General features: G+C 71.4%; 96 protein-coding genes, 1 tRNA gene, 2 pseudogenes and 1 riboswitch (1 of these 100 only partly in view). Of the genes and pseudogenes, 63 read left to right on the top strand and 36 right to left on the bottom strand.

The genetic code is table 11. The features are described from left to right. The 4 genes and pseudogenes from ACGF8B_RS22515 to ACGF8B_RS22500 form a co-directional block, all read right to left on the bottom strand. Positions 1-1,911: pseudogene (locus ACGF8B_RS22515) on the bottom strand (Tn3 family transposase) (its annotated part extends 294 nt beyond the left edge of the window); the annotation flags it as partial. A 220-nt stretch (positions 1,912-2,131) separates the two neighbouring features. Continuing rightward, positions 2,132-2,251, bottom strand: a pseudogene (locus ACGF8B_RS22510) (TetR family transcriptional regulator); the annotation flags it as partial. 75 nt (positions 2,252-2,326) lie between these two features. Continuing rightward, positions 2,327-3,766: an ATP-binding protein gene (locus ACGF8B_RS22505; RefSeq protein WP_392741258.1), complete on the bottom strand. Its 1,440-nt coding sequence runs from the start codon at positions 3,764-3,766 to the stop codon at positions 2,327-2,329. Positions 3,767-3,839: 73 nt separating this feature from the next. After that, the gene (locus tag ACGF8B_RS22500; protein ID WP_392741256.1) at positions 3,840-4,442 is read right to left on the bottom strand and encodes a TetR/AcrR family transcriptional regulator; all 603 of its coding nucleotides are present in this window, start codon (positions 4,440-4,442) and stop codon (positions 3,840-3,842) included. A 106-nt stretch (positions 4,443-4,548) separates the two neighbouring features. On the opposite strand from ACGF8B_RS22500, the gene ACGF8B_RS22495 reads away from it, so the two are divergent. Continuing rightward, on the top strand, positions 4,549-5,415 hold the full coding sequence (locus tag ACGF8B_RS22495) for a hypothetical protein (protein ID WP_392741253.1): 867 nt from the start codon (positions 4,549-4,551) through the stop codon (positions 5,413-5,415). A gap of 76 nt (positions 5,416-5,491) precedes the next feature. Here the strand turns inward: ACGF8B_RS22495 and ACGF8B_RS22490 are convergent, their stop codons facing one another. After that, positions 5,492-6,331, bottom strand: coding sequence for a helix-turn-helix transcriptional regulator (locus tag ACGF8B_RS22490; protein WP_392741250.1), 840 nt, complete (start codon positions 6,329-6,331; stop codon positions 5,492-5,494). Between the two features lie 87 nt (positions 6,332-6,418). Here ACGF8B_RS22490 and ACGF8B_RS22485 point away from each other — a divergent pair, with 87 nt between their 5' ends. Together ACGF8B_RS22485 and ACGF8B_RS22480 are read left to right on the top strand one after the other, a co-directional pair. Continuing rightward, a complete protein-coding gene (locus ACGF8B_RS22485; RefSeq protein ID WP_392741248.1) occupies positions 6,419-7,291 on the top strand; it encodes an SDR family NAD(P)-dependent oxidoreductase in 873 nt (290 codons plus the stop codon). A gap of 163 nt (positions 7,292-7,454) precedes the next feature. After that, positions 7,455-8,189, top strand: a complete 735-nt coding sequence (locus ACGF8B_RS22480; RefSeq protein WP_392742011.1) for an HNH endonuclease family protein — start codon at positions 7,455-7,457, stop codon at positions 8,187-8,189. 199 nt (positions 8,190-8,388) lie between these two features. On the opposite strand, the gene ACGF8B_RS22475 is transcribed toward ACGF8B_RS22480, so the two are convergent. Together ACGF8B_RS22475 and ACGF8B_RS22470 are read right to left on the bottom strand one after the other, a co-directional pair. Next, positions 8,389-9,108 (bottom strand): hypothetical protein, encoded by a 720-nt coding sequence (locus ACGF8B_RS22475; protein ID WP_392741245.1) that lies wholly within the window; start codon positions 9,106-9,108, stop codon positions 8,389-8,391. 195 nt (positions 9,109-9,303) lie between these two features. Beyond that, the gene (locus ACGF8B_RS22470) at positions 9,304-10,155 is read right to left on the bottom strand and encodes a DUF4190 domain-containing protein (RefSeq protein ID WP_392741242.1); all 852 of its coding nucleotides are present in this window, start codon (positions 10,153-10,155) and stop codon (positions 9,304-9,306) included. A 242-nt stretch (positions 10,156-10,397) separates the two neighbouring features. On the opposite strand from ACGF8B_RS22470, the gene ACGF8B_RS22465 reads away from it, so the two are divergent. The 3 genes from ACGF8B_RS22465 (at position 10,398) to ACGF8B_RS22455 (ending at position 14,944) form a co-directional block, all read left to right on the top strand. Further along, entirely contained in the window at positions 10,398-12,590 is a 2,193-nt protein-coding gene (locus ACGF8B_RS22465) for an N-6 DNA methylase (RefSeq protein ID WP_392741239.1), read from the top strand. A gap of 120 nt (positions 12,591-12,710) precedes the next feature. Continuing rightward, positions 12,711-13,397 carry a hypothetical protein gene (locus ACGF8B_RS22460; protein WP_392741237.1) on the top strand — a complete coding sequence of 229 codons (687 nt, stop codon included), beginning with the start codon at positions 12,711-12,713 and terminating at the stop codon, positions 13,395-13,397. Then, the gene (locus ACGF8B_RS22455) at positions 13,394-14,944 is read left to right on the top strand and encodes a protein kinase (protein ID WP_392741234.1); all 1,551 of its coding nucleotides are present in this window, start codon (positions 13,394-13,396) and stop codon (positions 14,942-14,944) included. The genes ACGF8B_RS22460 and ACGF8B_RS22455 overlap by 4 nt, the downstream gene beginning before the upstream one ends. A gap of 17 nt (positions 14,945-14,961) precedes the next feature. On the opposite strand, the gene ACGF8B_RS22450 is transcribed toward ACGF8B_RS22455, so the two are convergent. Beyond that, positions 14,962-17,517 carry a YfhO family protein gene (locus tag ACGF8B_RS22450; RefSeq protein ID WP_392741231.1) on the bottom strand — a complete coding sequence of 852 codons (2,556 nt, stop codon included), beginning with the start codon at positions 17,515-17,517 and terminating at the stop codon, positions 14,962-14,964. Between the two features lie 123 nt (positions 17,518-17,640). Here ACGF8B_RS22450 and ACGF8B_RS22445 point away from each other — a divergent pair, with 123 nt between their 5' ends. The 13 genes from ACGF8B_RS22445 (at position 17,641) to ACGF8B_RS22385 (ending at position 31,760) form a co-directional block, all read left to right on the top strand. Continuing rightward, positions 17,641-18,603: a glycosyltransferase family 2 protein gene (locus ACGF8B_RS22445; RefSeq protein WP_392741228.1), complete on the top strand. Its 963-nt coding sequence runs from the start codon at positions 17,641-17,643 to the stop codon at positions 18,601-18,603. After that, positions 18,600-19,001, top strand: coding sequence for a GtrA family protein (locus ACGF8B_RS22440; protein ID WP_392741225.1), 402 nt, complete (start codon positions 18,600-18,602; stop codon positions 18,999-19,001). Before ACGF8B_RS22445 ends, ACGF8B_RS22440 begins: the two co-directional genes overlap by 4 nt. A 150-nt stretch (positions 19,002-19,151) precedes the next feature. Continuing rightward, on the top strand, positions 19,152-19,808 hold the full coding sequence (locus tag ACGF8B_RS22435) for a SurA N-terminal domain-containing protein (RefSeq protein WP_392741222.1): 657 nt from the start codon (positions 19,152-19,154) through the stop codon (positions 19,806-19,808). Positions 19,809-19,853: 45 nt separating this feature from the next. Continuing rightward, positions 19,854-20,816: a nucleoside triphosphate pyrophosphohydrolase gene (locus ACGF8B_RS22430; protein WP_392741219.1), complete on the top strand. Its 963-nt coding sequence runs from the start codon at positions 19,854-19,856 to the stop codon at positions 20,814-20,816. 49 nt (positions 20,817-20,865) lie between these two features. Next, positions 20,866-22,179 (top strand): cytochrome P450, encoded by a 1,314-nt coding sequence (locus ACGF8B_RS22425; RefSeq protein WP_392741216.1) that lies wholly within the window; start codon positions 20,866-20,868, stop codon positions 22,177-22,179. A 105-nt stretch (positions 22,180-22,284) separates the two neighbouring features. Beyond that, positions 22,285-23,262 (top strand): transglycosylase family protein, encoded by a 978-nt coding sequence (locus tag ACGF8B_RS22420; protein ID WP_392741214.1) that lies wholly within the window; start codon positions 22,285-22,287, stop codon positions 23,260-23,262. A gap of 300 nt (positions 23,263-23,562) precedes the next feature. Further along, a riboswitch (cyclic di-AMP (ydaO/yuaA leader) is annotated at positions 23,563-23,734 on the top strand. Positions 23,735-23,737: 3 nt separating this feature from the next. Beyond that, positions 23,738-24,502, top strand: a complete 765-nt coding sequence (locus tag ACGF8B_RS22415) for a transglycosylase family protein (protein ID WP_392741211.1) — start codon at positions 23,738-23,740, stop codon at positions 24,500-24,502. 288 nt (positions 24,503-24,790) lie between these two features. Then, positions 24,791-26,071 (top strand): phosphopyruvate hydratase, encoded by a 1,281-nt coding sequence (eno, locus tag ACGF8B_RS22410; protein ID WP_266418369.1) that lies wholly within the window; start codon positions 24,791-24,793, stop codon positions 26,069-26,071. Positions 26,072-26,169: 98 nt separating this feature from the next. Next, on the top strand, positions 26,170-26,640 hold the full coding sequence (locus ACGF8B_RS22405) for a septum formation initiator family protein (protein ID WP_259930753.1): 471 nt from the start codon (positions 26,170-26,172) through the stop codon (positions 26,638-26,640). 59 nt (positions 26,641-26,699) lie between these two features. Further along, positions 26,700-27,233, top strand: a complete 534-nt coding sequence (locus tag ACGF8B_RS22400) for a DUF501 domain-containing protein (protein ID WP_392741206.1) — start codon at positions 26,700-26,702, stop codon at positions 27,231-27,233. 178 nt (positions 27,234-27,411) lie between these two features. Then, a complete protein-coding gene (locus ACGF8B_RS22395) occupies positions 27,412-28,353 on the top strand; it encodes an exopolyphosphatase (protein WP_392741203.1) in 942 nt (313 codons plus the stop codon). Between the two features lie 436 nt (positions 28,354-28,789). Beyond that, the gene (locus ACGF8B_RS22390) at positions 28,790-30,175 is read left to right on the top strand and encodes an NAD(P)/FAD-dependent oxidoreductase (RefSeq protein WP_266915429.1); all 1,386 of its coding nucleotides are present in this window, start codon (positions 28,790-28,792) and stop codon (positions 30,173-30,175) included. A gap of 280 nt (positions 30,176-30,455) precedes the next feature. Next, positions 30,456-31,760: a class I SAM-dependent methyltransferase gene (locus ACGF8B_RS22385; protein ID WP_392741201.1), complete on the top strand. Its 1,305-nt coding sequence runs from the start codon at positions 30,456-30,458 to the stop codon at positions 31,758-31,760. 112 nt (positions 31,761-31,872) lie between these two features. On the opposite strand, the gene ACGF8B_RS22380 is transcribed toward ACGF8B_RS22385, so the two are convergent. Both ACGF8B_RS22380 and ACGF8B_RS22375 read right to left on the bottom strand, forming a co-directional pair. After that, on the bottom strand, positions 31,873-34,401 hold the full coding sequence (locus ACGF8B_RS22380) for an ABC transporter permease (RefSeq protein ID WP_392741198.1): 2,529 nt from the start codon (positions 34,399-34,401) through the stop codon (positions 31,873-31,875). A gap of 58 nt (positions 34,402-34,459) precedes the next feature. Beyond that, complete coding sequence (locus ACGF8B_RS22375) at positions 34,460-35,230, bottom strand: ABC transporter ATP-binding protein (RefSeq protein WP_392741196.1); 771 nt, start codon at positions 35,228-35,230, stop codon at positions 34,460-34,462. 491 nt (positions 35,231-35,721) lie between these two features. Here ACGF8B_RS22375 and ACGF8B_RS22370 point away from each other — a divergent pair. The 3 genes from ACGF8B_RS22370 to ACGF8B_RS22360 all read left to right on the top strand — a co-directional run bounded on the left by ACGF8B_RS22370 (position 35,722) and on the right by ACGF8B_RS22360 (position 37,416). Beyond that, positions 35,722-35,807 (top strand) — tRNA-Leu (locus tag ACGF8B_RS22370). Positions 35,808-35,993: 186 nt separating this feature from the next. Then, the gene (locus ACGF8B_RS22365) at positions 35,994-36,881 is read left to right on the top strand and encodes a Bax inhibitor-1/YccA family protein (protein WP_392741193.1); all 888 of its coding nucleotides are present in this window, start codon (positions 35,994-35,996) and stop codon (positions 36,879-36,881) included. A 217-nt stretch (positions 36,882-37,098) separates the two neighbouring features. Beyond that, positions 37,099-37,416 (top strand): hypothetical protein, encoded by a 318-nt coding sequence (locus ACGF8B_RS22360; protein ID WP_392741190.1) that lies wholly within the window; start codon positions 37,099-37,101, stop codon positions 37,414-37,416. Between the two features lie 81 nt (positions 37,417-37,497). Here ACGF8B_RS22360 and ACGF8B_RS22355 read toward each other — a convergent pair whose 3' ends face one another. The 3 genes from ACGF8B_RS22355 to ACGF8B_RS22345 form a co-directional block, all read right to left on the bottom strand. Then, positions 37,498-38,343: a hypothetical protein gene (locus ACGF8B_RS22355; RefSeq protein ID WP_392741188.1), complete on the bottom strand. Its 846-nt coding sequence runs from the start codon at positions 38,341-38,343 to the stop codon at positions 37,498-37,500. Between the two features lie 445 nt (positions 38,344-38,788). Further along, positions 38,789-40,009 (bottom strand): acetyl-CoA C-acetyltransferase, encoded by a 1,221-nt coding sequence (locus ACGF8B_RS22350; RefSeq protein ID WP_392741185.1) that lies wholly within the window; start codon positions 40,007-40,009, stop codon positions 38,789-38,791. A 177-nt stretch (positions 40,010-40,186) separates the two neighbouring features. After that, a complete protein-coding gene (locus ACGF8B_RS22345; protein WP_392742009.1) occupies positions 40,187-41,197 on the bottom strand; it encodes an SGNH/GDSL hydrolase family protein in 1,011 nt (336 codons plus the stop codon). Positions 41,198-41,352: 155 nt separating this feature from the next. Here ACGF8B_RS22345 and ACGF8B_RS22340 point away from each other — a divergent pair, with 155 nt between their 5' ends. Continuing rightward, a complete protein-coding gene (locus tag ACGF8B_RS22340; RefSeq protein ID WP_342282130.1) occupies positions 41,353-42,759 on the top strand; it encodes a cystathionine beta-synthase in 1,407 nt (468 codons plus the stop codon). 301 nt (positions 42,760-43,060) lie between these two features. Here the strand turns inward: ACGF8B_RS22340 and ACGF8B_RS22335 are convergent, their stop codons facing one another. After that, positions 43,061-43,900 (bottom strand): helix-turn-helix transcriptional regulator, encoded by an 840-nt coding sequence (locus ACGF8B_RS22335; protein WP_392741182.1) that lies wholly within the window; start codon positions 43,898-43,900, stop codon positions 43,061-43,063. A gap of 149 nt (positions 43,901-44,049) precedes the next feature. On the opposite strand from ACGF8B_RS22335, the gene ACGF8B_RS22330 reads away from it, so the two are divergent. Then, positions 44,050-44,811: an SDR family oxidoreductase gene (locus tag ACGF8B_RS22330; RefSeq protein ID WP_392741180.1), complete on the top strand. Its 762-nt coding sequence runs from the start codon at positions 44,050-44,052 to the stop codon at positions 44,809-44,811. Positions 44,812-44,974: 163 nt separating this feature from the next. Here ACGF8B_RS22330 and ACGF8B_RS22325 read toward each other — a convergent pair whose 3' ends face one another. After that, positions 44,975-45,394: a hypothetical protein gene (locus tag ACGF8B_RS22325; protein WP_392741177.1), complete on the bottom strand. Its 420-nt coding sequence runs from the start codon at positions 45,392-45,394 to the stop codon at positions 44,975-44,977. A gap of 219 nt (positions 45,395-45,613) precedes the next feature. Here ACGF8B_RS22325 and ACGF8B_RS22320 point away from each other — a divergent pair, with 219 nt between their 5' ends. The 3 genes from ACGF8B_RS22320 (at position 45,614) to ACGF8B_RS22310 (ending at position 47,918) form a co-directional block, all read left to right on the top strand. Next, positions 45,614-46,465 (top strand): MurR/RpiR family transcriptional regulator, encoded by an 852-nt coding sequence (locus tag ACGF8B_RS22320; protein WP_392741174.1) that lies wholly within the window; start codon positions 45,614-45,616, stop codon positions 46,463-46,465. A gap of 110 nt (positions 46,466-46,575) precedes the next feature. Beyond that, positions 46,576-47,184 carry a hypothetical protein gene (locus ACGF8B_RS22315; protein WP_392741172.1) on the top strand — a complete coding sequence of 203 codons (609 nt, stop codon included), beginning with the start codon at positions 46,576-46,578 and terminating at the stop codon, positions 47,182-47,184. A gap of 167 nt (positions 47,185-47,351) precedes the next feature. Continuing rightward, positions 47,352-47,918 (top strand): hypothetical protein, encoded by a 567-nt coding sequence (locus ACGF8B_RS22310; protein WP_392741169.1) that lies wholly within the window; start codon positions 47,352-47,354, stop codon positions 47,916-47,918. A gap of 23 nt (positions 47,919-47,941) precedes the next feature. Here the strand turns inward: ACGF8B_RS22310 and ACGF8B_RS22305 are convergent, their stop codons facing one another. Further along, entirely contained in the window at positions 47,942-48,469 is a 528-nt protein-coding gene (locus ACGF8B_RS22305) for a roadblock/LC7 domain-containing protein (protein WP_392741166.1), read from the bottom strand. Between the two features lie 363 nt (positions 48,470-48,832). Here ACGF8B_RS22305 and hutU point away from each other — a divergent pair, with 363 nt between their 5' ends. The 4 genes from hutU (at position 48,833) to hutI (ending at position 54,355) form a co-directional block, all read left to right on the top strand. Next, entirely contained in the window at positions 48,833-50,494 is a 1,662-nt protein-coding gene (gene hutU / locus ACGF8B_RS22300) for a urocanate hydratase (protein WP_392741163.1), read from the top strand. A gap of 71 nt (positions 50,495-50,565) precedes the next feature. After that, positions 50,566-51,774: an allantoate amidohydrolase gene (locus ACGF8B_RS22295; RefSeq protein ID WP_392742006.1), complete on the top strand. Its 1,209-nt coding sequence runs from the start codon at positions 50,566-50,568 to the stop codon at positions 51,772-51,774. Then, the gene (locus tag ACGF8B_RS22290; RefSeq protein ID WP_392741160.1) at positions 51,765-53,150 is read left to right on the top strand and encodes a formimidoylglutamate deiminase; all 1,386 of its coding nucleotides are present in this window, start codon (positions 51,765-51,767) and stop codon (positions 53,148-53,150) included. Before ACGF8B_RS22295 ends, ACGF8B_RS22290 begins: the two co-directional genes overlap by 10 nt. 32 nt (positions 53,151-53,182) lie before the next feature. Next, positions 53,183-54,355 carry an imidazolonepropionase gene (gene hutI / locus ACGF8B_RS22285; protein ID WP_392741157.1) on the top strand — a complete coding sequence of 391 codons (1,173 nt, stop codon included), beginning with the start codon at positions 53,183-53,185 and terminating at the stop codon, positions 54,353-54,355. Positions 54,356-54,486: 131 nt separating this feature from the next. Here hutI and ACGF8B_RS22280 read toward each other — a convergent pair whose 3' ends face one another. Next, a complete protein-coding gene (locus ACGF8B_RS22280; RefSeq protein ID WP_392742003.1) occupies positions 54,487-55,500 on the bottom strand; it encodes an RNA polymerase sigma factor SigF in 1,014 nt (337 codons plus the stop codon). Positions 55,501-55,783: 283 nt separating this feature from the next. On the opposite strand from ACGF8B_RS22280, the gene ACGF8B_RS22275 reads away from it, so the two are divergent. The 6 genes from ACGF8B_RS22275 (at position 55,784) to ACGF8B_RS22250 (ending at position 61,462) form a co-directional block, all read left to right on the top strand. Next, positions 55,784-56,152: an STAS domain-containing protein gene (locus ACGF8B_RS22275; RefSeq protein ID WP_384750492.1), complete on the top strand. Its 369-nt coding sequence runs from the start codon at positions 55,784-55,786 to the stop codon at positions 56,150-56,152. Positions 56,153-56,344: 192 nt separating this feature from the next. Continuing rightward, positions 56,345-56,866, top strand: coding sequence for an ATP-binding protein (locus ACGF8B_RS22270; protein ID WP_392741154.1), 522 nt, complete (start codon positions 56,345-56,347; stop codon positions 56,864-56,866). A 202-nt stretch (positions 56,867-57,068) separates the two neighbouring features. After that, positions 57,069-57,746, top strand: coding sequence for a peptidase (locus tag ACGF8B_RS22265; RefSeq protein ID WP_392742001.1), 678 nt, complete (start codon positions 57,069-57,071; stop codon positions 57,744-57,746). Positions 57,747-57,831: 85 nt separating this feature from the next. Then, positions 57,832-58,914: a hypothetical protein gene (locus tag ACGF8B_RS22260; protein ID WP_392741152.1), complete on the top strand. Its 1,083-nt coding sequence runs from the start codon at positions 57,832-57,834 to the stop codon at positions 58,912-58,914. Next, positions 58,911-60,065 carry a hypothetical protein gene (locus ACGF8B_RS22255; RefSeq protein WP_392741149.1) on the top strand — a complete coding sequence of 385 codons (1,155 nt, stop codon included), beginning with the start codon at positions 58,911-58,913 and terminating at the stop codon, positions 60,063-60,065. The genes ACGF8B_RS22260 and ACGF8B_RS22255 overlap by 4 nt, the downstream gene beginning before the upstream one ends. Positions 60,066-60,103: 38 nt before the next feature. After that, on the top strand, positions 60,104-61,462 hold the full coding sequence (locus ACGF8B_RS22250; protein ID WP_392741998.1) for a hypothetical protein: 1,359 nt from the start codon (positions 60,104-60,106) through the stop codon (positions 61,460-61,462). Between the two features lie 86 nt (positions 61,463-61,548). Here ACGF8B_RS22250 and ACGF8B_RS22245 read toward each other — a convergent pair whose 3' ends face one another. Then, entirely contained in the window at positions 61,549-63,039 is a 1,491-nt protein-coding gene (locus ACGF8B_RS22245; RefSeq protein ID WP_392741147.1) for a peptide MFS transporter, read from the bottom strand. A 490-nt stretch (positions 63,040-63,529) separates the two neighbouring features. On the opposite strand from ACGF8B_RS22245, the gene ACGF8B_RS22240 reads away from it, so the two are divergent. Both ACGF8B_RS22240 and ACGF8B_RS22235 read left to right on the top strand, forming a co-directional pair. Continuing rightward, positions 63,530-64,207, top strand: coding sequence for a response regulator transcription factor (locus tag ACGF8B_RS22240; RefSeq protein WP_072488330.1), 678 nt, complete (start codon positions 63,530-63,532; stop codon positions 64,205-64,207). A 51-nt stretch (positions 64,208-64,258) separates the two neighbouring features. Then, positions 64,259-65,524, top strand: a complete 1,266-nt coding sequence (locus tag ACGF8B_RS22235) for an ATP-binding protein (RefSeq protein WP_392741143.1) — start codon at positions 64,259-64,261, stop codon at positions 65,522-65,524. 40 nt (positions 65,525-65,564) lie between these two features. Here ACGF8B_RS22235 and ACGF8B_RS22230 read toward each other — a convergent pair whose 3' ends face one another. Then, complete coding sequence (locus tag ACGF8B_RS22230) at positions 65,565-66,098, bottom strand: GtrA family protein (protein ID WP_392741141.1); 534 nt, start codon at positions 66,096-66,098, stop codon at positions 65,565-65,567. A 243-nt stretch (positions 66,099-66,341) separates the two neighbouring features. Here ACGF8B_RS22230 and ACGF8B_RS22225 point away from each other — a divergent pair, with 243 nt between their 5' ends. The 3 genes from ACGF8B_RS22225 to ACGF8B_RS22215 are packed head-to-tail and all read left to right on the top strand — an operon-like array spanning position 66,342 to position 69,247. Continuing rightward, positions 66,342-67,493, top strand: coding sequence for a 5-(carboxyamino)imidazole ribonucleotide synthase (locus ACGF8B_RS22225; protein ID WP_392741138.1), 1,152 nt, complete (start codon positions 66,342-66,344; stop codon positions 67,491-67,493). After that, positions 67,490-68,029 (top strand): 5-(carboxyamino)imidazole ribonucleotide mutase, encoded by a 540-nt coding sequence (purE, locus tag ACGF8B_RS22220; protein WP_266915456.1) that lies wholly within the window; start codon positions 67,490-67,492, stop codon positions 68,027-68,029. Before ACGF8B_RS22225 ends, purE begins: the two co-directional genes overlap by 4 nt. 6 nt (positions 68,030-68,035) lie before the next feature. Beyond that, positions 68,036-69,247: a dipeptidase gene (locus tag ACGF8B_RS22215; RefSeq protein WP_392741134.1), complete on the top strand. Its 1,212-nt coding sequence runs from the start codon at positions 68,036-68,038 to the stop codon at positions 69,245-69,247. 53 nt (positions 69,248-69,300) lie between these two features. On the opposite strand, the gene ACGF8B_RS22210 is transcribed toward ACGF8B_RS22215, so the two are convergent. Beyond that, complete coding sequence (locus ACGF8B_RS22210) at positions 69,301-69,666, bottom strand: VOC family protein (RefSeq protein ID WP_392741131.1); 366 nt, start codon at positions 69,664-69,666, stop codon at positions 69,301-69,303. Positions 69,667-69,782: 116 nt separating this feature from the next. Between ACGF8B_RS22210 and ACGF8B_RS22205 the strand changes: the two genes are divergently transcribed. Next, entirely contained in the window at positions 69,783-70,292 is a 510-nt protein-coding gene (locus ACGF8B_RS22205) for a CGNR zinc finger domain-containing protein (protein ID WP_392741128.1), read from the top strand. Between the two features lie 9 nt (positions 70,293-70,301). Here the strand turns inward: ACGF8B_RS22205 and ACGF8B_RS22200 are convergent, their stop codons facing one another. Beyond that, entirely contained in the window at positions 70,302-71,645 is a 1,344-nt protein-coding gene (locus ACGF8B_RS22200; protein WP_392741125.1) for a UDP-glucose dehydrogenase family protein, read from the bottom strand. A gap of 208 nt (positions 71,646-71,853) precedes the next feature. Here ACGF8B_RS22200 and ACGF8B_RS22195 point away from each other — a divergent pair, with 208 nt between their 5' ends. After that, a complete protein-coding gene (locus ACGF8B_RS22195) occupies positions 71,854-73,011 on the top strand; it encodes an acyl-CoA dehydrogenase (protein WP_342282166.1) in 1,158 nt (385 codons plus the stop codon). A gap of 80 nt (positions 73,012-73,091) precedes the next feature. On the opposite strand, the gene ACGF8B_RS22190 is transcribed toward ACGF8B_RS22195, so the two are convergent. From ACGF8B_RS22190 to ACGF8B_RS22180, 3 genes are all read right to left on the bottom strand, one after another. Further along, entirely contained in the window at positions 73,092-73,964 is an 873-nt protein-coding gene (locus ACGF8B_RS22190) for a hypothetical protein (protein WP_392741122.1), read from the bottom strand. Positions 73,965-73,997: 33 nt separating this feature from the next. Next, on the bottom strand, positions 73,998-74,963 hold the full coding sequence (locus tag ACGF8B_RS22185) for a helix-turn-helix domain-containing protein (RefSeq protein WP_392741119.1): 966 nt from the start codon (positions 74,961-74,963) through the stop codon (positions 73,998-74,000). A gap of 215 nt (positions 74,964-75,178) precedes the next feature. Then, positions 75,179-75,670 carry an ATP-binding protein gene (locus ACGF8B_RS22180; RefSeq protein WP_392741116.1) on the bottom strand — a complete coding sequence of 164 codons (492 nt, stop codon included), beginning with the start codon at positions 75,668-75,670 and terminating at the stop codon, positions 75,179-75,181. 164 nt (positions 75,671-75,834) lie between these two features. Between ACGF8B_RS22180 and ACGF8B_RS22175 the strand changes: the two genes are divergently transcribed. After that, positions 75,835-76,713: a helix-turn-helix domain-containing protein gene (locus ACGF8B_RS22175; protein WP_392741114.1), complete on the top strand. Its 879-nt coding sequence runs from the start codon at positions 75,835-75,837 to the stop codon at positions 76,711-76,713. Beyond that, positions 76,710-76,925 (top strand): DUF397 domain-containing protein, encoded by a 216-nt coding sequence (locus ACGF8B_RS22170; RefSeq protein ID WP_392741111.1) that lies wholly within the window; start codon positions 76,710-76,712, stop codon positions 76,923-76,925. The genes ACGF8B_RS22175 and ACGF8B_RS22170 overlap by 4 nt, the downstream gene beginning before the upstream one ends. 37 nt (positions 76,926-76,962) lie before the next feature. On the opposite strand, the gene ACGF8B_RS22165 is transcribed toward ACGF8B_RS22170, so the two are convergent. Continuing rightward, positions 76,963-77,703: an SMI1/KNR4 family protein gene (locus ACGF8B_RS22165; RefSeq protein WP_392741109.1), complete on the bottom strand. Its 741-nt coding sequence runs from the start codon at positions 77,701-77,703 to the stop codon at positions 76,963-76,965. A 94-nt stretch (positions 77,704-77,797) separates the two neighbouring features. Between ACGF8B_RS22165 and ACGF8B_RS22160 the strand changes: the two genes are divergently transcribed. Continuing rightward, entirely contained in the window at positions 77,798-78,808 is a 1,011-nt protein-coding gene (locus tag ACGF8B_RS22160) for a DUF5954 family protein (RefSeq protein ID WP_392741106.1), read from the top strand. Positions 78,809-78,881: 73 nt separating this feature from the next. On the opposite strand, the gene ACGF8B_RS22155 is transcribed toward ACGF8B_RS22160, so the two are convergent. After that, positions 78,882-80,174, bottom strand: coding sequence for an LCP family protein (locus ACGF8B_RS22155; RefSeq protein WP_392741103.1), 1,293 nt, complete (start codon positions 80,172-80,174; stop codon positions 78,882-78,884). Positions 80,175-80,293: 119 nt separating this feature from the next. Here ACGF8B_RS22155 and ACGF8B_RS22150 point away from each other — a divergent pair, with 119 nt between their 5' ends. Then, complete coding sequence (locus ACGF8B_RS22150) at positions 80,294-80,842, top strand: acyl-CoA thioesterase (protein ID WP_266732430.1); 549 nt, start codon at positions 80,294-80,296, stop codon at positions 80,840-80,842. A 12-nt stretch (positions 80,843-80,854) separates the two neighbouring features. Here ACGF8B_RS22150 and ACGF8B_RS22145 read toward each other — a convergent pair whose 3' ends face one another. From ACGF8B_RS22145 to ACGF8B_RS22125, 5 genes are all read right to left on the bottom strand, one after another. Continuing rightward, on the bottom strand, positions 80,855-82,225 hold the full coding sequence (locus ACGF8B_RS22145) for an LCP family protein (protein WP_392741099.1): 1,371 nt from the start codon (positions 82,223-82,225) through the stop codon (positions 80,855-80,857). Positions 82,226-82,584: 359 nt separating this feature from the next. Next, positions 82,585-84,264, bottom strand: coding sequence for an LCP family protein (locus ACGF8B_RS22140; RefSeq protein ID WP_392741096.1), 1,680 nt, complete (start codon positions 84,262-84,264; stop codon positions 82,585-82,587). 49 nt (positions 84,265-84,313) lie between these two features. Then, positions 84,314-86,104, bottom strand: a complete 1,791-nt coding sequence (locus tag ACGF8B_RS22135) for an LCP family protein (protein WP_392741093.1) — start codon at positions 86,102-86,104, stop codon at positions 84,314-84,316. A gap of 223 nt (positions 86,105-86,327) precedes the next feature. Next, entirely contained in the window at positions 86,328-87,689 is a 1,362-nt protein-coding gene (locus ACGF8B_RS22130; protein ID WP_392741090.1) for an LCP family protein, read from the bottom strand. 169 nt (positions 87,690-87,858) lie between these two features. Beyond that, the gene (locus ACGF8B_RS22125; protein ID WP_392741087.1) at positions 87,859-88,611 is read right to left on the bottom strand and encodes a TIGR03089 family protein; all 753 of its coding nucleotides are present in this window, start codon (positions 88,609-88,611) and stop codon (positions 87,859-87,861) included. 138 nt (positions 88,612-88,749) lie between these two features. Here ACGF8B_RS22125 and ACGF8B_RS22120 point away from each other — a divergent pair, with 138 nt between their 5' ends. From ACGF8B_RS22120 to ACGF8B_RS22110, 3 genes are all read left to right on the top strand, one after another. Next, positions 88,750-90,135 (top strand): peptidoglycan recognition protein, encoded by a 1,386-nt coding sequence (locus ACGF8B_RS22120; RefSeq protein ID WP_392741084.1) that lies wholly within the window; start codon positions 88,750-88,752, stop codon positions 90,133-90,135. Positions 90,136-90,241: 106 nt separating this feature from the next. Then, entirely contained in the window at positions 90,242-91,333 is a 1,092-nt protein-coding gene (locus tag ACGF8B_RS22115) for an NDP-sugar synthase (protein WP_342284879.1), read from the top strand. Between the two features lie 176 nt (positions 91,334-91,509). After that, a complete protein-coding gene (locus ACGF8B_RS22110; protein WP_392741080.1) occupies positions 91,510-92,508 on the top strand; it encodes a DNA-3-methyladenine glycosylase family protein in 999 nt (332 codons plus the stop codon). Positions 92,509-92,684: 176 nt separating this feature from the next. Here the strand turns inward: ACGF8B_RS22110 and ACGF8B_RS22105 are convergent, their stop codons facing one another. Genes ACGF8B_RS22105 through ACGF8B_RS22095 form a run of 3 tightly spaced genes read right to left on the bottom strand, consistent with a single transcriptional unit; the run spans position 92,685 to position 95,462 of the window. Continuing rightward, positions 92,685-93,995, bottom strand: coding sequence for a coenzyme F420-0:L-glutamate ligase (locus tag ACGF8B_RS22105; protein WP_392741078.1), 1,311 nt, complete (start codon positions 93,993-93,995; stop codon positions 92,685-92,687). After that, on the bottom strand, positions 93,992-94,948 hold the full coding sequence (gene cofD, locus ACGF8B_RS22100) for a 2-phospho-L-lactate transferase (RefSeq protein WP_317867074.1): 957 nt from the start codon (positions 94,946-94,948) through the stop codon (positions 93,992-93,994). Before cofD ends, ACGF8B_RS22105 begins: the two co-directional genes overlap by 4 nt. A gap of 13 nt (positions 94,949-94,961) precedes the next feature. Further along, on the bottom strand, positions 94,962-95,462 hold the full coding sequence (locus ACGF8B_RS22095) for a cysteine dioxygenase (protein ID WP_392741075.1): 501 nt from the start codon (positions 95,460-95,462) through the stop codon (positions 94,962-94,964). A gap of 709 nt (positions 95,463-96,171) precedes the next feature. Between ACGF8B_RS22095 and ACGF8B_RS22090 the strand changes: the two genes are divergently transcribed. The 3 genes from ACGF8B_RS22090 (at position 96,172) to ACGF8B_RS22080 (ending at position 102,539) form a co-directional block, all read left to right on the top strand. Beyond that, positions 96,172-96,435 (top strand): WhiB family transcriptional regulator, encoded by a 264-nt coding sequence (locus tag ACGF8B_RS22090; RefSeq protein WP_003968728.1) that lies wholly within the window; start codon positions 96,172-96,174, stop codon positions 96,433-96,435. Positions 96,436-97,020: 585 nt separating this feature from the next. Further along, positions 97,021-100,998, top strand: coding sequence for a glycosyltransferase (locus tag ACGF8B_RS22085; RefSeq protein WP_392741072.1), 3,978 nt, complete (start codon positions 97,021-97,023; stop codon positions 100,996-100,998). After that, entirely contained in the window at positions 100,995-102,539 is a 1,545-nt protein-coding gene (locus ACGF8B_RS22080; protein WP_392741069.1) for a DUF5719 family protein, read from the top strand. Before ACGF8B_RS22085 ends, ACGF8B_RS22080 begins: the two co-directional genes overlap by 4 nt. Before the next feature lie 201 nt (positions 102,540-102,740). On the opposite strand, the gene ACGF8B_RS22075 is transcribed toward ACGF8B_RS22080, so the two are convergent. Continuing rightward, complete coding sequence (locus ACGF8B_RS22075; protein ID WP_392741066.1) at positions 102,741-103,169, bottom strand: metallopeptidase family protein; 429 nt, start codon at positions 103,167-103,169, stop codon at positions 102,741-102,743. Between the two features lie 322 nt (positions 103,170-103,491). Between ACGF8B_RS22075 and ACGF8B_RS22070 the strand changes: the two genes are divergently transcribed. The 8 genes from ACGF8B_RS22070 (at position 103,492) to ACGF8B_RS22035 (ending at position 112,562) form a co-directional block, all read left to right on the top strand. Beyond that, positions 103,492-103,869 carry a DUF3499 domain-containing protein gene (locus tag ACGF8B_RS22070; RefSeq protein WP_206433804.1) on the top strand — a complete coding sequence of 126 codons (378 nt, stop codon included), beginning with the start codon at positions 103,492-103,494 and terminating at the stop codon, positions 103,867-103,869. Between the two features lie 86 nt (positions 103,870-103,955). Continuing rightward, positions 103,956-105,335, top strand: a complete 1,380-nt coding sequence (locus ACGF8B_RS22065; protein ID WP_392741061.1) for a phosphomannomutase/phosphoglucomutase — start codon at positions 103,956-103,958, stop codon at positions 105,333-105,335. Positions 105,336-105,912: 577 nt separating this feature from the next. Beyond that, positions 105,913-106,095 (top strand): Trm112 family protein, encoded by a 183-nt coding sequence (locus tag ACGF8B_RS22060; protein ID WP_342284866.1) that lies wholly within the window; start codon positions 105,913-105,915, stop codon positions 106,093-106,095. A 160-nt stretch (positions 106,096-106,255) separates the two neighbouring features. Next, positions 106,256-107,392: an SIS domain-containing protein gene (locus ACGF8B_RS22055; protein ID WP_392741058.1), complete on the top strand. Its 1,137-nt coding sequence runs from the start codon at positions 106,256-106,258 to the stop codon at positions 107,390-107,392. Between the two features lie 121 nt (positions 107,393-107,513). Next, entirely contained in the window at positions 107,514-108,737 is a 1,224-nt protein-coding gene (gene manA / locus ACGF8B_RS22050) for a mannose-6-phosphate isomerase, class I (protein WP_392741056.1), read from the top strand. 87 nt (positions 108,738-108,824) lie between these two features. After that, positions 108,825-109,859, top strand: coding sequence for a cation diffusion facilitator family transporter (locus ACGF8B_RS22045; protein ID WP_392741053.1), 1,035 nt, complete (start codon positions 108,825-108,827; stop codon positions 109,857-109,859). Between the two features lie 430 nt (positions 109,860-110,289). Further along, on the top strand, positions 110,290-111,747 hold the full coding sequence (ahcY, locus tag ACGF8B_RS22040) for an adenosylhomocysteinase (RefSeq protein ID WP_392741050.1): 1,458 nt from the start codon (positions 110,290-110,292) through the stop codon (positions 111,745-111,747). A 203-nt stretch (positions 111,748-111,950) separates the two neighbouring features. Further along, the gene (locus ACGF8B_RS22035) at positions 111,951-112,562 is read left to right on the top strand and encodes a hypothetical protein (protein WP_124722994.1); all 612 of its coding nucleotides are present in this window, start codon (positions 111,951-111,953) and stop codon (positions 112,560-112,562) included. Here the strand turns inward: ACGF8B_RS22035 and ACGF8B_RS22030 are convergent. Then, positions 112,559-113,551: an RDD family protein gene (locus tag ACGF8B_RS22030; RefSeq protein WP_392741047.1), complete on the bottom strand. Its 993-nt coding sequence runs from the start codon at positions 113,549-113,551 to the stop codon at positions 112,559-112,561. The two genes, ACGF8B_RS22035 and ACGF8B_RS22030, sit on opposite strands and share 4 nt — an antisense overlap. Before the next feature lie 120 nt (positions 113,552-113,671). On the opposite strand from ACGF8B_RS22030, the gene ACGF8B_RS22025 reads away from it, so the two are divergent. Beyond that, positions 113,672-114,679 carry a stage II sporulation protein M gene (locus ACGF8B_RS22025; protein WP_392741045.1) on the top strand — a complete coding sequence of 336 codons (1,008 nt, stop codon included), beginning with the start codon at positions 113,672-113,674 and terminating at the stop codon, positions 114,677-114,679. Positions 114,680-115,008 lie beyond the last annotated feature (329 nt).

Below are 115,008 nucleotides of genomic sequence, written 5' to 3'. Positions count from 1 at the left end.
GTGGAAGGTCTTCTCGATCCGGCCGTACTCGGCGAACGCCTGCCCCAGCGGGGTGGGGTGGCCTTCGCGGCCGAACATCCGCAGCAGGTCGTAGGCGCGGACCTGGTTGGTGATCAGCGACCCGGCCACCCGCAGCATGTCGGGCCACTGCTCGCGGATCTTCTTGAGGTTCACCTTGTTGCGGGCGATGGCCTCCAGCGGCCCGTAGCCGCTGGCCGGTTGCTCGCCGGGGATGTCGGCGCGCCAGAACCGCTGGTCGGCCAGGTCGCGGAAGCGCGGCGCGAAGCGGAAGCCGAGCATCTTGAAGATCCCGAAGACCATGTCGGAGTACGAGGCGTTGTCGGTCGCCACCATCTCCGGGCGCACCCCGCTGTCCAGGTTCAGCAGGGTGTCCAGGATGAACAGGGAGTCGCGCGGGGGGCCGGGCACCAGCATCGCGCCGATCCCCGACACCTGGTCATTCAGTGCGTTGAGCCAGGTCAGACCCCTCTTCTGCCCGAAGTACTTGGGCGAGGGCGCCGAGTTGATGCTGCGCTTGGGCACGACGAACCGCAGGCCGTCCACCGAGGCGAGCATTCCGCCGCCCCAGCTCTGCGCGAGCGGCACCCGCGCCTGGGCCGAGATGAGCAGGGCGTTGCTGGCTGCGATCGTGTCGGCCCGCAGGTAGTTCTGGTCCACGTGGGAGAGCCGGCTGCGGGTCAGCTCCGGGTAGGCCGGGTTCGTCACCGGGGTCAGCCCGATGTTGCAGCTCTCGCTCACGAGCAGCGCCACCAGGCTGACCGGCAGGCCCTCCATCCGGGTCGCGCTGGTGGAGACGTGGGTGAAGGCGTCCAGGAACCCGGTCCAGGAGTGCACCTCGAACAGCAGGTCCGGCAGGTCGATGCGCGGCAGCATCGCCAGCGTGGTCTTGCGCAGCCAGTTCAGCGACCGGCTCTCGCCGAGCGCGCCGAGCTTGTCCACGCTCAGCCGGGCCCGCCCGCCCTCCGGCGGCACCACGATCTCCACCTTCGCCGCCGGGCCCGCCTCCTCCAGCCGGGCCGCCATCTGCCGCCACGCCGTGTCCAGCCCGCAGGTCAGCCCGTCCAGGTGCTCGTCCACCGGCTCGGTCAGGCTCAGGCCGGCCAGCACGTCCTCGCGCACCGCCTCCCACCGGGCGCCGTCCAGCAGCCGCGCCCGAGGGTCGGACCAGCGGTTCGACGGCGCGGCGAAGACGTCGCGCCGGGTCAGCGCGCGGTGCAGCTGCTCCAGCACGCACACCACGTAGGCGTCACGGTCGACCGCGCCCTCGGGCAGCGCGGTGTTGGAGTACACCGCCTTGCGCCAGGCCGGCGGCACCAGCTCGGCGTCGATCTCCTTGGGCAGCAGCGGGCGCTGGGCCACCTTGCGCCGGGCCAGCACCGGCAGCCGCCGCACCGCCTTCAGCACGCGGCGCCCGCCCTGCGCGGCCCCGAGCGCGTCGCTGTCGCCCAGCAGCGCGAGGAACGGGCGCACCGTGTTGTACCGGCCGGTCAGCTGCTGGCGCAGCGCGATCTCCGCCGAGCCGTCGTCCTCGGGCACCAGCTGCTCGACCACCCGCACCGCGCTGTTCACCGCGGCCCGCGAGACGACCTCCTCCAGTGCCCGCCACAGCGCCGCCACATCCAGATCCGCCTCGACCTCGTCGGTCAGCTCCAGCTCGCGGATCAGCACCCGGGCCGCCTTCGCCACCGTGCGCGACGCCTTCTCCAGGTGCGGCAACATCACCAGCCGCTCCCGGCCGGAGACCCGCCGGGCCGGGTTGATCAGCCAGGTGGCCATCAGCAGCGCGAACAGGTCCAGCGCGTCGTCGATCGCCGCCGCCTCCAGGCTGCGGACCACCGCGGTCAGCAGCGCGGTGCGCTTCGGCTCCGCCGACCGCTCCAGCCGTGGGGCAGCCCGCTGTGGCGGGTGGGGATGCGGCTGACATGGAACGGGAGCGGGCGCTGGGCGGTACGCGTCACCCCGCTCCGGCCCGTCCGGCGCCGACCGCTCATCCGACGACGCGAACACCGACTCCGTGAGCGACCGGAACACATCCTCCGGGTCTCGGCCGCCCACCACCCTCCAGCTTGCCGCTCAGCAGCAGCGTGGCGAATCCGTGGACCGGCGACCGGGCGGCGATGGCGGTGAGCAGGCCCGTGCGGTCCTTGAAGTGGTGTGCGGGTGCCGCGTGGGAGACGCCGACGGTGTGAGCAGTTGTGTCGCCATGCCGACGTAGCGCCAGAGACTCAGGCGGTACGGGATCCGGATCGGGTGACTGCGCCGGCCTGAAGCGGAGGGATCGGATCCTGGCTGCCGCCCGCATTCCTCAACCGCGCCAGGCGGCCAGCAGATCCGCAGGACTGAGCGTCAGATCCGGGCGTACGCCGTCCTCGACCCCCGCCGGGCACACCGCCAGCAGCGGGGCCGCCGACGCGCCCGGTACGACGGATCGTGCCTCGGCGAGGTGCGCGAGTTCGCGGGCGCTGAAGCGCTTGGCCTCACGCCACTTGACCGAGCCGAGGAGGAGCGTGCGCCTCCCCGAGGCGGCGGGGACGACGATGTCGTACTCCTGGCTGTTGTCACGGTTCCACCAACTCCCCACCTGTCCGGCGTCCTCCAGCCCCGGCAGCTCCGGGCTGAGCCGGTTCACCGCCTCCTGGACGAGTGGCTCGACGGCGCGGCCCCGCCAGCTCGGCCAGCCCCGGTCGAAGGCCGCGCGGGCGATGTCCGGTCGGCCACGGGCGATGTGGGCCTGCTGTTCGTCGACGAAACGGAACCAGAAGCGCAGGTACGGGTCGTCGATGCGGTAGCGCCGCAGCTTGCTGTTCGAGGGCGCGCCCACCGGTACGTCGACGCTGACCACCCCCTTGCCGGCGAGCACCTTTATGGCCCTGGTGACCGCTGTGTGCGCGGTGCTCCCTTCCTCGGGAAGCCTTCCGACGACTTGGGTGAAGGTACTGACTCCGATGTCGGCGCCCCCCATCGCGGACAGGACGCGCCGCGCCTGCTGCGCGTCGGGGAACTCGGCGTCGAGGGACCGCTGCCCCATCACGGCCAGGTCGCTGTTCTCGTCCCCGAGTTGCTCGTGCACGAAAGCCCGGGTGCTGCGCGCGCGAGCGCGGTCCAGCACGAGGCGCGGGTAACCCCCGGTGATGAGCGCGGTGTCGAAAGCGGCCGACGGGTCCCCTCCACTGCCCAGGGCCTCGGCGCATTCGGCGGGGTCGAAGGGGGCGACAGTGGTGCTCCTGGCCCGGCCGTAGAGCGGCCTGTCGTGCTCGGTCAGCCGTTCCATCATTCCGACGTCGGAACCGATCAGCACAAAGAGAACGGGGGTGCTCTCCAGCCGGCGGTCCCAGGCGTTCTGGAGCTGCCCCTCCAGGGTCGGGTCTGCCGCGACAGCCCATGGGAACTCGTCGATGACGACGACGGAGGGGGTGCTGCGGCACGCGACGGCGATTCTGCCCAGCGCGTCCCGCCAGTCGCTGGGGGGAGCGGAGAAGAGGGAATCGGCGTCGGTGAGCGGGGTCGTCGAGGTGTGCAACTCGGCGGTGAGGGTCTGAAGCTGGGTGGCGGGCGGCGCGTTCTTCACTGCGGAGAAGTAGAGGTAGGGCAGTCCCGACTGCTCGACGAAGCGTGTGAAGAGCCGGGATTTCCCCACCTGCCGACGGCCCCGCACAGCGAGCAGCTGTCCCGTTCCGGACTCCCGGATGCGCAGTGTGCGGCGTTCCAGATCGGCGAGCGTGCGTTGACGGCCGTAGAAGCCCATGCGTCTTGCCTTCCGGGCTGGAGGAAGCATGCGTGGGTAAATGGTACATCGATGTAACTTACGTAGATGAATGTTAAGCGCCGTGCCCTTGGTGCGGCCCGGGGTGGTCGCTCTCCGGCGCGAACAGCAACTCCGCGAGTGACCTGAACACCGCCTCCGGATCCCGCGTGCCCACCGCCCCCTCCAGGTTGCCGCTCAGCAACAGGGTGGCGAAGCCGTGGGCCAGGGACCAGGCGGCCACGCCCGCGAGCCGGGGATCGTCGCCCCGTCCGGTGGCGGGGAGGCCGGTGACGCCCGCGCGCAGCTCGGCGGTGGCCCGGTCCTTCGCGGCGAGCAGCCCGGGGTCGTCGGCGCGGTAGAGGTCCGGCTGGAACATCACCTGGAAGTGGGCGGGGTGGTCGGCGGCGAACCGTACGTATCGCACGCCCCGCTCCCGCAGGTCCGGGGCGTCGGCCAGGGCGTCGGCGAACCGCTCGTACCCCTCCGTCGTGATGGCGGTGAGCAGTCCCGTGCGGTCCTTGAAGTGGTGGGCGGGGGCCGCGTGGGAGACGCCGGCCCGGCGGGCCAGGTCGCGCAGGCTCAGCGCCCCCGGCCCCTCGGTGCGGATGACGTCGAGTGCGGCGGTGAGGACGGCGCGCCGCAGGTCGCCGTGGTGGTAGGTGCGCTCGCTGGTCATGGGCAGGAGATTACGCGGAATCTAGTCGTTGACAAGTTTGGTGAGTGAAGGGCACCCTGGGGAACTAGTCAGTGACAAGATAAGTGGTGCTACGGAGGGCGGAGACATGTCCGAGGAGCTGGGCCGGGTGCGTCGGATGTGGCATCTGCTGGAACCCCTGCACGCCGTTCTGTACTACGCGCCGGAGTCCTTCGAGGAGGCCGCCGCGCTCGGCCTGCGTACCGACGAGCGCTGGCCGAGCTACTTCGCCTGGCGTGCCGCGCCGCTCGGGGAGGCCGGGGCCGGCCGGGTCGTGGAGACCTTCCACAGCTTCAGTCCGGCGATGGTGGATGAGTACGTTCCCGCCGCCTGGTCCGTCGCCTCGCCCGATGCCGTACTCGCTGCCCGGCGCCGGGCCGTCGACCGCGCCTACCGGACGCTGCTGGGGGAGGCGGTCGCCGCTCCGGAGACGGCCGAGGCCGCCGCGCTCGTGCGACGCGTCGCGGTGGCCGCCGACACGGACGGCCGACCGCTCGCCGCCGCCAACGCCGCACTGCCCTGGCCGGACGAACCGCACCTCGTGCTCTGGCACGCGGCGACCGTCCTGCGCGAACACCGCGGCGACGGCCATCTCGCCGCGCTCGTCGGGGCCGGCCTCGACCCGGTCGAGTCCCTGGTCTCCTTCGCCGCCATCGGTGCGGCACGGCCGGAGGTGTTCGCGAGCCGGGGCTGGAGCGACGAGGAGTGGCGAGAGGCTCGTCAACGGCTCGTGAAGCGCGGACTGTTGACGGAAGACGGGGTGGCGACCGAGGCGGGGCGGGCGTTGCGTGCCGAGGTCGAGCGACGTACGGACGAGGCCGCCGCCGCGCCTTGGCGGGCGCTCGGCGAGGAGGAGCGGGAGCGGCTGGTAGAGCTGCTGGGGCCGTTGTGGGTGGCGGTGATCGGCTCCGGGCTGCTGCCGTCCGAAACGACGCTGGGCATCGGCAAGGTGTGAGGGGGCGGGCGCAATCCGGGCGAGGCACCTCGTGCGGGTGGGGTCCCTCGTGCGGGCGATGCGCGGGCGGGGCGCCTCAGCCGGGTACGTCCAGGCGCTGGGTGCCGACGACCGACAGGAGGCGCAGTGCCTGTTCGGACGGTGAGCCGGGGGTGGCGGTGTAGATGACGACCCGCTGGTCCCGGTCGGCGATGTCCAGGACGTCGCAGTTGACGGACACGGGGCCGACGAGGGGGTGGTGGAAGGTCTTGCAGAGGGTGGGGCGGGCGGCCACGTCGTGGGCGGCCCAGATGCGGGCGAACTCCTCGCTGCCGGCCAGGAGTTCGTCCACCAGGCCGGTCACCTCCGGGTCGCCGGGGTAGCGGGCCGCGGCGGCGCGCAGGTGCTGGGTCGAGGTCCGGATGAACTCGTCCGCGTCCGAGACGCCGTACAGCGGCCGGCCGTTGCGGTGCGGTCCCAGGAAGGCGCGCCGGATGAGGTTGCGGTCCCGGCGCGGCAGGGCGGAGAAGTCCTCCATCAGCGCGGCGGCCAGATCGTTCCAGGCGATCACCTCGTACGTCGCCGACAGCACCAGCGACGCGGCCTCCGGCAGCCGGTGCAGCAGGTCGACGATGCTCTGCCGCACCTCCCTCGACGGGCCGGGCGGGGTGCCGGCGAGGTGGTGGAGATGGTCGCGCTCGGCGTCCGACAGGCGCAGGGCGCGAGCGAGCTGGACCAGCACCTCGCGGGAGGGGTGCGGGCCGCGTGCCTGCTCCAGCCGGGTGTAGTACTCGGTCGAGATGAATGCCAGCTGCGCCACCTCCTCGCGCCGCAGCCCCGGGGTGCGGCGGCGCGGCCCGGCGCGCAGCCCCACGTCGGCGGGGGTGATCCGCTCGCGCCTGCTGCGCAGGAAACCTGCCAGTTCTCGTCGATCCACCCGTCCAGTGTGCGCGAGCTCCGGCCGGCCCAGCCAGGTACTGCCGGTGCCTGGATGAGGGGCGCGGCCCGGCGCAGGCTCGTCGGCATGAACGACACGACGCTCACGTCCACCGCAGCCGCCCCGTCCAGCCCGTCCGCCCATTCCAGCCCGTCCACCCCATCCGCCCCGTCCACCGCAGCCACCCCGTCCGCCGCGTCTTCGGGCCTGCTCGCCGGCAAGGTCGCCTTCGTCACCGGAGCCGGCCGGGGCATCGGCGCGGCCGCCGCGCGGCTCTTCGCCCGGGAGGGTGCCCGGGTGCTCCTCGCCGCCCGTACCGAGGCCCAGCTCAAGGCGGTGACCGAGGAGATCCGGGCGGCGGGCGGCACCGCGGAGTACGCGCTGTGCGACCTGGCCGACCCGGCGAGCATCCGGGCCGCCGTCGACCGGACCGTGGAGCTGTACGGCCGGCTCGACGCCGCCTTCAACAACGGCGCGACGGCTCAGCCGCCCGGCCCGATGGACCAGCTGGCGGAGGCCGACTTCGACCGTGTGTACGCGGTCGACCTCAAGGGGCCGTGGCTCGCCATGAACGCCGAGATCGCCGCGATCCGGGCCACCGCCGGGAGCGGGGCGATCGTCAACACCTCCAGCGTCGGCAGCCTGATGGGCAACCCCTGGCTGCCCGCCTACGGCGCCGCGAAGCGGGCGGTCAACAGCCTCACCGCGTCGGCCGCCGTCACCTACGGCCCGGAGAACATCCGGGTCAACGCCATCGCGCCCGGCACCACGCTCACCGAGATGGTCCACGAGTGGGAGGCGGACTCGCCCGGCATCATCGAGCAGCTCAACGGCCAGACCCCGCTGGGCCGCGCGGCCGACCCGGACGAGATCGCCCAGGCCGCCGCCTGGCTGCTCAGCGACCGCGCCTCCTACGTGACCGGCACCGTCCTGCGCGTGGACGGCGGCATGCGGTCCTGAGCCGGGCGCCGAACCACGGGCGGAGGGTGTGATTCCGGCCGCATCGGGGTGGCGGCGCGCCCATGAGCACCCGTCAGCGGGGAAGACCTCCGTAGGATTCCCGGGTTCGGCTTTCTCCCCGTCAGGACGGTTCCGAGTGATATCTCCCCGCGCATACCGAGTGATGCTGCCCGCCCTCAGCGTGGCGGCGGTGCTGACCCTGGCCGGCTGTGACCCGGAGCCCACGCCCTCCAAAGGAGGCGGTGGCGGGCAGGCCGTCACCGGATTCGGGGCCAGCCCGCTCGACAACGCCGACGGTACGAAGCCGGGCCTCGCGCCGCTCACCTCCGAGGCGGACCGGGCGGCCGGCCGGAAGGTCATCGAGAAGGTGGCGACGAAGGGGCGGGGGCCGAAGACCGGTTACGCGCGGGACAAGTTCGGCTACGCCTGGAAGGACTCGGTCGACGGGATACCGCTCGCGAGGAACGGCTGCGACACCCGTAACGACCTCCTCGCCAGGGACGGCAAGGACCTGAAGTACCGGTCCGGTTCGGACTGCGTGGTCGTGTCGATGACCCTCAAGGACCCGTACACCGGCTCCACCATCGACTGGCGCAAGCAGCAGGCCACCAAGGTCCAGATCGACCACGTCATGCCGCTCTCGTACGACTGGCAGATGGGCGCCGCGCGCTGGGACGGGGCCAAGCGGCAGCAGATCGCCAACGATCCGCTCAACCTCATCCCGGTGGACGGTCCGGCCAACAACGCCAAGCGCGACTCGGGACCGGCGTCCTGGCTGCCGCCGTACAAGCCGGTGCGCTGCTCGTACGCGGTGCGGTTCGCGCAGGTGTCGCTGAAGTACGGGCTTCCCGTCACCACCGCCGACAAGACGGCGATGCTGGAGCAGTGCGGCGGCTGAGCGCGGAGGCGGGGCGGTAGCACGCGGAACCCGCCCCGGGGCGGGGCGGGTTCTGTGACGGGAGCGCCCGGGGGCGGGGCTTCGGGTTCTGTGACGGGAGCGCCCAGGGACAGGGCCGGCGGGGCAGGGCTTCGGATTCTGCGGCGGGAGCGCCCGGCGGGTCAGGGCTTCGGGTTCTTCGGTGGGAGCGCCCGGCGGGTCAGGGCTTCGGGTTCTTCACCTTGAACGGCTGGTCGAACGCGGAGAATTCGACCGTCACGGGGGTGGCGGGGCCGGTGCCGTCTCCCATTCCGCCGCGCGGGAGGCGCAGCCTCAGCAGGAAGGGCCTTCCTTCGGTGGCGATGTCCGCCGTCCACTTCCCGTCGCGCGAACCGCCGGTGACGGTCAGGGCGGGGGTGCCGGAGCCGGGCGTCGGCGTCCGTTCCCTGCGGGCCGTTCCGGTCTTCGGCGCGAGGAGGCCGAGGAAGGTCTCCCGGTCGCAGTAGCGCTCGGCCAGTCTCGCGTGCCGGTCGGCGGCGGTGGGGCCGACCCAGCGTCCGGCGAGGTTCTCGGCCGGCGCGGTGGAAGCCGATCGCAGCATCGCGGCGTCGGAGCGGACCCGGACCGCGCCGCCCGTCCGCACCAGCTCCATGGTGCCCGCCGCGCCCATGGAGAGCGTGACCGTGCACTCGCCCCGGATGTCCGTGGCCACGAAAGCCTCGACCGGGCCCTCGGGGGAGGCCGCCTCCACCGTCATGCGTACGGACTTGGCGGCGCGGGTCGTCGCCAGGGCCTTGTCGGCGACCTCGGGGGCGGTCAGCCGGGCGTAGGGGGCGGTGGTGTCGGGTGCGTCGTCCGGAAGCAGGCCGCAGGCCGTCGCGAGGGCGAGGGCGGTCGCGGCGCTCAGGGTGGCTGCCGAGGCGCGGGCGGGAAGGCGCATGGTGGGCGGCTCCGGTCTCTCCGGTTCGTTCTCTCCGGTCGGTTCCGGCCGGTTGGTTCCGACCAGCCGGCTCCGGCCGGTTGCTTCTGGCTGGTCGGCCCTGGCCGGTCGGATCTCTCCGGCTCCGGTCTCTCCGGTCTCGTTCTCTCCGGTCTCGTTCTGGTCGGTTCGTTCTGTCCCGTTCCAGAAGGACGGTCAGAGCTTCAGGTCCCACTGCGTGGCGTCGTACGTGAAGCCGGGGTTGACCTCGACCGTCAGGTTCTTGGCGTCCGCCGGAGTGTCGAAGGCGAACTGGACGGTGACCTTCTTGCCCGGCAGGACCGTGCCGCTGAAGCCCGCGCCCACCTTGTTGTCGAAGATCTGCTCGGCGTCCACGCCGTCCTGGCCGGCCCGGGCCGAGACGCTGACGAGCGCGGAGTCGAACTTCTCCTTGCCCGCGTTCTCGATGACGACGGCGACCCGGTATGCCTTCTGGCCCTTGGTGTGCCCGGCGGCGTACGCGTCCGGGGTGTACGAGGTGGCGTCGCCGACCGTGACCGTCAGATCGTCGTCGTACACGGCCGAGTCGCCGGCCTCCAGCGCCTTTCCGGTGTCCTTCTTCTTGCCCGCGTCGCCCTTGTCCGCGCCCCCGCCCTTCGCGGAGTCCGCGCCGGGCTTCGGCTTCGCGGAGGCCGTGGTGTCGGACACCGCCTTGTTGAGGTCGTTCACGGCGTCGTCCACCGCCTTGAACGTGATCACCGCGCCCACCACCGCGAGGACCAGCGAGATCAGGCCGAGCACGGCGCCGAAGGTCGCCATCCCCTTGTTGGTGGCCTCTCCGCGCTTCGCCCGGCCCCGGCCGGACAGGCCGAGGATCAGGGCGATGAGGCCCAGGATGCCCGCCAGCCAGAACATGAACGGGATCAGCCCGGACACGGCGCCGATGACACCCAGGACGAGGGCCGCGATGCCCAGTCCGTTACGGGCCGGACGTGCGCCCGGCATCTGGGCGGGGGCGTACGGCTGCTGGGGCTGCGGGGACTGCGGCGGCTGCGTGAACTGGGACATGGCTGTGCCCTCCGGCGAAAGCAGAAATGGATGGTGAGCGGTTCCGTGCGTCGCTCGTGTGCATCGCCCTGCGCATCGGCTTGTGCGGCGATGGGTCAATAACAGCAGAGCTTGTGAACCGAGTCAACACGGTTCACGGAGAATGGATTGATGCACGCTGTGAATCGGTGTCGTGTGAACCTGGTCGGTATGCTCGCCGACAACCAGTACCGGGACGAGTGTCAGGACCAGGGAGACAGCCAGTGCCGGAGAACTCGACAGAGGTGACCGCGGCCGGGATCGCACGGCTGGCGGGGGTGGGACGTGCCGCGGTCAGCAACTGGCGCCGACGCCACGCCGACTTCCCCAAGCCCGTCGGCGGCACCGAGACGAGCCCGTCCTTCGCGCTCGCCGAGGTCGAGCAGTGGCTCCGCGACCAGGGGAAAATCGCCGAGGTCCCGCTGCGCGAGCGGGTCTGGCAGCAGGTCGCCGGGCACCCGGCCGGCGCGGTCCCCGCCCTGGTCCACACGGGCTGCGCGCTGCTGCTCCTGCGGACCAGCCCCAAGACCTGGCCGGAGATCGCCGCCGCACCCGACGAACGGGTGGCCGACGTGCTGTCCCTCGCCCTCGACAAGGCGCTCACCGCCCGCTTCGGACCGGCGACGCAGGACGACCGGGCCATTCACGCGGCGGAAGGCGGCCGGACCGTTCACGCGGCGGAAGGCGGCCGGACCGTTCACACGATGGAAGGCGGCCGGACCGTTCACGCGGCGGAAGGCGGCCGGGCCGTTCACACCCCGAGCGGCACCGAACTGCTCCCGTCCGTACCGCTGCTCCGCGCCGTCGCGGAACTCGCCGCCGGGACCGGGCCCGGGGAGACCTTCGAGTTCCTGCTCGGCCGTCAGCTGGACGCCAACCCGCGCCAGTACACACTCACCCCGCCCGGACTCGCCGAGCTGATGGCCGCCCTGGCGGAGGCGGGGGAGCGGCCCGCCCGCACGGTCCTCGACCCGGCCGCGGGCACCGGCGCCCTGCTGCGCGCCGTCGCCGCCCCCGCAGCCCTGTACGCCCAGGAGACCGACCCCGACCTCGCCGCGCTCACCGCGCTGAGGCTCGCCCTGCACACCGACACCGGCTGCGCCCTGGCGGCACGGACCGCCGACACCCTGCGCGCCGACGCCTTCCCGCAGCTCGCCGCCGACGCCGTGCTCTGCCACCCGCCGTTCAACGAACGCAACTGGGGCCACGACGAACTCGCCTACGACCCCCGCTGGGAATACGGCTTCCCGGCCCGTACCGAGTCCGAACTCGCCTGGGTCCAGCACGCCCTGGCCCATCTGCGCGAGGGCGGCACCGCCGTACTGCTGATGCCCCCGGCCGCCGCCTCGCGCCGCTCCGGCCGCCGGATCCGCGCCGACCTGCTGCGCCGCGGCGCCCTGCGCGCCGTCATCGCGCTCCCGGCCGGCGCCGCGCCCCCGTACGGCATCCCGCTGCACCTCTGGGTGCTCCGCAAGCCCGGCAGCGGGGCGCACCCCGCGCCCGAACTGCTGCTGGTCGACACCGCGGAACCCGCCGAACCGGCCTCGGGAGGGCAGCCTTCCGCGACCGGCGGGCGCGACCGGCTCGACTGGCAGGCGGTGCGCCGCACCGTGCTCGACGCCTGGCAGTCCTTCGAGGGCTCCGCCCCGGCCGCGGCCCGCACCGGCGCCGGCCGCGCCGTCCCCGTCATCGAACTCCTCGACGACGACGTGGATCTGGCCCCCGCCCGCCATCTGCCGCCCCCGGCCGCCGCGGGCGGCCCCGGCGAGCTGATCCGGGTACGGGAACGGCTGGCCGAGACGCTCGGCCGCACCGGCGCCCTCACCCCGCCCGCCGTGACCCTCTCCGACCCGGCCCACTGGCCCCTGACCACCGTCGGCGAACTCGCCCGCGCCGGCGCACTCCAGCTCCGCACCGGCGGCTCCGGCACCGGCCCGGGGCCCGTACTCACCGAACACGACGTCCTGGGCTCCACCGCCCCTTCGGGAAGCCTGCCCACCGACGGGCCCCCCGAGGAACCGGTCCTCGTCGAACCCGGCGATGTCGTCGTCCCCGTCCTCGGCGGCGGATCCGCCGCCCGCGTCATCGACGACGCCACGGCGGGCGCCGCGCTCGGCCGCAACCTCCAGCTGCTGCGCCCCGATCCGGCCGCCCTCGACCCCTGGTTCCTGGCCGGCTTCCTGCGCGGCACCGCCAACAACCGCCAGGCCAGCAGCTACGCCTCCACCGCCACCCGGCTGGACGCCCGCCGCCTCCAACTGCCCAGGCTGCCGCTCGCGGAGCAGCAGCGGTACGGGGAACGGTTCCGGGCCCTGGCCGAGTTCGAGGACGCCCTCAGGCTGGCTGGCCGGCTCGGCGGACAGCTCGTACAGGGGATGTACGACGGGCTGACGGACGGCACGGTCGCCCCGAAGTGAGGTGAACCACAACGGTTCCGTACAACCCGGGGCCGGTTGTCGGTGTCGCCCTTTACGCTCGGATCTGCGCACACGGAGCGTGTGCGCGGATGTTCAACGACCAGGTCTCCAGGAGCAGCCATGTACGCCCCGGGTCATCCGCCGACGCCGCCGCGCCGGGTTCCCAGCCGGGCCTGGATCGTCTCGATGCGCGTGCTGTTCGGCGTGCTCTCGGTGGGCTCGGTCGGGCTGCTGCTGTGGAGCCCGCTGCTCCGGCTCGCGATCGTGCGCCGCCGGGCGTCCGACTGGTGGCTGACCGGAGCCGGGTTCGTGTTCGTCTGCGTGCTCCTGCCGATCCTCGGCAGGGACGGCAACGACGAGCCGAGCGGCATCGACAACGTCCTGATCCCGCTGCTGCTGGTGGCGATGCTGGGCTCGTTCGCGTACTACCTGGTCGGGGACATCCGCCACTACGAACGGCTGACGAAGCCGCACCCGACGGGCGGCTACGCGACCGCCCCGCCGATGCCGGGATACGGATACGGGTACCAGTACGCGCCCACGGTGCCGACGCGAATGCCCGCACCCGCACCCGCATTCTCACCTGCACCCGTGCACATGCCCATGACCGCTCCCGCGCCGGCTCCCGCGCCCGCTCCCACGCCCGTCCCGTCACCTCCGTCCCTGCCCGCACAGCAGCCGCCCACCGCGCCGAAGCAGCAGCCCCAGCCGGCCTCCTCGCCCCAACCCCACCCCCAGCGCATCGACCAGGTCCGTGCCGAGCTGGACGAGCTGAGCGACTACCTCCGTAAGGAGGAGGGCCGGTGAACGGGCGTCTCATCGGCGGGCGCTACCAACTGGCGACCCTCCTCGGCCAGGGCGGCATGGGCCAGGTCTGGACCGCCTACGACCAGCGCCTGGACCGCCGCGTCGCGGTGAAGCTGCTCCGCCCCGACCGGGTCACCGGCCCCATCGACAGCGAGGCCGCGGACGAGCTGCGCCGCCGCTTCGTCCGCGAGTGCCGGGTCACCGCCCAGGTCGACCACCCGGGCCTGGTCACCGTCCACGACGCGGGCAGCGACGGCGACGACCTGTTCCTCGTCATGCAGTACGTCGAGGGCGCCGACCTCGCCGACCATCTCGCCGAACACGACCCGTACCCCTGGCAGTGGTCCGTCGCGGTCGCCGCCCAGCTCTGCGCCGTCCTGTGCGCCGTGCACGCGGTGCCGATCGTCCACCGCGACCTCAAGCCCCGCAACGTGATGGTGCGTCCGGACGGCACCGTCACCGTTCTCGACCTGGGCGTCGCCTCCGTCCTGGACACCGACACCACCCGGCTCACCCACACCGGTTCACCGATCGGCTCCCCGGCCTACATGGCCCCCGAGCAGGCGATGGGCGGCGCCGTCGGCCCGTACACCGATCTGTACGCCCTCGGTGTACTCCTGCACGAACTGCTCAGCGGCGAGGTGCCGTTCGCCGGGTCCACCGCCCTCGGCGTGCTCCACCGCCACCTCCACGAGCCGCCGGTCCCGGTCCGCCGGATCAGGCCCGACATCCCCGAGCCGCTCGAAGCACTGGTGCTGCGGCTGCTCGCCAAGGACCCGCAGCACCGCCCCTCCGGCGCTCAGGAGGTGTACGAACACCTCGCCCCGCTGCTTCCCGCGCCGGGCACCGGGCTCTCCGTCGGACCGCTCGACCCGACCCGCCCCTTCCTGCGCCCGCACGCCCCGTGGCCCGACCGCACCGCCGCCCGGCCGCAGCCCCCGTCCCCGCCGCCGGGCCGGCCCGCGCCCACGGCCGCCCGGCCCGATGTGGCCGCCGCCGTCGACGACGTCAAGAAGCTGCTCGGCGAGGGCCGGATCACCCAGGCCGTGGACATCCTCGGCTCGATCCTCCCGGTCGCCGCCGAACAGCACGGCGAGGACTCCGCCGTGGTCCGCATCCTGCGCAAGCAGTACGCGGCGACGCTGATGGACGACGGCCAGTACCGCCGCGCCCTGCCCGAGCTGCGACGGCTCGCCGACGACCGCGCGGCGGAGGCGGGCCCGGCCGACCCGCAGACCCTCCAGTTCCGCCACGACGCCGCCCAGTGCCTGGAACAGCTCGGCGAACCGGCCGCCGCGCTCGCCGGGTACCGCGAGGTCCTCCCGTACTTCGAGAACCACCGCGCCACGGGCGGCGATCCGGCCCGCGCCTTCGAGATCCGCAACCGCATCGCGCACCTGCTGCTCGCGCTCGGCGACCACGTGACCGCGCGGGTCCAGCTCCAGGCGCTGCTGTACGACGCCGAGCGGGCCTACGGGCCGCACCACCCGCTGCCGGTGGAGCTGCGCCGCAGGCTCGACCGCCAGGTGGAGGTGCGGGGCGGCTGACGGCCGGACCGCCCCGGTCAGACCTCCACGGTCTCCGGCGCCCCGGCGTGCTGCCGCTCCCGTTCGGGCCCGGGCCGCCCGGCCTCCGACCTCCGCCGCCGGTACCCGAGCAGCAGCCCGCCGAGTACGAGAACGGCCAGCGCGCCCGCCCCGGCCACCGCACCCGCCCGCAGCCCCGGGGGCCGGAACGTGCAGTCGACGGATCCGCCCCGGGCCGGTGCCGGAGTGGCGACCAGGCCCAGATAACTGTCGGCGGGACGGCCCTGGCAGCTCCAGCCCGCGATCCGGGGCGCCGCGAGCACGACCGTTCCGGTGGTGCCGGGCGGCAGCTCGGCCCGTACGCCGTGGTCGGTGACGTGCACGGCGCTCGCGCCGGTGCGCTTCAGCCCGGCGACCGCCGAGTCCAGCCGGGCCCGGTCCAGACAGCCGACCGCCCGATGCGGCACGGTCCCGGCGCGCACCGGGGTCAGCGTGACCCGCACGCTCCCGGTCCCGCCGACCTCGCCCAAGCGGTGCATCGCGGCCCGCCTGGCCGGCAGCTGTCCCTTGAACTCGACCTCAGGACCCTCACCCAGCCGTGCCCGGCCGAACATGTCGGGCGCGAACAGATACGCCTCGGTGCCCGCCGGACAGGTGGCGGTCAGCGTGTACGTGCCGCGCCCCACCCGGTAGTCGTACGCCCCCTTGTCGCCCACCGCGCCGCCGTCCGCCGCGCTCAGCGCCGTCGTCGGGACCGTGTAGACCCGCGAGCCGAGCAGCTGCTCCTGGTTCCGGAACGGCGAACGGCCGTACGCCACCGGCGCGCCCGGCCCGCGCACCGTCACCAGCGGCGGCGTCCCGGCCCGACTCACCGTCACCGGCCGGTCATCCGTACCGCCCATGCCCGTGCGCCCGGCCCCCTGGTGTGGATCGCGCGGCCCGCGCACCCGCGCGCCGACCGAGAAGACCGCGTCCGTGACCGGGTTGTCGAGGCTCTGCACGGCGCGGCCGTTGGACGTCCACCCGCCGCCGAGCGCACGCATCGTGCGGGTCAGCACGGCGGGCGTGTGGCTGCTGTAGTACTGGCCGCCCTGCCCGCCCACCAGCAGCGGATCGTTGGCGGTGGTCTGCTCCCGGCCGGGGTCCGTGCGATAGGCCGGCCAGCCGTCGGCGCCCGCCACCACGGCGGCCTGGGTCCGCTGCCGTTCGCCCCAGGGCGCGTAGTCGTCGAGCCGGTTCAGCCGCTCCCGGTCGAAGTACGCGGTGCTCGCGGCGGCCTGCCCGGCCTGTGCGCCGATCAGCAGCACGGCGGCCAGCGCCGCGAGCCTGCGGCCCCGCCCGACCAGCACCAGCGCGCAGGCAGAGGCCACCAGACCCAGCCCGAACAGCGGATACGTCCACCCGGTGACCAGGTCGCTGAAGCCCGCCCCGGCCGCCAGCAGCACCAGGACCGCGCCCCCGCCGATCAGCGCCCGCCGCTCCGGCCGGCCGTACGAGACCGAGACCCAGGCGGCGATCACCACCAGCCCGGACAGCACGAACGTCTGCCGGTACGGGCTGCCGTTGGGCGTGGTGAAGGCGTGCCACAGCAGATGCGTCGGCTGCCACTGCAACGACAGCGCGACGCCCGCGACCAGCCCCACCCACGTCCACCGCTCGCGCCCCGGCACGGCCCGCTGGAAGGCCAGCGCACAGAGCAGCAGCAGGGTGCCGGTGCCGAGGAAGAGGGCCGGGGTGAAGAAGCTGTACGTGGCGGGCAGCAGCCGGGCGAGCACATCGGACCAGGCGGCGGGCGCGAACGGGCGGTCCCAGCCCGGGTAGGCGTGCTTGGTCCCCAGGTAGACGGGGAGCAGCACGGGTGCCGAGAGCCCGATCCCCACCCCGACCGTGCAGACGGCCCGCACCAGCCCCCGGACCACCGCCCGCCGGTCGTCCCGCTCGGTGAAGAACCGGACGGCCAGCACCAGGGCGGCACCGAGCGTCGCCATGTACGCCGTGTAGAAGTTCGCCGCCCACACCACCGCGACGAGCAGCGGCCCGGCGATCCGGTGCCGTCCCGTACGCGCCCACTCCGCGACCAGGCAGAGCAGCGGCAGCGCGACCAGCCCGTCCAGCCACATCGGGTTGTACGAGGCCTCGGCGACCGACCAGCCGCACAGCGCGTACGAGGCACCGAGCGTCCCTGCCGCCCACCAGCGCCCGCCGCGGACCGTCAGCAGGAACAGCGTCATCAGCGCCGCGGCCGACGCCATCTTCAGGACCGTCACCACATAGACCGCGAGATCGATCCGGTCGCGCGGGAACACCCCGACGAGCAGCGCGAACGGGCTGGTCAGATAGGTGCCGAGATCCGGCAGGAAGCTCGTCCCGTACCCGGAGGACCAGTTGAGCAGCAGCCCGCCGTCCGCGTTGCCGTGCAGCAGGTCCCACAGCCGGGCGTGGAACGGCACGAACTGATTGCCCAGGTCGTTGACGCTGCGCGTGTGGGGCCCGAACGGGAAGACCCGCGCGACGGCGTCACCCGCGCAGACCGCTGCGACGGTGAGCAGCGCGGCGAGCGAGCCCGCGCACAGGCGGGGGCGGGAAGTCGGCATACGCAGGAATATGCCAGCCTCGAACGTGCAACCCCGTCCCGAATTGGGTCAGTTCACGCAATGGACGCCCACCGGTCATGTGCTGCATCGAGTTCCGACATCTGGCCGGGCTGATGTACTTCCGTGCTGATCTCGCTGGTGGTGCCTTGTTTCAACGAGGAAGAGATCCTCGAACGCTTCCATGAACGCGTCACGGACGAAATGGCCGGGCTGGGACATGAATTCCAGCTGGTCTTCGTCGACGACGGCAGTGCGGACCGGACCCTGGTGATCCTCCAGGAGCTGGCCGCGGCGGACCCGCGGGTCCGCTATGTCTCCTTCAGCCGCAACTTCGGCAAGGAGGCCGCCATGCTGGCCGGCCTCCAGCACGCCGAGGGCGACGCCGTCGTCATCATGGACGCCGACCTCCAGCACCCGCCCGAGCTCGTGGGCCGGATGCTGGAGGAACACGCGCGGGGCCACGACCAGGTGATCGCCCGCCGCACCCGCAAGGGCGACCGGGTCACCCGCACGCTCAGCGCCCGCGCCTACTACTGGCTGATCAACCGCCTGGTGGACGTGGAACTGGTCGACGGCGTCGGTGACTTCCGGCTGCTCTCCCGCCGCACCGTCGACGCGGTACTGGCACTCACCGAATACAACCGGTTCTCCAAGGGCCTTTTCGCCTGGGTGGGATTCCGCACCACGACCTTCTCCTACGAGAATGCCGTGCGTGAACAGGGAAGTTCCGCCTGGACCTTCGGAAAGCTGCTCAATTACGGTCTCGACGGGCTGCTGTCCTTCAACAACAAACCGCTGCGCGCCGCGCTCTACCTCGGCATGCTGCTGCTGTCGGTGGCCTTCGCCTATGCTGCGTGGATCGTCGGCGTCGCCCTGGTGCAGGGGGTGGACACCCCCGGCTACGTCACCCTCATCGTGGTGGTCACGGCACTCGCCGGGGTCCAGATGGTGATGGTCGCAGTGGTCGGCGAGTACGTCGGCCGCATCTACTACGAGGTGAAGCGGCGCCCGCACTTCCTGGTCAAGGCCACGAACACCGGGGCATCGCGACAGATACGGGAACCCCAGGAGTTCGTACGCCGATGACGGTCACCGCACAGATGGCCCGATTCGCCCTCGTGGGAGTGGTGAACACCGGCACGTACTACGGCTGCTATCTCGTCCTGCTGACGGTGCTGCCCTACATCGCCGCCCATGTGATCGCCTTCGTGCTGAGCATGATCGGGTCCTTCTTCCTGAACTCCTGGTTCACCTACCGGACCCGGCCCACCTGGCGGAAGTTCCTGCTCTTCCCGCTCACCAACGCCGCCAACTTCGTCATCACGACCGGCGGCGTCTATCTGCTGGTCGGCCTCGCCGGGTTCAGCAGCCGGTACGCGCCGCTGGTCGCGGCCGCGGCGGCGATCCCGATCACCTTCGTCGTCTCGCGCACGATCATGCTTCGGCCGGACACCCCGGCCGCGGCGGCCGAACGCGTGCCCTGAGCCCCGCCGGGACGGTGCCCGGCCGGGCCCACATCCCCAACTCCTCCCGAATCGTTGGTCGAATCGGTGGCCCCAGCCGTGTCCACTGCCTAACATCGATCACCGCAAGGTCTTGTGCACTGATGCACAAACTCTCCCCGGGAGGCTCCTTTGCACCGCCGCCGTCGCACCGCGCTCACCGTCTCCGCCGCCCTGCTCGCCGGCGCCCCACTCCTGACCGCCTGCGGCAGCGAGGCCCACCCGGGCGCCGCGGCCGTCGTCGGCGGGGACCGGATCGAGGTCTCCACGCTGCAGGGCCAGGTGGCCGCCGTACGCGAGGCGCAGCGCGATTCGAAGGACGCCGCCCAGCTCATCGACAAGTCCGGCCAGCTCAGCCGGGCCAAGCTGCACGGAATGATCTTCGACCGGGTCCTGGACCGGGCCGCCCAGGACGCGGGCGTGTCCGTCAGCCGCAACGAGATCCAGCAGATGCGCAGGGCGGCGACCGCCCAGTCCGGCGGCGAGGAGCGGCTGCGCACGGCGATGCTCCAGCAGAGCTGGGTGGCCCCCGACCAGATCGACGCCGTCCTGCGCGAGCAGGTCCAGCTGACCAAACTGGCCCAGGCGCTCGGCGCGGACCTCCAGCAGCCCGCCGGTCAGCAGGCCGTGGGCGAGGCGCTCGGCAAGGCGTCGAAGGCCCTGCGGGTCGACGTCAATCCGCGCTACGGCAGCTGGGACAACAAGCAGACCCAGCTCGCCGACTACAAGGCCCCCTGGATCAAGCGGGTCACCAGGCCGGCCGGCGCGGAAGCCGAGGCCGGGGCCTGACCGGCCGCGGCGGGGCGGCCGGTGCGACCGGGGTAGATTCGAACGGTGAACGCTGAAGACCCCGGCCGTATCGTTCTGCTCACCGCCAGCCACCGCGTCGCGCCCGGACTCCTGTCCTGGCCCGCCTGGCAGACGCTGCACGCCGCGGACCGGGTGCTCTGCGCCGAGCCGGACCACCCGCAGCTGCCGTACCTGCGCGAGGCGGGCGTCACCGTCGAGCACTCCGCGCCCACCGCGCAGGAGCTCGTCGATTCCTGCGCGGGCGGCCGGAGCGTCGTCGTGGTCACCGGCGGCGAGGGGGACCAGCCGCTGACCGACGGGCTCGCCCGGCTCGCCGGTTCGGGCCGGGTGCGGATGCCGGACCTGGAGCTGCTGCCCGGCTCGTACGACCTGCCGGGCGCCCGGCTCCTCGATCTGGTGCAGGTCATGGACCGGATCAGGCTCGAATGCCCGTGGACCTCGCAGAAGACCCACGAGGGCCTCGCCAAGTACGCCATCGAGGAGGCGTACGAACTCGTCGAGGCGATCGAGGACGGCGACCGCGACGAGCTGCGCGAGGAACTCGGCGACGTCCTCCTCCAGGTCGTCCTCCACGCCAGGATCGCCGAGGAGGACGAGCAGGAGCCGTTCTCCGTGGACGACGTGGCCGCGACCCTCGTCGAGAAGCTGATCCACCGCCACCCGCACGTCTTCGGCGACGAGAGCGCCGAGACCCCGGAGGACGTGCACGCGCACTGGCTGCGCACCAAGGCCATCGAGAAGCAGCGTGACTCGGTCACCGACGGGGTCCCGCTCGGCCAGCCCGGCCTGGCGCTGGCGGCGAAGCTGGCCGGCCGGGTCCGTACCGCGGACCTCGACGTGCCGCTCCCCACCGGCGACGGCATCGGTTACGAGCTGCTCGCCCTCGCCGTACGCGCCGAGCGGGACGGCATCGACCCCGAAGCCGCACTGCGGGCCGCGGCCCGCGCCTACCGGGACGCCATCAGGGCGGCGGAGGGCAACGAGTGACGCCGGAGGGCGATGCCCGGCGTCCGGGGGCGGCGGATAACGTCAAGGGGTGAACCACAGTCCCGCCGACCGCCCCGCCGATCCGCCCGCCGCCTGCCCCGCCGGCGCCCCCGAACTCTTCACCTGGGAGTTCGCCACCGACCCGTACCCGGCGTACGCCTGGCTGCGTGAGCACAGCCCCGTGCACCGGACCACGCTGCCCAGCGGCGTCGAGGCATGGCTGGTGACCCGGTACACGGACGCCCGGCAGGCACTCGCCGACACCCGGCTCTCCAAGAACCCGGCGCACCACGCCGGGCCCGCGCACGCCAAGGGGAAGACGGGCATCCCGGGCGAGCGCAAGGCGGAGCTGATGACGCATCTGCTGAACATCGACCCGCCGGACCACACCCGGCTGCGCCGCCTCGTCTCCAAGGCGTTCACCCCGCGCCGGGTCGCCGAGTTCGCCCCGCGCGTACAGGAACTGACGGACCGCCTCATCGACCGCTTCATCACGGAGGGGAAGGCGGACCTCATCCACGACTTCGCCTTCCCGCTCCCCATCTACGCGATCTGCGACCTGCTGGGCGTTCCGCGCGAGGACCAGGACGACTTCCGGGACTGGGCGGGCATGATGATCCGCCACGGCGGCGGCCCGCGCGGCGGGGTGGCCAGGTCGGTGAAGAAGATGCGCGGCTATCTGGCCGAACTGATCCACCGCAAGCGGGAGAACCCGGGCGACGACCTGATCTCCGGGCTGATCCGGGCCGGCGACCACGGCGAGCACCTCACCGAGAACGAGGCCGCCGCCATGGCCTTCATCCTGCTGTTCGCCGGATTCGAGACGACGGTCAACCTGATCGGGAACGGCGTCCACGCGCTGCTGCGCGAACCCGGTCAGCGCGAACGGCTCCAGCTCTCCCTGGACGCGGGGGAGAGCGGACTGCTGGAGACCGGCATCGAGGAACTGCTGCGCTACGACGGCCCGGTGGAGCTGGCCACCTGGCGGTTCGCCACCGAGCCGCTGACGCTCGGCGGACAGGACATCGCCGCCGGGGATCCCGTACTCGTGGTGCTCGCCGCGGCCGACCGCGACCCGGAGCGCTTCGAGGACCCCGACACGCTCGACCTCGCACGGCGTGACAATCAGCACCTCGGATACGGGCACGGCATCCACTACTGCCTGGGAGCGCCGCTCGCCCGGCTGGAGGGACAGACCGCGCTGGCCACGCTGCTGAACCGCCTTCCGGACCTGCGACTTGCGGTGGAACCTGCCGATTTGCGGTGGCGTGGCGGGCTCATCATGCGCGGACTCCGCACGCTTCCCGTGGAGTTCACCCCGGGGTCCGCCCACGTGAAAAGTGACACTCTGTCAACTCTGTGACTTTCACGTGATCTGCGCTGCATCGACTTGTGACTCCCGTTCGAACCCGGCTAGGTTCACCGTTCGACTCACCAGTCACCTGTCAGCTACCCGGAAGGCAACCCCATGGGCTCCGCGAACGGCAGACACCGTCGCCCCCGTCAGGCACCCGCCATCGTCGTCGCCGCGGGCGTGACCGGATCGGCCATCGCCATCCCGCTGCTCGGCGCGTCCGGCGCACACGCGGCCGACGCCCAGACCTGGGACCGGGTGGCCGAGTGCGAGAGCGGCGGCATGTGGAGCGCCGACCTCGGCAACGGCCTCTACGGCGGCCTCCAGTTCTCGCAGGAGACGTGGAAGGCGTACGGCGGTTCGGCGTACGCGGAGCGCGCCGACCTCGCCAGCCGGGCGCAGCAGATAGCGGTGGCCGAGAAGGTGCTGGACGACCGCGGCCCGAAGGCCTGGCCCAGCTGTGCGGTCATCTCCGGGCTCGCCGTGGACGGGACGCTGCCCGGAGTGGACCCGGGCTCCGTGCCCGCCGACGAACCGACCGGGAGCGCGAAGCCGTCCGGCGACGCGTCGGCGGACCCGTCCGGCGACGCCACACCGTCCGACAGCGCCTCCGGCAGCGCCTCCGACGGCACGGACGCCGTGGACGGCGCCGACGGCCCGGAGAAGGCCGATGGGCCGTCAGGGAAGACCTCGCCGTCCCCGAAGCCCTCGACCACCCCCTCCCCGGACGCGTCCACCGGCGCCCCCTCCGGAGCGCCCGACGCCTCCGGCTCGCCCGACGCGTCCGGCGGCACGGGCGGCAAGCACCGCGGCGCGCCGGCCGCGGAGAAGGGCGGCGGCACGGGCGGCGGCGGCCGCGAGGCGGGCCGTCATGCCTCGCGCGGCGGCGGCGACGCGCGCGACACGGCCGACACGCCCGCCGACGGCACGTACACCGTTCACGCCGGTGACAACCTCTGGTCGATTGCTGATGCACAGAACATCCCCGGTGGCTGGCCCGCGCTCTACGAGGCCAACAAGGCTGCTGTCGGCGCCGACCCGGACCTCATCCTCCCTGGCCAGAGCCTCGATCTCGACGTGAAAGCCAAGTGAGGACAGTCTGATAATCGACTAAAAGCACCCTCAAAATCGGGGCAGTTCAGGGACCTATGTCCGCTTATGCGTAAGTGAGACATGGGTCTCTTTGCGTCAACTGGCGTGTCGCGCCCGGGGAGCCCTTCCGCATCACGTCCGACCTGCGGAAACGATGGTTCTTCAGATGCAAGTACGGGCTGATTGTCCGATGTGTCCATCTTTGAATGTGAGGGTTGCGTATGTTTACGGTCGGAACCGCTCGCACCGCGGGCCCCGTCGACCGTCACGCCGAATCCTGCCGTCGGTCGAAGGGAACAGACGCGTAAAGCGCCGTAGGCAGGAGCGGGGGACCCAGGTAAGCGCCGGGCCCGATCGTCGAAAGACGCATCAGGACCGGCTTGGGGTGAAGTCGCGTGCTAGGACGTGCGACCGGGCAACTCACTTGGCCCGAACCCGACAGCTCACCTCGTAGGCGTCGGTGAGGAGAAGTTCCATGCTGCTTTCCAGCAAGGGCAAGCACCGCCGCCCGTCCAAGGCCGTCCGTATCGCCACGCTCGCCGGTGTCGCCGGTGCCGCAGTCGCCGTGCCCCTGATGGGCGCGACCGGCGCCTCCGCCGCCTCCGTCGCCACCTGGGACGCCGTCGCCCAGTGCGAGTCCGGTGGCAACTGGTCCATCAACACCGGCAACGGCTACTACGGCGGTCTGCAGTTCTCGCAGTCCAGCTGGGCCGCCGCCGGCGGTACGCAGTACGCCGCCCGTGCCGACCTGGCCACCAAGGCCCAGCAGATCGCCACCGCCGAGAAGCTCCTCGACATGCAGGGCCCGGGTGCCTGGGGCTGCGCCGGCGCCGGCAACCTGACCAACGACGGTGTCGACCCGGGTGTCAGCACCGGCTCCTCGAACTCCACCGCGAACTCCGGCGCCTCCGAGCAGCAGAGCGCCCCGAAGCAGCAGTCGCAGCCGGCCCAGCAGGCCCAGCCGAAGCCGGCCGAGCGCACCGAGGCCCCCGCCGCCTCCCGCTCGGACCGCTCCGCCGCCCCGCAGGCCGAGTCGAAGAAGACCGTCACCACCCCGACCGGCGAGAAGGTCAAGAAGGGCGACGGCGAGTACAAGGTCGTCTCCGGCGACTCGCTGAGCAAGATCGCCGCCGACAACAAGGTCGAGGGCGGCTGGAAGCACCTGTTCGAGCTGAACAAGGACATCGTCAAGGACGCCGACCTGATCTACCCGGGTCAGCAGCTGCACCTGACGAAGTAGTCGCGGCTCTCTCCTCCCGGGCACCGCCCCGGTCCGGCGCGCGTTTCCCCGTGTGCGCCGGACCGGGGCACTGCCGTTCGCGCTCGGGGGAGCGCCGGATCGTTCAAGTGTTGTAGTTACTGGTCAGTAAATTTTTGGCTGTTTGCCCGGCAATGTGTGCCCTCGGGCCCTTTTTCGTCCCAGGGGTCGGGCGGTCGGCCGACTGATCGGGCCGGGCCGGTTAGGCTCTTGTCGCAAGGCCAAAGCGACCCTGCACAACCAGCGTCATATCCCAGAAGGAGATGCCTCGTGCCGTCCATCGACGTCGTCGTAGCCCGGGAAATCCTCGACTCCCGCGGAAACCCCACGGTCGAGGTAGAGGTCGGCCTCGACGACGGCAGCACGGGCCGTGCTGCCGTTCCGTCCGGCGCCTCCACCGGTGCGTTCGAGGCCATTGAGCTTCGCGACGGTGACCCCAACCGCTACCAGGGCAAGGGCGTCGAGAAGGCCGTCCTCGCCGTGATCGAGCAGATCGGCCCGGAGCTCGTCGGCTACGACGCCACCGAGCAGCGGCTGATCGACCAGGCGATGTTCGACCTGGACGCCACCGAGAACAAGGGCTCGCTCGGCGCCAACGCCATCCTCGGCGTCTCGCTGGCCGTCGCCCACGCTGCCTCCGAGGCCTCGGACCTGCCGCTGTTCCGCTACCTCGGCGGCCCGAACGCGCACCTGCTGCCCGTTCCGATGATGAACATCCTCAACGGCGGCTCGCACGCCGACTCCAACGTGGACATCCAGGAGTTCATGATCGCGCCGATCGGCGCGGAGTCCTTCTCCGAGGCGCTGCGCTGGGGTGCCGAGGTCTACCACACGCTGAAGAAGGTCCTGAAGACCAAGGGCCTGTCGACCGGTCTCGGCGACGAGGGCGGTTTCGCGCCGAACCTGGAGTCGAACCGCGCCGCCCTGGACCTCATCGTCGAGGCCATCAAGGAAGCCGGCTACGCCCCGGGCAAGGACATCGCGCTCGCGCTCGACGTCGCCGCGTCCGAGTTCTACAAGGACGGCAAGTACGAGTTCGAGGGCAAGTCCCGCTCGGCCGCCGAGATGACCGAGTACTACGAGGAGCTCGTCTCCGCGTACCCGCTGGTCTCCATCGAGGACCCGCTGTACGAGGACGACTGGGCCGGCTGGAAGGTCATCACCGACAAGCTCGGCGCCAAGGTGCAGATCGTCGGCGACGACCTCTTCGTCACCAACCCGGAGCGCCTGGCCCGCGGCATCGAGGAGGGCTCCGCCAACGCCCTGCTCGTCAAGGTCAACCAGATCGGCTCGCTGACCGAGACCCTGGACGCCGTCGAGCTGGCCCAGCGCAACGGCTTCAAGTGCATGATGTCGCACCGCTCGGGCGAGACCGAGGACGTCACCATCGCCGACCTCGCCGTCGCGGTGAACTGCGGCCAGATCAAGACCGGCGCCCCGGCCCGCTCGGACCGCGTCGCCAAGTACAACCAGCTGCTGCGCATCGAGGAGATCCTCGACGACGCCGCGGTGTACGCGGGCCGCTCGGCGTTCCCGCGGTTCAAGGGCTGACAAGCCCGGCGGGGGCAAGTGCCCCGGCCTCCGTCCGTCCCCGCACTCGGTCCCGTACCGTGTGCGGGGACGGACGTGCGTAGTGGGGAGGCGGAGACATGGCCGCGAAGGACCGGGACCGGTTCTCCACCGCGACCCGGCTGCGACTGCTCGGCGAGCAGACCGCGGCCCGTGTCTACCGGTCCCAGAACCGCCGCCAGGCCCGCCGCTCACGGCTCACCGGCCGGGCGGCCTTCCTCGCGCTGGTCGTCTGCTCGCTGGTGGTCGCGCTCGCGTATCCGATGCGGCAGTACGTCTCGCAGCAGGACGAGATCGCGGACCAGGAGCGGCTGGCGCAGGACGCCAAGGCCCGTACCGAGGAGCTGCGCGACGAGAAGGCGCGCCTCCAGGACGATGCGTACATCCGGCAGCTGGCCCGTACGCACCTGCACTACCTTCTTCCCGGGGAGACCGGTTACACGGTGATCGACCCCGACGCGGTCAAGGAGCGCGAGGGCAGGACGGACGAGTCCGGCCGGCCGTGGCACTCCAACCTCTGGGACGGCGTGGACAGCGCCGACCGCGACTGAATCCCTTCATCCATCTGCAGAACCGCAGTTCGAGCAGCCCGATCAGAACCTAGGCAGGCATGGAAACGCCCCCTCCCCAGACCGAGTCCACCGCGCCCACCGAGGCGGACATCGCCGCGTTCCAGCAGCAGCTGGGGCGTCCGCCGCGCGGTCTGCGCGCGATCGCGCACCGCTGCCCGTGCGGCAACCCGGACGTGGTCGAGACGCAGCCCCGGCTGGAGGACGGTACGCCGTTCCCGACGACGTACTACCTGACCTGCCCGCGTGCCGCGTCCGCGATCGGCACGCTGGAGGCGAACGGGGTCATGAAGGAGATGACCGAGCGCCTCGGTACGGACCCCGAGCTGGCCGCCGCGTACCGGGCCGCGCACGAGGACTACATCGCCCGGCGCGACGCGATCGAGGTGCTGGAGGGCTTTCCGAGCGCGGGAGGCATGCCGGACCGGGTGAAGTGCCTGCACGTCCTGGTGGGGCACTCGCTGGCCGCGGGGCCGGGGGTGAACCCGCTGGGGGACGAGGCGATCGCGATGCTGCCGGAGTGGTGGCGCAAGGGGCCGTGCGTCTCGCCGTGCGGCGCGCCGGAGGAGGACTGACCGTTCGCACGGGGGCTCTGCCCCCGGACCCCCGCTCCTCGATCGCCGGAGGGGCCTGGTTCTGCTCCTTGTCCGTCGCAGGGGCTCGGTTTGCTCCTCGTCCGTCGCAGGGGTTTGATCTGCTCCTCGTCCGTCGGAGGGGCCTGATGTGGGCTCTGCCCATGATTCTGGAGCGTTCATGACCCGCGTGGCCGCCATCGACTGCGGTACCAACTCCATCCGTCTGCTCGTCGCCGACGCGGATCCGTCCACCGGTGAGTTCGTCGAGCTCGACCGGCGGATGGAGATCGTCCGGCTCGGGCAGGGCGTCGACCGTACCGGCCGGCTCGCCCCCGAGGCGCTGGAGCGGACGTTCGCGGCCTGTCGGCAGTACGCGGCGGTCATCAAGGAGCACGGGGCGCAGCGGATCCGATTCGTCGCCACCTCCGCCTCCCGCGACGCGGAGAACCGGGACGACTTCGTCCGCGGGGTGCTGGAGATCCTGGGCGTCGAGCCCGAGGTGATCAGCGGTGACCAGGAGGCCGAGTTCTCCTTCACCGGAGCCACCAAGGAGCTCGCGGGCCGCGATCACCTGGCGAAGCCGTATCTCGTCGTGGACATCGGCGGCGGCTCCACCGAGTTCGTCGTCGGCGACGACCACGTGCGGGCCGCGCGTTCCGTGGACATCGGCTGCGTACGGATGACCGAGCGGCACCTCGTGCGCGACGGCGTCGTGACCGACCCGCCGGACGACGGGCAGGTCGCCGCGATCCGGGCCGACATCGACGCCGCCCTCGACCTCGCCGAGGAGAGCGTTCCGCTCGCCGGGGCCGCCACCCTCGTCGGGCTGGCCGGGACGGTCACCACGATCGCCGCGATCGCCCTGGGGCTGGAGGCGTACGACTCCGAGGCGATCCACCACTCCCGGATCTCCGTCGAGCAGGTCCGGGAGATCACCGGACGGCTGCTCGGCTCCACCCACGCCGAACGGGCCGCGATCGGCGCGATGCACCCGGGACGGGTCGATGTGATCACGTCCGGGGCGCTGATCCTGCTCGCCGTGATGGAGCGGACCGGGGCCCGCGAGGTCGTCGTCAGCGAGCACGACATCCTCGACGGAATCGGCTGGTCGATCGCCTAGAGCGACCGCGTGCGGCCCCCCGGACGGGGCGCTCACGCGTACCTTGGCCTGCACCTTTGAGCCCTTCCCGACCCCTCGGACGGTGGTTCCCGGGGCGCGGCGCGACGAAGTTCGTGAACTTCTTCACAAGGAATTCGGCTCTGTGGAGGGAAGTTCTGCTCCGGATGGGCATCCGGGGCCGCTCGCAAGGTCGTTGAGAGGTCGCGCGGAAGTGTTCCGGACGCGTTGCCGGCAGATGTACCGGAGTGGTGGTTCACCCTGTCCGGAGGGCCAAGGGCCAGCTCACAAGCGGTGAACAACGTTCGCCGTCACGCCGTGGTTCCCCTGTGGCGTCATGACCTGGGTCACGTGGGCGGCGAAGTGTAGCAGAAGGGGGCCCCAACCTTGTGAAGGGGCTCACGAGCATGCCCTCGGAGGGGGGTGGATACTCGATGGCATGAGCACCACGGAGCGTCCCAGGATCCTCGTAGTAGGCGGTGGGTACGTAGGCCTGTACGCAGCTCGGCGCATCCTCAAGAAGATGCGCTACGGCGAGGCGACCGTCACGGTCGTCGACCCCCGGTCGTACATGACCTACCAGCCCTTCCTCCCCGAAGCTGCTGCCGGCAGCATCTCGCCTCGGCATGTCGTCGTCCCGCTGCGACGCGTCCTGCCCAAGGCCGAGGTCCTCACCGGCCGCGTCACCACCATCGACCAGGACCGCAAGGTCGCCACGGTCGCGCCGCTCGTCGGCGAGGCCTACGAGCTGCCCTTCGACTACCTGGTCATCGCGATGGGGGCGGTCTCCCGCACCTTCCCGATCCCCGGCCTCGCCGAGCAGGGCATCGGCATGAAGGGCATCGAGGAGGCCATCGGCCTGCGCAACCACGTCCTTGAGCAGCTGGACAAGGCCGACTCGACGACCGACGAGGACGTCCGCCGCCGGGCCCTCACCTTCGTCTTCGTGGGCGGCGGGTTCGCCGGTGCGGAGACCATCGGCGAGGTCGAGGACATGGCCCGCGACGCGGCGAAGTACTACACGAGCGTGAAGCGCGAGGACATGCGCTTCATCCTCGTCGACGCCGCCGACAAGATCCTTCCCGAGGTCGGCCCGAAGCTGGGCACCTGGGGCCGGGAGCACCTGGAGTCCCGTGGCGTCGAGGTCTTCCTCTCGACCTCCATGGACTCCTGCGTCGACGGTCACGTCGTGCTGAAGAACGGCCTTGAGGTCGACTCCAACACCATCGTGTGGACGGCCGGCGTGAAGCCGAACCCGGCGCTGGCCCGCTTCGGCCTGCCGCTCGGTCCGCGCGGTCACGTGGACACCTCCGAGAAGCTCCAGGTGCAGGGCACCGACTACATCTGGGCCGCGGGCGACAACGCCCAGGTCCCGGACATGGTCGGCCGCAAGGCAGGCAACCCGAACGCCTGGTGCCCGCCCAACGCCCAGCACGCGCTGCGGCAGGCCAAGGTCCTCGGCGACAACGTCATCTCCGGGATGCGCGGCTTCCCGCAGAAGGACTACAGCCACGCCAACAAGGGTGCCGTCGCCGGTCTGGGGCTGCACAAGGGCGTCGCGATGATCGTCATGGGCAAGATGAAGATCAAGCTCAAGGGACGCCTCGCCTGGTACATGCACCGTGGTTACCACGGCATGGCGATGCCGACCTGGAACCGCAAGATCCGGATCTTCGCCGACTGGACCCTTGCGATGTTCCTCAAGCGCGAGGTCGTCTCGCTCGGCGCCATGGAGACGCCGCGCGAGGAGTTCTACGAGGCCGCCAAGCCGGCCCCGGCGCCGGCCGCCGCCAAGGCCGAAGGCGAGAAGGCCAAGGCCTCCTAGTCCGCGCGCGGGCCCACTCGCCCGCGCGGCAGTACCTGTACGACGCCCGAAGGGGCCGTCCGCCATCCGTGGTGCGGGCGGCCCCTTCGGCGTATCCGCGACCAAGTGTGTGTGGCATACAGCTATTTTGCCGTTCCATTGCGCTGTAGCGGGATGGCGGGCGCTTCGCGGACTGTTGACCCGTACGTACCTCGTCGTGGCACACGAGTGCCCGGCGTGGTTGCAGGCATGTTCGACCATGTTTGGGCACATTGGGAACACCATCACGGAGGTGTGCGCCATGGCAGACGCCGCGCTGCGGCTGACCGCTCTCGCCGAGGAGTTGCTGGGAGAAAAGCTGCCGGTCCGTATCCGGGCCTGGGACGGCAGCGAATCCGGACCGCCCGGTGCCCCCGTACTTGTGATCCGGAGCCGTCGTGCACTGCGCCGGCTGTTCTGGAAGCCGGGCGAACTGGGCCTGGCCCGCGCCTGGGTGGCCGGCGAACTCGACATCGAAGGCGATCTCTACGAGGCCCTGGACCTGATGGCCTCGCTCATCTGGGACCGCGGTCCCGACACCGGGGACCGCGTGCACCCGGTCCGCGACCCCAAGGTACGGGCCTTCGCCAAGGGGCTGCTGCGACTGGCCGGCCCGCTGCCCCCGCCGCCCCCGCCGCCCGAGGAGGTCCGCCGCCGCGCCGGCACCCTCCACACCAAGCGCCGGGACAAGCAGGCCATCAGCCACCACTACGACGTGGGCAACGACTTCTACGAACTGGTCCTCGGCCCGTCCATGGTCTACTCCTGCGCCTACTGGGAGAACGGCGGGACGCTTGAGGACGCCCAGCGCGACAAGCTCGACCTGGTCTGCCGCAAGCTCGCGCTGAAGGAGGGCGACCGCCTCCTCGACGTCGGCTGCGGCTGGGGCTCCATGGCCATCCACGCCGCCCGGGAGTACGGCGCCCGGGTCACCGGAGTGACCCTCTCCGTCGAACAGGCCGCCTTCGCCCGGAAGCGCATCGCCGAGGAGGGCCTGACCGACCGGATCGAGATCCGGGTCCAGGACTACCGGGACGTCAGGGACGGCCCCTACGACGCCATCTCGTCCATCGGCATGGCGGAACACGTCGGCTCGGTCCGGTTCCGCGAGTACGCCGACGACCTCTACGCACTCCTCAGGCCCGGCGGCCGGCTGCTCAACCACCAGATCGCCCGCCGGCCCGAGAAGGACGAGTCCGCCTACCACGTGGACGAGTTCATCGACGCCTATGTCTTCCCCGACGGCGAACTGGCCCCGGTGGGCCGGACCGTGGCCACCCTCGAAGAGGCCGGGTTCGAGGCCCGCGACGTCGAGGCGCTGCGCGAGCACTACGCGCTGACCCTGCGCCGCTGGGTCGCCAACCTGGAGGAGCACTGGGACCGGGCGGTCCGGATGACCTCGCCCGGGCGGGCCAGGGTCTGGCGGCTCTACATGGCCGCCTCCGCCCTCTCCTTCGAACACAACAAGATCGGCGTCAACCAGATCCTCGCGGTTCGCCCGGCGGAGGGCGGGGCCGCCGGGCTGCCGCTGCGGGCCCGTGACTGGACGGCTTCCGCGACCGGCTGACACCGGTACCGGACGGCACGGGAACGGCCGAGGGCCGGTACCCGCAGCGAAGGTGCTGCGGGTACCGGCCCTCGGGTCCGTCCGGCGGGGCCCAGGGGCCCGCCGGGTGGTACTACTCGGTCTTGATCGCCGTCAGCATGTTCAGCTTCGCGGCGCTGCGGGCCGGCCAGAGCGAGGCCAGCACACCCACGATCGCCGCCAGCACCAGGAAGACCGCGATCCGGTCCCACGGGATGACCAGCGCGTACTCCGGGATCTCCGACGACAGGGTGTTCCCGATCGCCCAGCCGAGGAACATGCCGAGCACGACACCGACCACCGCGCCGAAGAGCGAGATGACCACGGCCTCCAGCCGGATCATGCGCTTCACCCGGCCCCGGTCCAGGCCGATCGCCCGCAGCATGCCGATCTCCTGCTGGCGCTCGAAGACCGACATCGCCAGGGTGTTGACGACCCCGAGCACCGCGATGATCAGGGCCATCGCCAGCAGCCCGTACATGATGTTCATCGCGAGGTTGACCGAGCCGCCGAACATGTCACGGATGTCCTGACGGTCCATGATGCTCATGCCCGGGTTGTCACCCAGGGCCTTCACCAGGGCCTGCTCGTTGGCCTCGGTCGCGCCGCCGTCCGTCTTCAGCCAGATCTCGCGGATGTCCGACATGCCGCCGTGTGCGTCGGCGACGTTCTTCGGGACCAGGACCGGGGAGAGCATCTCGTTGCCCTCGAAGACCGCCCCGACCTTCAGCTCGCCCTTCTTGTCGTCGTCGAACTTCACCCGGAGGGTGTCGCCGGTCTTCCAGCCGTTGGACTTCGCCGTCTTCTTGTCGACGGCGATCTCGCCCTTGGCCAGCGCGTCGAGCGAGCCGGAGACGGTCGGCAGCGTGAAGAGCTGCTGCACGTCGCCGGGGCTGACGGCGGACGCGGAGTGGTACTCGCCCTTGACCTCCAGCGAGGTGGCCTGCTGCGGCGAGATGGCCGAGACCCCGTCGGCCTTGCGCAGCGCGGCGAGCGCCGACTCGTCGAGCGGACCGCCGCTCGCCATCGACACCATGTAGTCGGCCTTGATGTTGTCCGTGGTCATCCGGTCGACCGCCTGGCCGAGGGTGACGCCGAGGACCGAGATACCGGTGACCAGGGTGAGGCCGATCGCCAGCGCGGAGGCGGTGGCGCCGGTACGGCGCGGGTTGCGGACCGCGTTCTGCGCGGCCAGCTTGCCGGAGACCCCGAACAGCCGCTTCAGCAGCGGGCGGACCAGCGCGATCACCGGCCGCGACAGCAGCGGGATCAGCACGATGACACCGATCAGGGTGAGGAAGGCACCCACGGCGATGATCGTCCGGCCGGACGATCCGCTCTTGGACGCGCCCGCCACGATCGCCGCGCCGCCCAGCAGGGTGAGCACCGCGCCGATCGAGTTGCGCACCACCAGGGACTTGACCGTGGCCGTCGCGTGCACGCTGCTCATCGCCGCGACCGGCGGGATCTTGGCGGCCCGGCGGGCGGGCAGCCAGGCGGCCAGCACGGTGATCAGGACACCGACGCCGAACGCGGCGAGGACCGCGGTGGGCGAGACGATCAGCGGTCCGGCCGGGATCTTCCCGCCGAACAGGCTCATCGCGGAGCGCAGCCCGATGGCGAGGGCCAGCCCGATGGCGAAGCCGATGACCGAGGCGATCAGGCCGACGACGGCCGCTTCGAGGAGCACCGAGCGCTTGACCTGGCGGCGCGAGGCGCCGACGGCGCGCATCAGCGCCAGTTCCTTGGTGCGCTGGGCGACCAGCATGGTGAAGGTGTTGGCGATCAGGAAGACACCGACGAACAGGGCGATGCCGGCGAAGGCGAGCAGCATCCCGTTGAGACCGCTCAGACCGCTCTCGATGTCCTTGGCCTGCTGGTCCGCGAGCGCCTGGCCGGTCTTGGCCTGGGCGTCCTTGGGCAGCAGCGGCTTCACCTCGGCCAGCAGCTTCTCGGCGGAGGCGCCGGGCGCGGCGGACACGTTGGCGTCCTGGAACACGCCGGGCTTGAGGTAGAGCTTCTGGGCGACCTCGGTGTCGAAGAGGACCAGGCTGCCGCCCGCGTTGACCGCGCCGTCCTCGGTGGTGAAGACGCCGGACAGGACGTACTCCTTCACCGGCCCGTTCGTGGCGACCCGGACCCGGTCACCGACGTGGTACTCGCCCTTCTTCGCGGTCTCCTTGTCGAGCGCGATCCGGTCGGCCGCGGCCGGGCCCGTACCGTCGACGAAGGTGTACGCGGAGTCCTTGCCGTTCTTGCCGGGGAAGTAGTTCCCGCCGGTGTTCGACCAGCCGTTGCCGATCAGCCGGCCGTCGGGGTCGGCGACGCCGGCGAAGCCGGAGACCCGGCCGGTGGCGGTGGAGACGCCGTCCAGGCCCTGGATCTTCTCCAGGGTGGCGGCGGTGATGCCGGAGGTCTTCTCGTCGCGCTGGTCGGCGTAGGTGGTGACGGCGACGGCCACGTCGTCGTAGCTCTTGGCCGACTGATTGCGGAGGGCGTTGCCGAGGGTGTCGGTGAAGACCAGCGTGCCGGAGACGAAGGCCACGCCGAGCATCACGGCGAGGACGGTCATCAGCAGCCTGGCCTTGTGCGCGAGCACATTGCGCAGGGCGGTACGGAACATGTCTGTCAGTCCTGGGATGGGGAGGGTGTCCGGGAGGGGGCGCGGGGCGGGACGGGGCTCAGCTGGTGCGGCCCTTGGCGTCGAACGCCTTCATCCGGTCCAGGACCCGGTCCGCGGTGGGGTTGATCATCTGGTCGACGATGCGGCCGTCCGCGAGGAAGATGACCCGGTCCGCGTAGGAGGCGGCCGCCGGGTCGTGGGTGACGATCACCACGGTCTGCCCCAGCTCGCGCACCGAGTTGCGCAGGAAGCCGAGGACCTCGGCGCCGGAGCGGGAGTCCAGGTTCCCGGTCGGCTCGTCACCGAAGATGATCTCCGGCCGGGAGGCCAGGGCGCGGGCCACCGCGACGCGCTGCTGCTGGCCGCCGGAGAGCTCGGTCGGCCGGTGGCTCAGCCGGTCGGAGAGGCCCACCATGTCGATGACCTTACGCACCCACTCGGCGTCGGGCTTGCGGCCCGCGATGTCCATGGGGAGCGTGATGTTCTCGTACGCCGTCAGCGTCGGCAGCAGGTTGAACGCCTGGAAGATGAAGCCGATCTTGTCCCGGCGGAGCTGGGTGAGCTGCTTGTCCTTGAGGGTGCCGAGCTCCGTGTCACCGATCCGCACCGAACCGCTGCTGAAGCTGTCGAGGCCGGCCACGCAGTGCATCAGCGTGGACTTGCCGGAGCCGGACGGGCCCATGATCGCGGTGAACTCGCCCTGCGGGAAGTCCACGCTGACCTGGTCCAGAGCGGTCACCCGGGTCTCGCCCTCCCCGTAGACCTTCGACAGATCCGTGGCGCGGGCGGCCACCGTGGCGACGCGGGGTGCGGTGGAAATGGTGGTCACGGGAATCTCCTGTTTCGGGGCTCCGGCCGAGGGCTCGTCCGGGGTTTGATCGGTACCCCTCAATCGTCACTGCTGTTCCGCCGCCGGTCGTCCGTCCGCATGCCCGTTCCGGGGGCAGCCTTGAGTCGCACCGGGAGAGCCCCGGGTCCTCCTGCGGTATGACACCGACCCTGAGTCGCCGGTCCGGGGACCACCCGCCCGGCGGGTGCGCCCGGCTCCGGTGTCCGGCCCCGCGCCCCGCCCGGTGACGCGCCCGGGGAGATCACCGGGCGCGCCCCGGTGAATGCGCCGTCCGAGTGCGGCGACTTTACGTCAATCCGGATTGCCGGCCGCCGTACCCGCTACCCCGCCCAGGCATGTGGCGATGCCCTTTCACGAGTGCTGACGACCCCTCAAGCGGTCAATAAAATAAGACAACATCGCGTCACTGATCCGCTGTTCGGGGGAAGTCCCCGGATAGGGTCATGTGCCAACGCGGAGCCGCGCGCCAGGCCTGGATGGTGGAATGCAGACACGGCGAGCTTAAACCTCGCTGCCCCTCGGGGGCGTACCGGTTCGAGTCCGGTTCCAGGCACCACTTCTCTCTTGGCGGCCGAGCCGGCGGCAGACCCGCCCACCGGTGATCCGGATCGGTTTTCCGACAGGTTTCCGGGCCGGCTCCGGACAGGTTCCCGCAAAGATCCTCCCCAAGCACTAGTCTGATTCTTTTGCCTAGCCATTACTCTTGTGGGAAGGCCACGCAGGGTGGCCATGGAGGAGTGAGATGAGGAGCAGCAACCCGGTCTTCTCGCGACGGGGCTTCAGCCGCGACAACGGATACGCGGGCTTCAACGCGGCGCCGCAGGCCGGGGCCCCCGCAGCGGGTGCCAACCCGTACGCGCAGGGCGCCGCCGCCAACCCGTACGCCACCAACCCCTACGCCCAGCCGGACGCCCAGCACGGCGCCCCGCAGGCACCGGTCCGTTCCGGTGCGATGACGATCGACGACGTCGTCACGCGCACGGCGATCACGCTGGGCACCGTGGTGCTCGGCGCCGCGCTCGCCTGGGCGCTGCTGCCGGTCGACGAGGCGAACATCGGCAAGTCGTACGGCATCGCGATCGGCGCCGCCCTGGTGGCGTTCGTCCTGTCGCTCGTCCAGTCCTTCAAGCGCAGGCCGGTCCCGGCGCTGATCGTGTCGTACGCGGCCTTCGAGGGTGTCTTCCTCGGAGTGATCTCCAGCGCGGTCAGCACGTACATCGGACCCGGCGTCGTGATGCAGGCGGTGATGGGCACCATGTGTGTCTTCGCCGGTGTGCTTCTCGCGTACAAGATGCGCTGGATCCGTGTCACCCGCCGCTTCTACGGCTTCGTGATGGCCGCCGCCGTGGGCTTCATGCTCCTGATGGTGGTCAACCTGCTGTTCGCCGTCTTCGGCGGCGGTGACGGCCTGGGCTTCCGCAGCGGTGGCCTCGGCATCCTCTTCGGTGTCATCGGGATCATCCTCGGCGCGTGCTTCCTGGCCCTGGACTTCAAGCAGGTCGAGGACGGCATCGCCTACGGCGCCCCCCGCGAGGAGTCCTGGCTGGCGGCCTTCGGCCTCACCATGACCCTGGTGTGGATCTACCTGGAGATGCTGCGTCTCTTCGCCATCCTCAGCGGCGACGACTGATCGCACGCACCCGCACGACGGGAACGGCCCGCAGGCACTGTGCCTGCGGGCCGTTCCCGTTTTCCGACGGGTCTCTCCGGCGAAGACCTGGGGCGTCGGCGCCCCCGACGCATCGCGTGTCGCCGAACCTTGCCCGGTACCGCGCCACCTTGCCCGGTACCGCGCCCGGGCAACGGCCCGTTGGCAACCGTCCTGCCCGGGCGCGTAGGGTCGCGGAGTGCTCGATACGACCCCGCTGATCACCGCCGTGGACCGATTCGCCGACCGGCTGCGCGCCGCCCCGCAGAGCCGTCTGCAGCGCGGAGCCGCTGCCGAGGGACTGGCCGCGGCCCGGGAACTGGCGCTGCGTGCCCAGCGGATCGAGGCGCCGGGCCGGGAGCCGCACCCCATGCCGGACGCCGGGATCTTCTCCATCGGCGACCAGCTCGCCGTGGCGGGGCGCGATCTGGCGGTGGCACTGGAAACGGCCCCGTCGACCGAGCTCGACGAGGCCGTGCAATTCGTGAACGAGGCCGCTGCGCGCGCGTTCGCGTAGCGGCGGTGGCGGTGGCGGGGTCGGGCGGACCGGCCCGGGGGCGGCGGCCGGCGAGAGCCGCTGTGCCCGGAAGGAGCGGTGTCAGAACGAGGCGATGACCCGGTCGGCGAGGATGTAGACGTTCTCCTTGCCGCAGGAGAAGGTCAGGGCGTACGCGCCGGAGACGCCGGAGCCGCCCAGCAGCACCGGGTGCTCGCCCGCGCGCAGCGAACCGGCCAGGCGCTCGGCCGTCTCGCGGTGCCCGGGGGTCATGCAGAGTGTGGTGCCGTCGGCGAAGACGTAGACGTCCAGGGTGCCGAGCGGGCCGGGGCGCACGTCGGCGAGCTCGGTGCGGCTGTCGGCCAGCTCTTCGAGACGGTTCACGGTGCGCTCGTGGTCGGTGACGACGGGGGTCTGCACCGGTACGAAGTCGGGGTGCGAGGGGTGCCGGCGGCGGGCGGCGGCCAGCTCGGGGGAGTCCTCGGCGAACTCCGCCGGTCCGGGCAGCTCGGTCATGTCCGCCAGCTCCGTCAGTTCCACGAGTTCGTCGAGGGCCTCGGTGGCGTCGAGGTCCATGGCTTCGAGGCCCGCGAAGTCGGACTGGCGGGGCATGAAGAAGGGGGCGTCGTCCCCCATCCCGTTCGCACCGCCGAGCAGGGACGGGGCGTCGGCGGCGTCGCGGGCCTCCTGGGTGGCCCAGAAGGCGCGGGCCTCGGCGAGCTCGCGCTCGCGTTCCTCGGCCAGCGCCTCGGCGACGGCCGCGCGTATCTCGGCGACGGGGGTGGCGGTGCTGCGGCTCTGCGCGGGCACGGTGATGCCCTGCGCACGGGCCTCGGACAGCTCGGCACGAAGGGCCGTGACCTGCTTGCGCAGCCCGTGAGCAGCGTGCAGAGCAGCGGCGCCCACGGCCGTGGCTGCGGCGGTGGTCAGCAACAGGGCAAGAGACATGGCGCTCACTGACATACTCCCGGTTTCAATCGATCCCCCGACTTCCTACATCAGCTTGTCCCCTACCTGCGCCTTGTGTCAGTGCATTACGTCACGAATTGGACAGGTCTTTGGGCCCAGGGTTTAGCCCTGATACGGGTGTGACCTGCGGGTATGACTCTCCCCCAGGAGATAGGTCACATCCTGGGGGAGATTCGGTCACGGTCGGGGCTCGGAACCGGCCACCGTACGGGGCGAGGACCCGCTGACGGCTATGTCAGATCCGGCCCGGCCTGTGCCCGGCCTGTGCCTGGCCTAACCTGTGCCCGGTCTGGCTCGGCCCGGTCTGGCTCGGCCAAGCCCGCCTCAGCTCAGCCGCTCGTGTTTGTCGGTCGCGTTCGCTTCGGCTCCGCTGCGGGCAGGTGCCGTCCTCGTGCCTCGGACGACCCCTACCCTCCGCTGCGCCTCAGCTCAGCCGCTCGATGACCATCGCCATGCCCTGGCCGCCGCCCACGCACATGGTCTCCAGGCCGAACTGCTTGTCGTGGAACTGCAGGCTGTTGATCAGCGTGCCGGTGATCCGGGCGCCGGTCATGCCGAAGGGGTGGCCGACGGCGATCGCGCCGCCGTTGACGTTGACCTTCTCCAGCGGCAGGCCCAGGTCGCGGTAGGAGGGGATCACCTGGGCCGCGAACGCCTCGTTGATCTCGGCCAGGTCGATGTCGCCGACGGTCAGCCCGGCCCGCTTCAGCGCCTGCTTGCTCGCCTCCACCGGCCCGTATCCCATGATCTCGGGGGAGAGGCCGGAGACCCCGGTCGACACGATCCGGGCCAGCGGGGTCAGGCCCAGCTCGCGGGCCTTGGTGTCGGACATGATCACGAGCGCGGCGGCACCGTCGTTGAGCGGGCAGCAGTTGCCCGCGGTGACCAGGCCGTCGGGGCGGAAGACCGGCTTCAGACCCTGCACGCCCTCCAGGGTGACGCCCGCGCGCGGGCCGTCGTCCTTCGAGACGACCGTGCCGTCAGGGGTGGTGACCGGGGTGATCTCCCGCTCCCAGAAGCCGTTCTTGATGGCTTCCTCGGCGAGGTTCTGCGAGCGGACGCCGAACTCGTCCATGTCCTGGCGGGTGACGCCCTTGAGCCGGGCCAGGTTCTCCGCGGTCTGCCCCATCGCGATGTACGCGTCCGGGACGACGCCGTCCTCGCGCGGGTCGTGCCAGTCGTCGCCGCCCCGCTCCGCGCGGGCCGCGGTGCGGGCCTCGGCGTCGGCGAACAGCGGGTTGTGGGTGTCCGGCCAGCTGTCGGAGTTGCCCTTCGAGAAGCGGGACACCATCTCGACACCGGCCGAGATGAAGACGTCGCCCTCACCGGCCTTGATGGCGTGCAGTGCCATCCGGCTGGTCTGGAGCGAGGAGGAGCAGTAGCGGGTGACCGTGCAGCCGGGAAGGTGGTCCATGCCCATCTGCACGGCGATGATGCGGCCCAGGTTGTTGCCCTGCTCGCCGCCCGGCAGACCGCAGCCGAGCATCAGGTCGTCGATGTCCTTCGGGTCCAGCTCGGGAACCCTGGCCAGCGCGGTCTGGATGATCGTGGCGGTCAGGTCGTCCGCGCGCAGGTCCTTCAGCGAACCCTTGAAGGCCCGGCCGATGGGCGAACGGGCTGCAGAGACGATCACGGCTTCGGGCATCACGCGGCTCCATGAGGGCTGGAAGGCGGGTTCGGGCACGTACTGACTTGGAAGTTACCTGTACGTAGACGCTGGGTCACCGGGCAGCGCATGTGACGCCGACCTCTTTTCTAAGCGACCGCTCAGTCGATGGGCGGGACCGTTCGCCGGCGGGGCGGCACGACCCCGGCGGGCCGGTCAGTTCGCCGGGAGGTCGCGTGGTTCCCCGTGCGGCTCCGGGTGCGGGTGGGGCTCCGTGGCCGCGGGCAGACGCCGCCGCCTGCGCTGCTTGAGGAGCGCCCACGGCGCCCGCGCCCCGGTGACCTCCGTACCGGCCTCCTTGGCCGCCTGGGAGGCCGCCTTGGCCACCGGCAGCATGTCCGCGCGCCGGGCCCCTTCCAGCCGCTCGGACTCCGGCCACAGGCCCAGCGCCGCGCAGAGCGTGGGCAGTACCGCCATCGCCGCCGTGGCGTACCCCTCGGCCGACGGATGGTAGTTGTCCGGGCCGAACAGCTCCCGCGGATTCGCCTCGAACTCCGGCCCGAGCAGATCGCCCAGCGACACCGTGCGCCCGCCCTGCTCCACCGAGCCGATCGTCTGGGCGGCGGCCAGCTGCCGGCTCACCCGCCGGGCCAGCCAGCGCAGCGGCTGGTAGACCGGCTCGATGGTGCCCAGATCCGGGCAGGTGCCGACCACGACCTCCGCGCCCGCCGTACGCAGCCTGCGCACGGCGGTGGTCAGACAGCGCACCGACTGGGTGGCGGGAATCCGGTGCGTCACATCGTTCGCACCGATCATGATCACGCAGACGTCGGGCGGCCGGGAGACGTCGGCCAGCAGCAGCGAGACCTGCCGCTCCAGATCGTCCGACCGGGCACCCGGCTGCGCCACATTGCGCAGATCCACCGGCCGTTCCGAAACCGCCGCCAGCCCCGAGGCGAGCAGCGCCCCCGGGGTCTGACCGGCCCGGCGCACCCCCTGCCCGGCCGCCGTCGAGTCACCCAGCAACCCCAGCCGCAACGGGTCCGCGGGACCGGCGAAGGCCACCCCGTACCGCCCGTCCGCGCTCGGCGGGACCGGTGCGATCCCGCCGCCCACCTGCCGTTTCGCCAGCTGGACCTCCGCCAGCAGGACGCCCACCGCCGCCGCACCGATCAATCCGATGCTGCCGCCGCCGTAGGCCGCGCCCGCCGCGATCCGCCGTGCCACCCTTGCCCTTGACACAGTCCGGTCCACCTCCTCGTCGCCGTACCGCCGTACATACAGCTAACTGCCCCGCAGCGACCGTCGCTCAATCGCATCGCCCAATCCCGTCCCCGTACGCATACCCTTGCCGCACCATCTCGGAGACCCCGGAGTACACGGTGCAATTCCACGATTCGATGATCAGTCTCGTAGGCAATACCCCGCTGGTGAGGCTGCGCAGTGTGACGGCCGGCATCCAGGCGACGGTCCTGGCCAAGGTCGAGTACTTCAACCCCGGCGGTTCGGTCAAGGACCGCATCGCCCTGCGGATGATCGAGGCCGCCGAGCAGAGCGGCGAGCTCCAGCCCGGCGGCACGATCGTCGAGCCGACCAGTGGCAACACCGGCGTCGGCCTGGCGATCGTCGCCCAGCAGAAGGGGTACAAGTGCATCTTCGTCTGCCCGGACAAGGTGTCCCTGGACAAGATCAATGTGCTGCGCGCCTACGGTGCCGAGGTCGTCGTCTGCCCGACGGCCGTCGACCCCGAGCACCCGGACTCGTACTACAACGTCTCGGACCGCCTGGTCCGTGAGACGCCGGGGGCCTGGAAGCCGGACCAGTACTCCAACCCCAACAATCCGCGTTCCCACTACGAGACCACCGGTCCCGAGCTGTGGGAGCAGACGGACGGGAGGATCACCCACTTCGTCGCGGGTGTCGGCACCGGTGGCACGATCAGCGGCACCGGCCGCTATCTGAAGGAGATCAGCGGCGGATCGGTGCAGGTGGTCGGCGCGGACCCGGAGGGCTCGGTCTACTCCGGCGGCTCCGGGCGCCCCTACCTCGTCGAGGGCGTCGGCGAGGACTTCTGGCCGAGCGCCTACGACCGCACGGTCACCGACGAGATCGTCGCCGTGTCCGACAAGGACTCCTTCCAGATGACCCGCCGCCTCGCCAAGGAGGAGGGCCTGCTGGTCGGCGGCTCCTGCGGCATGGCGGTGGTCGCCGCCCTGGAGGTCGCGGAGCGGCTGGGCCCGGACGACGTGGTGGTGGTCCTGCTGCCCGACAGCGGGCGCGGCTACCTGAGCAAGATCTTCAACGACGAGTGGATGGCCGACTACGGCTTCCTGGAGGACACCGGACCGTCCGCCCGCGTCGCCGATGTGCTCGACCACAAGGACGGCCCGATCCCGACCCTCGTGCACATGCACCCGGAGGAGACCGTCGGCGAGGCGATCGACGTGCTGCGCGAGTACGGCGTCTCGCAGATGCCGATCGTGAAGCCGGGCGCCGGCCACCCGGACGTGATGGCCGCCGAGGTCATCGGTTCGGTGGTGGAGCGGGAACTGCTGAACGCGCTGTTCGCCCAGCGCGCCTCGCTCTCCGACCCGCTGGAGAAGCACATGTCGCCGCCGCTGCCGCAGGTCGGCTCCGGCGAGCCGGTCGAGGACCTGATGGCCGTGCTCGGCGGCACGAACACCGCGGACGCGGCGATCGTGCTGGTGGAGGGCAAGCCGAAGGGCGTGGTCAGCCGCCAGGACCTGCTGGCGTTCCTCGCCAAGGACGCGACGGCCGGCAAGGCGTAGGAGCTCCGCACGGCTCCGCTTCGCGAAAACGGTACGAGCGCGACACGTTCACGCAGCACCGGCTTAACACGAGTCCGGCAGATTGACGGGTGTCGGCAGGGAGACCCGCCGGCACCCGATACGGCGACACGGACTACGGAGCGGCTCCCGGACCTCCACCGTCGCCAGGACGCGGTGACCGGAACTGACCCGGACCGTGTCCCTCGCGGGGACCGCCGTCGTCCCGCCCCCTGGGTGACCGGGGGTGCGGCGGTCCCCGCGACACATCCGCCCGTCCGTGCGCGCGGCCCGTGGACGTGCGTCAGCCGGCAGCCGGTTCCGGTGCGGCCGCCCAGCTCGCCAGCAGCGCGACGCGTTCGGCGGTCTCGCTGCCCGGCTCCGGGGTGTAGACCACCAGGGACTGACCGGGCTCGCCGGCCGCGCCGAGCGTCTCGTACGGGAGAACCAGCTCGCCCGCGACCGCGTGGTTGATGCGCTTGACGCCGCGGGTCTTCGACTTCACCCGATGGTCCGCCCACAGCCGGCGGAAGTCCTCGCTCTTCAGCGACAACTCACCCACCAGCGTCGCCAGTTGACGGTCGTCGGGGTGCAGTCCCGCGTCCAGCCGCAAGAACGCGACCGTCTCCGCAGCCACCGCCGCCCACTCCGGGTACAGCTCCCGCGCCGCCGGTTCCAGGAACACCTGGCGCGGCATGTTGCGCTCGGCTGCGGGCATCCGGGAGAAGCCGACGACGGCGTCCCCCAGCGCGTTCCAGGCCAGCACGTCCATCCGGCGCCCCAGGACGAACGCCGGGGCACCGGCCAGCGAGTCCAGCACCAGGCGCAGCCCCGGACGTACCCGCTGGGAGGCGGCCGGAACGGAGCCGCCCGCCCTGGGGCGCGCCACCGTACGCAGATACGCGTGCTCCGTCCCGTCCAGCCGCAGCACCCTGGCTATCGCGTCGAGCACCGCGTCCGAGACGCTCGGGCCGCGCCCCTGCTCCAGCCGGATGTAGTAGTCGACGCTCACCCCCGCGAGCTGCGCCACCTCCTCGCGCCGCAGTCCGGGCACGCGCCGCCTGCCGTACGCCTGGAGCCCCACGTCCTCGGGCTGGATACGGGCACGGCACGAGCGGAGGAAATCACCTATGTCGGCATCCATGGCGTCGATCGTAGAAGAAGCGCGGGCGCCCATCCTGGTACTGGCAGACCCAGGAACAGCGTCGCCCTGGGTAACCCGTCGGCCGCCCCGCAGAGTGGGACCGGGCCCGGGGAAACACTCCGGTCCCGGAGGCGAACAAGGAGCACGTCATGTCGTACCGGACTCTCGCAGGCCGCACCGCCGTCATCACCGGAGCCGCCAGCGGCATGGGCAGCGCCACCGCCCGGCTGCTCGCCGCCCAGGGCGTACGGGTCGCGCTGCTGGCCCGGCGGGCGGAGCGGCTGGAGGAACTGGCCGCCGCGATCAAGGAGGCGGGCGGCGAGGCGCTCGCCGTCGCCACCGACGTCACCGACCAGGCGTCCGTCGACGCGGCGGCCGAACTGGTGCACCAGACGTTCGGCCGGGTCGACCTGGTGGTGAACGCGGCCGGTGTGATGCTGCCGAACCCGGTCGACGAGGGCCGGACCGACGAGTGGCAGCGGATGATCGACACCAATGTGACGGGCGCCCTGCGGATCATCCGGGCCTTCACGGCCGACCTGGTGGCGGCGGCGGCCGAGGGCCGCACCGCGGACCTGGTCAACATCTCGTCCATCGGTGCGCACATCATGTTCCCCAACTACGCGGTGTACGGGGCGACGAAGGCCGCGCTGACGTACCTGTCCACGTCGCTGCGCACCGAGTTCGGACCGCGTGACGTCCGCGTCACGAACATCGAACCGGGCCTCACCGACACGGAGCTGGCCGGCCACGTGGACAACGCCGAGCTGAGCGGGCAGCTCGACGGCATGTTCGACGCGCTCGGCGGGCTCTCCAGCGACGAGATCGCCGACCTGATCGCCTACACCACCAGCCGGGCGCGCCACATCAACCTGCGCCAGCTGATCGTGCAGCCCACCCGCCAGGCATAGGGCCGGCCATGCGCTTCCGGGACGGCTGCGCTCCGGGACGGCTGCGACCGCGGCTGTGCTTCCGAAACGGCAACGGCTGTGCTTCCGAAACGGCTGCGACTGCGGCTGTGCTTCCGAAACGGCTGTGGCTGTCTTTCTGAAACGGCCGCGCGGCCCCCGGCCGTCAGTCCTCCCAGTCGGAGCCCGTACGTCCCGGACGGTGCGAGAACCACGGCCAGTTGCGGACGGCGTGCACGGCGTTGACCGCGACGATCCCGAGCCAGGCGACGATCAGGCCCCCGGTGCCGGCGGTCGAGGCGCCGATCGCGGAGAGCGGGACGGCCAGGATCAACGAGATGATCCCGAAGCCGTAGCGCTCGCCGAAATGCCCCAGCGGCTGCGGCGTGTGCTCGCCCCGGGCGGTGCTCACCCGCTGTTCGGCGAGATGGCGCCGGACCCGGCGGTCGACCGTGCTGTCGAGCCGCTGCTCGACCTTCTCCAGAAAAGACTCGACGAGCGCGGGCTCGTACTCCGAACCCAGCTCACTTCGGGCGTGCAGGGCGGCGTCGAGCTCGCTCTTGAGCTCCGGGTCTCCGGATTTCATGCCCTTCACCCTAGGAACCGGCGGCCTCGCGCGCAGTGGGGCTGTCCCCCCTCTTTCCCCGGGGGAGCGCCTCAAGTTCCCCGGGGGAGCGCCTCAAGGGTCGGCACCTCGTGGGGAAACCGGCGCCCCCGGCTGCATATGGACATGCAGACGCCTTGCTGGCTGAATGGATTTGTCGGCGCCGGATCGCGGTACGCCGGAATCTACCGAGGGGACAGCATGAGCGGGAGCAGCCCGGCCGCGCGGTTGCAGCAGCTCTTCGAGGGGCGCCGGCTCACACCCACCCAGCGCCGCATCGCGCACTCGATGGTGCGCAGGGCCGGGGACGTCCCGTTCCTGTCGAGCGTGGAGCTGGCCGAACTGGCCGGAGTCAGCCAGCCGTCCGTCACCCGCTTCGCCGTGGCGCTCGGCTTCGACGGCTACCCGGCGCTCCGCAAGCACCTGCGGGAGGTCGCGCCCACCGAGCCCGTGGCCGGGGACGGGGCCGGGGACGACACGTACAACGAGTACCAGCAGGCGGTGCTCGGCGAGATCGAGAACCTGCGGCACCTGGCCGAGCTGCTCGCCGACCCGGCGCCCGTGGAGCGGGCGGGCAGGCTGCTGGCGGCCTCGCGGCCGCTGCCGGTGCTCGGGCTGCGGGCCGCCTCCTCGCAGGCGCGCGGTTTCGGGTACTTCGCGGCCAAGGTCCACCCCGATGTCCGGGTGCTGGACGAGGGCGGCAGCATGCTGCGCGACCGGATCGACGCCGCGCGCCGGGCGGGCGCCTCCGCGCTGATCTGCTTCGCGCTGCCCCGGCACCCGCGGGAGGTCGTGGACGCGCTCGCGTACGCGCAGGAGCAGGGGATCACCGTCGTGTCGGTGGCGGACTCCGCGTTCGCGCCCGTCGCCAAGCACAGCGATCTGCTGATCCCGGCCGCCGTCGGCACCGGCCTCGCCTTCGACACGGCATGCGCGCCGATGCTGCTGGGCCGGGTGCTGCTGGAGGCGATGTGCGACGCCCTGCCCGACGCGCAGGCGCGGCTGGAGGAGTTCGACGCGCGGGCGGCGGTGCGGGGACTGTTCGTGGAGTGACCGCCCCCCCCCCCGGGGCCGCCGCCGCCCCCCCCGGGGCCGCCGCCGCCCCCCGGGGCCGCCGCCGCCCCCGGACCCGGCGCCCGGGCCCGGCCGGGGACAATGGCGCGATGTTGGAGCTGCTGCCGGGAACCGGTGTGGCGCTGCCGGGCGCAGCCGGGGTGCTGGGGTTCGGAACGAGTGCCGATGCCGCCCATGACCTGCTGACCGCGTCCGCGGGCCGGGTCCACCTGGGGATGCAGTGCGGGTCCCTGACCATCAAGGACTACTCCGAACTCCGCCATGCCCACGACGCATGGCTCGGCGGCTACCTCTTCCAGCCCGGCTGGAACACCGTCGCCGTCTTCGACGGGTTCCGGCTGACCCTGGCCGGTGGCGGTCCGGACGCGGCGGACGGGCTCGCACGCATCGAGGTGTGGCACGAGCCCGGTCCGGCGGGGACGGCCGGGGCCGCCGTGGTGTGGGACGGCGTCGATCCGTTCGGGCACCCGGCAAAGGAGGTGCTCCAGGTGCTCCCGGAGGCGGTGTGGCTGCCGGAGCCCGCCACCGATGTGGTCGTGCCCGCGCTCGGGCTGCGGCTGGAGGCGGGCGCGCCGACGGGCGACAGGTGGCGGCGACTGGCCCTGACCGACCCGGAGTCCGACGGTTGGGCGCGCTGCTGCGCCGGCCGCTTCCACTGTGCCGGGGGCGGCGACGGAATGGTGGGGATCACGCGCTGAGGAGCACGCGTCGGGGCGGCTGCCGCGAGCTCGCAGATTCTCGGACATCGCTTTCTCAGGCATCGCTCATCTACGGCCACTAATCTCCGGGCCGGAAGGCTCGCCGGGAGCTGACGGACTCATCAGGAGACGACGGCTCACCAGGAGCCGCGGAGAGGGGTACCGACGTGGGGCGCGGAGCGCAGTCGTTGGCGAGGGTGGCCGTGATCGTACGGGCCGGAGCCGCACCGCTGTGGTGGCCGGGGCTGCTGGCCGCGGCGATCGGCGCGCTGGTGCCGGGGCTCACCGGGCGCCGGATCGGCCTGCTGTCCGGGGCCGCGCTGTTCCTGATCACCGCGGCGGTGGTGGCGCTCGCGCGCGGGCGCCGGTACGCGGAGCTGGCCGGCGGCGCCACCCGGGCCGGGCGGTCCGACTTCCTCCAGGACCGGGCCGTGACCGTACGCGACTGGCGGCGCGGGCGCCGGTGGTGGCTGCTCGGGGCTTTCCCGGCCGCCGTGGCGAGCGCGTTCGTGCTGCCCGGGGCCGGCGGGATGGCGCTCGCCGGGGCGGGCGCCGGGCTCTGGCTCAAGGCCGCCCGGATCGGGCGGCGCGAACAGCGGGACGACGCCCTGTACTGGGTGCGGACCGACTGGGTGGAGCGCGGCCGGCCCGCGGGCAAGCGGGTCAAGGGGTACCGGACCACGGGGCCGATGGCGGGGGACGCCGCGCCCGGCGGGGCGCGGCGCCGGCGCTGAATCCGCCCGCCGGACCTCGGCCGTCAGGGGCGGGGCGGCAACGGGTCGGACTGCGGGGGCTGCTGGGCCTGTGGGGACGGCGAGAGCTGCTGCCGGGACGGCTGCGGAGGCTGTGACCGGGCTTGCTGCCCGGGAACGAGGGCCGGAGGCGCGGGCCGGGCGGCGCGACGCCGGGCGGCGTCGATCAGCTCGCCGATACGGTCGCCCGCACGGCGGCCTTCGAGGTGGAGGGCGGCGGCATCGACGCCGTTCTCGGCCAGCAGTGTGAGCACGGCCGAGGGCCCCGCGGCGTACGACGCGACGCAGCCGGACTCGCCCCGTACGAGAAGTTCGCCGAAGCCGCCCCGGCCGGTCGCCTCCGTCATCCGCGTCGCGACGCCGAGCGCGGCCGCGGTCAGCGCGGCGACGCGCTCCGGTGCCACGTCCGGGGTGTCGTGGGCCAGGACGAGCCCGTCGACGCCGGCGACCAGGGCGCCGGACAGCAGCGGGACCCCGGCCCGTAATCGCCGGAGTTCGGCCAGCACGTCCTCCGCTTCGACCTCGGGCGCCATCGGCCGCTTCGTACCTGCGCGCAGTCTGAGTGCTCGGATCACAGGGACCTCCCAGGTGTCTTTCGGGTGCGTCTTCGAGCCAGTGCGGCGGTGCGGCCGCGGGCATGCGGACACCCCGCCCGGCTCGGTGTGCGAATGTGACCACGAGGCTACGCAACGTGCTTTCGCCGGACAGGGGTTCGGGCATTTTCCACCGGCACATGCCCCGGGCGTACGGAGGCGCGGGGAGGGCGCGCACCGGGAGTACCGGGCGACCCGTGCGCGGGTCGTCCGTCCCCATGCGACGGTGCGGAACTGTTGACTACGAGTATTCAGGCATCCAGGATGTGAATAGAAGACTTACAGTCGCGAGGAGGCATTGCCATGTCAGGACCCCGCCCCGTACGGGCACCGCGAGGTACGGAACTGAGCGCCCTGGGATGGCAGCAGGAGGCCGCCCTGCGCATGCTCCAGAACAACCTCGACCCCGAGGTCGCCGAGCACCCCGACAAGCTCGTCGTCTACGGCGGCACCGGCAAGGCGGCCCGCGACTGGCGCTCCTTCGACGCGATGGTGCGCACCCTGCGGACGCTCAAGCAGGACGAGACGATGCTCGTCCAGTCCGGGCGCCCGGTCGGTGTCATGCAGACGCACGAATGGGCGCCGCGCGTCCTGATCGCCAACTCCAACCTGGTCGGCGACTGGGCGAACTGGGAGGAGTTCCGGCGCCTGGAGGCGCTCGGGCTCACCATGTACGGCCAGATGACCGCCGGATCGTGGATCTACATCGGCACCCAGGGCATCCTCCAGGGCACGTACGAGACCTTCGCGGCGGTGGCGGCGAAGAAGTTCGGCGGCACCCTCGCCGGGACGATCACCCTGACCGCCGGACTCGGCGGCATGGGCGGCGCCCAGCCGCTCGCCGTGACCATGAACGACGGCGTCGCGATCTGTATCGACTGCGACCCGCGCGCCATCGAGCGCCGGATCGAGCACCGCTACCTGGACGTGCGCGCCGACTCCCTGGAGCACGCGCTCCAGCTCGCCACCGAGGCGCGGGACGCCCGCCGCCCGCTCTCCATCGGTCTGCTCGGCAACGCGGCGGAGCTGCTGCCCCGGATGCTCGCCGAGGGCGCCCCGATCGACATCGTCACCGACCAGACCAGCGCGCACGACCCGCTGGCGTACCTGCCGCTCGGGGTCGACTTCGACGACATGGCCTCGTACGCCGCCGAGAAGCCCGCCGACTTCACACAGCGCGCCCGGGAGTCGATGGCCAGGCACGTCGAGGCGATGGTCGGCTTCATGGACGCCGGGGCCGAGGTCTTCGACTACGGCAACTCCATCCGCGGCGAGGCGCAACTCGCGGGCTACGAGCGGGCATTCGACTTCCCCGGCTTCGTCCCCGCGTACATCCGGCCACTGTTCTGCGAGGGCAGGGGGCCGTTCCGCTGGGCGGCCCTGTCGGGTGAGGCCGCCGACATCCACAAGACCGACAAGGCGATGCTGGAGCTCTTCCCGGAGAACGAGTCGCTGCACCGCTGGATCAAGATGGCCGGCGAGCGCGTCCACTTCCAGGGGCTGCCCGCCCGGATCTGCTGGCTCGGCTACGGCGAGCGCGACCGGGCCGGCGAACGGTTCAACGACATGGTGGCGAGCGGCGAGCTGGCCGCCCCGCTGGCCATCGGGCGCGACCACCTGGACTGCGGGTCCGTGGCCTCCCCGTACCGCGAGACCGAGGCCATGCTCGACGGGTCCGACGCGATCGCCGACTGGCCGCTGCTGAACGCCATGGTCAACGTGGCGTCCGGCGCCTCCTGGGTCTCCATCCACCACGGTGGCGGCGTGGGCATGGGCCGGTCCATCCACGCCGGACAGGTGACCGTCGCCGACGGTACGAAGCTGGCGGGCGAGAAGATCCGCCGGGTGCTCACCAACGACCCGGGCATGGGTGTCATCCGGCACGTCGACGCCGGGTACGACATCGCGGAGTCCGTCGCCGAGGACAAGGGCGTACGCGTGCCGATGACCGAGGACGCCCAGTGAGCCTTCCTGCCGGGGGCGTGACGAACCCCGGGGGCGGCGCCGCCCCCGGCGGCTCGTCCTCGTTCCTGTCCATGTGGCGCGAGCTCCTGCCCATCGGCCGGCACCGGGGCAGCGGGGGCTACCGGCGCTACGCCTGGACCGGCGCCGACGTCGACTGCCGCGCCTGGTTCCGGACGCAGGCCGAGGCGCGCGGGCTCGCCCACGAGGTCGACCGCAACGGCAACCAGTGGGCCTGGCTCGGCGATCCCCTGGCCGGGGACGCCGTCGTCACCGGATCCCATCTCGACTCCGTACCGGACGGCGGCGCCTTCGACGGGCCGCTCGGCGTGGTCTCCTCCTTCGCCGCGCTCGACGAACTCCGCCGCAGGGGAGTGGAGTTCACCCGACCGCTGGCCATCGGCAACTTCGGCGACGAGGAGGGGGCCCGCTTCGGGCTCGCCTGTGTCGGCTCCCGGCTCGCCGCCGGACAGCTGACCGTCGAAGCGGCGCACCGGCTCCGCGACGCCGACGGGATCACGCTGCCGCAGGCCATGGAGGCGGCCGGGTACGACCCCGACACCATCGGCCCGGATCCCGAACGGCTCGCCCGCATCGGCGCGTTCGTCGAGCTCCACGTCGAGCAGGGGCGCGCTCTCGACCTCAGCGGCGACCCGGTCGGCATCGCCTCGGCGATCTGGCCGCACGGCCGCTGGCGGTTCGACTTCCGGGGCGAGGCCAACCACGCGGGCACCACCCGGCTGGCCGACCGGCGCGACCCGATGCTCACCTACGCCGAGACCGTGCTCGCCGCCCGCCGCGAGGCGGAACTCGCCGGCGCCCTCGCCACCTTTGGCAAGATCGCCGTCGAGCCCAACGGGGTCAACGCCATCCCCTCCCTCGTACGGGGCTGGCTCGACTCCCGCGCCGCCGACCAGGACCGCCTGGACGCCGTGGTCACCGGCATCGAGCGGGCCGCCCGGGAACACGCCGAGCGGGCCGGGATCGACCTCGACGTCGTACGGGAGTCCTTCACCCCCGTCGTGGAGTTCGAGCACGCCCTGCGCGACGAGCTCGGCAAGATCCTCGCGGGCCGGGGCGACGCCGGCCGGACCGTGCCCGTCCTCGGGACCGGTGCCGGACACGACGCGGGTATTTTGTCCGCTTCGGTACCGACCGCCATGCTGTTCGTACGGAACCCCACCGGGGTCTCGCACTCGCCGGCCGAACACGCGGCCGAGGACGACTGCGTGGCCGGGGTGGTCGCACTCGCCGACGTACTGGAAGGTCTCGCGTGCAGCTGACAACGGAACCGGCGGGCAGGGCCGCCACCGTGACGTACTGGTTGTCCCACGCCTGGCTCGGCACCCATGTCGAGCCGGGCGTCGCCCTGGACGTCTCCGGCGGGCTGATCGCGGGCGTGCGCACCGGTGTCACCACCCCGCCGCCGGGCGCCACCGTACTGCGCGGGCTCACCGTCCCCGGGCTGGCCAACACCCACTCGCACGCCTTCCACCGCGCCCTGCGCTCCACCGTCCAGGTGGGCTCCGGCACCTTCTGGACCTGGCGCGAGACCATGTACCAGGTCGCCGCCCGGCTCACCCCCGACTCGTACTACGAACTCGCCCGCGCCGTGTATGCCGAAATGGCGCTGGCCGGCATCACCGCGGTCGGCGAATTCCACTATCTGCACCACGCGCCGGGCGGCACCCCGTACAGCAACCCGAACGCGATGGGCGAGGCCCTGATCGCGGCGGCGGGCGAGGCCGGGATCCGGATCACGCTGCTGGACACCGCCTACCTCTCCGCCGGATTCGGCAAGCGCCCCACCCAGTACCAGCAGCCCGACCGGCACCAGCTGCGCTTCTCCGACACCACCGCGGACGCCTGGGCCGAACGCGCCTCCCTCCTCAAGGACTCCGACCACGCCCTGATCGGCGCGGCCGTCCACTCCGTGCGCGCCGTACCCGCCGCGCAGCTCGCCACCGTGGCCGCCTGGGCCGAGGAGCGGCAGGCCCCGCTCCACGTCCACCTCTCCGAGCAGACCGCGGAGAACGACGCCTGCCTCGCCGCCCACGGCTGCACCCCCACCCGGCTCCTCGCCGACCACGGCGTCCTCGGCCCGCGCACCACTGGCATCCACAACACCCACCTCACCGCCGAGGACATCGCACTGCTCGGCTCCTCGGCGACCGGCACCTGCATGTGCCCCACCACCGAACGCGACCTGGCCGACGGGATCGGCCCCGCCGTCGCCCTCCAGCGGGCCGGCTCGCCGCTCTCCCTCGGCAGCGACAGCCACGCCGTGATCGACCTCTTCGAGGAGGCCCGCGCGATGGAGCTCGACGAGCGCCTGCGCACCCGGGCGCGCGGTCACTGGACGGCGGCCGCCCTGCTGCGGGCCGCCACCGTCGACGGACACGCGGCGCTCGGCCGGCCGGAGGCGGGCGTCATCGAACCAGGTGCCCCCGCGGACCTGGCGACCGTCGCCCTGGACTCCGTCAGGACAGCGGGGCCGGTGCCCCGGCTGGCTGCCGAAGCAGTCGTATTCGCCGCCTCCGCGGCCGATGTGCGGCACACGGTCGTGGCAGGCCGGCACATCGTGCGCGACGGACGGCACGCACTCGTCGAGGACGTACCCGCGGCACTCGCCTCGGCCATCGCCGCCCTGCACCGCTGACGCCGGACCCCCGCAAGGAGAGCAGCACCCCGATGACGACGACCGCCATCACCAACATCGCCAGTCTGGTCACCAACGACCCCTCCCCGCACGCGGATTCCCCCCTGGGCACGATCCGGGACGCGGCCGTCGTCATCGAGGGCGACCGGATCGTCTGGACCGGTGAATCCAGCAAAGCACCCGCCACTGACAACGCCGTCGACGCGGGCGGCCGGGCGATGATCCCCGGCTTCGTCGACTCCCACTCCCACCTGGTGTTCGCGGGCGACCGCACCGAGGAGTTCAACGCCCGGATGTCCGGCCGCGCCTACAGCGCGGGCGGCATCCGGACCACGGTCGCCGCCACCCGCGCCGCCACCGACGAACAGCTCGACGCCAACGTCGCCCGCTATCTCGCCGAGGCGCTGCGCCAGGGCACCACCACGTTCGAGACCAAGTCCGGCTACGGCCTCACCGTCGAGGACGAGGCCCGCGCCCTGCGCATCGCCGCCCGGCACACCGAGGAGGTCACCTACCTCGGCGCCCACATCGTCTCCCCGGACTACGCCGACGACCCGGCCGGCTACGTCGACCTGGTCACCGGCCCGATGCTCGACGCCTGTGCCCCGTACGCCCGTTGGATCGACGTCTTCTGCGAGAAGGGCGCCTTCGACGGCGACCAGGCCCGCGCGATCCTCACCGCGGGCACGGCGAAGGGCCTGCACCCCCGCGTCCACGCCAACCAGCTCGGCCACGGCCCCGGTGTCCAGCTGGCCGTCGAGCTCGACGCCGCCTCCGCCGACCACTGCACCCACCTCACCGACGCCGACGTCGACGCCCTGGCCCAGGGCGCCACCGTCGCCACGCTGCTCCCCGGCGCCGAGTTCTCCACCCGCGCCACCTGGCCGGACGCCCGCCGCCTCCTCGACGCGGGCGCCACCGTCGCCCTCTCCACGGACTGCAACCCGGGCTCGTCGTTCACGTCGTCCATGCCCTTCTGCATCGCCCTCGCCGTACGCGACATGGGCATGACGCCGGACGAGGCCCTCTGGTCCGCCACCGCGGGCGGCGCCGCGGCCCTGCGCCGTACGGACATCGGCCGCGTCACCCCCGGAGCCCGCGCCGACCTGACCCTCCTCGACGCCCCCAGCCACGTACACCTCGCCTACCGGCCGGGTGTCCCGCTGGTCCACGCGGTCTGGCAGCGGGGCGAACGCGTCGTCTGAGCCACCGGCCACCGGGTGGTGACGGGGCGTCGGACGCGCGGAAGGATCCCGCTCATGAGGAAGGACCCGCCTCGAACGTCGAGGCGGGTCCTTTCACGAGGTCCCGCGAGCGGGTCGTGCGGCGTGGCCGCTCACTCCTCCAGGGTCAGCCCCTTGCGCAGCTTGACCAGGGTGCGGGAGAGCAGCCTCGACACATGCATCTGCGAGATGCCCAGCTCCTCGCCGATCTCCGACTGCGTCATGTTGGCGACGAACCGGAGCGAGAGGATCGTGCGGTCACGACGTGGCAGCGAGGCGATCAGCGGCTTCAGGGACTCGACGTACTCGATGCCTTCGAGTCCGTGGTCCTCGTAGCCGATGCGGTCCGCCAGCGCGCCCTCGTGATCGTCCTCCTCGGGCTTGGCGTCCAGCGAGCTCGCGGTGTACGCGTTGCTCGCGGCCATGCCCTCGACGACCTCGTCGCGGGTGATGCCGAGGCGGTCGGCGAGCTCGCCCACGGTGGGCGATCGGTCCAGTCGCTGGGCGAGCTCGTCGCCCGCCTTGGCCAGGTCGAGCCGGAGTTCCTGGAGTCGGCGCGGGACGCGCACGGACCAGCTGGTGTCGCGGAAGAAACGCTTTATCTCGCCGACGATGGTCGGCATCGCGAACGTCGGGAACTCCACGCCGCGGCTGAGCTCGAAGCGGTCGATCGCCTTGATCAGGCCGATGGTGCCGACCTGGACGATGTCCTCCATCGGCTCGCTGCGGGAGCGGAACCGGGAAGCGGCGAACCTGACCAGGGCCAGGTTCAGTTCGACGAGCGTATTGCGGACGTACGAGTACTCGTGGGTGCCCTCTTCGAGGGATTCGAGCCGCTCGAAGAGCGTCTTCGACAGTGCCCTCGCGTCCAGCGGCCCCACTTCGTCATAGGGCGGGATCTCGGGAAGTCCTTCGAGACCGTCACTCACCCCGTGGTCGAAGCCGCCGGAGTGGTCGGTGCCACTGCTGGTGATGCTGATGGTGCTGCCGGCGGTACCTGTGCCGGTACCGGTGCTGCTGCGGGTGCCGTGCTCGGCGCTCGCGGCAGGGGAGTCTGAGTGGGTCAGTCCCTGAGGACATGCTGACGTCGCGTTGTGGGGACGCGGTCCGTCGAGCCGGGGTGACATGGTCTCCTCCATCGTTCTCGGCATATGGCTGCCGATGCCCATACGTGTTCCTGCGGTGAAGCGGCGCCTCCGAAGCCGGCCGTGTTTTGGGTGTCCTCCTACCCTTACCCGGTTCGGACGGACAGTTACAAGCGCCAATTGACGCTATATGTCCGGTTTGTTGAGGTCTTCGGGTATCGCGTGGCGCACAGACCGCGTACTGTTTCAAGAACGTCAGAGGCAGCACATACGAATCTGCGCACGCAGAGACGCAGGCAGTGACGAACGGCGAAGAGGGACGGGCATGGACCGCGGGACGGTCGGCAGTGCGAACCGGGGTCGACTTCAGGTCGAGGTCCGGACCGAAGGGCGCAGCGAGGTCGTGACGCCGGTGGGTGAGCTGGATCACCACACCGCGGATCTGTTGCGGGAGCCCCTGGAGCACGCGGTCGAGCAGGGGCGGGTACGCCTGGTGGTCGACTGCTCGGGACTCGAATTCTGTGATTCCACCGGGCTCAATGTGCTGCTCGGCGCCCGCCTGAAGGCGGAAGCGGTCGGGGGAGGGGTCCATTTGGCCGGGATGCTGCCGGTGGTGGCGAGGGTCTTCGAGATCACCGGGGCCGAGGCGGTCTTCACCGTCCACGACTCCCTCGAAGCGGCTCTGGACACGTGATCGCGGCGCGTTTCGCGGCCCCGAGCGCCCCTCGTGTTGCCCGTGTCACGCGATCCGCGTAGACGAAGTGGGTGTTGTCACGATTCGGCCGGGCAGAAGTCATCCGGCGGAGCCGTGGGAGACCACCACACTCTGTATGTGTACTTGTAATTGTTCGATGGCGACACGGTGAATCGGTGAGGTGAAGCGCTGATGAGCACCACCCGGCAGCATCCGCCGGGCGACCTCGGCCGCGAGCCGGAGGACGTCGGCGTTCAGGCGCACCCGGACGCGGGTGCCGGTGCGGCCTCCCCCGAGCCGGCCGAGCGGCAGTGGCTCACCCTGTCGCTGCGCGGGGTCAGCGGCATCGTGCCGACCGCCCGCGACTTCGCCCGCCAGGCACTGTACGAATGGGGCTGGCTCCCCGCTTCGAGCGCCGACGGCCGGGCCGCCGCCGAGGACGTCCTGCTGGTCGTCTCCGAGCTGGTCACCAACGCCTGCCTGCATGCCGACGGGCCCGAGGAGATGCGCATCGCCTGCTCGGCGAAGGTGCTGCGGGTGGAGGTCGCCGACTCGGGTGCGGGGCAGCCCGCGCCGCGCACCCCGCACCGGGCCGGGCGGCCCGGCGGGCACGGAATGTTCATCGTGCAGCGGCTCTGCCTGGACTGGGGCGTCCTCCGGGTGCCCGGCCGGTCCGGGAAAACCGTCTGGGCGGAGCTGGCCGCCCCCGCATAGGCGGGCAGGACCGCCGAGGGTACGCCCCGTGCGGGTGTCCCCCCGTTGTCGACAGCCCCCAAGAGCGCGCCGGATCGGCGCGCTCTTTGTCTTCCCTCCACAAGGCGCCGGGCGTACCTTGAGCGCCCGATCTGATGTGTCGTCAGGAAAATGCGTCGGTGTGAACCGGCGTGCGGCGACTTCCGGCATGAGGGGAACTCAGGTGTCCTACCAGAAGCGAACAGCTCTCGCGCTGGCGTCCGCGCTGGCGGGCACGGTGGTGCTGATGGCCGCGCCCGCCGCCCACGCCACGGTCGTGGACGTCGACTACAAGTGCAAGACCCCGATCGGCGACAAGAGCGCCGTGTCGCCCATCGACATCAAGAGCGTCAAGAGCGGTGGTGGCTACCGGCTCACCATGTCCTTCCAGAAGGGCGTCTCCTCCAGCCCCGTCGAACTGGGCAAGGGCGCCATGAGCCCCAGCGCGGTCATCGAGGTGGGCGGCGCCGACTCCGGCCAGGTCCAGGTCTCCGGCGCGCCGAACTCCGCCGCCATACCCGCCAACACCCCCATCAAGATCAGTGACCTGTCGGGTACGTACACCCCGAAGAAGAGCGGCAAGGTCGACTTCACCGCCGGAGTGCTCACCATCAAGGCGCTCGGTACGACCACGACCTGCACCCCCGCCAACAAGCCGGGACCGTCGCTCCAGCTCGATGTGACGGCCGCGGGTGGCGGGCAGAGCGCCCCGGACGACGGCGGCGGTGGCGGGCAGCTGCCGAAGACCGGTCCGCTCGACTCGGCCGTGGCGCTCGGCACGCTGGGCGGCACGGTGCTGCTGACCGGTGCGGCCGGGGTGCTCTGGCTGACCAGGCGCGGGCAGGGGGCCGTGGGCCGATAGGGGCCGTTCCTGCCGGACCGGGCCGGATCCGGAGCGACCCGGTCCCGCGATCCAGCCGCCGCCGTCACGCATCAGGGAGCCGCCCATGCCGTCGCCGACCGGTCACGCCGCCCGACTCGCCCTCGCCGTACTGCTGTGCGCCCTCGCCATGACACCGGCGGCCGCCGGTGCCGCGCCGCGGACGCCGTCGCACACCGGTGCCGCTTCGTGGACGGCGCGGCCCGCGGTGAGCGGTCCCGGTACGGGCGGCAGACCGTACATCTATCTGGAGGGCCCGCCCGGCACCGTTCTCCAGGACCGGATCTCCGTCACCAACCCCGGGCGGTCCCCGGTCACCGTGCGGTTGAGCGGCGCCGACGGGTACGACGCGAAGAGCGGCGGCCCCGGGGGCGGGGGCGCCACCGGGGCCGGGCGCTGGCTGCGGACCGTCGCCGCCGAGGTGACCGTCCCGGCCCGCACCCGGGCCGATGTGCCGTTCACTCTCACGGTGCCCGCGGGCGCGACGCCCGGTGACCGCCCCGCCGCGATCGTCGTGCGCGGCGGCGACCGCACGGTGGGCGTGCCGGTACGGCTGCGGGTCGGCGGGCCGACGCTGGCCGCACTCACCGTCGAGGACGTCACCGTGTCCGGGCGGGTCATCCACTACACGCTGGTCAACCGGGGCAACGCGGTCCTCGCCCCGCGGCTCGCGGTCCGGGCCGACGGGGTGTTCGGGACGCTGGTGCGGCGCGGGGCCCGCCCCCTGCCGGTGGAGCTGCGGCCCGGACAGCGCCTCCGGCTCACCGAGCCGTGGCGGGACGCCCCCGCGCTCGACTCGGCGACCGTGCGGCTGCGCGTCACGGCGGAGGGCGGCGCGCACGGTGAGGCGACGGCCCGCGCCGTCTTCGTCCCGTGGGCGCCGCTGACCGCCGGCGCACTGCTGGTCCTGGCCGGTGCGGGCGCGGGCGCGTACGCGTACCGGCGCAGGCGAGCACGCCGGCAGGAACAGGGCGGAACCGACGCCGGTCGCGGCAGTGACGGCGACGGCGGCGATGGCGAAGGCGGCGACGGCGATGGCGAAGGCGCCGGCGAAGACGACGCCGGTGACGGCGAGCGGTCCGTACGGCCGCCGGGCGGTCGGCAGCACTCAGGGAGCAGGCACTTGGCGAAGGCGGGAGCGGAATCGTGACTGGACAGGCCGGACCGGCAGCACTCCGCAGCGGCAGCCACCGGAGGGCCACGAGGCCATTCGCCGCGCCGTTCGCGGCGCTGCTCGTGGCCCTGCTGCCCGCCCTGCTGATGCTCTCCGCGCCCGGGGCCGGCGCGGCGGACACCAGGGCGGCGGCGAAGCCCGTCGTCACCCTCTCCAAGCAGCAGGCGGGCAAGGGCGGTGAGATCACCGTGAAGGGCGGCGGTTGGCGGCCGAACGCGCTGCTGATGATGCTGATCTGCGGCCGGTCCACGCCGGACCGGGGAGTGATCGGCGGCACCAACTCCTGCGCCAACGCCGAGGGCCGGGCCGTCACCACCGACGGCAAGGGCGCCTTCCGCAAGAAGATGCCGGTCGCCGAACCGCCCGTGCCGTGCCCCTGCGTGGTGCACGTCGCCACCGTCACCGGGGAACAGGCCGCGGCCGACGCGGTGTTCGTCGTCGCGGGCCACCCGCTCGCCGCGCTGCCGAAGGAGACCGGGGACGGCCGGCTCGCGGTGCTCGCCACCACCCGGCTGGAGGGCGAGAGCGGGATCCTCACCTGGTTCGGCGCCCCGCCCGCCCGGCAACTGGTCCTCACCGTGGGCAACCTCGGCTCCACCCCCGTCAAGGACCCGGTCTTCGAGGTCGGCACCGCGCACGGCGTCTTCGCCCCGCAGTGGGAGGAGCAGCAGTGGCGCGGCACCATCGCCTCCGGCCGCAAGGCGCAGATCAGACTCCCGGTCGAACTGACGGCGGGCGCCCACGGCGACTACCAGGTCTCGCTCAGGTACGGCGGCAAGGTGCTGGCCGAACAGCCCTGGGGGGTCGGCCGCCCCTGGGGGGTCACGCTCTTCTGGATCCTGCTGTGCCTCGTCGTGCCGGCCGCCGTGTTCCGGATCGGCATGGCGGTCGTCGACAAGGTGCGCCCCCGCTCCTCGCGCGCCCCGGGCCGCCCCCGGCGCCGCCGCCCGCTGCGACGGGCCGGTACGACCGTGAAGGCCCCGAAGCCGCGCCGCGCACCGGGCCCCGCCGAAGGTTCCGCGGCCGTTCCCACCGACGGCCCGGGCTCCACCACGGCCGCGCTGCCGTGGTTCACACCCGATTCCGCACCGTCAGAGAACAGACCGACGACGAAGGGACATTCGTGAGTACGCATCGCAGGACGGTCGCGGCGGGAGTCGCGATGATGCTCGGCGGCGCGGGCATGCTGCTGGCCGCGAGTCCGGCACAGGCCGCCGACGTCTCGTACGCGACGGAGTGCATTCCGCCGCCCATCTCGGGGCTGCCGGCCGTGCAGGGCACCACCAAGGTGCAGCTGACCGCGCCCGCCGAGGCCAAGGTCGGGGACACCGTCGAGGTGGTGTGGAAGACGGTCGAGGCCGCCTCCAAGAACCCCGACATCCTCGACCTGGACAAGGACACCGTCAAGCCGACCGGCACGCTCAAGCTGGGCGGCGCCGCCACCGGCACCGTGCAGATGGAAGGGCCGCGGCAGAACCCGCCGATCCCCAAGAACAGCGCCATGGTGCTGCCCGACATGAAGGGCACGCTGAAGCTGGAGAAGGCCGGTGAGATCACGCTGACGCCGGACGCATACAAGATCAACGTCTCCAAGCCGATCTCCACGGACACCAAGTGCACCCCGAAGGAGGCCGTGCAGCCGGGCGTGACCATCAAGGTCACCGACGGCGGCGGATCCACCACCGCGGGCGGTACGACGAGCGGTTCGACCACCGCGGGCGGTACCACTTCCGGCACCACCGCCGGCGGCACGACCTCCGGGACCACCGCGGGCGGCACGACCTCCGGCACGACGGCGGGTGGCACGACGTCCGGCGGCGGTGACTCCGGCGGTTCCACCTCGGGCTCCGGCGGTGGCAACGGACAGACCGACTTCCCCGGCAAGGAGGTCTCGGTCGACTTCACCTGTACGTCCCCGGGACCGCCCGCCATCGCCTCCAAGGTGACGATCAACGCCAGGAAGAGCGGCGGGAGCTACGCCCTCACGGTCAAGACGGCCAAGGGCGTGATGGACAGCCCGGCCGCGCTGCCGGCCGGTGCGCTCAAGCCGTCCATGGACGTCACCGTCGGCGGCGCGGACAAGGGCTCGGTGAAGGTCACCGGACCGGCCAACGCCGAACCGCTGGAGCAGGGCAAGCCGGTCGACCTGGCCGACATGACCGGCACGTACAAGCCCGGCGCGTCCGGCAAGTCCACGCTCAGCCCCGGCACCCTGACGATCGACGTCACGCTGGGCACCTCGAAGATCAACATCCCGTGCAAGGTCAAGGGCGCGGCGACCCCGTCGCTGGAGCTCGACACCACCGCCCAGGAGGGCGGCGCCTCCGGCTCCGCCGCCTCGGGCTCCACGGGCACCGGTGGCGCCGCGGCAGCCGGTGGCACCGCCTCGGGCGGACTGGCCGCCACCGGGGCCGAGGACAACGGCACCCTGCGTGCCCTCGGCCTGGTCGCGGGCACGGCGATCCTGCTGGGCGGCGCCGTGTTCACCTTCACCCCGTGGCGGAGGCTGCGCGGCACCAGGTGAGCCGGCTCCCGTGACAACGCGCAAGGGCCTCCGCACCGTCGACCGGTGCGGAGGCCCTTGCGTACGGGCAGGAAGCGATCAGCGCATCAGCGCACATCGCCCATGAGCCGGCTGACCTTCTTGCGGTACATCCAGATCGCGAACCCGGCGACGATCGCGAGCGCCGCCTCCAGGCCCACCATGCCGGTCTTGTTCAGGTCGACACCCGCCAGCGACAGCAGGCTGGTGGTGCAGTCGCCCGCGGTGACCGCGAGGAACCAGACCCCCATCATCTGGCTGCCGTACTTCGCGGGCGCCATCTTCGTGGTGACCGACAGGCCGACCGGGGAGAGGCACAGCTCACCGACGGTCTGCAGGAAGTAGATCGACACCAGCCACATCGGGCTGACCTTGTCGCCGTCCGTCGCCATGGTCAGCGGCAGCATGAAGACGAGGAAGGAGACACCGACCAGGAAGAGACCCGAGCCGAACTTGACGACCGTGCTCGGCTCCTTGCCGCGCCGGTTCAGCGCCAGCCATATCCAGGCGACGACCGGGGCCAGCGCCATGATGAAGACCGGGTTGACCGCCTGGTACCAGGAGGTCGGGAAGTTCACACCGAACACGCTGTTGGTGGTGGAGGACTCACCGAAGAGCGACAGCGTGGAGCCGCCCTGGTCGTAGATCATCCAGAACACGGCGGCCGCGACGAAGAACCAGATGTAGCCGGACATCTTCGACTGCTCGGTCTTCGACAGGTCCCGGTCCCGCTTGATCCGCACCAGCACCGCGATCGGAATGATCAGACCGGCGACGGTGATCGGGACGAGCGCCCAGTTCAGCGTGTAGACGTCGGTGGCGACGAGGACGCCGTAGAAGACGACGGCCGCCGCCAGCCACAGCAGACCCTTGCGCAGGGTCGTGCGGCGCTCCTCGGCCGACAGCGGCTTCGGGACGACGCTGCTGCGCGCGCTGAGGTGGCGCGTACCGATCAGGAACTGGGCCAGACCCAGCGCCATGCCGGCCGCGGCGATGGCGAAACCGAGGTGCCAGTTCACCTTCTCGCCGATGGTGCCGATGATCAGCGGCGCGGCGAAGGCACCGAGGTTGATGCCCATGTAGAAGACGGTGAAGCCACCGTCGCGGCGGGCGTCCTCCGGGCCGTTGTAGAGGTGGCCGACCATCGTCGAGATGTTGGCCTTCAGCAGCCCGGATCCGAGCGCGACCAGCGCCAGACCCGCGAAGAAGGTGCCCGAGCCCGGCAGCGCCAGCGTCAGATGGCCCAGCATGATGATCGCGGCCGAGATGGTGACCGTCTTGCGCGGCCCCCAGACCCGGTCGCCGAACCAGCCACCGGGCATGGCCAGCAGGTACACCATCGCCATGTAGATGGAGTAGATCGCGGTGGCCGTGGCCGCGTTCATGTGCAGGCCGGAACCGGAGACCAGGTAGAGCGGAAGCAGGGCCCGCATGCCGTAGAAGCTGAAACGCTCCCACATCTCCGTCATGAAGAGAGTGGCCAGGCCGCGGGGGTGGCCGAAGAAGGTCTTCGCGGATCCAGAAGTACTGGCCGGGTCCTTCGTCAGGCTGGACGCCATGGTCGATCCTTGTGTGCTCGGGACGCGACGCCTTGTGAGCGTGGTGCGCCCGGTGGGGGGAGGCCGGCACCGGCACGGGCACGTCCCACCCCTCACGCCCGAGAGGGATTCGCCCCGACCGCCCGGCTCGCGAAGGAGCCGGCTGGAGGAGACGGGGACCGACCGTGTCGGGATCCACGCCCGGTGCGCATCCTCGCGTTCCGGGCCCGGCCACAGGTCATTCACTGAATTCGCGACTGGCGGGTACCAGTCGGCCCACAAAAGAGACCCTCGGCGCTAAAAGCTGCCCAAGGGTCCTTGAGTAGTGCAACAGGCGTCGAGCAACCATACGCCACGACAGAGCCGGATATGAAAGGACTTGAGAGATGGATCACAGGTATCGATGGAACCATGTCCATGTATTCGAAGGTGAAGGTCCATTTATTTCGCAGACCCGCAGGGCTTGTGGATCACCTCACGGCAGCCGCCCCACGCGGACTACCATCACTCCATGACCCGTGTACTGCTCGCCGAGGACGATGCATCCATCTCGGAGCCGCTGGCCCGCGCCCTGCGTCGGGAGGGTTACGAGGTCGAGGTCCGCGAAGACGGTCCGACCGCACTCGACGCCGGCCTCCAGGGCGGAATCGACCTGGTCGTGCTCGACCTGGGGCTGCCCGGGATGGACGGCCTCGAAGTGGCCCGCAGGCTCCGTGCCGAGGGTCACACCGTGCCGATCCTGGTGCTGACCGCCCGTGCCGACGAGGTGGACACCGTCGTCGGCCTCGACGCCGGCGCCGACGACTACGTCACCAAGCCCTTCCGCCTCGCCGAACTCCTCGCCCGGGTGCGGGCCCTGCTGCGCCGCGGCGCCACGGAGCCCGCGCCGCAGCCCGCGACCCACGGCGTCCGGATCGACGTCGAGTCGCACCGCGCCTGGATGGGCGAGGAGGAACTCCAGCTCACCGCCAAGGAGTTCGACCTGCTGCGGGTCCTGGTCCGGGACGCCGGCCGGGTCGTCACGCGGGACCAGCTGATGCGCGAGGTCTGGGACACCACCTGGTGGTCGTCGACCAAGACCCTCGACATGCACATCTCCTGGCTCCGCAAGAAGCTCGGCGACGACGCCGCCAACCCCCGCTACATCGCGACCGTACGGGGCGTCGGCTTCCGCTTCGAGAAGAGCTGACGTTCCGAGGGGGGCCACCGTTCCGGGAAGAGCCGACGAGCAGAAGTATTCATGCGCCGCAGACTGATCAACTCCACGCTCGCCGTGGTGCTCGTGGTGATCGCCGTCTTCGGCGTCTCCCTCGTCATCGTCGAGACCCGCACCATCAGCAACAGCGCCCAGGAGAGCGTCGACTCCGATGCGCTGCGGCTGATCAGCGTCGTCGAGAGCCGACTGCTGGAGGACGAGCGGATCACTCCCGTACTGCTGTCCCAGCAGATCACCAGCAAGCGCTACGCGCTGGTGAGGATCCCCGGCAGGGCCCCGCTGGAAGTGGGCAAGCGCCCCACCGGCAGTGTGATCAGCAGCACGGCCGAGGGGGAGCGCGGCGAGAAGGTCACCGTCGAGGAGTCCAGCTCCGCGGTCACCCGCGAGGTCGGCCGCACCCTGATGATCATCGGCGCGGTGGCGCTGCTGGCCATCGTCTCCGCCGTGCTCCTGGCCGTACGCCAGGCCAACAAACTGACCTCACCGCTGACCGACCTGGCCGAGACCGCCGAACGCCTGGGCTCCGGCGACCCCCGGCCGCGCCACAAGCGGTACGGGGTGCCTGAGCTGGACCGGGTCGCCGATGTCCTGGACTCCTCCGCCGAACGGATCGCCCGGATGCTGACCGCGGAACGCCGGCTGGCCGCCGACGCCTCGCACCAGCTCCGTACGCCCCTCACCGCGCTCTCCATGCGGATCGAGGAGATCTCGGTCACCGACGACCCGGACACGGTGAAGGAGGAGGCGAACATCGCCCTCACCCAGGTCGAGCGGCTCACCGACGTGGTGGAGCGGCTGCTGACCAACGCCCGCGATCCGCGTACCGGCTCCGCCGTCGTCTTCGACCTCGACGAGGTCGTCAAGCAGCAGATCGAGGAGTGGCGTCCCGCCTACCGCAGCGCGGGCCGGGCCATCGTCCGCTCCGGCAAGCAGGGGCTGCGGGCCGTCGGCACGCCCGGCGCCGTGGCCCAGGTGCTGGCCGCGCTGATCGAGAACTCGCTGATGCACGGTGGCGGCACGGTCGCGCTGCGCACCCGGGTCACCGGCAACCAGGCGGTGATCGAGGTCACGGACGAGGGCCCGGGGGTTCGGCCCGACCTGGGCGCCCGGATCTTCGAGCGGACGATCAGCGGACGCAATTCCACGGGCATCGGCCTCGCGGTGGCCAGGGACCTCGCGGAGGCGGACGGCGGCCGCCTCGAACTGCTCCAGCAGCAGCCCGCGGTCTTCGCCCTGTTCCTCAGCCGGGTGGCCCTGAAGCGGCAGGAGCCGGAACGCCCGGTGCGGTGAGCGGCGGGCGGGCGGCCGCGGTTCGCCGTGGGGCCGCCCCTCAGCGGCGCGCCGCCGAATCCGCCTCGACCCGCGGTGTCCGCTCCGTCCGCCCCTGCTTCACGACCCCCTCGGCGCCCGGCGCGGCCTTCGCCGCCCCGACGGGCAGCGCCTTGAACACCCACGTCCGGTAGGACCAGAAGCGGAACAGCGTCGCGATGCCGATCCCGAGGATCTTGAAGACATTGCTCTGGAGCGGGGTGTCCCACCCGAAGCCGTACGTCGCGGTATAGAGCACACCGGTCTCGATCACCGCGCCCACCGCGCTGAACAGCAGGAACAGCGTCAGCTCGCGGGTCCGTCCACTCTTGTCGCGGTCCCGGTAGGTCCAGTACCGGAAGCCGATGTAGTTGCCCAGGACGGCGACGAAGGTGGCCAGCAGGCCGGCCCGTACCGTCGGGATGTCGGTGTAGCGCCAGAGCAGGTTCGACACCGCGATGTTGACCACCAGGCCGACCCCGCCGACCACGCCGAACTTGGCGACTTCCCGGGCCAGCAGCTCCAGCCGGGTCCGCAGGGAGCCCCGTTCGCTCATGGTGATCGCTCAGCCCGTCTGTCGCTCGCGTGGACGCCGGTCGTGTGGATGTCGCTCACGTGTACGCCGGTTGTATGGATCCAGTCATGCTAACCAGCCCGTCCGCGGGCCGCCCGTGGATGCCGTGAGTGGTGTGGCGATGCTGTGACACGACGGCCCGGCCCGGGGGACACGACGACCCGGCCCGGGGACGGCCGGAGGGCGTCGTCGGGAGCTTCCCGGGGCGGCGGATACCCTGGAGGAGTGACGTTCCCGGTAGTCGGCATGGTCGGTGGCGGTCAGCTCGCCCGTATGACCCACGAGGCGGGCATCCCCCTCGGCATCAAGTTCAAGCTCCTCAGTGACACCCCCCAGGACTCGGCGGCCCAGGTGGTGAGCGAAGTCGTCGTGGGCGACTATCGCGACCTGGACACGCTGCGCGCCTTCGCGCGCGGCTGTGACGTGATCACCTTCGATCACGAGCACGTGCCCACCGAGCACCTGCGGGCCCTGGAGGCGGACGGCATCCCCGTGCGCCCCGGTCCCGACGCGCTGGTGCACGCCCAGGACAAGGGGGTGATGCGCGCGAAGCTCACCGAGATCGGCGCGCCCTGCCCCCGGCACCGCATCGTGACGGACCCGGCCGACGCCGCGGCCTTCGCGGACGAGGTCGGGGGCTTCCCCGTGATCCTCAAGACGGTCCGCGGCGGCTACGACGGCAAGGGCGTCTGGGTGGTCCGCTCCGAGGCGGACGCGGCCGAGCCGTTCCGGGCCGGGGTGGCGGTCCTCGCCGAGGAGAAGGTCGACTTCGTACGGGAGCTGGCGGCCAACATCGTCCGCTCGCCGCACGGCCAGGCCGTCGCCTACCCGGTCGTCGAGTCGATCCAGGTCGACGGCGTTTGCGACACGGTGATCGCCCCGGCGCCGGAGCTGGACGAGCGCCTGGCCGGAGAGGCCCAGCAGCTCGCGCTGCGGATCGCCGCCGAGCTGGGCGTCGTGGGCCACCTCGCCGTCGAGCTCTTCGAGACGCGCGGACCCGACGGGAAGCCCGGCATCCTGGTCAACGAGCTGGCGATGCGCCCGCACAACTCCGGCCACTGGACCCAGGACGGCGCGATCACCTCCCAGTTCGCCAACCACGTCCGGGCCGTGCTCGACCTGCCGCTCGGCGACCCGCGCCCGCGCGCCACCTGGACGGTCATGTCCAACGTCCTCGGCGGCGACTTCCCGGACATGTACCAGGCGTACCTGCACTGCATGGCCCGCGACCCGCAGCTCAAGATCCACATGTACGGCAAGGACGTGAAGCCCGGCCGCAAGGTGGGACACGTCAACACCTACGGCGACGATCTGGCGGACGTGCGGGAGCGCGCCCGGCACGCGGCCGACTACCTGCGAGGAACGATCACCGAATGACCTCCCCCGCCACCGCCGCGCCCGTCGTCGGCATCGTCATGGGCTCGGACTCCGACTGGCCCGTCATGGAAGCAGCGGCCAAGGCCCTCGACGAGTTCGAGATCCGCTACGAGGTCGACGTCGTCTCCGCCCACCGCATGCCGCACGAGATGATCGCGTACGGCGAGCAGGCGGCGGGCCGCGGTCTGAAGGCGATCATCGCGGGCGCGGGCGGTGCCGCGCACCTCCCCGGCATGCTCGCCTCGGTGACCCCGCTGCCGGTCATCGGCGTACCGGTCCCGCTGAAGTACCTGGACGGCATGGACAGCCTGCTCTCCATCGTGCAGATGCCCGCCGGTGTGCCGGTCGCGACCGTGTCGGTCGGCGGCGCGCGCAACGCCGGTCTGCTCGCCGCCCGGATCCTCGCCGCCCACGACGGCGAGCTGCTGGCCCGGATGCGGGAGTTCCAGCAGGAGCTGAACGACCAGGCGACGGAGAAGGGCAAGCGGCTCCGGAGCAAGGTCCAGGGCGCCGACTCCTTCGGCTTCGGAAAGTAGGCCGCCGTGGAGCAGGCACAGCAGGCGGTCCGGCTGGAGCGGGCACGGCGGCTCCTCGCCGAGTACCCCGTCGTCGACGGCCACAACGATCTGCCGTGGGCGCTGCGTGAGCAGGTCGGCTACGACCTCGACGCCCGTGACATCGCCGGGGACCAGTCCGCCCATCTGCACACCGACATCCCGCGGCTGCGCGCGGGCGGCGTCGGCGCCCAGTTCTGGTCCGTCTACGTACGGACCGACATGGCGGGCGACGAGGCCGTCAGCGCCACGCTGGAACAGATCGACGTGGTCGACGAGCTGATCGTCCGGCACCCCGCCGACCTGCGGCGCGCGTTCACCGCCGACGACATGGAGGCGGCCCGCGCCGAGGGCCGGATCGCCTCCCTGATGGGTGCCGAGGGCGGCCACTCCATCAACAACTCGCTGGGCACCCTGCGCGCCCTGCACACCCTGGGCGTCCGCTACATGACGCTCACCCACAACGACAACATCGCCTGGGCGGACTCGGCGACCGACGCTCCCCGCATCGGCGGCCTCTCGCCGTTCGGCCACGAGGTCGTACGCGAGATGAACCGCACCGGCATGCTGGTCGACCTCTCCCACGTGGCGGCCGGCACGATGCGCGACGCGCTCGACACCTCCACGGCGCCGGTGATCTTCTCGCACTCCTCGGCGCGGGCGATCTGCGACCACCCGCGCAACGTCCCCGACGACGTCCTCGGCAGGCTCCGGGTCAACGGCGGCATCGCCATGGCCACCTTCGTGCCGAAGTTCGTCCTGCCGGCGGCCGTCGCCTGGACGCAGGCCGCGGACGAGAACATGCGCGCGCACGGCCTGCACCACCTCGACACCACCTCGCAGGCCATGCGGGTGCACGCCGACTTCGAGGCGGCCCACCCGCGCCCGATGGCCACCGTGGCGACCATCGCCGACCACCTCGACCACATGCGCGAGGTCGCCGGCATCGATCACATCGGCATCGGCGGCGACTACGACGGAACGGCCTTCCTGCCCGCCGGCCTCCAGGACGTCGCCGGCTACCCGAACCTGATCGCGGAGCTGCTCGGCCGCGGCTGGTCCGACGCCGACCTCGCCAAGCTCACCTGGCGCAACGCCGTACGGGTGCTGCGGGACGCCGAGGACGTGGCGCGCGAGTTGCGCAGCCGGCGCGCCCCGTCGCACGCCACGATCGAGCAGCTGGACGGCGCGGCCGTCTGAGCCGCCGAGCCGTACGTGTGGGGGCGCCCTCCGGGGCGCCCCCACACGTCGTTCTAGCCCTTGCAGAGACAGAACGGGTGCCCCGCGGGGTCCGCGTACACCCGGAAGCTCCGCTCCCGGTCCTCAGCCTCCAGCACCGTGGCACCCAGCGCGAGCACCTCCTTCTCCGCCGCGTCCAGGTCCGGCACGTCCAGATCCAGATGGATCTGCTGCGACGCGTCCGCGCTCGGCCACCGCGGCGGTACGAAACCGGGCGCGGCCTGGAACGCGAGCAGCGTGCCCCCGGGCACGGTCAGCTCCAGCCAGCCATCATCCTCACCGGGCGTGATCTCGCCGCCGAGCAGCCCGGCGTAGAAGCTCGCGAGCGCGGCGGTGTCTGGGCAGTCCAGGACGACGGCACCCAGGGTGGCGACAGCCATGACAATTCCTCCTCCGGACGAACGGCTACAGCCGGTTACCCGTAAAGGCCCTCAACGGGTAACCGTTACTGCATGCTCCCGCAAAGGAGGTAACGTCGCAACCATGAGGTCGCACCATGAGTGAGAAGGATTCCGCGCCCGGGGCACTCGCACTGGTCGAGGCCCTGGTCAACACCCTGGACATCGAGACGGGCGCGGACACTCTCGACACGGCGGACGGACGCGCCGCCTTCGGCCTCACCGAGCGGGACGTCCCCGAAGCCCGGGAGCTGCGCGAGGCGCTCCGTACCGCCTGCCTGGCCCACGCCGGCCACCGCCCGCCGGGCGACGCCGCGCCCCCGCTCGACCGGCTGCTCGCCGGGGCGCCGCTGCGCGTCACCGTGGACGCGGCGGGCGCCGCCGCACTGCGCCCCGCCACCGAACCGGCCGGGCTGACCGACCGCGTCGCCGCGGCCATCGCCGGCGCCGCGGCCGACGGCACCTGGGCCCGGCTCAAGGCGTGCGAGGCGGAGGACTGCCGCTGGGTGTACTACGACCGCAGCCCGGCGGGGCGCCGACGCTGGTGCTCCATGTCGGTGTGCGGCGCCCGCGCCAAGATGCGCACCTACCGCGCGAAGCGCGCGTGAGGCCCGGGATCAGGCCGTCGGGCGTCCCATCGCCCGGTACGTCCAGCCGGCCCCGCGCCACAGATCGCTCTCCAGCGCGTTGCGGCCGTCCAGGATGATCCGGCGGGACACGACCTCGCCGAGCGCCGCCGGGTCCAGCTCGCGGAACTCCCGCCACTCCGTCAGATGCAGCACCACATCCGCGCCGCGCACCGCGTCCAGCGCCGTGTCCGCGTAACCGAGGGTCGGGAAGAGCCGCCGGGCGTTGTCCATGCCCTTCGGGTCGAAGACCGTGACCTGGGCACCCTGGAGGTGGATCTGCCCGGCCACGTTCAGCGCCGGGGAGTCCCGTACGTCGTCCGAGTCCGGCTTGAACGCCGCACCCAGCACCGCCACCCGCTTGCCGAGGAAGGAATCGCCGCCCACGGCCTCCCGGGCCAGCTCCACCATGTGGCCGCGGCGCCGCATGTTGATCGAGTCGACCTCACGCAGGAAGGTCAGCGCCTGGTCCGCGCCCAGCTCGCCGGCGCGCGCCATGAAGGCCCGGATGTCCTTGGGCAGACAGCCGCCGCCGAAGCCGATCCCGGCCCGCAGGAACTTCGAGCCGATGCGCTCGTCGTGCCCGAGCGCCTCGGCCAGCTTCTTCACATCGCCGTCGGCGGCCTCGCAGACCTCCGCCATCGCGTTGATGAACGAGATCTTCGTGGCCAGGAACGAATTGGCCGCCGTCTTCACCAGCTCGGCGGTCGGGAAGTCCGTCACCACGAACGGCGACCCCTCGGCGACCGGCACCGCGTACACCTCGCGCAGCAGCTTCTCGGCCCGCTCGCTCGTCACGCCGACGACGATCCGGTCCGGATGCAGGGTGTCGTTCACGGCGAAGCCCTCGCGCAGGAACTCCGGGTTCCAGGCCAGCTCCGCCTCGGCGCCCACCGGCGCCAGCTCCGCCAGCCGCGCCGCGAGCCGGGCCGCCGAGCCCACCGGGACGGTCGACTTCCCGACGACGAGGGTGGGCCGGGTCAGATGCGGGGCCAGCGACTCGAACGCGGTGTCCACATAGCTCATGTCACAGGCGTACTCGCCGTGCTTCTGCGGAGTGTTCACACAGACGAAGTGCACATCGCCGAAGGCCGCCACCTCCTCGGGGGAAGTGGTGAACCGCAGCCGCCCGGTGGACCCCTCGATGCCCTCGACGTGCTTGCTCAGCAGCTCTTCCAGCCCAGGCTCGTACATCGGAACCCTGCCGGCGGCGAGCATCTCGATCTTCTCGGGCACGACATCGAGGCCGAGCACTTCGAATCCCAGTTCCGCCATGGCCGCGGCGTGGGTGGCGCCGAGGTAGCCGGTGCCGATCACAGTGATCCTGAGGGCCATGGAACGCTCCTGAGAGATGCGGGCAGACGTGCGGTGAACGAGCATAGTCGTGCTCCCGAAGGCCCGGATTCCGGCCGTCCGCCCAGCAACGCCCACCTTTTCCGACCCCTGTCGTGAAGCTCACGCGGGCTTTGCATAGGCCATCGCGGGCACAGCGCTCTAAAATTGGGTTACTTAACGGTAGTTAGCGTCTTGGGGAGTGAGCGTCTTGGCGGGTTCGACCGATTTCGACCTGTACCGTCCGGCCGAGGAGCACGAGATGCTCCGGGAGACGGTGCGTGCGCTCGCCGAGGCGAAGATCGCCCCGCACGCGGCGGCGGTCGACGAGGAGGCGCGCTTCCCTCAGGAGGCGCTGGACGCCCTGACCGCGGCGGACCTGCACGCGGTGCACGTGCCCGAGGCGTACGGCGGCGCGGGTGCCGACGCGCTGGCCACCGTCATCGTGATCGAGGAGGTGGCCCGCGTCTGCGCCTCGTCCTCCCTCATCCCGGCCGTGAACAAGCTGGGCTCCCTCCCGGTGATCCTCTCCGGCTCCGAGGACCTGAAGAAGAAGTACCTGGGCCCGCTGGCCAAGGGCGACGGCATGTTCTCGTACTGCCTCTCCGAGCCCGACGCGGGTTCCGACGCGGCCGGCATGAAGACCAAGGCCGTCCGCGACGGCGACTTCTGGGTGCTCAACGGCGTGAAGCGCTGGATCACCAACGCGGGCGTCTCCGAGTACTACACGGTCATGGCCGTCACCGACCCGACCAAGCGCTCCAAGGGCATCTCGGCCTTCGTCGTCGAGAAGTCGGACGAGGGCGTCTCCTTCGGCGCCCCGGAGAAGAAGCTCGGCATCAAGGGCTCGCCGACCCGCGAGGTCTACTTCGACAACGTCCGCATCCCCGCCGACCGCATGATCGGCGAGGAGGGCACCGGCTTCGCCACCGCGATGAAGACCCTGGACCACACCCGCATCACCATCGCGGCCCAGGCCCTCGGCATCGCGCAGGGCGCCCTCGACTACGCCAAGGGCTACGTCCAGGAGCGCAAGCAGTTCGGCAAGCCGATCGCCGACTTCCAGGGCATCCAGTTCATGCTCGCCGACATGGCCATGAAGCTGGAGGCGGCCCGCCAGCTCACCTACTCGGCCGCCGCCAAGTCCGAGCGCCTCGACGGCGACCTCACCTTCTTCGGTGCCGCGGCCAAGTGCTTCGCCTCCGACGTGGCGATGGAGATCACCACGGACGCGGTCCAGCTGCTCGGCGGCTACGGCTACACGCGGGACTACCCGGTGGAGCGGATGATGCGCGACGCGAAGATCACGCAGATCTACGAGGGCACGAACCAGGTCCAGCGCATCGTGATGGCGCGGAACCTGCCGTAGCGGTCATTGCTCCACACGTCCGGCCCCGATGCGCGCATCGGGGCCGGACGTGTGTATGTGGCGGGGAGACCGAGGTCGGCTCACTCCCCGGCGAAGACTTCGTCGATGGTGGCTGCGGTGGCGGCGCGGCTCAGCCACTGGCGCAGGAGCTGGGGGTCGTCGCAGCTGGTGATCTTCTCGCGGGTCTCGTCGGGAAGGTCGATGCCGCGTGCTTCGAGGACCAGCAGGATGCCTTCCGCCCGGCCTTCCGCCCGGCCTTCGTCCCGGATTTCCTCCGACATGAAGGACTTGTAGAAAGAGGTGTCCACGGCCACCAGGTTCCTCCACTGTTGTGCGGCCGGGCGGTTGCCCAGGCCCTGTGCGGTGAGTTCGACGATGGGGTCGGCGATTGCTTCCGGTGTGTCCCGCAGCGCGGCGGACAGGGTTTTCAGTATGGCACCGACGTCCGGATTGTCGGCGTGTGTGATGGCGGCCAGGGTGGCGAGCGCGAGGTCCTTGCGGGCCTCGGCCACGTCGGTGATGACCGGCATGTTGTGCGGCCCCGCGACGAGGGGGTTCAGGGTGAGTGTCTGCCATTGACGGACCCCGATGGAGATGGGCCGCGCGGCCCATTCAGCGGTGGCCTGATCCTGGCAGACGACCAGCAGCAGGATGGGTAACCCGTACCTGTTGTGGAGGTAGCTGACGTAATACGGCCAGCTGGCTGTCTTGCGCGGGTCCTTCTTGCCCTGGGCCTCAATGGCGAGAACGAAGGATCCGTCATGCTCTGTTTCGATGCGCAGGAGGGTGTCCACCCGGCGTTCGACAGGGCGGGCCTCGGTGAGGTCGGTGGGCAGGGCGGTGGCCGAGGTGGGTGGTGGGATGTCGACTCCGAGTACTTCGGAGACGCGGGAGAAGAGGCCGGGGTACTCCTGGAAGATGCGGTGCATTGCTTCGTGGGGCGAGCTGACCATGGAGGTCCGTTCGGGTTGTGGGTGACGTTCCGGTCAGGCGGCTGTGCCGAGGTCCGACCGGCAGTCGCGGCAGTGGCCGGGGTGGCGGGAGCGGTAGGCGCGGTCGCAGCCGTCGCAGTTCTGGAGCGGGATGACGATGACGCCGGGGCGTGCGAGTGCGGCGACATCCTGCGCTCCCGGGAGTGGTGGTGGCAGGAGCGTGGTGATGCGGTGGCGCAGGAGCTTGGCGGGGTGTTTCAGGGGGCTCGGGAGGTCGGTGGTGAGGGCGTGGCGGACGGTGTCGGGGTGTGCGTCGCGTTCGAGCCAGGTGGCGACGCCGGGAGCGAGGGCGTGGATGTCGTGCTCGGAGAGGACCAGTTGAGGTGCGTGGCGGCGCAGGTCGGCGAGGAGCGCGGCGGCCACGCGCTGGAGCTTCGGCGTGAGTTCCTGGGGCTGGGGGAGCGGTGGTGGCGGCGTTGTGCGTGCGGTGGGGGCCGGGACGAGGACGGGGGTGGGCTGCGGTGTGGGTGCCGGGGGTGGGGTCGGAGCCGGGTGCGGTTCGGGAGCGGTTGTGCGTGGTGGCGGTGGTGTGGGTTGTGGGGTCGGCTTGGGGGTCGTACGGGGGCGGGGAGCTGTTACGGGGCGGCCGGCCGCGCCCGGCTGGTTGTACGAGGCGGTGCGGGTGACGATGCGGCCGTCGGCGAGGCGTACGCGGCTGCGGTGGAGGTAGCCGTGGGCTTCCAGCTCGCGCAGGGCGGCGGCGATGCGGGTCTCGCTCTCGGGGAAGCGTTCGGCGAGGCGCTTGATGCCGATCCTGGCTCCGGCGGGGAGCGACTGGATGTGGGCGGCGAGCCCGATCGCGGCGAGGGAGAGGCCGCGGTGCTGGGCGAGGTGGTTGCCGATGACGGTGAAGCCCGCGGCGTGCCGGAAGTTGATGTGGATGACACCGGATGACGGCGTGGCGTCTCCGGGTACGGGGGACGGGCCGTGCGAGGGCACGGTAATCTGCGGGGTATCCATCGGGAAGCTCCTACTTCCTCGGTGGTCAGGCCCCCGGTTGAGACTGCGAATCTCGTCGGGGGCCGTCGCATGTCTGGAGTTGTCGCGGCGAGCATATGCCAGCCAACCCGTATGAAATCCAGCTCAGTTGCCCCATGTCACCCGCGTGAGTGACGGCGACGGGACCGGGGTCGGGTTTGGGTGGGGAGGGTCATTTCCCCGAGTTCTTTAAAGCCTTATGCGTCGTGGAACGCGGGGACGTGGCTCACCGGGTCGTGGGTTTCCGCGACCCGGTGAAGGGGGTGCGGTGCGAGGTCGATCTCGGCCCAGACGGTCTTGCGCGGGACAGGTCCGGAGTCGACGCCCCAGCGGTCGGCGAGCGCCTCGACGATGAGGAGTCCGCGTCCGTTCTCCGTGTGCTCGTCGGGGACGGACGCGACGGGCAGGCGCTCGGCCCGGGTGTCGGTCACCTCGATCCGCAAGAGCTCACCGTGGTGGACGGTGATGCCGAGCCGGAAGTCCCGGCCCGGCACGCGGCCGTGGAGGGCGGCGTTGGCCGCCAGCTCGGCGACGACCTGCGCGGCCCGGTCGCAGGCGATGCCCCAGTCGCTCAGATGCGCCGTGGTCAGGAGGCGGGCGAGCCTGGCGCCCCGGCGGGTGGGGGAGAGCAGCACCGTGAACTGCCGGGCAGGAGCGGAATGTTCGGTTCGGGTGATGTGTTGGTTCACGCCGCTCAGCGTGGCCGTGGCTGCGTACCGTGAACAGCGACGAGCCGCTTGCGTACGGCGATTGTCCAGGGCTTGTCCAGTGCTGTCCCGGCTGTCCGGAGTGACGTGCCGGGGACGTCAGGGGTTGGGCCGAGAACGGCAGACGCATCGGAAGTGGGGCACGGATGAGCGTGGATGAGACCGGTACGGAACACGGCGACGCCGGGGCGGACGAGCCGGGCTGGGACGTCGATCCCGATGACGAGTCGGGGGCGGCCGTGGTCGCGGCGGTGGGCCGCCAGCTCAAGGCGTGGCGGGAGGCGGCGGGGCTGCGGGCCGGCGAGTTCGGGATCGCGATCGGGTACGGGGAGGACCAGGTCTACAAGGTGGAGGGCGGCCGTCGCATCCCCCGGCCGGAGTTCCTGGACAGAGCGGACAGCGTGCTCGGGGCGGGTGGAAAGCTCGCGGCGATGAAGCAGGACGTGGCCGAGGTCCGCTACCCGAAGAAGGTGAGAGACCTGGCGAAGCTGGAGGGGAGGGCCGTCGAGCTGTTGGCGTACGGGGATCACAACCTGCACGGGCTGCTTCAGACGGCGGAGTACGCGCGGGCGTTGTTCGAGATGCGGCTGCCTCCGTACGAGCCGGATGAGATCGAGCGGGCCGTGGCAGGACGCATGGCGAGGCAGTCGATCTTCGAGCGAGCTCCCGCTCCCTCGCTCTGTTTTGTGCAGGAGGAGGCGACGCTGAGGCGTCCGCTCGGGGGCAGAATGGTCCTGCGCAGACAGCTCGAACACCTGCTGTTGATCGCCCAGTTGAGGAATGTCGCGATTCAGGTCATGCCGACTGCGCGAGAGGAGCACGCCGGAATGCACGGGGAGACGCAGGTACTGAAGTTCAAGGACGGGACGGCCATGGGGCGCTCGGAAGGGGCGTTCAGTGGTCGGGCGGTCTCCGACCCGAAGCAGCTCCGAATCCTTGAGCTGCGGTGTGGCATGATCCGGGCCCAGGCTCTCACTCCACGTGAGTCGTTGGCCTTCATCGAGCAACTTCTGGGAGAAACATGATCAGCGAGCTCTCTGTCAGGAGCGACATCGGTCATGAGCTGGAGTGGCGCAAGAGCAGCTACAGCAGCAACAGCAGCGAGGCCGACTGCGTGGAGGTGGCCACCGCCCCCGGCGGGATCCGGGTGCGCGACTCCAAGGACGTCCAGGGCCCCCGCCTCGCCTTCACCTCCGCCGCCTGGGCCGGCTTCGTCCCCTACGCTGCCGAGCGCTGATCCCGCTCGGCGGCCGGCCCTGCCGGGGCGGCCCCTGTCAGTCCTCCTCGTCCTCCCCCTCGAAGCGGTCGTAGGCCGCCTCCGTGCGGGCGCGGAACATCGCGGTCCCGCGGTCGTCGCGGAGGATGATGTCGTCGTGCGCGTACCAGCGTGAGCCCTGCTGCTGGTTGGTCGGGTACTCCGGGAGCGGCAGGAGCCGGAAGGTCCCGGTGATCTCCTCGGGCAGGCCGGTGTCGCCGTCGGAGGTCACCCAGCCCATCAGGTCCTCATCGGCGAACAGTGCCTCGGACAGGACGATCTCGACGAACGCGACGCTGACCCGGCCCAGCCACGCCTCCCAGTCGTCGGCGGTGGGCCGGACGAGGTCGGCGCGTATCACCACCGGCGGGTCGTCCTGGTCGAGGTCCGTGACGCGTATGCCCCAGTAGGCGCAGGACTGGTTCTCGACGCGGAAGACCAGTACGCCCCGGTCCGCGTCGAGGTAGAGGTCCTCCGGGGCGAGCAGGGAATCCTGGTTGTCCGTCAAGTCGGGGCGGCGGCCCAGTAGTCGGTAGGCCTCGCGCAGTGCCACGGGCAGCGGAAGGCCGAGCCGGGCCTGGGCCGCGTCGAGTTCGGCGGGGGCACGGCCGTCGGCTTCGGTGAGGGGGCTCTGGGTCCAGTCGCGGGCGAAGGCGCGGATGAAACGCCATGCCGCCTGCCTGTCGGGCCGTTCGCCGACGGCGGCGTCGAGGGCGTCGAGATCGAGTGCGAGGTTCGGGAGCGATGGTTCCTGGGGCATGCGTGTGACTGTAGGCGCCGCCACTGACAAGGCTCCGCGCCCCGCTTCCCGTATTTCCCCCACCCTCCGGCCACGGTCTCGGCACACTGGGTGCATGAGCGATCACCCTCAGGCGCCGCCGGATCACCTCGTCATCAACGTGCAGCACCGGGAAGACCCGGTGTCCCTGGTCACCGAGGCGGACGCGTTCGCCGCTTCCCGGACGTACGGGAACATCGTGGTCCGGGGGCCGCTCTTCGGCGTCGCCGAACAACGCCGTGGCGAGCGGCCGCGATGGCGGCTGCTGACCGACATGAACACCGGCTATCCGCAGGACGCCCGCGACGCGCTGAACTCCCATCTCTGGTTCAGGGCCAAGGACGAGACGGACGACCCCGGGGAGCGGCGCACCCTGCTGGACGCGGTGGCCCGGCTGGAGACCGAGCCGGTGAACGAACTGACCGTCGGCGACACGCGCTACCGCATCGTGCGCGCCGACGAGTTCGCCCGGACCGGCGCAGGGCGCCTGGAGCCGCCCAGGCCCACGGACGTCGACTCGGAGGGCTGGGACCTGTCGGCGCAGACGCCCTCCACCACCAAGGGCTTCGTCGTCGACCACGCGGCGGCGGTGGGGCTGACGGAGGGCCTGGAGCGGATGGGCCTGGTGCCGGTCTCGTACACCTCGGAGCGCTTCCCGCCCGATGTGCTGGCGGATTCGCAACGGGCGCTGCGGACCCATCCCGGCCTGGTGCTGCTGCCGGTCGTCTTCCGGGTGATGGAGCGCGAGGAGAGGTCCTGGTCGATGGCGTCGAGCCAGCACCCCACCCCGCAGGACGCGCGGCGTTCACTGGTGTACCAGCTTCAGACGTTCCTGCCGCTGTCCGAGGAGCTCGACGAGCGGGAGGCCGCCGTGTACGCGCGGGCGGCGGAGGCGTACATGCGGCGGCTGCGCCCCAACGAGCTGAACGTAAGGGGGCGCCGCTTCGAGATCGCCCGGATCGAACGGATGATGCGCGTCGGTCCCGCCGGCCCGGAAGGCCCGCGGCGCTCCGACATCGACGACCAGGGCCCCACGAAGATCCACCCCACGATGGACGAGTGGGGCAACATCACCCGCGGCGAATGAGCGGACAGCGGCAGGGCCCGGACGGTTCGCCGTCCGGGCCCTGCCGCTGTCCGCTCTCGGTGACGGTTCGCCGTCAGTTCTCGGTGACGGTGACCTTCTCGTCGTTCTTGAGCTGCTCCACCAACTGCTTCACCTTGGCCTTGTCCCAGACCACGTTGCCGTTCCTGAAGCCCGACATCGGCATGTTCATCGACTTGCCGTCGCCGCCCGTGACGTCCTTCATGGCGAAGAACATCTGGCTCAGGGACCAGAGCGACATGTCCTTGTCCACGACCAGAGTGTCCAGGCCGGCGCCCATCGTCGGGTACAGCTTGAACGGGTTGAGGATCGTGGACGGCGTCGCCGTCTGGCTCGCCAGCGCCGCGAGGAACTTCTGCTGGTTCTTCGTACGGGCCAGGTCCGCCTGGGCGAAGGCGTAGCGGGTGCGGACGAAGGCGAGGGACTGTTCGCCGTTCAGCGTCTGCTTGCCCGCCTGGAAGTCGGCGCCGGACTTCTTGTCCTTGAAGGCCTTGGGGATGTCCAGCTCCACGCCGCCGATCGCGTCCACGATCTTGGCGAAGCCGCCGAAGCCGATCTCGCAGTAGTGGTCGATCCGCAGCCCGGTGTTGAACTCGACGGTGCGGACGAGGAGTTCGGGGCCGTCCATGGCGTACGCGGCGTTCAGCTTGGTGAAGCGGCCGCGACCCGGGTAGAGCTTGCCGGAGTCGGAGCCCTTGAACGAGGGGATCTCGACGTCGGAGTCACGGGGCAGGGAGATCAGCGTCGGCCCGTTGGATCCGTCGTGCAGGATCATCATCGAGTCGGTCCGCTTGCCCTCGGCGGAGCCCGTGTGGAGCTTCTTCTTGTCCTCGGCCGTCATGCCCTCACGGCTGTCGGAACCGACGATCAGGTAGTTGGTGCCGTCGCCGCCCTCCGGCCGCTCGATGACCTTGGAGAGGTCCACCTCGCGCTTGAGCTTGGAGTCGGCCCAGAAGTACGTGCCTATGGAGACCCCGAGAACCACGACCACCAGGGTCAGCGCGCCTATCTTGATCCGGCGGCGCCAGTCGGGCGCCGGGCGCCCCTGCGTGTGGCCGCCGTCACCCGGGCCGCCACCGTGGCCGTTGCCCGGGCCGCCGGCGTTGCCGCCGCCGTAGACCTGGCCCGTGTTGTACCCGCTGTCGTACTGCCGGCCACCGTTGTCGTAGCCGCCCGGCTGCTGGGGGATCGGCCGCTGCCTCGGCGGCGCGGGGGGCCGCTGCGGGGCGGGGCGCCGCTGGACGTGCGGCATCGAGCGGGCGCTCTCCGGCTGCTCACCGGCGCTGCCCTGCCCGTAGCGGTTGCCGCGGCGGTTGTCGTCGGACCATCCCTCGGGCCAATCGTTCATGCGAACCAGTGTGCAGGCCGGACGCACCGCTATTACAGGGGGTCCGGGAAATCGGGTCAGGGCTGTTGCCAAGCTGATGCATTGCTGCCGGGCGGAAGCCCCCGCATAAGGTGGACGGTATGACAGATCAGGCCCCGCGCCCGGAGGGCGACATTCCGGGCAAGCCGACCGCCGCCTCCCGGACCACCCTCAGCCACATCATGACCGGCAGCGACACCAATCTGCTGGGTACCGTGCACGGTGGTGTGATCATGAAGCTGGTCGACGACGCGGCGGGTGCCGTGGCCGGCCGGCACTCCGGCGGCCCCGCCGTGACGGCCTCGATGGACGAGATGGTCTTCCTGGAGCCGGTCCGCGTGGGTGATCTCGTTCACGTCCGTGCCCAGGTGAACTGGACCGGCCGCTCCTCGATGGAGGTCGGCGTCCGGGTCATGGCCGAGCGCTGGAACGAATCCACCCCCGCCCAGCAGGTCGGCAGCGCCTATCTGGTGTTCGCCGCCGTCGACGCGGACGGCAAGCCGCGCCCCGTACCGCAGGTGATCCCGGAGACGGAGCGCGACAAGCGGCGCTACCAGGAGGCGCAGATCCGGCGCACCCACCGCCTCGCCCGCCGCCGCGCGATCAGGGAGCTGCGCGAGAAGCGGGCGGCCGAGGGCATCGAGGACTGAGCACCGAGGGGACTACGGTCGCGGGCAGGCCACCTGGTCGCCCGTGACCGTGCCGAACTCGCCGTTGTCCGTCGCCTCGGCCCGGACCTGCCGCACCTTCTCGAAGTCCGCGCCCGCCGTCACCCGCATCGTGGCCCCCTGCCCCCGTACCGCCCGCAGCTCGGCCCCGGGCAGCGCCGCCGCCAGTGACCTCGCGGACCGGTCCCAGCGCGGGTCGTAGCTGATCAGGGTGTGTCCGGCGCTGCGCGGCTCCCCGTTGAGCGGGGCGCGGGTGGTGTCGAAGCCGGTGGCGTGCAGCGCGTCGTCGACCGTCCTGCCGAGACCGTCCTTCGGGGTGCCGTTGTAGACCTGGACCCGGACCTGCCGGGGGTCGACGTCGACCGTCTCCGCCTTCGGCCGCCCGGACCGCATGGGGGCGAGCGGCTTGTCCTCGCGCAGCGCCCGGAAGAGCTTCTCCGACTTGGCCTCGTCCCACTTGACCGTCGAACCGATGCCGCTGACCGGGTAGGAGACGTTCCCCATCGGTACGGAGGCGAACTCCGAGGAGGCCGGGGAGAAGCCGCGCATCGCCTGGCCGAGCTCCAGCATCTGCTCCGTACCGAACCCCTTGTCGGCCCGTACCGAACTGAGCATCGTCGAGGCGACGTCCCGGAACTTCACCGGGTTCAGCAGCACACCGTTGCTGGTCGCCCGCTCGATCAGCGAAGCCAGGAACTTCTGCTGGCGCTGCATCCGGCCCAGGTCGGCGGCCCCGTCGATGTGCCGGGACCGTACGTACTGAAGGGCCTGCCCGCCGTTCAGCTCATGGGTGCCCGGAGCGAGGTCGAGACCGGTGTACGAGTCCTTCAGCGGCCGGGTCGTGCAGATCTTCACGCCGCCCAGGGTGTCCACGGTCTTCATGAAGCTGGTGAAGTCGACCTCCAGATAGTGGTCGATCTTGACGCCCGTCATGTGTTCGACGGTCCGCACGGTCAGGTTCGGCCCGCCTTCGGCATAGGCGGCGTTCAGCTTCACCGGGTGCGCCGCGTGCGGCTCGCCCGTGGTCCGGTCCCGGTGCTCGGGGACCTCGGCGTAGCTGTCGCGGGGCAGCGAGACGATGCTCGCGCGCTCCCGGTCCGCCGACAGGTGCACCAGCATGATCGTGTCGGTGCAGTGGCAGGGCGCGCCGCCGAGCCGGTACTTCTCCTTCTCCTCGGGGCTGATCCGGTCGCGGCCGTCGGTGCCCACCAGCAGCAGGTTCATGCCGTTGCCGGCGCGCGGCCGGTTCTTCATGTCCTTGAACGGGTCGATCCGGTCGATCCCGTTCTCCAGATTGGTCACCACCGCGTGGCCGACCCCGCCGGCCCCCAGCACCAGCACGGACAGGCCGGTCACCATCCGCATGCCCCAGCGTGGTCGCTCGTCCTGCTTTCTGGACCTGGGCCGGGGCGGAATCGCGTGGGAACGCGACGGACCGGGGGAGCGGTGCAGTGTGGGCACGGGGGAGACCTCCGCGGTGCGAGGGGGACCGTTCGCACAGTAGGTCCATATGATCAACGGCCCGGTGCGCGACCCGGCGGGGCGCGCCGGTGTCCCCCATTCGCGGTAACGCGGCGGCCGGACAGAGCCGCCCCGCGGGGTGCGAAACCCCCGGCGCCCGAGGACCGGCGTGTCTGCCGCGCGGCGCCCCTGCGTCGCCGTCCGAGCCGCAACCATGTGGGGCCCTCCGGCGCGCCGGAGGGCCCCACGTGCGTCGTGTCCCGCTACCAGCCGAAGCCCGGCTGGATGTCCATGCATGCCTTGTTGTCCTCGCCGTTGAGCGCCCGGGCGCTGTCCGGCGTCTTCTCCTCGGCGGACGACACGGGGTAGTCGCCGTCCTCGCGCCAGTCGGCCCCCACGGTCAGCGTGATGCCCGAGACGTCGGCCGACTTCTTCACCGCCGTCAGCGGGATGCCCAGTGCCTTGGCGACCGCCTGGGCATTGCCCTCCATGTCCACGGTGGGAAAGAGGATTCCGGTTCGCTTCGTGGCCTCGGTGCTCTGCCCGTCGACCTTGGCCTGGTCGAAGCCCTTACCGACCAGCAACTGCTGGACGGTCGTGGCGCGGCCCTTGGCCGCGTACTCGGTTTCGGTGCCCGATCCGTTGCGGACGGTCACCGGGGTTTCGGCGGGGGACGCGGTGGGCTTCTTGGCGGCCGATTTCTTGCGCTTGGACGCCTTGCCGTCCAGCGGGATGTCGTCGCGGACCATCTGGAAGAGCTGCTCGGCCTCACCGGGCTTGGGCAGCACCCGTTCCTTGAGCGTGCCCGTCCCGTAGACGTTCGGCATCGTCGTCATGGTGATGCGCTTGGTGGGCACCTTCTTGAGCTCTTCCGCGAGGTCGTAGAGCTTGTTGACCGAGCCGAGTCCGTTCTCGCCCTTGTCGACCGTCAGCGCGTCCGTCGCCGCCTCGGCAAGGCCCATCAGCTTGCCCGGGTCGGTGAGTTTGGTGCCCTTGCGCAGCTCACGGACCATCGAGTTCATGTACATGTGCTGGGCGTGGGTACGGCCGAGGTCGGTGCCGTCCTCGAAGCCGTAGCGGGTGCGCAGCCACTGGAGGGCCTGCTTGCCCTTGATCTTCGTGGTGCCCTTCTCCAGCTTCAGCCCGGAGCCCTTGCCGGTGCTGGTGTGCGAGTAGACGTTGCCCTTGACGCAGACCGGGACGCCGCCGATCGCGTCCGCCATCGAGATCACACCGGAGAAGTCGATCATCATGAAGTGGTCGATGGTGATGCCGGTGAGCTCGTACCAGGTGGCCACCGTGCAACCGGGACCGCCGCGTTCGAGCGTCTCGTTGGTCATCTTCAGACCGATGGGCGCGGGGTAGACGTGCTTCGTCTCCGGGTTGGTGCACTTCGGGATCTTCAGCATCGTGTCGCGCGGCATGCTGATCACCGACATGTTGCTGCGGTCCGCGGAGAGGTGGACCAGCATCTGCACGTCGGCCAGGGGCGGTGCGCCGAAGGTGTCCTTGGCCCCGCCGAGCTTCTGGTTCTCCTTGGAGTCCCGCGCGTCCGAGCCTATGAGCAGGATGTTCATCGGGGTCTGACCGGCGGCGTTGGCCTTGTGATCGGCCATCTTCTTGTCGCCGAGGGTCAGATCGGCCTTCTTGAGATTGCCGTTCAGGTGCTCGATGTAGAGGTAACCGGCGCCGGCGCCGCCGATTATGAGCAGCGCGGTCACCGACGCGACCCAGCGCAGCACCCGGCGTTTGCCCTTCCTGCCGTGCCGCTTCGGGCCACCGCGCCGGTGCCCGCCGTCCTCCGGGGCGCCCCGGCGCCCACCACCGCCGGAACTGGTCTCCTGTTCCGGCGACCCCTCGTGGAGACCGCCGTCCCGGTCGGGCCGACCGGCCTGCCGGACGCGTGGCCGCGTCCCCTCCCCGGGTATACCACTCCGTGTCACCAGGACCCCCCAGCTGCTCAGACTCGTCGTTCCGCGCAGTGACCCGGTGTCACTTGGCGCACTCTGCCTTGTCGGCGTTTGCCTGCTGAATGTCGTCCGGCACCTTCGCCGGTCCGGTGATGGGAGTGCCCGCGGCCTTGAAGTCGTCCCCCAGCGTCAGCACCATCGCCTGAAGTCCCTCGGCGTCCGTGGTGCCCTTCTTCATGGCGGAGCCGGGCAGGCCCATCATGGCGGCCAGGGCGCGAGCCTGGTCCGCCTGGTTCGGCGCGTACTCCAACGTCGTCTTCGCGACCTTCGCCGGGGCGTTCGCCTTGTTCGTGGACTTGAGTACGCCCTGATCGTTCTGCAGCCAGGCCACCGTCGCCTGCGCGGCGCCGGGGACCTTGCCGCCGTTGTACACATCGACGCGCACGTCGGCGGCGGCCGCCTTGGAGCCCTTGAGGAGCGCGTCCTGCTTGCTCTTCGCGGCCTTCTTCTTCGACTTCACCTCGGTCAGTGAGGTGTCGTCGCGCATCATCGCGAACAGCGCGTCCGCCTTGGGCGGGTTCAGTACGACGGTGACCGGCGTCTTCTCGGCCGGGTTGTCGAGCACCGGCACCGTGGTGAAGGTGATGTTCTTGGTGTTGACCTTGCTGAGCTCCTGGGCCAGCGAGGCCAGCTTCTTCCCCGTGCCGATGCCGGTGTCGACGGTGAGCGCGCTGGTCGCGGCGTCCGCCAGCTTGTACAGCTTGGTCGGGCTGGTCAGGGTGTCGTCCGACTGCATCTGCCGGATCATCGAGGCGATGAACTGCTGCTGGACCTTGATCCGGTCCAGGTCGCCGTGGTTGCCGAAGCTGTGCCGGGTCCGTACGAACGCCAGGGCGTCCTCGCCCTGGATGAGGTGCTCGCCCTCCGGCAGGTTCAGGTGCGAGTCCGGGTCCTTGACCGGCTTGGCCAGGCAGATCTTGACCCCGCCGACCGCGGTGGACAGCTCCTTCACCGCGTTGAAGTCGACCATCATGAAGTGGTCGACCTTTATGCCGGTGATCTCCCTGACCGTCTCCATGGTGCAGCCGGCGTTACGGCCCTCCTGGCCGAGGCTCTGGTTGAAGCGGACGCCCCGGGTGCCGGGGACGACCTTCTCCGATTCGTCCGGCTGCTTGACCTTGCAGTCCGGGATGTCGGTGATCAGGTCGCGGGGGATGCTCAGCGCCGTCGCGTTGGTGCGGTCCTCGGAGACGTGGAAGAGGATGTTGGTGTCGGCGTGGCCCACGCTGCCCTTGTCGCCGTAGCCCTCGTTGCCCTTGCCGGTGCGCTTGTCGGTACCGATGATCAGGATGTTGACCGGGGCGTTGTTGTCGAAGACGTTCTTGTTGCCGGCCGAGCCCACGTCGACCGTGCTCAGGTTGCCGTTGAAGTGCTGGTAGAGCGCGTACCCGCCCACCGACAGGCCGACGAGCACGAACGCCATCGTGCCGCCGGTCCACAGCAGCACCTTCTTGCGGCGGGCCTTGGGGGCCTTGCGGCTGCGGCGCCCCGCCGGAGCGGAACTCTCCTGGTCGCGCGGGCCGTTGGCCGAACGGCGGCTGCGCTGCCCCGGCACGTCGCGCCTGGGCCCCGGGTCCCGGTCGTCGCGGGCCGGGCCCCGGCGGCCCTCGCGGGAGGCACCTCTGCGCCCGCCGGCACTGTCCCCGGCGGGCCCTCTGCTATTGGGAACACGCGCGCCGGAAGCACGGGAAGACTCTTCCGAATCCCCTCCGGAATGATTCAGTCGCAGTTCGTAATCACCGGTGTGCGGGTTGAGTACCCACTGGTCTGCGGGGTCGATTCCATCCGCCCGCCCACGGCTTTGCGCATCCACGGTTGCTTGAGTCCTCCGTCGGTGCCACGCGAGGCGCCTCCCCCGACCAGGCGCTCGATCTTTCGCTCCAGAAGTGCGCGGCCGGGAGGCCGGCAGCACCGGATCGCGTCACACTATCGGCCCAGTTCGACGTCGAGCGACGTGCGTGACAAATTCCACGGTCCTTACAACTGGTCATACTGCTCATTACACGCCGATCACCGGCTTCTGCTTGGGAATTGCTTTACTGCTTACACAGGTCAGCCGCCGCGTTGTTGCCCGAATAGGTCGGTGTGGGAGTGGGGCCGGAAGCGTCCGTCGTATCGGTCTCGGCATTGTTTTTCCCATTGTTCTTCTCGTCGTCATGCTTGAGCCGGTCCGCCGGGACCACGGCGACCGGATCGTCCTGGCGCAGCCGCTTGAAGAGCCGGTTCGCATCGGGCTGCACGAGTTCGTCCCGGTTCCGGTTGGCGGCGTACGGCTGCCGGGGCACCGTCAGGAACTGCACCTTGTCGGTCGGCACGTTGCGCATGCCGCGCACCAGCTCGTACAGGTCCTTGAGGCTGTCCAGCCCCGGATCGGTGGTCAGCGCCTTGGTGGCCGCGTCCAGCACCGGGTAGAGCCGGGTCGGATTGAGCAGGACGCCGTCGCTCTGCACCTTGTTCACCAGCGCGCCCAGGAACTGCTGCTGGCGGTCCATCCGTTCGGTGTCACTGCCGTTGCCGATCGACTTGCGGGCCCGTACGTACCCCAGCGCCTGCTCGCCGTCGAGCGTCTGGCGTCCGGAGGGGAGCTTCAGATGGGCGTCGGCGTCGTCGACCGGCTTCTTCAGGCAGACCTCGACCCCGTCCACGGCGTCGACCATGTCCTTGAAGCCGTTGAAGTCGACGACCATGTGGTGATCGATCCGGATGCCGGTCATCTTTTCGACCGTACGGATCGTGCAGGCGGTGCCACCGAACTCGAAGGCCCAGTTGAACTGGGCGAATTGCTTCTTCGTGGTCGTACCGTCCGATTTGTGGCAGACCGGGATCCATGTCATCAGATCGCGTGGCAGGGACATCGCGGTGGCGCTCTTCCGGTCCGCGGCGAGGTGCAGCAGGATCGTGGTGTCCGAGCGCTGGCTGCCGCCGTCGTCACGGCCGTACTTGCGGTTGTCGCCGGCCCGGCTGTCCGAGCCGATGAGCAGGATGTTCTCCGCGTCGTGCACCACGGAGACGGGCCGCTCCCGCTCGTACGCCTTGAGTTCGGCGGCCGCGGAGGTGTCGGTCCTGATGTTGCCGTCGAGCTTCTTGTACAGCCACCAGCCGACGCCCGCCGCCACCAGGACGACGAACGAGGCACCGAGCGCGGTCCAGCGCAGCCAGTGGTGCCGGTGGCCGGCCGCGGACAGGGGGGTGGCGCCGGATGGCGGGGTGGCGCCGGGTCCGTCCCCGGGTGCCGGGGTGGTGCCGGATGCGTCCCGGGGTGTTGGGGTGGTGCCGGATGCGTCCCCGGTTGCCGGGGGCGCATCGGATCCGTTCCCGGACCGTGGCCCGGTCCCGCCCGCCGCCGATTCGTCGGAGTCGTCCGGCGGGCCGGCGCTTTCGCTCACGTCTGCGTCCATCCTTCACGTTCGGCGGCGCGTCGGGCCGCCGGTCGCAGAAGTAGACGGCTGAACCTCACGCTTGGTTGTGTCTCCGGTGGTCCGTAACGCCGATCATGTACCGGAGTTGACGCGAAGCCCCGGGGACTCGGCCCGTCTTGGGCCGGACGAGTGGCCCTCAGGGTGCTTGTCATACCGCGTTGTTGGTGACCCGTTCACTCTCGACGCGCTTCGACAGCCCTTCCTCGTCCAGCTTGTCCAGGTGCCGGCACAGGACCACGGACCCGCCGGCGGCCAGCGGTGCGAACAGCCCCGCGCTCAGCCCCTCCCAGGTGTCGTACGAACGCCCCGTGAGCAGCCGCGATCCGGCGGCCAGGCCGAGCGCGTCCGCATCCTCGCGGGCCCGCGCCACCAACTGCGCCGACGTCAGCTCCACCCCGTCCACCGCCAGCGCGGGGGCGTCCGGGTCCACCGGCGCGAACGGCGCGAACCGGTCGCCCTGTCCCGGCACCTCCACCGCGTAGTCCGCGAAGCCCTCCGGCGCCTGCGGGAACCTGCCGCCCAGCGGGCGCAGTGCCAGGGCGACCCGCTCGCCGCGGCAGGCCCGGGCGGCCTCCAGGGTGTCCGGGCCGCTGACGACGAGGTCGGCGCCGGCCGGGTCGCCCTGCACATCGGCGATCACGCCGACCGAGGAGCAGGCGAGCAGCCAGACCGCGGACTGCCAGTGCGCGGGCAGCAGCAGCGCCAGCCGGTCGCCAGGCTCGGCGGCGAGATCGCCCTGGAGGAGATTGGCGGTCTTGGCCACCCAATTGGCGAAGGTGGCCACCGACAGTTCGACGCGTTCTCCGGTGGCGTCGTCGTAGAAGGTGACCAAGGGGCGGGCCGGGTCCACGGCGAGCGCGGAACGCAGCAGGTCGGCGGGGGTTCGGTCGGTGGCGTTCATCCGCGCAAGATTACGCGGCGGCGGCGGGCCCGACAGGAGCGAAGGGCGCCTGCCGCACCGGTTCGGCAGACGGGCCGTCAATTGCATGGATCCGTCCGGGGTGGCCGGAGTTGCATGAGTATGCCCAGGATTATTCGTATGCGTGCCTTCATTGCATCCTCGATCGGTGTCACCTGCGCGGCCGTACTGGCACTGCCGTCGGCCGTGCCCGCGGGCGCCGCCCCCGACACCCGCACCATCCCCGCCGAGTCCGCCAGGCCCGTCGACGTACCGGGCTCGACGCAGTCCCTGCCGATGCGGACCCTGTCGGCACCGTCCGGCCGGTCCACCGGCGAACCCACCCGCGCGGCCGCCCCCGAACAGGGGCTGCCCGAACGCGAGGTCCACCCCTTCTCCCTGGTCGGCGTCGTCTGGGACGACGCGAACGCCGAACTCCACGGCACCGTCCAGGTCCGCACCCGCGCGACCGGCACCGGCGCCTGGTCGGACTGGCAGGACCTGGAGACGCACAACGCCGAGCACTCCGCCGACCCCGGCACCGCCGAGCGCGACTCCGGCACGGTACGGGGCTCCACCGCCCCGCTCTGGGTCGGCGACTCGGACGCCGTCGCGGTCCGGGTACGCCCCGAGGCCCCCGACCCGCAGGACCGGCCCGGCTCCGCCGTACCGCTGCCCGCCGGACTGCGCCTCGAACTCGTCGACCCCGGCAAGGACCCGCAGCAGCTCCCCGCGACGGACACCGGTACAGCCGTCGCGGCGGCCGGCGCGGTATCCGAGGCGGGCGCCCAGGGGCAGCCCGCCACCACCGCCGACGGACGCACCGCGGCCCTCGCCCCGAGCGTGCTCCCCGCCCTCAGCAAGGCGCGGTCCGAGGCACAGGGCGAGGCGGAGGCCGGCCTCGCACCCGGCACCCGGCCGTACATCGGTCCCCGTCCGCGCATCGTCACCCGAAAGGGCTGGGGCGCCGACGAGAAGCTCAGGGAGCGCAAGTTCGTCTACACCAGCAAGGTCAAGGCCGCCTTCATCCACCACAGCGCCACGGGCAACAACTACAAGTGCTCCCAGGCGCCCTCGGTCCTGCGCGGCATCTACCGCTACCACGTCAAGAGCAGCGGCTGGCGCGACATCGGCTACAACTTCGTGGTCGACAAGTGCGGAAACGTCTACGAAGGACGGGCCGGAGGCGTCACCAGGGCCGTCCTGGGAGCGCACACCCTCGGCTTCAACAGCAACAGCATGGGCATCGCGGTCCTCGGCACCTTCACCAAGTCGAACCCGCCCGCCGCCGCGGTGAACGCCGTCGCGAAGCTCACCGCCTGGAAGCTCGGCCTGTTCGGCGCCAACCCGCGCGGCAAGGTAACCCTCGTCTCGGGCGGCAGCAACAAGTACAAGAAGGGCAGGAAGGTCAAACTCAACGTCATCTCCGGCCACCGGGACGGCTTCGCAACCGAATGCCCCGGAGCGCGTCTCTACAAGAAACTCGGCTCGGCCCGGACCAGCTCCGCCAAGCTCCAGGGCCGCTGAACGACGAAGTCTGCTGCGGGCCGCTGACCGGGGACGACCGAACCGGTCTGCATACACTGGCCAGCCGAAACCAGGCCAGGCCCCAGCAGGAAGCAGAGTCAGTGCTGTGACAGAGGCAAAAGAAGCGATCCTCCTGGTCGGCGGGAAGGGAACCCGGCTGCGCCCGCTCACGGTGCACACGCCCAAGCCCATGGTTCCGGCAGCGGGCGTTCCGTTCCTCACCCACCAGCTGGCGCGCGCCCGGGCCGCCGGGGTCGAGCACATCGTGCTCGCGACGTCGTACCTGGCAGAGGTCTTCGAACCGTACTTCGGCGACGGCTCGTCGCTCGGCCTGCACATCGAGTACGTCACCGAACACGAACCGCTCGGCACCGGCGGGGCGATACGCAATGTCGCGTCCCGGCTCACCTCGGGCCCGGACGACCCGGTGCTCATCTTCAACGGCGACATCCTCACCGGCCTGGACATCCGGGCCCTGGTGGCCTCGCACGCCGAATCCGGCGCGGACGTCTCCCTCCACCTCACCCGTGTAGAGGACCCGCGCGCCTTCGGACTCGTCCCCACGGACGGCAGCGGCAGGGTCACCGCGTTCCTGGAGAAGCCCCAGACGCCCGAGGAGATCGTCACCGACCAGATCAACGCCGGGGCGTACATCTTCCGCCGCTCGGTCATCGACACCATCCCGGCCGGCCGCCCGGTCTCCGTCGAACGCGAGACCTTCCCCGGACTGCTCGCCGCCGGAGCGCACCTCCAGGGCATGGTCGACTCCACGTACTGGCTGGACCTCGGCACCCCGCAGGCCTTCGTGCGCGGCTCCGCCGATCTGGTCCTGGGCCGTGCCCCGTCCCCGGCCGTGCCCGGCCGCTGCGGCGAGCGGCTCGTGCTGCCGACCGCCTCCGTCTCCGACGACGCCAAACTCAGCGGCGGTACGGTGGTGGCGGAGGGTGCCCTGATCGGTGAGGGGGCCCGGATCGACGGCTCCGTGATACTCGCCGGCGCGGTCGTCGAGCCCGCCGCCGTGATCAAGGACTCGCTGGTCGGAGCAGGGGCCCGGATCGGCAGCCGTACGGTGCTCACGGGCGCGGTCATCGGGGACGGGGCCCGGGTCGGCGCCGACAACGAACTGCGCGACGGCATCCGCGTCTGGTGCGGGGCGGTCCTCCCGGACGCGGCGGTCCGCTTCTCCTCCGACGAGTAGCTGGGGAGTGGCCTGCGGGGATCGTGGAAGTGGGCGGGTCGGGGAGTGGCCTGCGGGGATCGTGGAAGTGGGCGGGCTGGGGAGCGGCCCACGCGGACCGTGGAGGTGCGCGGGCAGCGGGACACCGGGCGCAGCGCTTACCCTCGACAGGCACCCCGACGACCGAGGACCTCACCGTGGCAGGACGATTCGCCCCCCGCAGCGCCCCTCGCGCAGCCGTCCCGCACCAGGCGGCGGCTCCGGCGGCGGACGCGCTGACCCGTGAGTGGACCCCGCCCGGCCCCTTCGATCTGCGCCTGGTCGTCGGCCCGCTGCGCCGCGGCCCCGCCGACCCCACCTTCCGGATGACCGGGGACGGCACGGCCTGGCGGACCAGCCGCACGCCGGCGGGCCCCGGCACCCTCCGCCTCACAGCCCGGGGCGGCCGGATCGAGGCGACGGCCTGGGGCCCCGGCGCACCATGGCTGCTGGACCGGCTCCCGACACTGCTCGGCGCGACGGACGACCCGGACGCCTTCCACCCGCGCCACCGCCTGCTCGCCCTGACCCGGCACCACCGCCCCGGACTGCGGCTGCTGCGCACCGGGCTGGTCATGGAGTCGCTGATCCCGTCGATCCTGGAACAGAAGGTCACCACCGACGAGGCATACCGCGCCTGGCGGCTGCTGGTCCGGAAGCACGGCATCCCGGCACCCGGCCCCACGGACCACGCCGCGTTCACCGCGCTGGGCCTGCACGTCATGCCGGACACCCGCACCTGGTCCCTGATCCCGTCCTGGGAATGGCACCGCGCGGGCGTCGACGCCAAACGCTCGGGCACGATCCTGCGCGCGGTACGTGTGGCCCGCCGCATGGAGGAGGCGGCGGCCATGGAGCTGCCGCAGGCCATGGCCCGCCTGGAGCTGATCCCAGGCATCGGCCCCTGGACCTCCGCCGAGACGCTCCAGCGCTCGAACGGGGCCGCGGACGCGGTCACGGTCGGCGATTTCCACCTCCCCGGCATCGTCGGCCACGCCCTGGCGGGCAACAGGGACGCCGACGACGAGGAGATGCTGGCGCTGCTCGCCCCCTACGAGGGCCAGCGGCACCGGGCGACCCGCCTCATCCTGCTGTCGGGCCACACCCCGGCCCGCCGGGCCCCGCGCATGACCCCCGGCGACATCGCCCGTCTGTAGGGCCCCGCCCGGACGGCACACGGAGGGCCGGACGGCACAACCCACGCGCGGAAGCCGGAGCGACCCACGGAGACCCGGCCCGTACACGAGAGTCCGGCCCCCGACCCCGGCCCCTGATCTCGGCCTCTACCTCCGACCCCGGCCCGTGCACGGGAAGTCCGGCCCCCGACCTGGCCTCAGCGCACCTCGATGAACCCCTCGGCGTCCCGCCCCGTACGCGCCGCGGGCTCGACCGCCGCGCGCCCCACCGCCACCGCACCCAGCGGATCCCATGTCCCCGGCAGGTCCAGCACCTCCCGCACCACATCACGGCAGAACATCGTCGAGGACACCCACGCCGAGCCGAGCTGCTCGCCCGCCAGCGCCACCAGGAAGTTCTGGACACCGGCTCCGGCGGCGACCACGAACATCTCGCGCTCCGCGGTGTCCCGCCGCTCGTCCCCGTACGTGTGGGAGCCGTCCATCACCAGACACGGCACCACCAGATACGGCGCCCGGCGCAGCACATCGCCCCGCCGCACCCGCTTGTCGATCGACTCCTCGCTCTTCCCGTCCCGGCGCAGATCCGCGGTCCACGCGTCCCGCATCGCATCGAGCAGCCGGGTCCGCGACTCCTCGGACTCCAGCAGGACGAACCGCCACGGCGTCGTGTGATGCGGCGCGGGCGCCGTCACCGCCGCGGCCACGGCCCGCCGCACCGCCCCCGGGTCCACCGGTTCGTCGGTGAACTCGCGGACCGTACGCCGCAGCGTCACCGCTTCCCGTACCGCCTCCGACGTACCGAGCCGGAACATGTCGTCGGCCGCGACCCGCACCATCGCGCGGGCACCCTCGGCGCCTGTGGCGTCCAGGACATGGCCGAGCCCCCGCACGACCGCGACCGGCAGCCCCTCCACCTTGCCCTTGACCAGATCACCGGCCGAGGCCAGCTCGTCGGCGGTGGCGACCACGGTGGCGCTCAGCGGATTGCCGTACGAGTCGGTGCCGCCGCGCAGATCGTCCAGCACCCGGATCCCGGCCGCCCCGATCGCCACATCGGTCAGCCCGTTGCGCCACGGGCGCCCGAAGGTGTCCGTGACGACGACCCCGACCTCGACGCCGAGCGTGTCCCGCAGCCCGTCGCGGATCGCCCGCGCCGAGGCGTCGGAGTCCTCGGGCAGCAACAGCACCGTCCCGGCCGGGGTGTTGGAGGCGTCGACCCCGGCCGCGGCCAGGACCAGGCCCTGCCGGTTCTCGACGATCCGCAGGGGGCCGCGGCGCGCCACCACCCGTACCGTCTCGGCGTCTATCGCCGCCTCGCGGTCGGTGGCCTCGACGATCCGGCCCTCCGCCTTGGAGACGATCTTCGAGGTGATCAGCAGGACGTCACCGTCGACCAGACCCGGCCCGGTGGCGGCGATCAGCTTCGCCAGGTCGTCCCCGGGCCGCACCTCGGGCATCCCGGGCAGCGCCCAGACCCGGTACGAGGGCGCCTCGCCGGCGCTCACGCCCGCACCTCCCCGGCCAGCGCCAGGGCCTGGCGGGCCATCTCGGCCGTCGCGTCGACATCGGTCATCATCAGCGGCACGGCCCGGCAGCGGATGCCCGCGGCCTCCACCTCACCGACCGCCCCGGCGTCCACCGTGTCGACGAGCCATCCGTCGAGCAGCCCGGAGCCGTAGTGCGTGGCCACGGCCGCGGCCGTCGACTCGACGCCCACCGCGGCGAGCACCTTGTCCGCCATGCCGCGCACGGGCGCGTCACCGACGATGGGGGAGAGGCCGACGACCGGCACCCCGGCCTCCGCGATGGCCTCCCGGATCCCGGGCACGGCGAGGATCGTCCCCACCGACACGACGGGGTTGGACGGCGGGAAGAGGATCACGTCCGCCTCGGCGATGGCCTCCAGCACCCCCGGAGCCGGCTTGGCCTGCTCGGCGCCGACCGGCACGATCGCCTGTGCCTCGACCGAGGCACGCAGCTTCACCCAGTACTCCTGGAAGTGGATCGCCCGGCGCTCGCCGTCCATGTCGACGGCGACATGTGTCTCGACGCGGTCGTCGGACATCGGCAGCAGCCGGACCCCCGGCTTCCAACGCGCGCAGAGCGCCTCGGTGACCGCGCTGAGCGGATAGCCCGCGCCCAGCATCTGCGTGCGGACGATGTGCGTCGCGAAGTCGCGGTCGCCGAGCCCGAACCACTCCGGCCCCACGCCGTACGCCGCGAGCTCCTCCTTGACGTGGAAGCTCTCGTCCGTACGCCCCCAGCCCTGCTCCTCGTCGATGCCACCGCCGAGGGTGTACATCACCGTGTCGAGGTCGGGGCAGACCTTCAGCCCGAACAGATGGATGTCGTCACCGGTGTTGCCGATCACCGTGATGTCCGCGTCGGGCGCGGCCTGCTTGAGGCCACGCAGAAAACGAGCACCACCGATACCGCCGGCCAGAACCACAATGCGCATGCACAGCAGTTTGTCAGGCGGGTACGACATCCACGGCCGCCGGGGCGCACTGCGCCGCGTGCATCGGCATCTCGGTCAGTCCCGGGTAGTAGATGTGCAGGCTGACCGCCGGTTCGAGGGAGTCGTTGACCACTTCGTGCACATAACCGGGCGCGAAGACCCGCTGCGCGCCGGAGCGCAGCGCCCGGGTGGCGCGCTCGGTGCGCTCGGTCAGCCGGCCTTCCAGGACGGTCAGCACGCCGGAGGACAGGCCGTGGTCGTGGAGCCCGCTGCCCTGGCCGGGCACCCAGCTCAGCAGCCAGACCTCGTATCCGGGTCCGGTGCGCAGCCGGTGGTACCAGCGGGTGGTGGTGTCGTACCGGACGAGCGGCTCCCACTGCGCGCGGTCGGCGGCGATGGTGCGGGCGAGCCCGACGAACTCGGAGACGGTGGCGGGGTGCTCGCGGGCGGGCTGGAGGAGGTGCTGGACTTCGAGGATGTCGCCGGCGATCTGGAGGTCGCTGTTGCTGTTCATGGATGAGGTGGTTCCTCGGCATGGGGGGTGCGTGTGCGGGGTCACGGAGACCGGAGAGCCTCGGCCGCGAGGAGGGAAGAAGCAGGGTGGAAAACCTGCGGAAACGCTGCGGAGAGGTCCTGCGGGAGGAGCTGGATCAGAGCCGGCGCCCTGGGGGCATCAACAGCTGTGACAGCTGGAACAGCAACAGCGGGCCTGGACAGCGGTGCGGAACCCACGGACGTGGGTGGCGTACATCGCGGCAGTCGCTGGCATGCATTAAAGGAGACCGGCTCGATCCTGCGCTGTCAACCCGATGCCCGATTTGGTGGCAATGTTTCACCTCATCCGGTTACCGGGGGCGAAGAAAGGTTTATGCAGCCGTCGCGCCGGAGATGTGGCGCATCAATCGCGCCCTCAAACGCCGTTGGGGCGTCGTGACCCGAATGTGATCTTGGTCGCTTCAGTGATCGAATCGCAACATCGGGGCGATCCCGGTCGTCTCACTCGGTGAGAAGCGGGGGCAAGGTGAGACCCGAGGCATATGTCAGGTTTTTGGTGATTTGCACACTTTCCGCATACGCTTGGTTCCGCAGGGTGAATACCGGGGCCGATAGCAGATCTTCGCTTGACTGGCCTGGAGCTACACACTTGTAATTTCACTCGTGTCGTTCGGCCGCAATCAGTAACGGCCGCATCACGGGACGCAAGAGACAGACGAGGGGCGCACATGACCGAGCTGTTCCAGCAACTGCTGGTCGAGGACGCGGACGAGGAACTCGGCTGGCAGGAGCGCGCACTGTGCGCCCAGACCGATCCCGAGTCCTTCTTCCCCGAGAAGGGCGGATCCACCCGCGAGGCCAAGAAGGTCTGTCTCGCCTGTGAGGTCCGGTCCGAATGCCTTGAATATGCCCTTTCCAACGACGAGCGCTTCGGCATCTGGGGCGGCCTCTCGGAGCGTGAACGGCGCCGGCTGAAGAAGGCCGCCATCTGAAGCGGCCCGCCGCTTGAAGCGCGCCGCAGTTCGAAGTGGTCCGCAGTCCGGAGCAGACCGCAGTCCGGAGCGGACCGCCGCTCGGAGCGGACCGTAGCTCGCAGCGGACCGCAGTTCGAAGCGGGCCGCAGTCCGGAGCGGACCGTCCGAAGCAGGCCGTCCGAATGAGGGCCACCGCCCGCCGCGGAACACCGCGACCGCGGAACACCGCGACCGCGGAACACCGCGACCGCGGAACGCCTTCCCGCAGCAATATCCGGAACACCCCGAGCATCCGGAGACCCCGGAACCCCCGGACCGTCCGGCCCTCCTGACAACCGAACATCCGGATCACGACCGACCACGACCGACCACGGCCCGCCGCCTGTACCCGGCCCGCAGACGACGGGCCGTCGCCGTGCCCGCCGCGGCTCCACCCCCGCCCGGCCACCTCCCCGTTCGAGCGCTCGGCGCCATCGCGGTTATCCGTACCGTTAGTGTGGGGCCCCGTCCGAGACGCGCCAACGCCCCGACGGGGCGCGCGCGTACACCGATGCAGCCCCCGGGGTGACGCCCCCCGGACCCGGCCGGAGGGCCCGTACCTCGATGTCCGTGCACAGCCAATCGGCGGCGCCGTACGCGGCCGCCGCCACCCCAGAGTTCCCCCGGCACGTCGTCACCGCCGTGCTCGTCACCCATGACGGCGCACGCTGGCTGCCCGACGCGCTCGCCGGGCTGCTCGGGCAGGAACGCCCCGTACAGAACATGGTCGCCGCCGACACCGGCAGCGCCGACGACTCCGCGCGACTGGTCACCGAGGCGCTCGGCGCCGAACGGGTCCTGCACCTCGCGCGCCGTACGAGCTTCGGCACCGCCGTCGACGAGGCGACCCGCACGGCCGGCGTCCTCACCCCCGAGGACCTGCCGTACCTGAAGCGCCCCAGCAGCTGGGACCCCGTCAGCAGGAGCTGGCGCGACGACGCCTACGACCTGCCCGAACTGCCGCACGGCGAACCGGTGCAGTGGCTCTGGCTGCTCCACGACGACTGCGCGCCCGAACCCGACGCGCTCGCCGAACTGCTGCGCGTCGTCGACGCCGACCCGCACGCGGCCATCGTCGGCCCCAAGCTCCGCGGCTGGTACGACCGCAAGCAGCTGCTCGAAGTCGGCGTCTCCATCGCCAACAGCGGACGCCGCTGGACCGGACTCGACCGGCGCGAACAGGACCAGGGCCAGCACGACCAGGTCCGTACCGTGCTCTCCGTCTCCACCGCCGGCATGCTGATCCGCCGTGACGTCTGGGAGGAGCTCGGCGGGTTCGACCGCAGGCTCCCCCTGATGCGTGACGACGTCGACCTGTGCTGGCGCGCGCACACCGCGGGGCACCGGGTGCTCGTCGCCCCCGACGCCGTTCTCAGGCACGCCGAGGCATCCGCCCGCGAGCGCCGCCCCATCGACTGCGCGGGGCGCTCCGCCCGCCCGTCGCCCGACCGCCACCCCTCATCGACGCGCTTCGCGCGACGCGGTGCTTCCCCGCACCGCGTCGACAAGGCCGGCGCCGTCTACACGATGCTGGTCAACGCCCGCGCCAAGGCGCTGCCCTGGGTGATGCTCCGGCTGGTCGTCGGCACCCTGCTGCGCACCCTCGCCTATCTCGTCGGCAAGGTGCCCGGCCAGGCACTCGACGAGGTCGCCGGATTCTTCGGAACCCTGCTGCGGCCCGGCCGGATCCTCGCGGCCCGGCGCAGCCGCGGCAAGGGTGTGGTGGACCAGACCGAACTGCGCGGACTCTTCCCGCCGCCCGGCGCCACCGTCCGCGCCACCGTGGACCAGGTCGCCGGGAACTTCGGCAGCTCCGAAGCCGACTCGGGCGGCTCCCGGCACGGTGCCGTGGAGTCCGGCCCCGGCGGCGACGACGCCGACTTCCTGGAGATCGAGCAGTTCGCACGGCTCAAGCGGATCGGCCGCAAGCCGGGCCCGGTGCTCTTCGCCGTGCTGCTCCTTGTCTCGCTCGTCGCCTGCCGCGGCCTCCTCGGCGGCGGGGCACTGGCCGGCGGCGCGCTGCTGCCCGCACCCGCCGACGTCTCCGACCTGTGGAGCAAGTACGCGGACGGCTGGCACACGGTCGGCACCGGCGGCACGCAGACCGCGCCGCCCTACCTCGCCGTGCTCTCGGCGCTGTCCGCACTGTTCCTCGGCTCGACCGGCTTCGCGCTCACGCTCCTGCTGGTCTGCTCGGTCCCGCTCGCCGGACTCACCGCCTACTTCGTCTCCCGGCCGCTGCTGGAATCGAGGCTGCTGCGGGCCTGGGCGAGCGTCGCGTACGCCTTCCTGCCCGCCGCGACCGGCGCCCTGGCGACCGGCCGCCTCGGCACCGCCGTACTGGCCGTGCTGCTCCCGCTGATCGCCCGCGCCGCGGTCTCCGCGCACGGTATGCGCGCCGCCGGTGACGCCCGCGGCAGCTGGCGCGCCACCTGGGCGTACACCCTGCTCCTCACCTTCGCGATGGCGTTCACGCCGATCGTGTGGCCGCTCGCCGTGGTCCTCGGCATCGGCGTGCTGGCCCTGCGCCGCGACGACATCGCCGCGTACGGGCTGCGCTTCCTCGCCGCGATCGGCACCCCGCTGCTCGTCCTCGCGCCCTGGTCGCTCTCGCTCCTCACCAGCCCGTCCGGCTTCCTGAAGGAGGCGGGCCTGGACATGGGTACGGGCACGGCCTCCGCGCTGGACCTGCTCGGCATCAGCCCCGGCGGCGCCAAGGCCGCGGGCGGGGTGCTGCTGCTCGGCATCGTGCTGGCCGCGCTGGCCGCGCTGCTGCGCGGGGAACGGCAGTTCGCGGTACGCACCGCGTGGGCCGTCGCGATCGTGGCACTGTTCTTCGCCGCGCTCGCCAACGGCTCGGGCTGGGCCGGTCCGGCCACCCTCGTCTACGGCATCGCGCTGATCGCCGCCGCGCTGGTGGGCGCGGACGGTGCCCGGATCCGCGTCGCCGAGCTCAGCTTCGGCTGGCGGCAGCCGGTCGCCGCGCTGATCGCCCTCGCCGCGGGCCTCGCCCCGGCGCTGGCCGCCGTGAGCTGGATGATCGGCGGTGCGGCGGGCCCGTTGGAGCGCCGGGACCCGGTGCAGGTGCCCGCGTTCGTGGCGGAGGAGAGCACCACCCGCGACCAGCCCCGCACCCTGGTCCTCGGCGGCACCTCGCCGGCCGACGTCTCGTACAGCCTGGTACGCGGCTCCGGCGCGCGGCTCGGCGACGCCGAACTGACCGAGGCGGGCGGCAGCAACAGCCACCTCGACAAGGTCGTCGCCAACCTGGTCGCGGGCTCCGGAGCCGACCAGGGCAGCCAGCTCAGCGGCTTCGCGATCCGTTACGTACTGGTCCGCGACGGCGCCCCGAAGCAGATGAGCCGGGTCCTCGACGCGACCCCGGGGCTCAGCCGACTGAGCCAGCTCGACGGCAGCGCGCTGTGGCGGGTCGACCGCCAGGTCGCCCGGGTCATGATCATGCCGTCCGGCACCGGCGGGGAACCGCTGCCCGTCGGTTCCCTCCCGGTCGAGGCACACAGCGAGGTCCCGGCGGGCGGCTCCGGCCGTGTGCTGCGGATCGCGGACGCCGCCGATCCCGGCTGGCAGGCCACGCTCGACGGCCGGCCGCTGACCCGCAAGACCGTCGACGGCTGGGCCCAGGGCTTCGAACTCCCCGCCGAGGGCGGCACGCTGGACCTCACGTACGACACCCCGTTCACCCACACCGCCTGGATCTGGGCGCAGTCGGCGCTGGCCGTCGTCCTGCTGGTCCTCGCGCTGCCCGGCCGGCGCCGGGAGATCGACGACGACCTTCCCGAGGAGACCGTGCCGGTCACCGTCGAGCCGGTCGCCGGCGAGGGCCGCCGGGCCCGCAGGCTGCGTGCGGCCGCCCAGGCGGAGGCCGAGGCGGGCGCGGAGGCCGAACAGGCGGAGGAGGCACCGGAGGCGCAGGGGCAGTACATCCCGTCGCAGCAGACGGAGGAGTACGACCCCGGCCAGCAGATCCCGGACCAGCAGATCCCGGACCAGCACATCCCGGACCAGCGGATCCCGGACCAGCAGATCCCCGAGCAACAGCCGCACCGGACCGATGACGACCCGGCCGCTTACGCCCCGCAGGTCGACGACGGTCAGTACGCGGCGGCACCGCAGCAGCAGTACGGCGATTGGGACGGCCAGCAGTTCCAGGGCACCGGCTACCAGCAGTATCAGGACGGCCAGTTCCAGGACGGCCAGTTCCAGGACGGCCAGTATCAGCAAGGCCAGTACCAGGGGGAGCAGTACCAGGACGGCCAGTACGGCACGCAGCAGAACCACCTCGCCGCCGACCCGTACCAGCAGAACGCCTACGACCCGTACGGCTACGCCCAGCAGCAGTACGACCCCCAGGCCCAGGCCCAGCAGCAGTACGACCCCCAGGCACAGGCACAGGCGCCGTACGACCCCCAGGCCCAGTACGGGCAGCAGGCCCAGTACGACCCGCAGAACCCCGACGAGAACCCTGCCCCGGGCCAGAACCCGTGGCCGACCGGTAACGCATCGCGAGGCGAGTCCGAGTGAAGTCCTCCAGCCTGTCCCTCATCGCGGGCGCCGTCGCCCTCGCCGCAGTCACCGGATTCGCCGCGCTCACCGCGCCCGGCGACACGGCCACGGCGGAGGCGAAGACCGCCGCACGGATGCCGGTGGAACGGTCCAGCCTGCTCTGCCCGGCCCCGGGTCTCTCGGAACTCGCGGAGACGACCTACACCTCCTTCACCCCGGCGGGCGGCGGCAGCGGCGGCGGCGAGGCCGGTGCGGCCGAACTGCAGAAGGCCACCGCCACCACGGCCGACGACGGGAAGAAGGACGACAAGGACGAGAAGGGCAAGAAGAAGGACGACAAGGGGAAGAAGGCGGATCCCGGAAAGCCGGTGGTCTCGCTCAAGGAGCCCGGCAAACCGGTCATCGCCGAGGAGTCCGGCGCCGACACCCCCGCCCTGGTCGGCACCGCCACCGGCCGGCTGGCCCCCGGCTGGACCACCCAGCAGACCACCATGGTCGAGGCCGGCAACGCGCGCGGCCTGCTCGGCGTCAGCTGCACCGGCCCCGACACCGACTTCTGGTTCCCGGCCGCGAGCACATCGAAGTCCCGCGAGGACTACGTACACCTGACCAACCCGGACGACACCGCGGCCGTCGCCGACATCGAGCTGTACGGACCCGACGGTTCGCTCAAGTCGGACGTCGGCGAGGGCATCACGGTGCCGGCCCGGTCCGGCGTCCCGGTCCTGATCTCCACGCTCACCAGCGAGGTCACCGACGACGTGACCGTCCATGTCACCACCCGTACCGGCCGCGTCGGCGCGGTCATCAGGACCGCGGACGAGAAGACCGGCAGCGACTGGCTGACCGCCTCCACCACCCCGACGGGCACCCTGGTGCTCCCCGGCATCCCCGCGGACGCCACCTCGGTCCGTCTCGTGGCCTTCGCACCGGGCGACGCCGACGCCGACCTGACGGTGAAACTCATGGGCAAGACCGGCTCGTTCTCGCCGGTCGGACAGGACCAGCTCCACGTCAAGTCCCGGATGACCGCGGGCGTCGACCTGAAGGCCCTCACCAAGGGCGAGGCCGGTTCCCTGCTGCTGACCCCGGCCAAGGGCAAGAAGGACACCCCGGTGGTCGCCGCACTGCGCGTGGTCCGGGGCACCGGCGACAAGCAGGAGGTCGGCTACATCCCGGCGACCGGCCCGGTGGGCGCGCGGGCGACCGTGGCCGACAACCGGGACAAGGGCTCGATCCTCTCGCTCGCCGCGCCGGGGGCCACCGCCACGGTGAAGGTCACCGCGTCGGCGGGCAGTGGGGGCGGCGAACAGACCGTCAAGAAGTACACGGTCAAGGGCGGTACGACGCTGGCGGTCACCCCGCCCGTACCGTCCGGGCTCAAGGGCGGCTACGCCCTGACGGTCGAGACGGAGTCGGGCGGCCCGGTCCACGCCTCGCGCATGCTCACCGTCACGCAGGGCGGCATCCAGATGTTCACCGTGCAGACCCTGTCGGACGACAAGGGAACGGTCGAGGTGCCCGCGGCCGAACAGGATCTGTCGGTCCTGGACGACTGAGCGGTCCGAGAGGCCACGGAACGGGCGGGACCGGGACACCGGCCCCGCCCGTACGCCTGCGCCCCGCCGCCGTTACTCCTGCGCCTTGCCGCCGCTGCTCCTGCGGCCCGCCCCCGGGCCACGGAACGGGCGGGGACCGGAACACCGGCCCCCGCCCGTACGTCTGCGCCTCGCCGCCGCTGCTCCTGCGGCCCGCCGCCGCTACTCCTGTCCGTACCGGGGGTCCACGGACTCCGGGGCGAGCCCGAGCAGCTCCGCGACCTGCTCCACCACGACCTCGTGCACCAGCAGGGCGCGCTCGTCGCGGTTCTTGGTACGGATCTCGACCGGCCGCCGGTAGACCACGATCTGCGCGGGTTGGCCCTTCTCGGCGGAGACCGCCCGCCCCAGCGGAACGGTCTCCTCCTGCGTACCCGGCACGTCGAGGACCACGAAGTCGACATCGGCCAGCTGCGGCCAGCGCCGCTCCAGCCGCTCCACCGAGTCCTGCACGAGATCACGGAAGTTCTCCGCCCGGCTGGCCGAGAGCGGCACCTGGGGCGGGGCGACGGGCCCCCGCATGCCGCGGCCATGACGGTCACGACGGCGTGGGCGCGGCTCGGACGGGTGCGGCGGTACGGGGCTGTCCATCACTGACGCAGGGTAACCCTCGGCAGGGCGGACGGACCGCCGCTCCCCGACAAGGCACCGGCATGTCCAATCCTGAACAATCCGGCCAACCAGGGGCACGTTTCAGGCCCCGCTCCTGACCGTTGATCTCCTGCTGTATGACAGCTTTTGTGCCGAGTGGTGACCGGAATCATTGCCGGTACGACCCGGTTTTCTCCGTCCTCCCGCAGGTCAGACGGACTGTCCGGAACCCGTTCGTACCGGCAAGCACAAGGCGACACGGTGGGGTGAGCCGGGGGAGAGTCGTCGCAGCCCGCTCAAGAGTGCGGTACCGTCCATCATCGTGAGCCCTGTACGTCGCTGTTCGCGCACCGCGTGCGGCCGCCCTGCCGTCGCGACACTGACGTACGTCTATGCCGACTCGACTGCGGTCCTCGGCCCGCTCGCCACCTACGCCGAGCCCCACTGCTACGACCTCTGCGCCGAGCACAGTGAGCGGCTGACGGCCCCACGCGGCTGGGAGGTCGTACGGCTCTCCGACCCCTCCGCCCCCACCCGTCCCAGCGGTGACGATCTCGAAGCGCTCGCCAACGCCGTACGGGAAGCGGCGCGGCCGCAGGACCGCGGCACGGACGGCCGGGGCAGCGGTCCGCACGCGGCCGACCCGATGGAGGTCGCCCGCCGCGGCCATCTGCGGGTGCTGCGCTCTCCGGACTCCTGAGCTCCGCGTACGCCCCCGCCCGGCGGCTCGCCCGAGCCGCCGCCGGGTAGTTTGGGCGGTCCGAAGAAATTTCAGGAGGACCGGCCGTGGCTGCTGATCTGTCGCAGATCGTGAAGGCGTACGACGTGCGCGGAGTGGTGCCCGACCAGTGGGACGAATCCCTGGCCGAGCAGTTCGGGGCGGCGTTCGTCGAGGTGACGGACGCGGACGCGATCGTGATCGGTCACGACATGCGGCCCTCCTCACCCGCCCTCTCCGGGGCCTTCGCACGCGGAGCCGCGGCACGCGGCGCGGACGTCACGCTCATCGGCCTCTGCTCCACCGACCAGCTGTACTTCGCCTCGGGCAGCCTGGGCCTGCCCGGTGCGATGTTCACCGCGTCGCACAACCCGGCGCAGTACAACGGCATCAAGCTCTGCCGGGCGGGCGCCGCACCCGTGGGCCAGGACACCGGGCTCCTGGAGATCCGCGCCCTGGTCGAGAAGTGGTCCGGGACCGGCGCCCCGCAGCCGGTCGCCGCGCCCGGCACCGTCACCCGGCGCGACACCCTCACCGACTACGCGGCCCACCTGCTGTCCCTGGTCGACGTCACCTCGATCCGCCCGCTGAAGGTCGTCGTCGACGCGGGCAACGGCATGGGCGGCCACACCGTCCCCACCGTCTTCGCGGATCTGCCCGTCGACCTCGTACCGATGTACTTCGAACTCGACGGCACCTTCCCCAACCACGAGGCCAACCCCCTCGACCCGAAGAATCTCGTCGACCTCCAGGCCCGGGTAGTGGCCGAGGGCGCCGATCTCGGTCTCGCCTTCGACGGCGACGCGGACCGCTGCTTCGTCGTCGACGAGCGGGGCGAGGGCATCTCGCCGTCCGCGATCACCGCCCTGGTCGCCGCCCGGGAACTCGCCCGCAACGGCGGCGAGGGCACCGTCATCCACAACCTGATCACGTCCCTGTCGGTCCCCGAGGTCGTCCGCGAGAACGGCGGCACCCCGGTCCGCACCCGTGTGGGCCACTCCTTCATCAAGGCGGAGATGGCCGAGCACGGCGCGATCTTCGGCGGCGAACACTCCGCGCACTACTACTTCCGCGACTTCTGGAACGCCGACACGGGCATGCTGGCCGCACTTCACGTGCTGGCCGCGCTGGGTGGCGGCCGGGCACCCCTGTCCGAACTGGTCGCCCGGTACGACCGCTACGCCGGCTCCGGCGAGATCAACTCCACCGTCGCCGACCAGAAGGCCCGCACGGAGGCGGTACGAGCATCCTTCGAAACCCGCCCCGGAGTCACGACCGACGACCTGGACGGCCTGACGGTCACAACCTCCGACTGGTGGTTCAACCTCCGGGCCTCCAACACGGAACCCCTGCTGCGCCTGAACGTGGAAGCCCGCGACGAACAGACGATGGCGTCCGTACGCGACGAGGTCCTGACCATGATCCGCACACCGGACACATCGAACTAGCCGAACACCACTTCCGGCACCACCACTTCGGCACCACCACTTCCGGCACCACCACTTCCGGGCTCGCGCCGACGACGGGTGGGCTTGTGGGTAATGGTTCTGTTTCTGGGCCGGGCTTCGGCCGGGCTGCGCCTCCGGCCGGGCTGCGGGTACCGGCTCCGCTTCTGCCCCCGGTGGCTCTGCGTACGGCTCGTCCGGCAACATCTCCAGCCCGTGCGGCGTTTGAGGATCGGGTGCCTCTGGGGGCGGGCCCCAAGAGGCACCCGGGTTCGTCCTCAGCCCGCTCAGTGCCATATTCGGAGGCGTCTCAGAACCCCGGGTTCGCTCTCAGCCGTCGTCCAGGCACCGGCTGCCCGCCGCCCTTTCCAGCCCCTCCGGCGCTTGAGGAGCGGGGTCCGGCGCAGCGCCCCGGTTACGGGAAGGGGCGGGTAGGGGAACAGCCCGCCGCAGGCACCCCCGCACCCACCGCCCCACCACTCCCACCGCCTCCACCCTCACCACCGGGCCCCCCGGGCCCACCCCGCCCCCCGGCGGTAGGCTGACGTCGCCTGATCCGTAGCCTGAAGGGACCCACCCCATGCCGCTCGAAGCCGGCCTCCTGGAGATCCTCGCCTGCCCGGCCTGTCACTCCCCGCTCGAAGACCGGTCGGCGGCCGACACCCCCGAACTGGTCTGCACGGGCAAGGACTGCGCCCTGGCCTACCCGGTACGGGACGGCATCCCCGTCCTCCTCGTCGACGAGGCCCGCCGCCCCGCGTAAGGGCGCACGGCGCAAGGCCGGCCGCCCGCGTAAGGGCGCACGGCGCAACGCCCGCCGCCCCACGTAGCGGCGCACGGGGACGCCCACCGCCCCGCGCAACGGCGCACAGCGCAAACGCCCACCGCCCCGCACCCCGCACGGTGATCGGAGGACCGTCCCCATGCTCGACGAGTCGCTGCTCGACGCCCCGGAAGCCCTGGCCCGAGCCGACCGCCGCGGCCTGCTCCGCGGTGCCGCCGAGGCCGGGGCCCGGGTCCGTACCGCCGCCCGGCACGCCGCCGAGGCCGGCATCGGCGAACTGAACCCGGAGGGCCGCCCCCGCGCCGTACTGGTCGCCGGCTCCGGCACCGCCGCATCCGGCGTCGCCGACCTGATCACCGCCCTGGCCGGCGCCTCCGCACCGGTCACCCGCATCCACCCCACCGGGGTCGCTCCCGCCGCGGGCGCGATGCGCTGGACCCTGCCCGGCTGGGCCGGCTCCGTCGACCTGCTGCTGATCGTCACGGCCGACGGCTCCGAGCCGGGCCTCGCCCTCCTCGCCGAGCAGGCGTACCGCCGAGGCTGCAGCGTCGTCGCCGTCACTCCCCACCAGTCACCGCTGCGCGAGGCGATCGACGGGGCGCACGGACTCGTCGTACCGATGGCCTCCGCCCCGCACGGCGAGTACGACGCCGAGACATCGGCCGCAGGACCCGGCACGCTCTGGGCCCTGTTCACCCCGCTGCTCGCCCTGCTCGACCGGGTCGGCCTGCTCACCGCCTCCGCCGAGGCACTCCAGAGCGTCGCCGACCGCCTGGACCGCACCGCGGAACGCTGCGGTCCGGCCATCGCCACGTACAGCAACCCGGCCAAGACCCTCGCGGCCGAACTCGCCGACAGCCTGCCCCTGATCTGGACCGAGGGCGAAGCCGCCGCCCCCGTCGGCCGCAGATTCGCCGCCGTCCTGGCCGAACTCTCCGGCCGCCCGGCCCTCGCCGCCGAACTCCCCGAAGCACTCCCCGCCCACGGCACGCTGCTGGCGGGCACCTTCGCCGCCGGGGCCGACCCCGACGACTTCTTCCGCGACCGGGTCGACGAGCCGGAGCCGCTGCACGCCCGCGTCGTACTGCTCCGCGATCGCCCCACCGGTGGCCTGAGCGCGGCCCCCGCCGCCCGCGAACTGGCGCTCGGCCACGAGACGGCGATCAGCGAACTCGAACCGGACGAGGGCACCGAGCTCGAAGCCCTCGCCGAACTGCTCGCGGTCACCGACTTCGCCGCCGTCTACCTGGCCCTGGCGTCCGCGACCGGCGCCTGACCAGAGGCCCCGCCACCAGAGCCCGGAGCCAGAACACCGCCCCACGGCATCCCGAACCAGAGCACCGCCCCGCACCAGAGCACCGCACCCCCGATCCACGCACCTCACAAGGACGAACACCATGGACCGGCTCTCCAACACCGTGCGCCCTTACGCCTGGGGCTCCACCACCGCGATCCCCGAACTGCTCGGCATCGCCCCCACCGGCGAACCCCAGGCCGAGATGTGGATGGGCGCCCACCCAGGCGCCCCCTCGCTCCTCACCCGCGTAACCAGCCCCAGCGCCGGCCCCGGCACAAACACCGACCCGGCCCGCACCCCCGGCGACCACACCCCCGAACAACCCCTCACCGACGTGATCGCCGCCGACCCCGAGCGCGAACTGGGCAGGGCCGTCGTCGAGAAGTTCGGCCCCCGCCTCCCCTTCCTCCTCAAACTGCTCGCCGCCGGCGCCCCGCTCTCCCTCCAGGTCCACCCCGACCTCGCACAGGCCGAGCGGGGCTACGCGGACGAGGAACGCCGGTCCGTCCCGATCGACGCGCCCCACCGCACGTACAAGGACGCCAACCACAAGCCCGAGCTGATCTGCGCGCTCACCCCCTTCGCCGGCCTGTGCGGTTTCCGCCGGCCCACCGAGGCGGCCGAGGCGATGGCGGCGCTCGGCGTCGACTCCCTCAAGCCGTACGTCGACCTGCTCGGCGCCCACCCCGAAGAGGCCGCCCTGCGTGAGGTCCTCACCGCGATCCTCGGCGCCGACCCCGCGGAGATGGCCGAAACGGTGAACCTGGCCGCGGCCGCCGCCGAACGCCTCGGCGGCGCCCACGCCCCGTACGCCCGGATCGCCCACCACTTCCCCGGCGACCGCGGCGTCATCGCGGCGATGCTGCTGAACTACGTGGAACTCCAGCCCGGCGAGGCCCTGTTCCTCGGCGCGGGAGTCCCGCACGCCTACCTCGACGGCCTCGGCGTGGAGATCATGGCCAACTCGGACAACGTGCTGCGCTGCGGACTCACGCCCAAGCACATCGACGTACCCGAACTCCTCCGCATCGTCCGCTTCGAGGCGACCGATCCCGGCGTCCTGCGCCCCGAGGCATCGCCGACCGGCGAGGAACTGTACGAGACGCCCGTGGACGAATTCCGGCTCTCCCGCTTCGACCTCTCGCCCGGCGCCGCCCCCGTCGACCTGACCAGGGACACCCCGCAGATCCTGCTCTGCACCGGGGGAGCCCCGAAGGCCGGCGAACTCGACCTCGCCCCCGGCGCCTCCGTGTTCGTACCATCCGGCGAAAAGGTCGAAGTGTCCGGTACGGGCACCCTGTTCCGCGCCACAGTGGTGGTCTGACGTACCGTCCGCACCAGCGACTGCAACAATGTCCGGCCGTACCGCGGCGCCAGGGCCGCAGCACCGAAGAAGGGACACCAGGCACCCATGAGTGCGTCAGGCGGAACCAAGGCGATCGTGGCGGCACTCGGCGCCAACCTCGCGATCGCAGTGGCCAAATTCGTGGCGTTCCTGTTCAGTGGCTCGTCGTCGATGCTCGCGGAGAGCGTCCACTCGATCGCCGACTCGGGCAACCAGGGCCTGCTGCTGCTCGGCGGCAAGAAGGCCCAGCGCGAAGCCACCCCCCAGCACCCCTTCGGCTACGGCCGCGAGCGCTACATCTACGCGTTCCTCGTCTCCATCGTCCTCTTCTCGGTCGGTGGCATGTTCGCGGTCTACGAGGGCTACGAGAAGATCAAGCACCCGCACGAGATCGAGGCCTGGTACTGGCCGGTCGGCGTGCTGATCTTCGCGATCATCGCCGAGGGCTTCTCCTTCCGCACGGCCATCAAGGAGTCCAACCAGACCCGCGGTTCGCTGTCCTGGAGGGAGTTCGTCCGCCGGGCGAAGGCCCCCGAGCTCCCCGTCGTCCTGCTGGAGGACCTCGGCGCGCTGATCGGTCTGGTGCTCGCCCTCGGGGGTGTCGGGCTGGCACTCGGGACCGGCAACGGCGTCTGGGACGGCATCGGAACCCTCTGCATTGGCACCCTGCTGATCATCATCGCGATCGTGCTCGCGGCCGAGACGAAGTCGCTCCTGCTCGGCGAGGCCGCCGGCACCGACCAGGTCGAGAAGATCAAGGCCGCCGTCGTCGACGGCGACACGGTCACCGGCGTCATCCACATGCGTACGCTCCACCTCGGCCCGGAAGAACTGCTCGTCGCCGCCAAGATCGCCGTGCAGCACGACGACACGGCCACCGAGGTCGCCAACGCCATCAACGCCGCCGAGAGCCGGATCCGCGAGGCGGTCCCGATCGCCCGGGTCATCTACCTGGAACCGGACATCTACAACGAGGCGGCCGCCGCAGCGGGCACCAACCCCGGAAAGACCCCGGGCGGCGCCCCAGCCAAGACCTCGGGCGACACCCCCGAGGGCCCCGGGGACGAAACCCCGGACACCTTGAAGAAGTCCGGTCACTGACCCGGAAGCCCGCACCACCCGGCCGCCTCACCCGCTCCACCTCATCCTGGCCTTATCCGGCCACCTCCCCTCCCTCCACCTTCCACCTGTCCATTCGCCCTCCGGTCCGGTCACACGCCGGCCCCGGCATCCCACCAGCCGCCCCTGACGTCCCTCCGTCCCTCCCGATCCGGCCTCCCACTCGCTCCCGGTACGCCTTCCCGGACACTTCCCCCCTGGGCGGACTGGGAGCGACTGGGCCGATCGGTGTAGATTCGACGGCAGTGTCAGACGTCGCTGCTGATGGCGGTCGATCGGTCCGCGCGAGCGGACCGGCCGAGGGAGAGAGGGCCTCCGACGGACTGCGCTGCGAGCGCCCGGGCATTCGTGTGCCCGCCGCCGCAGAGCCATCCGTGCCCCACCTCGACCCATCTACGAGGAGCAGCCCGTTATGACGACGGTCGCCAATCGACAGGACTTCAAGGTCGCCGACCTCTCCCTCGCGACGTTCGGCCGCAAGGAGATCACCCTCGCCGAGCACGAGATGCCCGGCCTGATGTCGATCCGCAAGGAGTACGCCGCAACGCAGCCGCTGGCCGGCGCCCGTATCACCGGCTCGCTGCACATGACCGTGCAGACGGCCGTGCTGATCGAGACCCTGGTCGCCCTCGGCGCCGAGGTCCGCTGGGCCTCCTGCAACATCTTCTCCACCCAGGACCACGCCGCCGCGGCGATCGCCGTCGGCCCGAACGGCACGCCGGAAGCCCCCGCGGGCATCCCGGTCTTCGCCTGGAAGGGCGAGACGCTGGAGGAGTACTGGTGGTGCACGGAGCAGGCCCTGACCTGGCCGAACACCCCCACCGGCGGCCCGAACATGATCCTCGACGACGGTGGTGACGCCACCCTCCTCGTCCACAAGGGCGTCGAGTTCGAGAAGGCCGGCGCCGCCCCGGACCCGTCGACCGCGGACAGCGAGGAGTACGCCCACATCCTCACCCTGCTGAACCGCACCCTCGGCGAGGCCCCGCAGAAGTGGACCCAGCTGGCGTCCGAGATCCGCGGTGTCACCGAGGAGACCACGACCGGTGTGCACCGGCTGTACGAGATGCACCGCGACGGCACCCTCCTCTTCCCGGCGATCAACGTCAACGACGCCGTCACCAAGTCCAAGTTCGACAACAAGTACGGCTGCCGCCACTCGTTGATCGACGGCATCAACCGCGCCACGGACGTCCTGATCGGCGGCAAGACCGCCGTCGTCTGCGGCTACGGCGACGTGGGCAAGGGCTGCGCGGAGTCCCTGCGCGGCCAGGGCGCCCGGGTCATCGTCACGGAGATCGACCCGATCTGCGCCCTGCAGGCGGCGATGGACGGCTACCAGGTCGCCACGCTCGACGACGTCGTCGGCCAGGCCGACATCTTCGTCACCACGACGGGCAACAAGGACATCATCATGGCCGCCGACATGGCCAAGATGAAGCACCAGGCCATCGTCGGGAACATCGGCCACTTCGACAACGAGATCGACATGGCCGGCCTGGCGCAGATCGACGGCATCGTCAAGGACGAGGTCAAGCCGCAGGTCCACACCTGGACGTTCCCCGACGGCAAGGTCCTCATCGTGCTGTCCGAGGGCCGTCTGCTGAACCTGGGCAACGCCACCGGCCACCCCTCGTTCGTCATGTCCAACTCGTTCGCGGACCAGACCCTGGCCCAGATCGAGCTGTTCACCAAGCCCGAGGAGTACCCGACCGACGTCTACGTGTTGCCCAAGCACCTGGACGAGAAGGTCGCCCGTCTCCACCTCGACGCGCTCGGCGTGAGGCTCACGACGCTCCGCCCCGAGCAGGCCGCGTACATCGGTGTCGAGGTCGACGGCCCGTTCAAGCCCGACCACTACCGCTACTGATCCCGACCGTCGGCGACCGCCCACATCGCCACCGGTCAGTGACGACCGGCGGCCGCCGACAGACGGAACAGCTCCAGTAGCAGCAGTACCAGCAGCAGCGGAAGCAGCAGTACCAGCAGCGAGCGCAGGCCCCCGCACCCCCGTGTCGGGGGCCTGCCCCGTACAGCGTCGCCCGCTCAGCCCGAGGAACCCCGAAGGACCCCATGCCCCGCGGCCGATATTCGCTCCACGATCTTCACGATCACACCCCCCTCGGCGAAGAACACTTCCAATGCGCACCAGGCCCCTCAGGCTGGCGCTACCTCTCCCGCACCACCGCTCCTTCCGGCGACCACCTCGGATCCGTCGACCTCACCCTCGACGAACTGGGCCGACCCATCCGTCTCGAACTCCACGCCGCGAGCTGGCAGGTCCGCGGCGCCGCCCTCGAAGGCGTCACCTGGGTCCGTACCGACCCGACCGGAACGCATGCCACCGAAGGCAATGTGCGCGCCCACGCCTTCACCGGCACTTCCCCCGCGTTCCTCGTCGCGACCGCACGACTGCTGCGCCTCACCCCCGATTCCCCCGCGACCCGCGTCCGCCTGGTCGCCTTCACGGACCCGGTCCTCGCCCCCCGTACCGTCGACCAGTCCTGGGCCCTGGTGAACAGTGAAGCGCACACCACTGACAACGGCCCTCTGATCGTGGACGAGTACCAGGTCAGCGCACTGGACACCGGTGAACAGCACACCGTCCACATCGCCGGCGACGTGGTTGTCTCGGCCCCCGGCATCGAGCTCGAAGACCTGGAATCCCCGCCCTCGTCGCTCTAGGCAGGCGGCGCGAACCCCGTGGCGGCAGGCGGCACCCGATTCGCCTCATCCCCCACAGCCGGCACAGCCACCCCAGCCGAAGCCCCACCCAGCGGAGCCCCACTCACTGGAGCGCCACCCACCACAACGCCACTCCCCGGCCGACCCGCCCGCCCATCACCACCACCAAGCCCGTCACCACCACGCCCATCACCACCACCATCGCGACCACCACGTCCATCACGTGCCGCCGAGTCCTGAGCGGCGACGAACAACCGTCGCGCATCCCGCGCCTGCCGCTCGTTCACCACCGCTGCCAGATACGCCCCGGCCGGCACCCCCTCGGGCACCGGCACTCCGGTCCGTTCCGCCAGTTCCCCGGCCAGCCGGTCCGCCATCGACCACCCCACCTGCGCATCGAGCTGATGCATACGGGTCAGGTACTGCCGAACCGCCAGCCACAGGGACTCCGGCACCGCCGACAGATCCAGCCCCGCGAACCGCCCGACGAGCCACGGCGGCGGAGGCGGCACGGCAGCTGCCCGCCCCGCGGGCACCCGCTCCCGCACGACGAGCGTCCCCGCGAACACATCACCGAGCCGCCGCCCCCGCGCCGACACCAGCGAGGCGATACACGCGACAACCCCGAACGTCATCAGGATCTCCACGACCCCGATTGCCCCACGTACCAGCGCATGCCGGAACCGGATGGGCCCCCCGTCGTCCCGCACCACCCGCAGCCCGCACGCCAGCTTCCCCAGCGAACGCCCGTGGCTCAGCGTCTCCACCGCGATGGGCCCACCCACCAGCACCAGCAGGAACGCCGCCACGGACACCGCCGCGAGCGCCGCGTCGTCGAGCGACGCCGTCGCGATGGCCAGCCCGATCGACACCAGGACGAACGCCGCCCCCACCACGGCAAGATCGATGGCCAGTGCCAGCGCCCGGCTCGGCAATTTCGCCGGCCGCAGCCCCAGCACGACCGCGTCCCCGGTCACCAGCTCACTCATCGCCGCCCCACCCTTCGCCGACCATCCCTGCCCCTCGGGGCCTCAGTCTGCCAAGCTGACCGGCAGCGCGCCGCCGTAGTACGAACCCGTACGCACCCATGCCTGGAGCAGCAGCCGACCATGGATCTCGATGTCTTCGTGACCGCCCACCGCGCAGAGTGGGACCGCCTGGACCATCTCCTGCACCGGGGGCGCCGGCTCACCGGCACGGAAGCCGACGAACTCGTCGAGCTGTACCAGCGCACGGCCACCCATCTCTCGCTCCTCCAGTCCAGCACTCCGGACCCGATGCTCACGGCACGCCTCACCCAGCTCGTGGCCCGTGCCCGATCCGTGGTCACCGGCACCCGCCGAGCCTCCTGGCGCGACGCCGCCCGCTTCCTCACGGCCGGATTCCCCGCCGCCGTCTACCGCTCCAGGCGCTGGTGGATACCCACCGCGGTCCTCTCGACATTGCTGGCCGCAGTCATCGGCTGGTGGATCGGCGCGCATCCGGAGGTCCAGTCGGCCATAGCGGCTCCGGAGGACCTCCGCCGCATGACCAGCCCGGGCGGGGAGTACGAGACGTACTACTCCAGCCACCCGGCCGCATCGTTCGCCGCCCAGGTATGGACGAACAACGCCCAGGCCGCAGCCATGTGCCTGGTCCTGGGGGCGTTCCTCTGCGTCCCGGTGATCTGGATCCTCTTCATCAACGTGCTCAACCTCGGTGTCGGCATCGGCCTGATGTCCTCGGCAGGCCGGCTCGACACCTTCCTCGGGCTGATCCTCCCGCACGGCCTGCTCGAACTCACCGCCGTCTTCGTCGCCGCGGGTACGGGCCTGCGCCTCGGCTGGACGGTCATCGACCCCGGCCCGACGAGCCGACGCTCGGCCCTCGCCCAGCAGGGCCGGGCCGCGATCGGCATGGCCATCGGCCTCGCCCTGGTCCTGTTCGTCTCCGGCCTGATCGAAGGCTTCGTCACGCCCTCCGGCCTCCCGACCTGGGGGCGCATCACCATCGGCATCGTGGCCGAGACGGCCTTCCTCTCCTACGTCTACATCCTGGGCGGCCGAGCAGCACGAGCGGGGGACGGCGGCGACGTCGACCCCACGGAACGAAGCGCCGAACTCCCGGTGGCCGCCTGATGTGCGGACGACCCCGCTGACCTGCTAGTCTCCTCCTCGCCCCAAAAAGCCATTGACATGGCTGGCACGGGGAGGTAGATTTTAACGGTTGCCTCGGACTGGACAGGTCCGGGCCCAGCAGTTAGTCTCTACTTCGCTCTCGTCGGGATTGGAATTCCCGCGGAGCCATTGATTCCCTCACTTCGGATCGCGAAGCCGATTTTTCGGCCGAATCTTTCTGATAAAGTCGAATCAGCCGAAAGGCAAGGCCACTCCAAAGGCCACCGGAATTCAAATTCGGACCGGAAACGGAACGAAAAAGAGTCTGGTAAGGTTGGAACCGCCGGAAA

The organism is Streptomyces sp. NPDC047917, assembly GCF_043204345.1.
GTDB classification, from domain to species: domain Bacteria; phylum Actinomycetota; class Actinomycetes; order Streptomycetales; family Streptomycetaceae; genus Streptomyces; species Streptomyces sanglieri.
The sequence above is the reverse complement of the archived record's forward strand: the minus strand, read 5'-3'. Positions and strand labels throughout refer to the sequence as shown.

Excerpts from the sequence above, each read along its gene's own strand:
- ACGF8B_RS22330 (WP_392741180.1), top strand. The coding sequence starts at position 44,050 with ATGTCGTACCGGACTCTCGCAGGCCGCACCGCCGTCATCACCGGAGCC.
- ACGF8B_RS22060 (WP_342284866.1), top strand. The coding sequence starts at position 105,913 with ATGCCGCTCGAAGCCGGCCTCCTGGAGATCCTCGCCTGCCCGGCCTGT.
- ACGF8B_RS22210 (WP_392741131.1), bottom strand. The coding sequence starts at position 69,666 with ATGGCTGTCGCCACCCTGGGTGCCGTCGTCCTGGACTGCCCAGACACC.
- ACGF8B_RS22505 (WP_392741258.1), bottom strand. The coding sequence starts at position 3,766 with ATGGGCTTCTACGGCCGTCAACGCACGCTCGCCGATCTGGAACGCCGC.
- hutI (WP_392741157.1), top strand. The coding sequence starts at position 53,183 with ATGACGACGACCGCCATCACCAACATCGCCAGTCTGGTCACCAACGAC.
- ACGF8B_RS22395 (WP_392741203.1), top strand. The coding sequence starts at position 27,412 with ATGACCCGCGTGGCCGCCATCGACTGCGGTACCAACTCCATCCGTCTG.
- ACGF8B_RS22280 (WP_392742003.1), bottom strand. The coding sequence starts at position 55,500 with ATGTCACCCCGGCTCGACGGACCGCGTCCCCACAACGCGACGTCAGCA.
- ACGF8B_RS22495 (WP_392741253.1), top strand. The coding sequence starts at position 4,549 with ATGTCCGAGGAGCTGGGCCGGGTGCGTCGGATGTGGCATCTGCTGGAA.
- ACGF8B_RS22315 (WP_392741172.1), top strand. The coding sequence starts at position 46,576 with ATGTTGGAGCTGCTGCCGGGAACCGGTGTGGCGCTGCCGGGCGCAGCC.
- ACGF8B_RS22120 (WP_392741084.1), top strand. The coding sequence starts at position 88,750 with ATGCGTGCCTTCATTGCATCCTCGATCGGTGTCACCTGCGCGGCCGTA.
- ACGF8B_RS22090 (WP_003968728.1), top strand. The coding sequence starts at position 96,172 with ATGACCGAGCTGTTCCAGCAACTGCTGGTCGAGGACGCGGACGAGGAA.
- purE (WP_266915456.1), top strand. The coding sequence starts at position 67,490 with ATGACCTCCCCCGCCACCGCCGCGCCCGTCGTCGGCATCGTCATGGGC.
- ACGF8B_RS22400 (WP_392741206.1), top strand. The coding sequence starts at position 26,700 with ATGGAAACGCCCCCTCCCCAGACCGAGTCCACCGCGCCCACCGAGGCG.
- ACGF8B_RS22260 (WP_392741152.1), top strand. The coding sequence starts at position 57,832 with ATGCCGTCGCCGACCGGTCACGCCGCCCGACTCGCCCTCGCCGTACTG.
- ACGF8B_RS22205 (WP_392741128.1), top strand. The coding sequence starts at position 69,783 with ATGAGTGAGAAGGATTCCGCGCCCGGGGCACTCGCACTGGTCGAGGCC.
- ACGF8B_RS22420 (WP_392741214.1), top strand. The coding sequence starts at position 22,285 with ATGGGCTCCGCGAACGGCAGACACCGTCGCCCCCGTCAGGCACCCGCC.
- ACGF8B_RS22175 (WP_392741114.1), top strand. The coding sequence starts at position 75,835 with ATGAGCGTGGATGAGACCGGTACGGAACACGGCGACGCCGGGGCGGAC.
- ACGF8B_RS22235 (WP_392741143.1), top strand. The coding sequence starts at position 64,259 with ATGCGCCGCAGACTGATCAACTCCACGCTCGCCGTGGTGCTCGTGGTG.
- ACGF8B_RS22295 (WP_392742006.1), top strand. The coding sequence starts at position 50,566 with ATGTGGCGCGAGCTCCTGCCCATCGGCCGGCACCGGGGCAGCGGGGGC.
- ACGF8B_RS22305 (WP_392741166.1), bottom strand. The coding sequence starts at position 48,469 with ATGGCGCCCGAGGTCGAAGCGGAGGACGTGCTGGCCGAACTCCGGCGA.
- ACGF8B_RS22385 (WP_392741201.1), top strand. The coding sequence starts at position 30,456 with ATGGCAGACGCCGCGCTGCGGCTGACCGCTCTCGCCGAGGAGTTGCTG.
- ACGF8B_RS22480 (WP_392742011.1), top strand. The coding sequence starts at position 7,455 with ATGCTGCCCGCCCTCAGCGTGGCGGCGGTGCTGACCCTGGCCGGCTGT.
- ACGF8B_RS22185 (WP_392741119.1), bottom strand. The coding sequence starts at position 74,963 with ATGGATACCCCGCAGATTACCGTGCCCTCGCACGGCCCGTCCCCCGTA.
- ACGF8B_RS22155 (WP_392741103.1), bottom strand. The coding sequence starts at position 80,174 with ATGAACGATTGGCCCGAGGGATGGTCCGACGACAACCGCCGCGGCAAC.
- ACGF8B_RS22450 (WP_392741231.1), bottom strand. The coding sequence starts at position 17,517 with ATGCCGACTTCCCGCCCCCGCCTGTGCGCGGGCTCGCTCGCCGCGCTG.
- ACGF8B_RS22055 (WP_392741058.1), top strand. The coding sequence starts at position 106,256 with ATGCTCGACGAGTCGCTGCTCGACGCCCCGGAAGCCCTGGCCCGAGCC.
- ACGF8B_RS22045 (WP_392741053.1), top strand. The coding sequence starts at position 108,825 with ATGAGTGCGTCAGGCGGAACCAAGGCGATCGTGGCGGCACTCGGCGCC.
- ACGF8B_RS22025 (WP_392741045.1), top strand. The coding sequence starts at position 113,672 with ATGGATCTCGATGTCTTCGTGACCGCCCACCGCGCAGAGTGGGACCGC.
- ACGF8B_RS22485 (WP_392741248.1), top strand. The coding sequence starts at position 6,419 with ATGAACGACACGACGCTCACGTCCACCGCAGCCGCCCCGTCCAGCCCG.
- ACGF8B_RS22365 (WP_392741193.1), top strand. The coding sequence starts at position 35,994 with ATGAGGAGCAGCAACCCGGTCTTCTCGCGACGGGGCTTCAGCCGCGAC.
- ACGF8B_RS22470 (WP_392741242.1), bottom strand. The coding sequence starts at position 10,155 with ATGTCCCAGTTCACGCAGCCGCCGCAGTCCCCGCAGCCCCAGCAGCCG.
- ACGF8B_RS22165 (WP_392741109.1), bottom strand. The coding sequence starts at position 77,703 with ATGCCCCAGGAACCATCGCTCCCGAACCTCGCACTCGATCTCGACGCC.
- ACGF8B_RS22270 (WP_392741154.1), top strand. The coding sequence starts at position 56,345 with ATGAGCACCACCCGGCAGCATCCGCCGGGCGACCTCGGCCGCGAGCCG.
- ACGF8B_RS22460 (WP_392741237.1), top strand. The coding sequence starts at position 12,711 with ATGTACGCCCCGGGTCATCCGCCGACGCCGCCGCGCCGGGTTCCCAGC.
- ACGF8B_RS22130 (WP_392741090.1), bottom strand. The coding sequence starts at position 87,689 with ATGGACGCAGACGTGAGCGAAAGCGCCGGCCCGCCGGACGACTCCGAC.
- ACGF8B_RS22380 (WP_392741198.1), bottom strand. The coding sequence starts at position 34,401 with ATGTTCCGTACCGCCCTGCGCAATGTGCTCGCGCACAAGGCCAGGCTG.
- ACGF8B_RS22160 (WP_392741106.1), top strand. The coding sequence starts at position 77,798 with ATGAGCGATCACCCTCAGGCGCCGCCGGATCACCTCGTCATCAACGTG.
- ACGF8B_RS22150 (WP_266732430.1), top strand. The coding sequence starts at position 80,294 with ATGACAGATCAGGCCCCGCGCCCGGAGGGCGACATTCCGGGCAAGCCG.
- ACGF8B_RS22275 (WP_384750492.1), top strand. The coding sequence starts at position 55,784 with ATGGACCGCGGGACGGTCGGCAGTGCGAACCGGGGTCGACTTCAGGTC.
- ACGF8B_RS22240 (WP_072488330.1), top strand. The coding sequence starts at position 63,530 with ATGACCCGTGTACTGCTCGCCGAGGACGATGCATCCATCTCGGAGCCG.
- ACGF8B_RS22170 (WP_392741111.1), top strand. The coding sequence starts at position 76,710 with ATGATCAGCGAGCTCTCTGTCAGGAGCGACATCGGTCATGAGCTGGAG.
- ACGF8B_RS22190 (WP_392741122.1), bottom strand. The coding sequence starts at position 73,964 with ATGGTCAGCTCGCCCCACGAAGCAATGCACCGCATCTTCCAGGAGTAC.
- ACGF8B_RS22200 (WP_392741125.1), bottom strand. The coding sequence starts at position 71,645 with ATGGCCCTCAGGATCACTGTGATCGGCACCGGCTACCTCGGCGCCACC.
- ACGF8B_RS22355 (WP_392741188.1), bottom strand. The coding sequence starts at position 38,343 with ATGTCTCTTGCCCTGTTGCTGACCACCGCCGCAGCCACGGCCGTGGGC.
- ACGF8B_RS22095 (WP_392741075.1), bottom strand. The coding sequence starts at position 95,462 with ATGAACAGCAACAGCGACCTCCAGATCGCCGGCGACATCCTCGAAGTC.
- ACGF8B_RS22230 (WP_392741141.1), bottom strand. The coding sequence starts at position 66,098 with ATGAGCGAACGGGGCTCCCTGCGGACCCGGCTGGAGCTGCTGGCCCGG.
- ACGF8B_RS22405 (WP_259930753.1), top strand. The coding sequence starts at position 26,170 with ATGGCCGCGAAGGACCGGGACCGGTTCTCCACCGCGACCCGGCTGCGA.
- ACGF8B_RS22325 (WP_392741177.1), bottom strand. The coding sequence starts at position 45,394 with ATGAAATCCGGAGACCCGGAGCTCAAGAGCGAGCTCGACGCCGCCCTG.
- ACGF8B_RS22500 (WP_392741256.1), bottom strand. The coding sequence starts at position 4,442 with ATGACCAGCGAGCGCACCTACCACCACGGCGACCTGCGGCGCGCCGTC.
- ACGF8B_RS22030 (WP_392741047.1), bottom strand. The coding sequence starts at position 113,551 with ATGAGTGAGCTGGTGACCGGGGACGCGGTCGTGCTGGGGCTGCGGCCG.
- ACGF8B_RS22335 (WP_392741182.1), bottom strand. The coding sequence starts at position 43,900 with ATGGATGCCGACATAGGTGATTTCCTCCGCTCGTGCCGTGCCCGTATC.
- ACGF8B_RS22035 (WP_124722994.1), top strand. The coding sequence starts at position 111,951 with ATGCCCCGCGGCCGATATTCGCTCCACGATCTTCACGATCACACCCCC.
- ACGF8B_RS22475 (WP_392741245.1), bottom strand. The coding sequence starts at position 9,108 with ATGCGCCTTCCCGCCCGCGCCTCGGCAGCCACCCTGAGCGCCGCGACC.
- manA (WP_392741056.1), top strand. The coding sequence starts at position 107,514 with ATGGACCGGCTCTCCAACACCGTGCGCCCTTACGCCTGGGGCTCCACC.
- ACGF8B_RS22350 (WP_392741185.1), bottom strand. The coding sequence starts at position 40,009 with ATGCCCGAAGCCGTGATCGTCTCTGCAGCCCGTTCGCCCATCGGCCGG.
- hutU (WP_392741163.1), top strand. The coding sequence starts at position 48,833 with ATGTCAGGACCCCGCCCCGTACGGGCACCGCGAGGTACGGAACTGAGC.
- ACGF8B_RS22145 (WP_392741099.1), bottom strand. The coding sequence starts at position 82,225 with ATGCGGATGGTGACCGGCCTGTCCGTGCTGGTGCTGGGGGCCGGCGGG.
- ACGF8B_RS22440 (WP_392741225.1), top strand. The coding sequence starts at position 18,600 with ATGACGGTCACCGCACAGATGGCCCGATTCGCCCTCGTGGGAGTGGTG.
- cofD (WP_317867074.1), bottom strand. The coding sequence starts at position 94,948 with ATGCGCATTGTGGTTCTGGCCGGCGGTATCGGTGGTGCTCGTTTTCTG.
- ahcY (WP_392741050.1), top strand. The coding sequence starts at position 110,290 with ATGACGACGGTCGCCAATCGACAGGACTTCAAGGTCGCCGACCTCTCC.
- ACGF8B_RS22125 (WP_392741087.1), bottom strand. The coding sequence starts at position 88,611 with ATGAACGCCACCGACCGAACCCCCGCCGACCTGCTGCGTTCCGCGCTC.
- ACGF8B_RS22245 (WP_392741147.1), bottom strand. The coding sequence starts at position 63,039 with ATGGCGTCCAGCCTGACGAAGGACCCGGCCAGTACTTCTGGATCCGCG.
- ACGF8B_RS22250 (WP_392741998.1), top strand. The coding sequence starts at position 60,104 with ATGCTCGGCGGCGCGGGCATGCTGCTGGCCGCGAGTCCGGCACAGGCC.
- ACGF8B_RS22415 (WP_392741211.1), top strand. The coding sequence starts at position 23,738 with ATGCTGCTTTCCAGCAAGGGCAAGCACCGCCGCCCGTCCAAGGCCGTC.
- ACGF8B_RS22075 (WP_392741066.1), bottom strand. The coding sequence starts at position 103,169 with ATGGACAGCCCCGTACCGCCGCACCCGTCCGAGCCGCGCCCACGCCGT.
- ACGF8B_RS22320 (WP_392741174.1), top strand. The coding sequence starts at position 45,614 with ATGAGCGGGAGCAGCCCGGCCGCGCGGTTGCAGCAGCTCTTCGAGGGG.
- ACGF8B_RS22390 (WP_266915429.1), top strand. The coding sequence starts at position 28,790 with ATGAGCACCACGGAGCGTCCCAGGATCCTCGTAGTAGGCGGTGGGTAC.
- ACGF8B_RS22085 (WP_392741072.1), top strand. The coding sequence starts at position 97,021 with ATGTCCGTGCACAGCCAATCGGCGGCGCCGTACGCGGCCGCCGCCACC.